This is a genomic window from Acinetobacter sp. AYS6 (assembly GCF_025630795.1).
Taxonomy (GTDB): Bacteria; Pseudomonadota; Gammaproteobacteria; order Pseudomonadales; family Moraxellaceae; genus Acinetobacter.
The window spans coordinates 505,053-620,395 of sequence record NZ_JAOTNV010000005.1 but is presented as its reverse complement, the minus strand read 5'-3'; the positions used below and the strand labels follow the sequence as shown (position 1 = coordinate 620,395).

The following is a 115,343-nucleotide window of genomic DNA, read 5'->3' as shown; positions in this document are numbered from 1 at the left end:
ACGTGTTGGTCCAGATGCATCAATTGAAGAACGTATTACTTACATTCTTCAAGCAGAAATTAACCCAGGTCTTGCAGGGCATGGCGGAAATTGTAGTTTGGTAGAAGTACAAGATGACCCAGAACATGGTTTAACTGCTGTATTGAAATTTGGTGGTGGTTGCCAAGGCTGTTCTGCAATTGACGTTACCTTGAAACAGGGCGTTGAAACTACTTTAAAAGAGCAGATTCCTGAGCTTCAACGTGTGGTTGACCAAACTGACCATACGCAAGCTGAAGGTGCTTATTTCAAATAATTAAATTATTTGAAAAGTGAAATAAAAAAGCCTCGTAATGAGGTTTTTTTATGGCTATCAATTGAAAATAATTATCAATATTGTTTATTTTATCATTTAAATTTGTTACATTTGTTTAAGTAAAACTTAATATTTATTCATAATTTAATGTGTTGGAGTCGGATATGACGAAAAGTATTTTCCAATCTGTATTATCAATTTCGGTACTTACAGTAATGTTTCCTACGGCTTATGCCGCTGAAAGTGAAAATATTTTAGTTGATTCTTCTATAAAAAATAAAAAAGAAGGTGAAGTTGCACAATTAGAAAAAATAGTCGTGACAGCAAGTGGTTTTGAACAAAATATAAAAAAAGCAGCAGCTTCTATTTCGGTTTTAACTCAAGATGAGATTAATAAAAAAGCATATCGTGATGTAACTGATGCACTTAAAGATGTGCCTGGAGTGGTTGTTACAGGTGGGGGAAGCTCATCTGATATCAGTATTCGTGGAATGGGAAGTACATATACAGTCATTATGGTTGATGGTAAGAAGGTAAATACACGTTCTGTGCGCCCTAACAGTGATAACTCAGGTATTGAGCAAGGTTGGTTACCGGGAATTGAAAGTATCGAACGTATTGAAGTTATTCGTGGACCAATGTCTGGTCTATACGGTTCAGATGCGATGGGTGGTGTTATCAATATCATTACTAAAAAAGTTGCAGATGTTTGGAACAGTTCAGTTAAGTTAGACACAACAATTCAAGAAAATAATAAATCTGGAAATCTTTACCAAGCCAATACTTATGTTTCTGGCCCATTAATTAAGAATTTACTTGGATTAAAAGCCAATGGCACATTTTCACAAAGAGATGAAGATGAAATTATTGGTGGTTATAACAAACAAAAAATTCGGGCAGGTGGGACTACTTTAAGCCTTACACCAAATGATCAACATACGATTGAACTTGAATACCAGCGTTCTATTCAAAATCGTAATGCGACCATTGGAAAAACGGTTTCACCTGTTCAAACTGGCCGTAATCCACCAGCGGATTCATTAACAGACTACTACCGTACAGAATATAGTTTAACGCACCGTGGTGATATTGGTCCTGTGAAGACTCATTCTTATATTCAACGCGAAGAAAATAAGAACCCGTCTAGAAATATGGAAGCTGTAAATACTACATTTAACACCCTTAACCAGATCACACTCGCAAATCATGCGCTTAGCGTGGGCGGCAGTTATCTCAAAGAGGAATTAGATGATTTAGGTAATCAATTAAAAGTGGGTGGATCACAGCCTGTTTCTAATTTAGATCGTTATAGTTGGGCGTTATTTGCAGAAGATGCATGGAATATTATTGATCCTTTCACTTTAACAATGTCATTACGAATGGATCAGGACGAAAAATTTGGAGATCATTTCAGTCCTAAATTATATGGGGTATGGACTTTAAATGATAACTGGATTATTAAAGGCGGTGTATCAACAGGCTATAAAACACCTGCATTAAGAGCGACTGTAGCAGAATGGGGACAAGCGACAGGAGGGAGCAGTTCTGCAGGAGTAATTGTTGGTAATCCTAATCTAAAACCTGAAAAAAGTACGAACTATGAGCTTTCATTCTCTTGGGATAATCTTGATAACTTGAATGCGGGTTTAACGATTTTTAATAGTGAATTTAAAGATAAAATTACAGAAGTTAGAACCTGTTCAGGTGAGGCAGGCGCTCGCGAGTGTAAGTGGTTAGGTCTGGATTTTGATTTTGTCAGTCAACGTACAAATGTAGATAAAGCCAATATGAGGGGTGTTGAAGCGACATTTGGTTGGTTGATTTCACCAGATTTAAAAATGAACGCCAATTATACTTATACCGATACTGAACAAAAAAGTGGTCAATTTAAAGGTCAACCTTTAAACGAAATGCCAGAACATATGTTTAATACTACCTTAGATTGGCAAGTTAATGACTTAGTAAATATGTGGAGTCGTTTGAATTTCCGTAGTAAAACTTCTGAATATTTAAGTCGAACCTCAATGGCTGAAGGAAAGCCTGCTTATGGATTGGTTGATGTTGGTATGAACTATAAACCGACTGACAAGATCCAATTTGCGGCAGGTATTTACAACTTATTTGATAAAGACATAGATGTGGCAACTTATAATTATGTTTTAGATGGGCGTCGCTATAATTTAGGAATAATTTATAAATTCTAAGCGATTAAATAACAAAGGCGCTTTAAGCGCCTTTGTTATTTAAAATATTTAATGCTTTTTCAGAATAATAAAATTTTTCTAAGTGAACACGGGCACGTCGTCTTAAATGTCCTGTTGTAACTAACTGCTGTAATACAGGGACAAGCAACTGAGACAGTTCGTGTTGAATTAAGTTTTCATCGATATTGAGGTCACGAAGTAACAAGTCAAAATTACGTTCCTGATTTCGAACATACCAAGTATAGATACCATCATGTACTTGTTGTTTCAGGTAAGAAGTTTGGCGCATGTGGTCCCAGATTTCATGCCCTAAACCCACAGTTTTTGATAAATCCTGAACCTCTATATAATTTTTTAAAACAGAAAGCGGCATGGCTTTAACTTTATGCCAAACATTTGCCTGAAAATGATAGAGCTTATCATTGTCAAAATGTTGGTTTAAAACACGCTCACTCATTTGGCTCAGTTTTAAAATATTCTTTTGCAAATAATGATTAATCGTATCGTCTAGATTCGAATCGGTCACAGTTTCTAGAACCGATTTTCCCATTTTCATAAAACGGCCTACACCTGGCACACGTTTTGACATAGATTCATCTAAGTAATCATGCATTGTTTGTTGAATCAGTTGAGTCAAAAGTGCTGAAAATGCAGGATTATTAACTATCGTTTTAATGATTTTTTTACGATGCTCTTCTTTACTTGCAACGTATTGTGCAATTCCATCAATGGTTAAAACAGGAATAACATCTTCAATTGTTGTACTGTCATTGATTGGATGTATAAGTGCAAAACGAATATGTTCTGCAATTTGTTCAATCAGAAAATCAGAAGCAGGAGTATCTAAAATCTGTTTTTGAATGAGTTGCTGAATATGCTCAAAAGTCCAGAGGTGCTGTAGTTGCCGACTACCCAACCAATGATAAAATTGCTCAAACTCTTGCTGGATGGTATTGGCCTGAGCAAACTCTTCATCTAAAAAATCTAGATGAGCTTCAATGAGTTTTTCTATGAATGGCTGAGTAGACATAAGGTCTCGCAAGTCTGAAAATTGGAATTAGGGAGTACTGGTTTTAGTGGTCTGATTGGCCTCGACTTTTAATAAAAAAGGCAAATATTGCTGAACCACTAATTGCTCAGCTTCCAAGATTGGCATATGGCCAACATTCTCTAAAATAACCGGAGGTTGGGCATTTTTTAAAAGTCGTTTTAGTTCACTAGCGACTTCTACATTAATAATCTTATCCTGTTTACCCCATAAAATCAGTGTTGGTGCATCAATCGTCTTTGTTAAAACTGCAAATGAGTCGGGGGTGTAAACTTTATTGAGTGCAATAAGCTGATCAACCAGTTTTTGAGTTTGAGGTGCTTGATTAATCATGAGCTTTTCTTGAGCTTCCAGAAACTCTTTAGGGATAAATGGCGGGCTAAACATGGTTTGCTTTAACAAATAGTTAAAGTCTCCCTTTTTAGACACTAACAGCTGCTTTAAGTAGACAGGATCTTTTAAGTAAATTGTATTTGCAGAACGGAAAATTCCGCCACTATCAACCAAGAATAGGCTTTTTGTTTCAAATGGATATTGTCCGGCATAGAGCAGGGCAATTGAGCCACCCAGTGAATGCCCAGCAATATGGATTGGACCTTTTAAATTTGCGGCTTCGATAAAACGTCGTAATTTTTCAGCAAGATTAGGAACAGAATAATCAAAGTCCTGCGTAACTACAGTTTCACCACTGCCCGGTAGATCTGGAATAATGACATGATAATTTGCTGTCAGATAACGAGCGACACGGTTCCAGTTATCACGACTACCTCCCAATCCATGGATGAGTAACAAAGTAGGTTTGCTGGTAGAGCCACCTTCACTATAAGACCATTTTACATCGCCAACTTTTAAACTTTTGCTTTGTAGACCTGCCCAGTTTCGCTCTTGCTGTAAGATATTTTGAAAGCTCACATCAATTGTATCTGCTGCTTTTGTCTGCGAAATACCCATTACTGTGGTAAGACTACATGCTACGGTAAATGCTATAGCAGCTTTTTTAAAAGCAGTTTGAGTTGATACAAACAGTGTTGTCATAAGATTTCATCCTTGAAGCGTGAGCGATTGGAAAATTATTGAAAAACTTTGCCAATGAGTCATTTGCCAAACGATTAAAAGGGAGAAAATTATAGTCAATCCATTTGCTAAAGTATGTCTATTTTTTCACTAAACAGTAGGGAATTTGAGGTTAAATCCACCTTAAAATGAATTAAGGATATTTAAATTTTTTCATGACAAAGGATTTATTTTTTGTCAGTGACATTCAAATTTTGACACATTAAAATGATTTCTAACCTTGAAAAAACAATGGAAATATAAAATGCCTACTGCGCAAGAAGTTTTAGATCGTCTGAAAGCTGGTAATCAACGATTTGTAAATGGAAATACTTCCCTTGCAAAAACCTTATCGCATCATGAACGCGCTGAAATGGCAAAGGATCAAAATCCGTTTGCGATTGTATTAGGCTGTTCAGATTCTCGTGTTCCAGCAGAAATGGTATTTGATCAAGGTCTTGGTGACTTATTCGTAATCCGTGTTGCTGGTAATGTGGTTGCTCCTTCACAAGTTGGTAGTGTTGAGTTCGCGGCAGAACGCTATGACTGTCCAGTTGTTGTTGTATTAGGGCATAGTCATTGTGGCGCTATTCAGGCGACAATTGATACGTTGATGAACCCTGATCAACCGCCATCATCTAACTTAATGTCGATTGTGAACCGTGTTCGTCCATCAGTTGAAATTTTAATGCAAACTGACTTAAAAAATGATTTGAAAAAATTATCGTGTCATGCGGTACGTTCAAACGTTTTTGCGTCGGTCAATCAGTTACGTCATGGTTCAAGTGTGCTTGAAAGCTTGATTGCGAAAGGTGAGTTGATTGTTGTGGGTGCAGAATACTCACTAGAAACTGGTGAAGTTACTTTCTTTGATTTTTAATTAGATTAACAATAATTATTAAAACTAAAAGGTGCCTACAGGGCACCTTTTATATATGGATAAGCTAAATTAAGTAATTTTGATTGTGCTTGAGCATTTGGATGAATCAAGTCATTTTGCATAAGCTGTTTTTGACCTGCAACACCATCGAGGAAAAACGGAAGTAATTTCACCTGATATTTTTGGCTGACAACTTTATAGTTATTTTCAAAAGCTTTGCTATATGCAGCCCCATAATTTGGCGGAATTTTCATGCCAAAAAGAATAACCTGGGCTTTTTGTTTTTGGCTTAATTGAATGAGCTGATCCAGATTTTTTTGAATCATCTGTGGTGGCTGACCACGTAAACCATCATTTCCACCTAATTCAATCACGACCACATTAGGTTTATAGGACTGTAATAATTTAGGTAAACGGGCTAAAGCGCCGCTGGTTGTTTCTCCACTAACACTTGCATTGACCACTTTGTGTTGTTTGGGATACTGTTGGTCTAAGCGTTTTTGCAGTAATTGTACCCAACCTTGTTTAGGATCAATTCCGTAACCGGCACTAATACTATCTCCTAAAATTAAAATAGTTTTCGCCGATACAAGCATGGGCAACATACTTAATGAGATGAGCATGATGCTTTTAGAACCAATCAAAAAAGATTTATACATTTGTACTTCGACCCTGATTCTGAATACATAGGACTTTTCACATCATGCCACAACCCATCATTGCTGCCCATCAAGTTACACAAACTATTCAGATTAACCAAAATCAGTTTACGATTTTAAAAAATATCGATTTAGAGATTTTTGAAGGGGAGCAGGTGGCAATTACTGGGCGTTCCGGCTCAGGTAAATCAACATTATTGGGAATTTTGGCAACTTTAGATCAACCAACTGAAGGAGAAGTCTGGTTATGTGGTCAAGCTGTTCATCAATTAACAGAGGAACAACGCGCCCAAATCAGAATGCAGCATATTGGTTTTGTATTTCAGTCTTTCCAACTTTTGCCTCAGTTGAGCGCGCTTGAAAATGTGATGTTGCCCTTACGATTACGTAAAGATTTTGATTATAAATCCGCAGAGAAAAAAGCTTTAGATTGGTTGCATCGAGTAGGGCTGAGTCGTCAGGTTGAGCAAACACCTAAAGTCTTATCTGGAGGGGAACAGCAACGTGTTGCGATTGCGAGAGCTCTTATTGCAGAACCACAAATTATTTTTGCGGATGAACCGACAGGAAACTTAGATGGTCAGACAGCACAGGAAATTGAGAGTCTACTTTTTGATTTAAACCGAGAGTTAGGTACGACACTGATCTTGGTGACCCATGATCGTAATTTAGCAACCCTTTGTCAGCGCCATGTTGAGTTAGATGACGGCCGATTAAAGACAGTACAGGGTGGTTAAATGATGCGTAATCTTCTCAAACCACTTTTGCTACAAAGTTTTCGTACGGGTGGATTATATCTACTTATTATTGCTTTATCGCTTGCGATTAGTGCAACCACAGCCCTGAAATTTAGTAATGACCAAGTGAAAAATGCAGTCAGTCTGCAAGCTTCGCAAATGCTAGGTGCTGATTTAGTTCTGTCGAATAATGAGCCTATTGAACAGCCGTGGAAAAAAAGGGCAGAGCAGCTTGGTTTAAAGCAAACCAATGTCACTCTATTTAGCTCTATGGCTCATACACAAGATCAGTTTGTCATGGTCAATGTAAAAGCGATAGAACCTGCGTTTCCACTTAGAGGGCAGCTTGAAATTGCGCCAAAAACTCAAGCGATTCAATCTGGTGAAGTCTGGCTAAGTCAAAGAGCTGCGGACTTATTAAAAGTAAAAAGGGGAGATATTGTTTCTATTGCTGATGGCTCCTTCCGTTTTAGCGGCATGATAGTGCGTGATTCAAATCAAGAACTCGGTTTTTCGGGTTTTTCACCTACCGTCATTATTCATCAAGCAGATATTGCTAAAACGCATGCAATTCAAACAGGCAGTAGAATCGATTATCGACTGTTAATGTCTGGTCAACCTGAACAAGTTCAGGCATTTTCAAAGCAATTTAAGCAACAGCATCAACCTTCTAAAGAACCAGATGAAGCGGCGGGTCTACGTTTACGTGATGCGAGTGAATCAAATAGTCGGTTATTACGCCCACTTGAAAACCTAGATACCTTTTTGCAATTAGCCAATATTTTAACGATTTTGTTGTGTGGAATTGCCATCGCTTTAACGAGTCAAAGATATGTTCAGCAAAACCAAGATCATATTGCACTTCTTAGATGCTTAGGCGCTAGTAAGTTCCAAATTTTATGGGCCTATATTGGATTACTTTGTATTGTCAGTGCGATTTCAATTGTGATGGGAAGCCTTTTAGGTTTAATCATGGGATATGGCCTGCTGCAACTTATGCTGCAATTAATTCCTCAATTAGAGTTAAGTTTTTCGCTAATACCACTTTTACTTGGGCCTTTACCAATCGCTATTTTTACGAGTGTGATTGTGCTGCTCGGTTTTATTTTGCCAAGCATTTGGGAGCTTTTAAATACACCTCCAATTCGGGTGATTCGGGAAGAAGCCAAATCTCGAAAATCATTATTCTTTATGTTTTTTGCAGGTATTAGCAGTCTGATTGTTTTTAGTTTGGTGTTAAGTGAAAACTTGATGCTCAGCATTATGGTTCTGGCTGCGATTATTGTTCTTTGTATTTTGCTGTATACCGTTGTTTGGCTCATGCTTCGTAGTTTAAAAAAGATGAAAAATCGTTTGTCTTTTTATATTCGTTCACCTTCGCAAAGTGCCTTACAAATTACTGCACTGGCTTTAGGCTTAAGCCTCATTACAGTACTCAGTGTATTAAGAACAGATTTATTACAGCGTTGGCAGCAACAGCTTCCTGAAGGGACCCCGAATCAATTTGTATATGGTTTACCTCCATTCGATTTAAAACCTTTTGAGCAACAGTTAAAGCTACATGGTTGGCAAAGCACGCCGTTATATCCAAATATCCGAGGCCGACTGGTAGCAAAGAATGATGTACCTTTTTCAGAAGAAGCCATAAAACAAAATAACTCTTTGCGTCGTGAATTGAATTTAACGCAATCAAATCAATTGCCGAATGACAATGCCATTACAAAAGGGCAAGCCCAGTTTAATGGTGTAGGGCAAGTTTCAGTTGAAAGTAAAACTGCCGAAAGTTTAGGAATCCAAATTGGAGATAAGCTGACTTTTAGCTTGCCTGAAGGCACGCTGCAAGCCAAAGTTGTTAACTTTCGAAATGTAGAATGGGAAAGTTTTAGTCCTAACTTTTTCTTTATTTTTTCACCTAAAACTTTAGATGAAAATGCAGGAAGTTATTTAGGCAGTTTTTATGTACCGAAGCAAGATCAGCCAAAAATGATCAATATTATTCAGCAATTTTCAAATACAGTATTTATTGATGTTGATCGAATTTTAGATGAAGTAAAACGCTTAATGAATGTCTTGGTCAAAATAGTGACTGTACTAGCAGCATTGGTCGGTTTTTCAGGTGTATTAGTACTGATTGCATGTTTAAACCTATTAATGGACGAAAGGCGCCGTGAAGTTGCTTTACTACGCTCATTTGGTTTATCTAAAAATAAAATGAAGCAAATGCTCAGTTTTGAGATTGGGTTCTTAGGTCTGTTAGCAGGCATAGTTGCCTGCTGTTTTGCTGAAGTGATTAGTGCGATTGCCAGTTATAAAATGAATATGGCAATACAGTGGCATATGGAAATATGGCTGATTTTACCCCTAGGTATGATGCTAATTTGTGCCCTGATAGGTCGTTATCGACTCGGTTATCTTTGCAACTTACCACCTTTGCAAAGCTTAAGAGAATTAAACCAGCTGTAGCTTAAGGAATAATATCAGGGTTCTGAATGATGATTTCATGCCATAGTGGAAGTAAAGGTGAGTTGAGTTGTACACAGTATATATATAAACCACCTGTAATAATTACTGCTGCTAATAAGCCTAAAATTTTGAGTGTATTTTTAAATTTACTGACATAGCTTAAGTACCACATGAGTGCAAGGAATGCTCCAATTACCATGCCGCCAATATGTGCGGCATTATTAATACCAGTTGCGACAAAACCAAAAATAAGGTTGATTGCCATAATCATTAATAATGCTTTTTTATCGAGTATGTAGGCTTGACGTGGGAGTGGTGGGAACAAAGAAAGAACTGTTAATGCAGCACCTAATCCCATCACGGCGCCCGAAGCTCCGGCACTGACATGAGGTAGTAAGCTCTGATCAAAGTGTTGTAGCAATTCATGTCCATTTTGAATGGTCATATAACTACTTAAAAGACTACCGAATAAGCCAGCAAGTAAATACATCCCTATAAAATAGAAGCGACCAAATAGTGACTCAGCAACATTACCGAAAATATAGAGGGCCCACATGTTGAGCATGAGATGAACAAGACCAAAATGAAAAAACATGCTGGTAAATAAGCGTTCGGGCTGCCCGGTAAAAGTCAATGGTGTAAAATCTGCACCCCAATGAATAGCATCTTTCATGGCAGGGTCGCTAATATCGACACCCGTCGCAATTTGCCAGACAAACAAACCTACATTAATCAAGATCAATAGGGCAGTCAGCCACCAAGTTTGTACATTGAGTTTACGATTAATGTGCGGAGGCTGATATTGAGTCATGCTATGCTTTTGTTATATATGAACATGCTTAACAGCTTAACATGAAAAAAGTTGAATACAGGAGATCAGGACGAACATGAAAGCTTTTATTGTTCGCGTGTTGTTAATTTTTATCGGGGCAATTCTCCTCATTCAACTTTGGATTTTCTCAAGTTTAGTTTGGTGGCGGACACATGAAGTGGATACGACCATGTTTATGCGATTAGATTATTGGTCAGATACATCTGAGCCGATCATTCATGAATGGCGCGACTATGATGATATTAGCGACAATTTCAAACATGCGATTTTAGCGGGAGAAGACGCAAAATTTATTCACCATCATGGTTTTGACTGGGATGGTATTCGTTTTGCTTTAGAGCGCAATAATGAAAAGGGTGAAGTGGTTGCTGGTGGTTCCACCGTGTCTCAGCAACTTGCAAAGAACTTGTTTTTATACAATAAGCGTTCGTTTATTCGTAAAGGCCAAGAAACTGTCGCGACTTGGATGATGGAGCGGATGTGGTCAAAACGCCGAATTCTTGAGGTATATATGAACTCGGTTGAGTTCGGCAAAAATCGTTATGGTATTGAAGCAGCCGCTCAATATTATTATGGAAAAAGTGCTAAAAGCTTAACGCGCGAACAAGCTGCATTCTTAGCCGCATTATTGCCTGATCCGAAATATTATCAAGATCACCGCAATGATCGTAAACTACAATATCGAAAACGCGTTATTTTACGTTATATGAATAGCACCCAGATTCCTGAATAATGCTGTTTTAAAGATGTGTTAATTTTTTAGTTTTTACCAAATTGTCATATTTTTGCAGCATACTGGTTTATAGAGATTTTGGCTGGATAGAGAATAGAGTTAGACATGAATACAGCGATTACACCAACGAACCCAATAGAATACAGTTATAATGACCGTTATATAAATCGTGAATTGTCTATTCTTGACTTCCATTTACGTGTATTGGAACAAGCGGTAGACCCTTTACATCCATTGCTTGAACGAATGAATTTCTTGCTCATTTTTTCACGTAACCTTGATGAATTCTTTGAAATTCGTGTTGCGGGAGTAATGGAACAGTTTTCTTTAGGCAATGAAAGTCGTAGCCCTGACGGTCTTACACCAAGACAGGTTTTACAAAAAATCTCTGAAACTGCTCATGCTGCGATTGAGCGTCAATACCGTATTTTAAATGAAGAAATCTTACCTAAGCTACGTGAAGAAGATATTTGCTTCTTACGTCGTGGTGAGTTAACTCCAGCCCAGTCTGCTTGGGTAAAAAAATATTTTCATGAACAAGTAGCGCCTGTATTAACGCCAATTAGCTTAGATCCAGCACATCCATTCCCAAGACTCGTTAATAAAAGCTTGAACTTCATTATTACTCTTGAAGGTAAAGATGCTTTTGGTCGTCAAATTGATTTAGCTGTTGTGCCTGCGCCACGTTCATTACCTCGCGTGGTACGACTACCAGATGAATTAACAGGTGGTAAAGAACATCACGTGATGTTATCGGCAATTATCCATGAACATGTGTCTGATTTATTCCCGGGAATGACAGCAACTGGATGTTACCAATTCCGTGTTACACGTAATGCAGATCTAGCATTAAATGAAGATGTTGAAGACTTAGCTAAAGCATTAAAAGGTGAATTAAGTTCTCGTCGTTTTGGCCGTGCAGTTCGCTTAGAAGTAACTCATAACTGTCCACAGCATATTTATGAGTACTTACTTGAAGAGTTCGATTTAACCGATGAGCAATTATATAAAGTTGATGGTCCGGTAAACTTAGCTCGTCTAGTTTCAAATTTTAAACGCCCTCATTTGCGTTATGACTCGCATACACCTGTTGTGCCTAAAGTGTTTAAAAAGACCGAAAGTATTTTTTCTGCAATGCAGAAGCAAGATATTTTGCTTCATCATCCGTTTGAATCTTTTGCTCCTGTGATTCAGCTACTTCGTGAAGCCGCTCGTGATCCACAAGTCTTAGCCATTAAACAAACGTTATATCGTAGTGGTGCTGATTCTGAAATTGTACAAATTTTGGCAGAAGCGGCGCGTAATGGAAAAGAAGTTATTGCCGTTATTGAATTACGTGCTCGTTTTGATGAAGAATCAAATATTGAAGTCGCGAACGTTTTACAAGAAGCGGGGGCAGTCGTTGTTTACGGTATCGTAGGTTATAAAACCCACGCCAAAATGATTATGGTAGTGCGCCGTGAAAATAATAAGTTGGTACGTTATGTTCATTTAGGAACAGGTAACTACCATGCAATGAATGCTCGAATTTATACTGATTATGGTCTCATGACCACAGATAAAGATCTGTGTGAAGACGTACACCGTATATTCCAAGAATTGACTGGTATGGGCAAAATGGCGAAATTGAAAAAGCTATTACATGCACCATTTACCTTACATGCTCAGCTCATTAACTTTATTGATGAAGAAATTGCCAATGCCAAAGCAGGCCGTAAAGCTCAAATCATTGTGAAAGTAAATGCATTAACCGAAGTCCAGTTAATCAATAAATTGTATGAAGCTTCTCAGGCGGGTGTTCAAATTGACCTGATTATCCGTTCGATTTGCTGCTTACGTCCAGGTTTGCCGAACCTGTCGGAGAATATCCGAGTGCGTTCAATTGTAGGACGTTTCCTTGAGCATACTCGCGTCTATTACTTCAGTAATAATGGTGATGCACGTATTTACTGTTCAAGTGCAGACTGGATGGACCGTAATTTATTTAATCGTGTAGAAGCGTGTTTCCCTGTTGAAGACCCTGCATTGAAAAAACGTATTTACCAACAAGGTTTGGTAAATTACTTACAAGATAATCAGCAAGCATGGTTGCTACAAGGCGACGGTACTTGGATTCGTGCTGAGCCAGCAGAGGGTGAAAAATTGCATAATGCTCAAAGGGCATTATTGGAAATCATTAAATAATCAACTTTCACGATTAAATAAAAGCCGACATTTTGTCGGCTTTTTTAATTGACTGAAATTAAAAGTAATTTAGTTAGTTTTTCTAAATGGTTGCTGGATAAACGATAATAATTTGAAGCACTGCAATATGTTTTGAAAATATGTGATTTTTTACATAAAACATTGAATTTTAAAAATATACAAATCACGAGAAATCTACTTTAATACGCCGCATTAAATATACTTAACTTTGGTAAATAAATAAGATGCAATGCTTTATTAGAAGTTTACTTATTAAAATACTTTTGGGGATAATACCAGTGACCGCTTATGCAGAACAGAAGTGTTATGGGGATATCATCGTATTTCAAAGATTTGATGATCAAGCGATATATCCTTATTTTATAAATTCTTCTAATGATAAAACCAAAAAAAGTGTAGAGAAAAATCAAACATTACTCATCCAAAAAAGAAAACAAAAACAAGATGAGTTGTTAGCCCAAAAGAAAGTTGAAGATGTCCACACCAAGAAAGTAGAAGAAAAGAAAAATTTTGACAGTAAAAAGCAACTTGATGCAGCTGTCGCTAAAGAAATCTTGGAAAATGGTGAAAAGAAATGGATGGTACAAGTTGCATTAGCATCTAATCAAAATAAGGCAAATACGGTTCAGTCGCAGTTAGAAGCAAAAGGGTACAAGGTTGTAACCAGTGCAACGACTAAAGGCATACGAGTCATGGTAGACCCTGCAAATGACTATGCCATAGCACAAATTATTAGAGAAAAAATTATTGCTGATAATAGTTTGAATATGCCATCTGCTTGGGTGTTTAAGTGGGCATCCTTAACACCTCAATAAAATAAAAAGGAGTCCGAAGACTCCTTTTTTTAATCATGTAATCTTGTCGTAATTTTCTGCATAATTTGCAGTAATACATCGAACTCACTTTGTAACGGTGTACTTTTACGAGTCACTAGCGCTAAGGTACGGCTCGGTGCATCTTCAATTGGTTTTGCAGTAATCTGATCATTAAACTTGATCATACTATTTTCAATTGCAATTTCTGGTAAAAGCGTAAAGCCTAAATCAGAAGAAACCATTTCAACTAACGTTGGTAAAGAACTTGCTTTTAAACGGTTGTCGTTTTTACGCTCGCCGATAGGGCACGCACTCAAAACGTGGTCACGTAAACAGTGACCTTCTTCAAGCAAAATTAATCTTGATAAATCAAGATCATCTAGAGAGTTTGCTTGAAGAGCATTCGCATCTTGTTTACTACATACAAGGTACAAGTTTTCTTTCGAAATTTCAGCGACTTTTAGGCCTCTCGTGTCAAATGGTAGGGCAAGAACGATCATGTCTAAATTACCATGTTCTAAACGCTCTACAATTTTTTCACTTTGTGCTTCATGCAAATGCAGCTGAATTTTAGGTAACTGCTGATGCACTTCATCAAGTAATCGTGTCAGGATAAAAGGTGCAATGGTTGGAATAACACCCAAATGCAAATCACCCGTTAACGGCTCACTCATTTCACGGCTCAAACGCATTAAATCTTGAGCATCTGCTAGTAGTACACGGGCACGAGCAACGACTTGTTCACCTAAAGGTGTTAAACGCACATTCTGACGATCACGTTCTACCAGAACGCCACCTAATAACCGTTCAAGCTCCATAATGCCGCCTGATAGCGTCGATTGAGTGACAAAAGAGCGGCGTGCTGCTTCAGTAAAATGCAAAGTTTCCGACAACGTAACTAAATATGATAGCTGTCTTAATGAGGGTAATGCAGCCATAGTGTCCTAGTCTGATGATTTAAAATGATGCGCAAATAAACCGCTAAGCTGTGGAATAAAATGTGCAGGGATATCATGCCCCATTCCATCAATTAATTCAAACTTAGCACCGGGAATTGCTTTTGCTACAGCCTTACCGTGGCTAGGCGGAAGTAAGCGATCGCGAGAGCCATGTAAGACTAAAGCGGGTTGCTTAATTTCACGGTCGAGTTGTAGTAAGGAGCCTGTACATAATATTGCTAAAAACTGTTGAAGTACACCAGCAGGATAATAGCTACGTTGATAAAGCTTACGCGCGGTTTGCATTGCTTCAATCTGGTTGATATAACCAGGTGAACCAATCAGTTGAAATAGTTTTAAACTATGATTAACAATACCTTCTTCGTCACGTGTCTCGGGTTTACCAATTAAACTCAAAAGTTGTTTCGGAAAAGGAGGCGGTAAAAAAGGCTGGTTATTGCTTGTAAACATAAGCCCTAATTTTTCAACCTTTTCTGGATATTTTGCTGCAAGAATTTGAGCAATCATACCACCCATTGACGCACCAATCACATGCGCTTTGGTCACGCCTAAACGATCAATGAGCATGGATACATCATCTGCCATATCATGCAGCGTATAAGGTGCACCCTGATTAGTTAGACCCAGTGCAAAGCGGCCCATCAATTTGACGGTATTTAAGCGTTTACCTTCGTGACGTACTTTTGAAGAAAGGCCAATATCACGGTTATCAAAACGAATAACACGAAATCCTTGATCAATCAGCGATTTACAGAAGAAATCTGGCCAAAAAAGCATTTGAGCACCAAGACCCATAATCAGCAAAATGGTTGGATGTTCTGGTCTTCCACCTACTTCTACATGTAATTCAATGCCATTGCCTAAGTTGACTTTGGTTTCTTGCATGAAAGATGTGTACGGTGAAATGTTAAACTGTAAGGCGCTATTCATGTTATTCATTCCTTAAAGGAATACTCTCTAACCGAGTATTCCTGATACAAACCTTATGCTTGGGCTGGAATAAGATCTGGAACAAGCTTTGTTAAAGTTAAACGTTGTTTACCTGCGGTCGCACCTAACAATACAAAACCACGTAATGTTCCGTCATTGTCAATTGCTTTGGCAAGCATACCATCGTCGAACTCTTCTGTTTCCCAGTTCACTTCTACATCAACTGGCGCTGGCAAAACTGTAAGTGGAGCAGCCGGCGTTTTTACTGCAACTGGCATAGCAGGGTAGTGCACAGCAGTTTGTTGTCCACTGAGGGTTTTTGCGAGGGCACGAGCCTGTTGCATAATCGGCATAACATATGGAAGTAAAGTACCGTTTACCTCTGCGCAATCCCCAATTGCATAAATGTCTGCTTGATTTGTTTCCAGTAAACCATTGGTAATAATTCCACGGCTCGTTTGAATATCTGCACTTTGAGCTAGTGAGATATTTGGCTGTAAGCCAATTGCAGAAAGAACAATGTCAGCAACCAATGTTTGTCCGTTTGCGAGTGTTATCGCATAATCTTCACCGTTATTAATTTTACTCACTTTTTCAACGGTTGTGCCTAACGCAAATTTCACCCCAGCTTCCTCAAGATTTTGCTGAAAAGCAGAAGCAATATGTCCTGGAAGTAAACGACCTAATGGTTGAGGAGCTAAATCAATCACAGTAATATCATATTCACTATGAAGTAAGTCGTTAGCAAACTCACAACCAATTAAACCTGCACCCAAAATAACAACACGTTTGTCTTTGCGCTGAGCTAGATTTTCACGAAAAGCGCGGTAATCACTCAATGAGTTCACGACATGAATGTCATCGCTACCATCACCTGCAATTGCAAGACGAATTGGGTTGGCGCCCACGGCTAAAATCAGTTTAGAGTAGGGTTGCTGCGAAGTTACACCATCCTTCTCAAGAACAAGCTCATGGCGTTCAGCTAAAATCTCTTTTACATAAGTAAAAGGCTCAATACGCATATTGAGTTGAGTACCCATTTTAGCAGCATCACCTAAAGCAATTTGTTCAGGTGCTTTTTTACCTGCAAACGCATTTGATAATGTTGGTTTTGCATAGTTCACTGCATCATCCGCACAAATCATCACAAGTTCTTGCTCTGGGCTAAGCTTACGGAACTCACGTGCTAAGGTATAACCCGCCATGCCTGATCCGATAATGACGATAGGATGCATTTTTTTCTCCAGAGTTAGAATTATTTATTTAATACGGGGATTGGTAATATTCGTAAAAAAGACCATGTCAATCATGGCCTTTTACTTTACGTTCTTAGATTTCGATCATTTCGAAGTCAGCTTTTGAAACGCCGCAATCAGGGCAAGTCCAGTCATCTGGAATATCTTCCCATTTTGTTCCAGCTGCAATGCCGTCTTGTGGCCAACCTTCTGCTTCATCATAAATCCATCCACAAACGATACATTGATATTTTTTCATGAGACTCTCCGCACTGATAAGTTTGCTCAAAGCTGCCTTTCAGTAAAACTATTCCATCTATTAATAATGTAACTACGATCCGGTCAATAATAACCAATGTGCCTTTGATCGGATATCAAATTTTTACGCAGTTCTACATTCAAAGTAAAGTAAATAACGGAGTTTAATCATTCGTAAGCAAAGATGAATGGCAGGTTAGGACAAATAACTGGTTATTTAGGCAAAACTTCACCATAAACTAATAATAACTAATGCATTCTTACAATTAATTTTATTTGTGAAAATATCATGAAATAAAGAGTACCTGATTATTTAAAAGATTCATCTCATACGAAAGCCAAATAACAACAAACTACATTGCTATAGAATGTCATTATTAAAACCGAAAATTAAAATTTGCTGTCATTTAGACGGTATAAATCAGGGAAGTAAAATATGGAAAATTTAGAATATGAAGTGGAAATTGAGGCTCCTATAGAAAAAGTCTGGGACTTACTTTGGAATAGTGAGACATATAACGCTTGGACGAAATTCTTTGCACCCGATTCTTCTATGCGTACTGACTGGCAAATAGGAGGTAAAACTTATTTTCTTGACGGCGAAGGAAATGGGATGGTTTCTACAATTGAACAAATGCAAAAACCGGAAGTATTGATTTTTAAACATTTGGGAATGATTAAGGAGGGGAAAGAAGATTTGGAAAGTGAAGAGGTTAAAGGTTGGAGTGGCTCCTTAGAAAAATATTTTTTAACTCAGAAAAATAATATAACCACTTTAAAAGTTGAATTGGCCACCTTGCCTGAATATATGGGCATGTTGAAAAGTGGCTTTGTCCAAGGTTTTGATGTGGTTAAAAAAATGGCAGAAGCAAAATAGAGCTTCATTTATATATCTATAAACCAGTTTTTTATAATCAAACGATAGAAATCTAGGCCAAATATTTTTTATAAATTTTCATAATCAGATCATTAATCCGCGAAGGATAGGCCAAGCGATGATGTCCACCTTCAAAAGTTTCGATATTCATATAAGGAGCAAGCTTTTCTTGAACGTGGTACATATCAAGTTGCTCATCTCCTAATTCTAAATAAGCCATTTTAGGATTAGAGAGAATGAGTTCTTCTTCAGAAAGTTGAGGGTAGTCCGCCCGAAAATTAGGGTTAAGACTTGGATTTGCCACAATAACAGCTAACTTATGTTGAGCCGCAGTTTTTAGTGCCCAATAGCCACCAATGCTATGGCCCACCAATAAATCTGGTTTAATCGTCTGAATAGCCTGATGGTAAAAGTACTCAACAGATGCATAACTTAAGTTACGATAATCGACGTCAATACAAAATTTTTCAGGATGTAAAATGGCATGGAACTTTGTCGACTCACGCGAAGAATCCAAGCCATGTAAAAATAGAATTTTCATTATTTACGACACAATCTCATTGATAAAATAAAAGGCAAATAGGGCCTTTTGAATATCGAGGTTATTTGGATTTTTTTATATTTTACTAAATGTTTTAAAAAATGATCTTAGCGATTGGTCTAAGTCATTTTGCTCTTAAAAAGCAGTGTTCGTTTCTATAAAATTGTCTTTTTTCATTTTTGTTTGATTGAAATCATTCGAAAAACTCCCGCAATCTGTTAAGATATGGCACTTAATTTTTACTTAATCGAGGCAGAGATGACGCAACAAAACGCTCAATCGACTTCTGAACCAACTATTTCCGAAAACGATTTAATTGCACAGCGTCATGCCAAATTAAAGCAAATCCAAGATGTTGCGAAGGAAACTGGAAAGAGTCCTTGGCCAAATACGTTTAAGCGTGAACACTACGCTGCTGACCTACAAGAACAATTTAAAGATCAGTCGAAAGAACAAATTGAAAGCGCTGAGCATGTTTATGTAAAAGTTGCTGGTCGTGTCATGTTAAACCGTGGTTCTTTCATGGTCATTCAAGATATGACAGGCCGTATTCAGTTATATGTTGACCGTAAGGGTTTACCAAAAGATATTCTTGAGACTATTAAAGGTTTAGATCTTGGTGACATTATTGCTGCTGAAGGCTATATCGGACGTTCAGGAAAAGGTGACTTATATGTTCACCTTGAAGGTTTTGAACTTCTTACAAAATCTCTTCGTCCGTTACCAGATAAATTCCATGGCTTAAATGACACAGAAGTTAAGTATCGTAAACGTTATCTTGACTTAATTGTGAATGAAGAAACACGTAAAACTTTTGAAATCCGTGCCAAAGTAGTTGCTGGAATTCGAGCATTCTTAAACAATGAACGTTTCATGGAAGTTGAAACGCCAATGATGCATGTGATTCCGGGTGGTGCATCTGCGCGTCCGTTTGAAACACATCACAATGCTTTGGATATGCCTTTATTCTTGCGTATCGCACCTGAGCTTTATTTAAAACGCTTGGTTGTTGGTGGTTTTGAACGTGTGTTTGAAATTAACCGTAACTTCCGTAATGAAGGTGTTTCAACGCGTCACAACCCTGAATTTACGATGATCGAGTTTTATCAAGCTTACGCTGATTATAAAGACTTGATGGAATTAACTGAAAACATGCTTGAAAAGCTGGCTTTGGATATTCTAGGTACAACAGATGTGCCTTACCAAGGTGAAGTGTTTAGCTTCAAGGGGCCATTCAAGAAAATCTCTATGTTTGATGCGATTTTAGAGAATAACCCACAATTTACGCCAGAAAATGTTGGTGACCGTGAGTTCCTTGCTCAATTTATTCGTGAAGAATTAAAAGAACAAGTTAAGCCTGGTTTTGGTTTGGGTAAGCTTCAAACGATTGTATTTGAAGAAACTGTTGAAACTAAACTTCGTCAACCTACATTTATTACTGAATATCCTGCTGAAACTTCTCCACTCGCTCGCCGTAATGATGACAATGCACATATTACTGATCGTTTTGAGTTTTTCATTGGTGGCCGTGAGTTGGCAAATGGTTTCAGCGAGTTAAATGATCCAATTGATCAGGCTGAACGTTTCCAAGCCCAAGTTGCAGAAAAAGATGCTGGTGATGATGAAGCAATGCATTACGATGCAGAATTCGTTGAAGCGCTTGAGTATGGCTTACCTCCTACAGCTGGTGAGGGTATCGGTATTGACCGTTTGGTTATGTTATTTGCCGATGCGCCAAGTATTCGTGATGTAATTTTATTCCCTCATATGCGCCGTAAAGAAGGTTAATCTTCTTTAAAGAAAAAAGGCAGTATTTATACTGCCTTTTTTTATAACTTTTATATCTCAAAAACTTACCTATCTATACTAATCTTAAGATAGCGTTAAAAAATGTAATTGCACAGTTTAACAATTGCAAATTTGTGATAAAAAATTTAAGGTGTTGCTCATAAATAACTTTGAGAATTGGCTGGCATGTTTCTAAGAAAAACACTTTCGATTGCAATATTGGCAACTGCTTCATCCGCTATTTTTGCACAAGGTTTAGTGCTAAATAATGAGGACTTACGTACAGATTTAAATTGGTTGAATCAACAAGGTGTTATCAACATTAGCACTTCGACTTGGCCGTTAAGTGGTGATGAAATCCAGAGAGCTCTTTCTCAAGCACAAGTGACACATCCAGCTCAACAAAAAGTTATTAATTCAGTTCTTAATGCATTAAAAGCAGATAATAATACGGTTAAAGTCGGGGCTTTTGCTGAAACCGATAGTAAAAATATTCCACAAGCATTCGGTGATAGCCAAAAAGCTCAATATCAAGGTTCTTTAGAGTTTAATGCAGGTGGTGAAAACTGGGATGCAAAAATCCGAGTAAATGCAGAAAAAGACCCACAAATTGATAATGGCCAAGATGTGAATGTTGAAGGTTCATATGTGGCTGGTAAACTTTGGAATCAGTGGGTCGTTGCGGGACAAATTCCAACATGGTGGGGTCCCGGCCATGATGGTAGCTTAATTCGTGGTGATGCTAGCCGCCCAGTTTATGGTGTAACGGCACAACGTGCTGTACAAAATGCTTTTGATACAAAATGGTTATCTTGGATTGGGCCTTGGCAATATCAAGCTTTTGCTGGTCAATTAGATGACTATAAATCTGTCCCAGATGCCAAGTTAATTGGATTACGTGTAACTGCACAACCATTACCATATATTGAGTTGGGTGCATCGCGTGCTATTCAATGGGGTGGTGATGGACGTCCTGAAAGTTTTAGTTCTTTATGGGATGCATTTGTCGGCAATAAAGATAATGGCGGAACGGGTGAACCAGATCCATCAAACCAAATTGCTGGCTTTGATGGTCGCTTATTATTGCAACCGCTATTTCAAGTTCCAGTTAGTATATATGGACAATATGTAGGTGAAGATGAAGCGGGTGGTTTACCTTCTAAGAAAATGTACTTAGCCGGCGTAGACTATTCATCTAGCTATAATAACTTGCCTTATCAACTTTATGCAGAATGGGCAGATACACGTACTAATGGTGATGTAAGAGGTATCTCTTATGCTCATTCAACTTATAAAGATGGTTATTACCAACATGGTTACCCATTAGGCCACGCGATGGGTGGTGATGGACAAATGTACTCAGTGGGTGGAGATATCCGCTTTGATGTCATGAACCGTTTAAGTGGTCGTGCTATGGTAGTTAAAGTTAACCAATCTAATTTGGCAATCAATAAAGCATTCCCTAAAGATGATGAAATTAAAGCGCTTGATTTAACTTGGACGCATTTCATCAAACCTGATCTTCCATTAAAAATTAATGGATGGGTAAGTGATTCGGATCTTGAAGGTAATGATGCAGGTGCATCTATTGGTATTGAAATTCCATTAGACCGTAAAATGTTCGGTTTCTAATGCTTAAATAGATCATGTGTCAGAAAAGAGAAGCTATCAAGGCTTCTCTTTTTTTATGGTTTTTAAAGAAATCTAAAGAGTAGATCATGATTTGCTTAAGTTAGCTACACAAGTTACGATTGCTAAGTTATGGATGTGAATCAGCATATTACATGCATATGATGAAATCGAATATCAATATGAAAAAACAAGCAAAAGGAATCGGTTTTAAATCACTATAATGCATAACTAATGCTATAAGCCATATAAAGGCTTGTGGTTAGATTATCTATCACGAAAAATTGGAGTTGTTATGGCACTCGTTCCTCCACATGGTCTTCTAGGTGGTGGTTTAATACCACTTCTAGATTTTATGGGCAAAATGGATAGAGAAGGACGTGTTCATGACTGAATCAAGACTCACACATCTCAAGCAACTTGAAGCTGAAAGTATTCATATTATCCGTGAAGTGGCTGCTGAATTTGAAAATCCGGTCATGCTTTACTCAATTGGTAAAGACTCTGCGGTAATGCTTCATCTTGCGTTAAAAGCATTTTATCCAGCGAAACTTCCATTTCCTTTATTGCATGTAGATACAGGCTGGAAGTTTAAAGACATGATCGCGTTTCGCGATAACATGGCAAAAACGCATGGCTTTGATTTAATTGTTCATCAGAACAAAGAAGGTCGTGAAGCTGGAATTAATCCATTCGATCATGGTAGTTCAAAATATACAGATATTATGAAAACCCAAGCTTTGAAACAGGCTTTGGATAAATATCAATTTGATGCTGCTTTTGGTGGTGCACGCCGTGATGAAGAAAAATCACGTGCGAAAGAGCGTGTTTATTCATTCCGTGATAGTAAACACCGTTGGGATCCAAAAAATCAACGTCCGGAACTTTGGAATCTTTACAATGGTAAAGTGAACAAAGGTGAAAGTATTCGTGTATTCCCTTTATCTAACTGGACTGAGTTGGATATCTGGCAATATATCTATTTAGAAAATATTCAAATCGTTCCTCTTTATTTCTCTGCTGTTCGTCCAGTCGTAGAGCGTAGCGGTACGTTAATCATGGTTGATGATGAGCGTATGCGTTTAAAAGAGGGTGAAGTTCCACAGATGAAGTCTGTACGTTTCCGTACGCTTGGCTGTTATCCATTAACTGGTGCAGTTGAGTCTGAAGCAGATACGTTACCTGAAATTATCCAAGAGATGCTTTTAGCCACGAGTTCTGAGCGTCAAGGTCGTATGATTGACCATGATGAAGCTGGCTCAATGGAAAAGAAAAAGCAAGAAGGCTATTTCTAAGACAATTTCTAAATTTGTGGAGTTTGAGCAATGTCTCATCAATCAGAATTAATCAGTCAAGATATCTTGGCCTATTTAAAGCAACATGAACAAAAAGACCTGCTGCGCTTTTTGACTTGCGGTAACGTAGATGACGGTAAAAGTACTTTAATTGGACGTTTACTCTACGACTCAAAATTGATTTATGAAGATCAATTACAAGCCGTAACGCGTGATAGTAAAAAAGTAGGAACCACGGGTGATGCACCAGACTTGGCATTACTTGTAGATGGTTTGCAAGCTGAGCGTGAGCAAGGTATTACCATTGATGTGGCTTACCGCTATTTTTCAACGGAAAAGCGTAAGTTTATTATTGCTGACACACCTGGGCATGAGCAATATACACGTAACATGGCAACAGGTGCATCAACTGCAGACTTGGCAATTATCTTGATTGATGCGCGTTATGGTGTGCAAACACAAACGCGTCGCCATACTTTTATCGCAAGTTTACTTGGGATCAAAAACATCGTTGTTGCAATTAACAAAATGGATTTGGTTAAGTTCTCTGAAGAACGTTTTAACGAAATTCAGATTGAATATGATGCTTTCGTAAGTCAGATAGGTGATCGTCGTCCAGCCAATATTCAATTTGTACCAATTTCTGCTTTAAATGGCGATAACGTGGTAAATGCTTCTGAGCATACACCTTGGTACAAGGGTCAAACCTTGATGAGTATTCTTGAATCAGTGGAAATTAGTCGTGAATCAAATAAACACGAATTCCGTTTCCCTGTTCAATATGTGAACCGTCCTAACCTGGATTTCCGTGGTTTTGCAGGTACTGTTGCTTTAGGTGAAATCAATGTTGGTGATGAAATTGTTGCATTACCATCAGGTAAGCGCTCAACAGTTAAAGAAATTGTCACTTTTGATGGAAACCTTGAGCAGGCTGTTGCGGGTCAAGCTGTTACATTAACTCTAAATGATGAAATTGATATTAGCCGTGGAAACGTTTTAGTACGTGCTGGTGAGCAACCATTAATTTCCCGTAGTGTTCGTGCTTCAGTGGTATGGATGAATGAACATCCGCTTGTGAAAGGTAAGTTGTACAACGTTAAAATTGGTACACAGACCGTTCCTGCTAAAGTGACTGCAATTAACTTCCGTGTAAATGTGAATACATTGGAGCACACGCAAGTTGAAGAACTTGAGTTAAATGCAATTGCAGACGTGGTAGTTGAGTTTGATGCGCCAGTGGTATTTGATCAATATCAAGATTCAAGATACACAGGTTCATTTATTTTCATTGATCGCTTAAGCAACATAACTGTTGGTGCTGGTATGGTTGAAGCTGCTGTTGAATGGACTGCACATAGCAATCCTGTAACAGCTGAACACCGTGCTGCGCGTTTAGGACAAAAACCTGCGGTGATTGGGATTTCTGCACAGTTAATCGAGAAAGCTCAAGTTTTAGAAAGCTTATTGATCCAACAAGGTGTAGTTGCGATTGCAAAAGCCAACTTAACTGCTGAGCAAATTACTTTACTCCGTGAGACAGGTGTTGTTGTTATCACTACGGCTGTGGATGGTACAGATACAGAAGTTACTGCTGAAACCGTTGAAGAGGCAGCTGAAAAAGTTGTGGAATTAGTCCGTCTTTAATAGGCTGAATTGATTTTGAAAAAACCCGCGTAAGCGGGTTTTTTTATTGGGTTTAGAAAATACTTTGAGTTTTTAAAGTTAAATATTCTCTTAAATCTTTAGGATAGCTCTGAATCATCTTTAAAAATACATCTCGATCGCCTTGATATAAGGCGCGTGTTGCTTCCTCGTAATTTGGCATGTTGCCTAACATGGCAGACATAAAACGGTCGATGGCTTGTTTGGCGAGCATAATATTGCCTTCAGAATTTGGGTTATTTAACTCTTTATCAATTAACTTACGAATTACTGCTGATGCACTCGCACTTTGTTGATCTAACCAATCCCAATGTTTCTTCTGTAAAGTGATTTCACGCGAAATTACTCCCAGTTTAGGTCGTCCAACTTTCTTAGTTTCTTCGGGTTCAGCATAACGCTGTTGAAATTCTTGTTCGGAACCAGAAAGATCAAGATCAATTTGTTGACCTGTTTGATCATTAAAAATCAGAATATTTTCTGTTGTTTTCGAAAGATCTTTGATTTTTTTTGCAAGTTCAACTAGGGAGTCGCTCGCAATAAGCGTGCTTCCAGTGAAAGCAGTATAGGTGATTTTAGTATTCATTTTAGCCGTATATTTTTATCTGGGTAAAATAATATTATCAGGGTAAAACTATTTTGGCAAATAATTAAAATCATTACCAAAGAATTATTTGATTTTATGAGTGAAGTCTCTGAAGTTGGGACTATAAAAATAGTCAAGATAATAGGCTATTTAAAATTTTATTCTGCTTTGATATCGCTTTTATGAGACAATGTTTTTTTATTTTTGTGTATTAGGACTCCCATGATTGAGCAATCTCCTGAATCTTTAAGCGATATCGAAATTTTAGACATTTTACAGTCTATGAAAAAAGATAAGCTGGATACGGAAGCAAATGAGATTATCCGTAATGGGGGGAAAGCTGGGCGTCAAGAAGCACATAAACAGGCTTTAGTTGCATTAAATGCAAACTTTGAAGAAAAGTTTGTAGAAGCGGCTACGCTGGCATTAGGCTTGAATTCAGGTCAGGCGAAAAAGATTCGTTATAAAAAAGACCGTATCCGTATTTTTAAAGCACGTGGTATTGATTATTTGGCTATTGATGGTGCAGAAACCGCTCAGGTTTTAGCTCAAGTTGCTCAAGCGATTAGTCGTGAAGATGCGATCGTGACAGAAGGTCTACACAATATTTTTCCATTTTGGAAAGAAGGTTGGCCAATGGTTCAGTTTGATAATGCTTATAAAATTTTAGAAGAAGACATTACATTGCATTTTCAGATTGTGTTAGATCACTTAATTGAATATGTACAGAAATAAAAAAAGCCCCGATTGGGGCTTTTTTATTGCATATGAATAATTAAAGCGTGCTAAAGAGTGGAAAAACACCAATCACTAAAGCAGTACCCATTAATACCATACAAGTTATAAATGCCCACTTTAAAGTGAACTTTTGATGGTCAGCAAAATCGACTTTAGCAAGACCACATAACAAATAGGTTGATGGGACAAGAGGGGATAGTAAGTGTACAGGTTGACCTACAATCGAAGCGCGAGCAATCGCTTCTGCACTAATACCATAATGTGAAGCAGCTTCAGCAAGAATAGGTAAAACGCCATAGAAGAAAGCATCATTCGACATGAAGAAGGTCAAAGGCATACTCACTAAAGCTGTGATTGGTGCAAGATATGGACCCATGCTTGGAGGAATCATTGCGACGAATTCTTTAGACATCGCTTCAACCATACCAGTGCCAGATAAAATACCTGTGAAAATACCTGCTGCGAAAATTAGGCCCACAACAGCTAAGACACTATCTGCGTGCATTGCAATACGCTTTTTCTGCATATCAACATCTGGGTAGTTAATGAGCATTGCGATACAGAATGCTATCATGAACAACACAGACATAGGCAAAATGCCTTTAATCAAAGCAATCATAAGAAGGATTGTGAGCACCATATTTACTTTGCGTAAATGTGGGCGAGTCGCTTCAGGATCTTTCGATACGGTAATATTGTCACCATGGTGAGTTTCAAGCTCGATAACGCCTAAACGTTTTTGCTCGTAACGACCATATAAATATGCCAAGAAGAATAACCAGCCAATACTAATGACCATAGGAATAATCATGGGTACGAAAATGTGGCTTGGGTCAATTTGCAGGGCACTAGCAGCACGAGCTGTAGGGCCACCCCATGGCGTTAGGTTCATTACACCACTACATAACAGCATAAGTGCAGTCATGATGAGTGTATTCATTCCTAAGCGTTGATAAAGTGGCAACATAGCAGCCACACAAATCATATAAGTAGTTGATCCATCACCATCTAAAGAAACCATTGTCGTTAAGAACACGGTTCCCATTGTGATTTTTAAAGGATCGCCTTTAACCTTTTTCAAAATCCATTTAACCGGTGGATCGAAAAGACCTGCATCGATCATTAAGGCAAAATATAAAATTGCGAATAAAAGCATTACGCCAGTTGGCGCTAATTTTTTGATGCCATCCAGCATCATCTCGCTGAGACCTTTGAGTTCAATGTGACTTAAACTTTCAAAGTAGTGACCTAGGCCCCAAGCAATAAGAGAAAAAATAAATGGGATGAGAATTAAAGCAATAATAGGGCTTAAACGTTTGGACATGATTAAGTACATGAAGCACAAAATCATGCCAACACCAAGTAATGTCAGCATACAATCAATCCTTTGCCTATAGTTTTACTGAACAAGTTTATTCAAAACTCTGACCTTGGTTATTCTTATTAATTTTTATTAAAAAGACAAATAATATATTTAGTTTATTTGGTTAATATATATTCAGTTAGAGAGGTATATTTAGAGGAAATACTGAACATATATATTAAGATTATAGTAAGCATATAATAAATATAGTCCATTATAATGAAGTATAAAGGTTTTATAAAAATAGAAATTATATGATATTTTTTTTAATTATATGGGTTTTGATGGGTGAAATGAGAAGAAGAACCATTTAAAGACTTGCTTTGACCTAAGTTACATAAGTTTGCTGGGAATGTAAATGGGGGATCTATTGCTTTGTGTTAATTGAGGTATATAGATTATTCTATTATTTTTCAGTATTTAATATTTAATGTACGTGATAATTTAAATAATATACTTTTAGATTAAAAGCGCAAATTGGATTTATGAATCTAAAATAATTATTACATATATTTGAAAAATTTATTTAGATTAAAAAATACCCCACATAAAATTGTGAGGTATTTAAATTAATATAAATCAGTTTTCATCAATTGATGAATGTACTTCGCTTTGTTCTAAAATTCGAGTTACTAGGAGTTGGTCAATTTTAAAATGATCGACATCGACTACTTCAAACTTGTATCCACCAAATTCCACAAAATCTGCTGGACGCGGAATTTTGCGTAAGCGATACATCATGAAGCCTGCTAGTGTTTCATAATTTTCTTCATCAGGCATTTCATCAATTTCAAGTGCGTGTCTTAAGTCATCAATTGGTGTGCTGCCATCAATTAACCAAGAATTATTATCACGTTTAATAATTTGCTGGTCTTCCTCAATCGGGGTTACCCAGTCGCCCATAACCGTAATCATAATATCGCTTAAGGTAATAACCCCTACGACAAGCGCATATTCGTTTATAACAACCGCAAACTTTTCTTTTGTAGAGCGGAAACGATCAAGTAATTCCGAGAGGGTTAAGGTGTCCGGAATCATCAGGACAGTACGAATAGTTGACTCATTCAATTGAGTTGGGGATTGGTTGTTTAGAATACGAACAAGAAAATCTTTGGCATCAACGTAACCAATGACTTGGTCAATATTTTCATTACATACCAAAAATTTTGAATAAGGATATTCAGCCAATTTTTGACGAATGCTATCTTCATGTTCATTTAAAGTGAAATAAACAACATTTTCACGTGTTGTCATACTGGAAGGTACGTTGCGTTCTTCTAATTCAAAAACATTCTCGATAAAGTGATGTTCTTGTTTTTGCAGTACACCTGCTTGAGCGCCCGCATCCATTACTGCTGAAATATCATCAAACGTAATGTTGTCTTCTCGTGTTGTATTTACTTTAAATAAACGGAATAGCAGGTTGGCAATTGCGTTAATACCCCAAGCTAAAGGTTTGCAAACCTTAATAAATACCTGAATTGGATTAATAACACTAATTGCAATTTTTTCAGGCGCAATCATTGCCAAACGTTTTGGCATAAGATCGGCAAATAAAATAAAGAGTGAGGTCACTAAGGTAAAGGATAGGGCGAACCCGATCGTTTGTGTCCAAGGACCTGCATAGAAACGGTCCACTAAAGTGACAAAATAAGGACGAAAAGCAGCTTCACCCAAGATACCGCCTAAAATCGCAACTGCATTCAGGCCAATTTGAGAGGCTGCAAAAAAGTCAGCAGATTGTTCCTGTAAATCTAGTACTTGTTGGGCGCGTTCTTCACCCGCTTCGGCTAGAATTTTTAGCTTAACTTTTCTGGCACCAGCTAGTGCGATTTCAGTTAAAGATAAAAAGCCTGCTCCGATGATAAGCAGTACGATGATAATGATATTTTGAAAGAGACTCACAAATCACCTGAGGTTCATCATTATTATGACTATGTTTTAACATAAAAAAGCGCTGAGGTAATCAGATTGATTGCCCAGCGCCTGAAATCGACAATTAAATTAAAATTTATTTAATAGTGAGAAAATTGTGAATTGTTGGTTAGAAATTCACGGTTTTCCTCTTCAATCATTTGACGAGCAACAAATAAGATAAGTTGGCGCAGCCAGCGATGAGCAGGGTGGTGATGTAACAAAGGACACCAAGCCATTTTAAGTTCGAACTCTGGAATATAAAAAGGAGGATCCTTTATAACCAGTTTAGGATTTTGTGTTTGTAGGCGTGCCATCCGTGTTGGTAGGGTGGCAATAAGGTCTACGTTTTGAGCAAGTAATGCTGGCATCTGGTAGTGGCGAGTAAATACAGAAATTTTACGACGCTGACCAATACGTTCTAATGCTTGATCAATCCAGCCTAAACCACCTTGTTTGTCGGGGTTTACGCCAAAACCTACACCCATACCTGTTTTAGAAACCCAGATATGTTGTGCATCTAAATAGCTTTTTAAATTTAAATGAGTTACAGCAGGGTGTTTGTCGTTAAGAATACAGCTAAAGCTATCACGCCACACTAAAACCTGATGGAAGCTTTGCGGTATTTCATTAAATCTATTAATTGCGAGATCAACTTTACCCTGTTCCATATCTCTATAAGAGACATCACTTGGTGTAAGAAAATCAAGAACAACGTTTGGAGCTTCGGAGCGTAGGGCTTTGACAAGTCGAGGGACTAAAGTTGCCTCGGCATAGTCAGATGTCATAATGCGGAAAACGCGATTACTTGTATAAGGGCGGAATTCGGTACGGGGTTCCAAAATCATGGAAAGATCAGCAAGTGCATCGCGAATACGAGGTTGTAATTCAAGTGCACGTTCTGTTGGGGTCATCCCTTCAGAAGAACGGATAAGAAGCGGGTCATTAAATAAATTACGTAAGCGACGTAAAATATTACTCATAGCAGGCTGAGTTACCCCAAGTTGTTCGGCTGCGCGTGTAACATTTTTTTCACGAAGAAGTACATCAAGATATATTAATAGATTAAGATCTACTCGCTCCAGATTCATAAAAAAAATACCGAAAATAAAACCCTAAAATTGTTTCAAATTATGCCATATTTAATGATCATTGTGTGAAAAAATGATGAGAAAAACAACATTTTTTGTTTGAATTAAGTAGGGGTAAAAAGTACTTGAAAGGCGCGATATTATTGTCTTTGCTTAGTTTTTAAGTATGGAGATGAGAAATTGTATATAGTCATATACAACTAATCATTTTCTAGCATGAAAATTGACTCTTTGCATTGGCAAAAATAGCCTAATTTACAATTGACTTTTAAAGTTAGAAATGGCTAGAAAAACTTCAAAAATTGTATAAAAATAAGACTTACTAAGTTTTTAGAATAAAACTCTATACTCCTTTAGGATAATTTTATTTTTATAAACAAAGTGTTAAGGTTTTTGATTTTATCTATAATATCGATTTATTGGTATATTTTTTAAATAAATACTGAAGATTAATAAAGGATATTGGATTAATTGATTGGCTAAGTCTAAGCTGTGTTCATGAGGAAGCAGCTGGTGTCATAAGAAATTTAAGTACATGACTCTAGGCTTCAATCGATGAAATCCTAAAATGAATACAGGACAATATCATGACTACATATCAAACAGCGATTGATGCAGTACGTCAATTAAAAGCAAAATTCGGCAACACTTGGGCAGACATTAGCCCAGAAGATGCTGCTCGTATGCAACTTCAAAACCGTTTCAAAACTGGTTTGGATATTGCTAAGTATACAGCTGCGATTATGCGTCGTGATATGGCTGAATACGATGCTGACTCAAGCAAATATACTCAATCATTAGGTTGCTGGCATGGTTTCATCGCACAACAAAAAATGATTGCGAACAAAAAATATTTCGGTACTACAAGCAAACGTTATATCTACCTTTCTGGTTGGATGGTTGCTGCTCTTCGTTCAGAATTTGGTCCACTTCCTGACCAATCAATGCACGAAAAAACTTCTGTTCCTGCATTGATCGAAGAAATTTATACTTTCTTACGTCAAGCTGACGCAAAAGAATTAAACGATTTATTCCGTGCACTTAAAAAAGCACAAGAAGCTGGTGATACAGCTAAAGCGGCTGAAATCACTGCTCAAATCGATAACTTTGAAACTCACGTTGTGCCAATTATTGCTGACATCGATGCTGGTTTCGGTAACGAAGAAGCAACTTACTTACTTGCTAAGAAAATGATCGAAGCTGGTGCATGTGCGCTTCAAATCGAAAACCAAGTATCTGATGCGAAACAATGTGGTCACCAAGCTGGTAAAGTAACAGTTCCACACGAAGACTTCATCGCTAAGATCCATGCATTACGTTATGCATTCTTAGAAATGGGTGTTGATGAAGGTGTTATCGTTGCGCGTACTGACTCTGAAGGCGCTGACTTGACTCAAAAAATCCCAGTGGTTAAAGAGCCTGGCGACATCGCTTCTCAATACATCAGCTACTTAGATACTCAAGAAATTGACATTGCTGATGCTCAAGAAGATGAAATCTTAATCAAGCGTGATGGTAAATTACACCGTCCTAAGCGTTTACCTTCTGGCTTATATCAGTTCCGTCCTGACACTCAAATTGACCGTGTTGTACTTGACTGTGTATCTAGCCTTCAAAATGGTGCTGACCTTCTTTGGATCGAAACTGCGACTCCAAACGTAGAAGAAATCGCACACATGGTTAACCGTGTTAAAGAAGTTGTTCCAAATGCGAAGCTTGTTTATAACAACAGCCCATCATTCAACTGGACTTTAAACTTCCGCCAACAAGCTTACGACCGTTGGGTTGCTGAAGGTAAAGACGTATCGAATTATGACCGCGCTAAATTAATGAGCGCTGAATATGATAATACTGAATTAGCTGCTGATGCTGATGACAAGATCCGTACATTCCAAGCAGATGCTTCTCGTGAAGCGGGTGTGTTCCATCACTTGATCACACTTCCGACTTACCACACTGCAGCTCTTTCTACTCATGAGCTTGCACAAGGTTACTTCGGTTCTGAAGGTATGTTGGCTTATGTTGCTGGCGTACAACGTAAAGAAATCCGTGGTGGTATCGCTTGTGTGAAACACCAAGCAATGGCGGGTTCTGACATCGGTGATGATCACAAAGAAATCTTCTCTGGTGATAACGCTCTTAAAGCACATGATGATGCTAAAAATACAATGAACCAATTCGCAGCTCACTAAGAATTGATTTCAAAAGAAAACCCGCTCACATGAGCGGGTTTTTTTATTATGAAAAAATAATTATTTTTTCAATACATAATGCTCAGCTAAAGAGCCTTCAATTTTCTTACCTTCTGTATCTAAAGCAGTTGCTGTATTTTCACCAATAAAGAATTTACGGTTTTGAGATTTATCATCTAAGGTAATGACTGAAGTATTATCTTTGTCAAAAGTAAACGTACCATGAGTTTCAAATGGTTTTTTATCACCTTTGCCAAGGTAAGTTTCAGTCAATTCATAAGTTTTATCATCTTTTAACTCTAATTCAGTTTTGATACCTTCACAGTCTGCACATGGAAGAGTGCCTTTATATGTCCCGTCCCAATCTAATGAGTTTTCAGCCGTATGAGCAGTATCTACCGTGTTGTTATTTGCTTCAGTAGTTTGTGCTGGAGCAGAGGCTTGTGTTGTCGTGTCGGCTTTATTTTCATTTTTGCTACAAGCAACAAGAAGGGCACTTACAAGTGCAACTGATAATAATGTTTTTTTCATGATGATCTAAACCTCGGAAAATAAATAAAAAAGCAATAAACAGGCTATGAAATATGAGAGCTTAATAAAAGTTTAAGTATGTAATTTAATTTTAACAAAAGGTAAAGTGAGTAAGTTTTGAAGAATTATTAAAAAGAAAATGAAAAGGAGGTATTCACTAAAAATAAAAAATATTTAATGAATACCTTATAAATTACGGTTGAGCAGAAACCCCACCTAAGGAGTCGCATGCTGATTTATAGAGTTGGTACTGTTGCTTTAAAACTTCATCCAATGGCATATCGAATAATTCTTCACCATTTTTATAGCTCTCTACGTATGATGTTGCTTTTTCTTTGCTTACCGCTAGAGATTGCTGGTAGTAAGAATTAATCGAGCTGGTTGCAAGCTGGCTTGTCTCGACATTTTTACATTCGAAATTGTGCAGAATCTTTTCTGCACGTTTGACCTCGCTAGATTGGCCAAAAATACACCCGGTTAAAAAGACAAGTGGGGTTAACACGAAAAAAAGTTTCATGGAGAGCGAGTATGGAAGCAACGGTGGGCGCTATTGTATAAATAATTCCATAAGTTACTGTGGTTTTATGTTAGACATTGATGATTTTTTAGCTCATTAAAATCGAAAAATTGTATCTAATTTTGTCATTGGCCTTATTTTCATATTTGGTGCGTATTTTGCTTATAAGTTTAAGCACTTATTTTGAACATATGAACCAGAATGAATCAGGTACAAACGTTTTCAAAAAAATCTTTAGCACCATTTTGGTATGCACAATTAGAGCTCGGATTTTGTTTTGAAAATTCACGCACCATAATGAGTCACAGAAAGCATCATGGCCCTGTTAGGGTGCAAAAAATGCTCTGGCCTGAAAAAACAGGTGTATGCCATGCCATTATTGTTCATCCACCTGCAGGAATTGCAGGAGGAGATCATCTTACTTTTGAAATTGAAACCAAAGATCAAGCTCATGCGGTTGTAACTACGCCTGGTGCAGGGAAATGGTACAAAACCAATGGCAAGCAAGCTTTTCAGCATATTCATTTGCATGTGAAAGATCAGTCTATTTTAGAGTGGGTTCCACAAGAAACGATGCTGTTTGATGGAGCTTTAGCGCATTCAGAAACTCATATTCATCTTGACCAAGCTGCAAGTTTTATTGGGTGGGATATGTTAGTACTAGGGCGGCAGGCACGTGCTGAGCGCTTTGTTCAGGGAAGTTATCATAACCAATTTAAATTGTGGCGAGAACATAAATTGTTAGTCGCAGATACATTGTATTTTGAAGGAGAAGATCGTTGGCTTAGTTCATGTTTAGGCATGAATAATCAAGCAGTAATGGGAAGTTTTTGGGCAGTCGCTCCTGAGAAATATCGTTCATCATTTTACTTAGAACAACAGCTAGAACTCATTCGGGAATTAATGATGCGTATGCAGGCGCCCGTCACTTTAACGCTATTAGATGATGTGGTTTCTGCCCGTTTCTTAGGAAATGATGTTCGACATTGCCATGATGCTTTTGCGGCTATAAGAGCAAGATTAAGGAATTATTGGTTTGATTTAGATGAAGAATTTCCAAGAATTTGGAAAACCTAAGTTACGTTAAATTGCGTATTTAAAAAACAGTTAAAACAAGTATGCTACTTTTGAGCACGTATTTTGCTTAAAGAATATAAATGCAATTTAGGAAAGAGAAATGGAACTCAATCCAACAGAAAAAGATAAGTTACTCATTTTTACTGCAGGTTTAGTGGCTGAGCGTCGTAAAGCTCGTGGCTTGAAACTGAATTATCCAGAAGCTATAGCTTTTATTTCTGCTGCTCTGCTGGAAGGTGCACGGGACGGTATGACAGTGAGTGACTTAATGCATTACGGGACAACTTTATTAAAGCGCGAAGACGTGATGGATGGTGTGCCAGAAATGATTGCTGAGGTTCAAGTCGAGGCAACTTTTCCAGATGGCTCGAAATTAGTCACTGTTCATCAGCCAATCGTATAAAAGGAACACTTATGATCCCCGGCGAAATCATCACCCCAGATGCCGATATTGAACTGAATGTTGGGCGGCAAACTTTAAAAGTTGTAGTTGCCAATATTGGCGATCGACCTATTCAGGTGGGTTCTCATTTTCATTTTTATGAAGCAAATGATGCATTACAGTTTGATCGCGAAATGGCGAAGGGTTTTCGACTGAATATTGCAGCTGGTACAGCAATTCGTTTTGAACCGGGACAAACTCGAGAAGTGGAGCTTGTTGCTTTGGTTGGTAAACGAGAAGTTTATGGTTTCGCAGGCCGCGTCATGGGCAAGCTGGATTAAACATAACAACGATAATGAAAGAGATGAGTAATAAGTTATGAAAATGTCACGTCGTGCATATGCTGAGATGTTTGGTCCAACAGTTGGTGATCGTATTCGTTTGGCTGATACAGAGCTCTTTATTGAAGTTGAGCAAGACTTAACGACTTATGGTGAAGAAGTTAAATTTGGCGGTGGAAAAGTTATTCGTGATGGAATGGGGCAGTCACAACTTTTAGCCGATGAAGTTGCTGACACGGTCATTACTAATGCTTTAATTATTGATTGGTGGGGAATTGTAAAAGCTGATGTGGGTTTAAAGAATGGTCGAATTTGGAAAATCGGAAAAGCTGGCAACCCTGATATTCAACCGGACATTACGATTCCTTTAGGCGCTGCAACCGAAGTGATTGCAGGTGAAGGACAAATTTTAACAGCAGGCGGTATTGATACCCACATTCACTGGATTTGTCCTCAACAAGTTGAAACGGCGTTAATGTCGGGGACAACAACCATGGTTGGTGGTGGCACAGGACCAGCAGCTGGGACCTCAGCAACGACAGTGACTCCAGGGCCTTGGCACATTGCGACCATGTTACAGGCGATTGACGATTTGCCTATGAATATTGGTCTATTAGGTAAAGGCAATTTAAGTTTACCAGACCCCATTCGAGAGCAAATTAAAGCTGGGGTAATTGGCTTAAAACTGCATGAAGACTGGGGCTCAACACCAGCAGCTATTGATAATTGCTTGAGCGTGGCAGATGAGTTTGATGTACAGGTCGCGATTCATACAGATACTTTAAATGAAGGGGGCTTTTTAGAAGAAACACTGGCAGCATTTAAAGATCGTACAATTCATACGTACCATACTGAAGGTGCGGGTGGTGGGCATGCACCTGACATTTTAAAAGCGATCGGGCAAAGTAATGTGTTGCCGTCTTCTACCAATCCAACGCGACCTTATACGATTAATACCATTGATGAGCATTTAGATATGCTCATGGTTTGCCATCATTTAGACCCAGCAATTGCTGAAGATATTGCTTTTGCAGAAAGTCGTATTCGCCGTGAAACCATTGCTGCCGAAGATATTTTGCAAGACTTAGGCGCGATTGCCATGATGTCATCGGACTCTCAGGCGATGGGCCGTGTGGGCGAAGTGATTTTACGTACTTGGCAAACTGCCCATAAAATGAAAATTCAACGTGGTCCTTTAGAGGGCGACAATGAATTTCATGATAACAATCGCGTTAAACGCTACATTGCCAAATATACAATTAACCCAGCAATTACTCATGGTTTAAGTCATGAAATTGGTTCGGTGGAGGTCGGAAAACTTGCTGATTTAGTGTTATGGAAGCCAGCCTTTTTTGGTGTGAAACCTTCTATGATTATTAAAGGTGGCATGATTGCAGCAGCTCCAATGGGCGATATTAATGCTTCAATTCCAACACCTCAACCCGTGCATTATCGTCCAATGTTTGGTGCCTATCCACGTGGTGTACATAACACCTGCATTACCTTTTTATCTCAAGCAGCAATTGATGAAAAAGTTGCTGAAAAATTAAATCTTAAAAAGTTAATTAGCCCCTGTAAAAACACCCGCTCAATTAGTAAAGCGGATATGAAGCACAACACATATTGTCCTGTCATGCAGGTTCATCCTGAGACTTACGAGGTGCGGGCTGATGGTGAGCTATTAACATGTGAACCTGCTGTTGTGTTACCCATGGCTCAGCGTTATTTCTTGTTTTGATAAGTTTTATTGAGATGATTTTGCTTCATGAATTTATACATATGAACTGAATAAAGGAGAGAAAAATTAAATGAAAATCTATACCCAACGTCTTGAAGATATTTCTCCTGATCAGGCATTTGAAACGGTTGAATTGACTTTTGATACCCGCCAAAAATCAAGATTTCGAGCGACTTTAGCAAGTGGTATGGATATTGGTGCCGATTTACCACGTACTGGCATTTTGCGTAGTGGTTCATATATTGCAACTCAACAAGGTGATGTACTACGTGTAGATGCTAAGCCTGAACGTTTGATGCAAGTCAGCGCAGCAAGCGATTTTGATTTGCTTAAAGCGGCTTATCACCTTGGTAACCGACATGTGCCATTAATGCTGACACCTACAGCTTTATATTTTGAACCTGATCATGTGCTTGCCGAAATGGTAGAAGGGTTGGGGCTTATAGTCTCAGAAACTGATCATCCGTTTGAACCTGAAAGCGGCGCCTATGCACAGCATAGTCATGACCACCGCTTAAGCCCAATCAAAGCTTTGCATCATGTCCATTCATAACGCAGCGCAATTACTTCAATTACTGACACTGTCTTCTACGGCATTGCCAGTTGGAGCATATTGTTATTCACAAGGTGTAGAAACAGCCATCGATATTGGCTTAATACACGATGAAACCTCAGCAATTGCTTATTTCGAAGAAGTACTGGAAATGTTGTTAGTACGGTTTGAGTTACCCGTATTAAAACGTCTCATGCAACATCACGATGATCAAGATCAGTTTCTGGTTTGGGCAAATTTATATAAGGCAAGTCGTGAAACTAAAGAGCTTTTGGCAGAGTCTCAACAGCTGGCATTTTCTTTGAATGCGTGGATTAGAGATGTTTTAAAAAAACCTGTTGAAGTTAAAAAGCAGTTTGGTTTTGTGCCTGTCTATGCACAGCTCTGTGGTCGACTTGGGCTTAAAGATGTTGATGTGCTCACAGCTTATACCTTTACCGTTTTAGAAAATCAGGTTTTGGCTGCGGTAAAAACTGTACCTTTAGGGCAAATGGCGGGACAAAGGATTTTATGGCACTTACATGGTCTAGTACCTCAAGCTGTGGAAAAAGCCTTGCAACTGGTTGATGAGCAATTGAGTAGTGCTTTACCTCGTTATGCCATGCTGAGTATGAAACACGAAACCCAATATTCACGGTTATTCAGATCTTAAGTTTAGGAAAGAAGGATAAAAAACATGACAGAACGTAGTCCATTACGAGTTGGAATTGGCGGACCGGTAGGTTCGGGTAAAACTGCGCTTACACTTAATTTATGTTTAGCCTTGCGTAATAAATACAACATGGCTGTGGTGACAAATGATATTTACACCAAAGAAGATTCAAACTTTTTAACCCGTAATGAAGCGATGTCGCCAGATCGTATTGTGGGTGTAGAAACAGGTGGTTGTCCGCATACAGCAATTCGTGAAGATGCTTCAATTAACTTGGCTGCAATTGATGATTTATGTGAAAAGTTTGATGGGTTGGAACTCATTATTATTGAAAGCGGTGGTGATAATTTAGCTGCAACATTTAGTCCGGAACTCTCGGATTTAACGTTATATGTAATTGATGTTGCCGGCGGAGAAAAAATCCCTCGTAAAGGTGGCCCGGGCATTACCAAATCAGATTTACTGATTATTAATAAAACTGACCTTGCGCCTATGGTCGGTGCAAATCTTGATGTGATGGATCAAGATGCGAAACGCATGCGCGGAGAAAAGCCATTTTTGTTTTCAAATATGAAAACCCAAGATGGTCTTGAAGAAATTATTCAATTTATTGAGAAACAAGGGCTGTTTAAAGCTTAAGGAGTGAGATTATGGACTTCATGAAAAAGTGGGGCATAGGGCTCCTTGCATTATTACCTACACTCGTAATGGCACACCCAGGACACGACCATGAACATTCAGGGTTTATGGCAGGATTTATTCATCCGTTTACCGGATTAGATCATTTAGTGATGGCTTTGGCTTTCGGTGTTTTACTCTGGTCGGCAGCGAAGCAATGGAAGATTGCGGGTGTAGTGACTTTAAGCATTACTTTAATTGTCGGCTTTTTAATCGGTGCTCAAGGTTTAGTACCTGCAAATGTCGCTGAATATGGGATTGTTGCTTCTTTAGTGGTTACAGCAATTGCACTATGGACAAAATCTAATCGGATTTTACCTATCGCTGCGGTATTACTTGCAAGCTTTCATGGTATAGCGCATGGTGTTGAATTAGCACACGCAGGTCATGTCGTAGCATTAGTAGCAGGTATGGTTACAGCTATGGCTTTAATTTATGTCGGTGGATTAGCATTAGGCGCTGCACTTACACGATATGTGCCATATGGCAAAAAAATTGTAGGTGCTTGCGCGGCTATTGTTGCAGTGATTGGTTTAAGTTAGTCATCACTCCGAAAGTAAAAGGTAGCTTTAGGCTACCTTTTTTAATCAGTGACTTTCTGATAAAGCCCCGCATGAACTGTACCAGCTTTCGTTGTTTTAACTTGTTGCCATGTTGATGGAAGGTGAAGCTGAGATAAATCTCGATCAGCTTCAACATAAATATATCCATTCTTTTTAATATGTGGTTCTGCCAAGGTCGAGAGTTCTTGCCATAAATCTAGACTATAAGGTGGGTCTAAAAATACAACATCGAACTGTTCTTTTAAACGGGGTAAAGCTTGTTGAGCAGTCGCATTGATTAAATGACAATTTGGGGCTTTTAATAGCTCAACATTATCTTTTAAAAATCGTGCCTGAGTTTTGTCTGGTTCAATCATATAAACTGATGCAGCACCACGTGACAAGGCTTCAAAACCTAATGCGCCAGAACCTGTGCAGACATCAAGGACATAAGCATTTTGAATATCCCACATGAGCCAGTTAAACAAAGTTTCACGTACTCTATCTGGCGTTGGGCGTAAACCATCAATGCTAGCGAAGGGAAGTACTCGTCTTTTCCATTCGCCGCCAATAATACGTAATTGGTTTTTCATTATTCATCGACCTCATTGGTTGCAGGACGAGCGGGTAGAGCCTGTGGTGTTGAGGCTGCAGTTGAAGTGGTTGATGCTGGAGTAGAGCTAGCAGCTTCACCGCCGCTTGATAGTTCACCCGGCTTAATTCCAGCGGTCATCAGTCCCCCATTGACTTGATGGTTTGCTGGTCGGACTGGGTTCTTCTTACGAGTTAATAACCAATAATCAAAAATAGGTCTTGCAAGTTGAGCAGCAGAACCACCATGACGACCATTTTCCCAAATCACGGCAATCGCAATTTCTGGTTTGTCTGCTGGCGCAAAACCAACAAATAAACCATGGTCAAGTTGGCGTTCGCTCAGCGCTGATTCATTATAACGTTTACCCTGTGCAATACTCTTAACCTGTGCAGTTCCTGTTTTTCCTGCAATTTGATATAGCGGTGTACGAATGCCTCGGCCAGTACCTGATTGAATTACATCAATCATGGCATCGCGCATTTGAACCCAGTCTTCATCTGTTCCATTGAAGTTAATTTTGCCATCAGGTGCATTACGCACGGTAAATGGTTTTGCACCATGAGTTGAACGTAAAACATGAGGGGTGACATGAGAACCATGATTGGCTGTAATTGCAGTTGCCATAGCAAGTTGTAAAGGTGTAGCTGTAAACGCACCTTGACCAATACTCACAGAAATAGTTTCGCCCTTCATCCATTTGGCTTTGCGAGTACGCATTTTCCATTCAGGATTTGGATAAAGACCTTCGCTTTCACTCGGTAAGTCGACACCTGTTTTTTGACCGAACCCAAATTGACGCATCCATTGGTTCATCTGATCAATACCCATTTGATGGGCAAGAATATAAAAATAGGTGTCACATGACATAATGATGGCTTTATGCATGTTTACGATGCCATGACCAGTTTTTTTCCAGTCGCGGAACTTATGAGAATCGCCAGGTAAGTGGAAATAGCCTGGGTCAGAAATTGCTGTTGACCAGTTTACAATCCCGTAGTGTAAACCACCCATCGCTTCCATTGGTTTAATGGTAGAACCTGGTGGATATGCACCTTGTACCGCACGGTTATAAAGCGGTTGATCTAAACTATCACGTAAAGAACTATAATCTTTATGGTTAATACCAGTCACAAACAAATTAGGGTTGAAACTTGGACTAGATACTAACGCCAGAATTTCGCCAGTACGAGGGTCGATAGCAACAATGGCACCACGACGTCCTGCGAGCTGTTGAGAGGCAACAACTTGTAAGCCATAATCTAAAGATAAATAGAGGTCATTGCCGCGAGTAGGGTCTTTGCGGCCTAAATGGCGCAATATATTACTGTGGGCATCTGCTTCAACAGACTCATAACCTGGTGTTCCATGAAGTAGATCTTCATAACTTTTTTCTACGCCAATTTTACCGATCAGGTTGGTGCCAGCATATAAATCTTTATCAATGCTTTTTAATTCTTTATCGTTAATACGCCCAACATAGCCAATCACATGAGCAAATAACTCACCATGTGGATAGTAACGGGTCATTTGTGTTTCGATTCTTACGCCAGGAAATTTATATTTGGCTTCACTAAACTTGGCAATATTGGCTTCAGTTAGATTAAGTTTAATCGCGACACGTTCAGTTTTTCGAGCAGTTTTTATACGACTTTTGAAACGGTCAATATCTTCTTGTGTTAGATCTAAAATAGGTTGCAGCTGCTCAACCACATGGTCGGCATCTTCTACATCTGTTTTACTTAAAGTTGCTGTAAAAACAGGATAATTATCTGCAAGCAATACACCATTTCGGTCATAGATATAACCACGAGCAGGAGGAAGTGGCTGCAAGCGAATCCGGTTTTTGTCAGATGCAGTAGAAAATTCGTCGTAGTGAAAAATTTGCAGATAAGCGTATCGGCTAATCAGCACTAATAAGCAAACGATCACAAGACCTACGGCAAAAAAGATTCGTCCCCGATAAATGCGCTTTTCTTGCTGGATATCTTTTAAAGGAAAGTGCTGCTTCATAGGGATCGACTTAATGACATTGGGTAGAAAAATAGCTGCTTATTCTAACGCAAGAGCGCTTAAAATATTGCATAATTTTCAAAGTTTCAGTGGATTTCAATAAGATACTTTTTGACTTTGTAGACAACAAAATTGTAGATACTTGTATATAAGAAGCAAAATAATTCTGTTAAAGTCTCTCATTCAATAGAATAGGGTTGTTCTCACCATACGATTAGGGAAAATGGAGAAAATAATGAGAAAAATTTATCCCTTACTTGCAGTTTTGACGGTAAGTAGTTGGGCTCATGCTCAAGACTATTCGTTTCTTCCAGAAGCAAAATTATCAGGACATACGGCATCTACGTGGAACGTGGGTGCTGGTTTTACACAAAAACTATTACATCTAAACGGCGAGTGGGTAAACCCTTATGGTATTGCCTATGCAAAAGCCGGTGCATTTTTGAATGGTGACAAAACAGCAGGTGGGCAAGTCGGATTCCGATATCCTTATTATCTTACTGGCACAGATAAAAATGGTTACTATATTGGTTTCTATGCTGGGCATCTCGATAGTAAAGAAGTAGATGGTGATTATAAATCCCGTTTAGGCGCAGGTGTCGATTTGGCCTATGTATTGTTGAATTCAGAAAGAATTAGTACTTTTAGTGTGGGTATTGGTGCTGCCGAAAAGTTAACTGACCAAAATGGAAATGTTGCGGCGGATACTAAACCACAAATTCAATTTTCTTATTCTCTAAGTTTTGGTTTATAAAACAAAGCAGTTTATCGTTAACTCGCCATAAGCAGAGCACAAATAAATACGAGAGTCTTACATGTTAGAGTACGTCAGCGGATTGTGGCAGACCTTTTTACACAGACCTGATTTTTGGGCCGTTTTAAGTATCATTCCAGTTACTGCCTTTGTTACATGGGCACACGTGTGGATGGCTTTAAAAATGGTGTTTTACCCAATCAAATTTTGGGGATTCCACTTAGGTCCACTACCAGTCGGTTGGCAAGGTATTGTGCCACGTAAAGCTGGACGTATCTCGGGCATTATTACCGACAATACTTTATCTAAATTAGGTTCATTGCGTGAATTTTTAGAAGCAATGGATCCTGAAGATATGGCACGCATTATTGGTGAGCAGGTTGGGTTTGAACTTGAACATCTGATTGATGAAGTCATGATCGATCGTAATGCTGTACTTTGGGAAAACTTACCTTATTCAATTAAACGCCGTATTTATGCCCAGGCGCATAAACAATTACCAGGTGTATTAAGAGAATTAGTGACTGAGCTGACCATGAACGTCGAGTCACTGGTTAATATGCGTGAAATGGTGGTGAGCCAGATGGAAGGGGACCGCCGTTTAATGGTACGCATGTTCTTAAAAGTTGGGCAAAAAGAAATCAACTTTATTTGGCACATTAGTGCTTTAATTGGAATGTTCTTTGGTATTTTCCAAATGGTGGTTTGGTTTGTCGTGCCTTGGCACTGGACAGTCCCATTTTGGGCTTCAATTTGGGGCTTTTTAACCAACTGGATTGCAATCTGGATGGTATTCAACCCAATTGAACCACACTATATTCGTTACCCACAGATTTTTAGATTAACAAAAGATCGAAAGTTTCCTTGGATTGTGCCAGTTCTTCGAATTGGGACCTATAATTTCCAAGGTGCTTTCATGAAGCGTCAAGAAGAAGTCTCTGATGTATTTTCAAGCGTAGTAACAGAAGATTTAATTACGTTAAAATCGATTATGACCGAAATGATGTACGGGCCGCGTAAAGATAAAACTCGCCGCATTGTGAAGCGTCATATTAACGAAATTATGGAAACACCGTTAGTTCGTACATCTTTACAGCTTTCTTTAGGGCCAAGAGAGTATGCAAGATTAAAGACGGACTTGATTGATCGTTCAATTGAAATTACGATGGGACCCGTATGTGACCCAGCGCTGAACGCAAGCCGGGCACAGAAGATTTTTCAAATGTTTAAAGAGCGTATTCGCGAACTGACACCAAAAGAGTTTCAGAATTTATTGCGTCCTGCATTTCAGGAGGATGAGTGGATTCTTATTGTACTAGGTGGGGTAACCGGATTTATTGCTGGTACAATACATTTGTTTGTGGCTTTCTTATAATTCGACGTCGGGCAGGATCTATTGAAGATTAACGAGACTTTTTCTGCCGGACTTCATATTCATTGTTTTAAATGAGGATGTTTTTTATGCGCATTATTTTACTCGGACCACCTGGAGCAGGCAAAGGGACTCAGGCTCAGTTGATCTGTAAGCGCTACAATGTCCCACAAATTTCAACCGGTGATATGCTCCGTGCTGCAATTCGTGAAGGTACTGAATTAGGTTTAAAAGCTAAAAGCGTAATGGAATCTGGTGGTTTGGTTTCAGATGAACTTATTATCGGTTTAGTAAAAGAACGTATTGCTCAGCCTGACTGTGTAAATGGCTGCATTTTCGATGGTTTCCCACGTACTATTCCACAAGCTGAAGCTTTGGAAAAAGAAGGGATTAACATTGATCACGTGATTGAAATTGATGTTCCTGACGAAGAAATCGTACAACGTCTTTCTGGTCGTCGTCAGCATCCAGCTTCTGGCCGCGTTTATCATACAGTTTACAATCCACCTAAAGTGGAAGGTAAAGATGATGAAACTGGTGAAGATCTTGTTCAACGTCCAGATGACCAAGAAGAAACAATCCGTAAACGTTTAGCGTCTTATCATACAGAAACTGAGCAATTGGTTGGATTCTATCAAAGCCGTGCTGCATCTGGTGAGAATGCACCAACTTATGACAAGCTTGATGGCTTGCGTACAATTGAAGATGTACAAAAAGATTTGTTCAACATCTTAGACAAATAATTTAATATTGTTTGTGATAATGAGCCCTCTTTGTGAGGGCTCTTTTCTTTCATTCAGTGCAGGAGAACAATATGAAAATCATATTGATTTTGGTGGTATTGCTAAGTCTGGCACTCGTCTTATTTTTGGGTTATCAGAGCTATAAAATGCTGAGACAGGTACAAAAACAAGCAAAAGAAGAGCGTAATGAGAAAAAACGTCTAAAGTAAGTTCGATTGGGTATGTTATCTATACCCAACCATATTTTTAAGCTTCAATATTTTTAATAGCAATTTGTTTTTGTGCACCAAATTCAAAGCGATCAGGCCAGTTGCAAACATCTGCAACTACACATTCAGCACATTTCGGTTTACGAGCGATACAACAATAACGGCCGTGTAAGATGAGCCAGTGGTGTGCATCTATAATAAATTCTTTAGGAATAACCTTTACTAAACGGTGCTCAACTTCAAGTACATTTTTCCCCACAGCTAAGCCAGTTCGATTTCCCACTCGGAAAATATGGGTATCGACAGCCATAGTCGGTTGTCCGAATGCCGTATTTAAAACAACATTTGCAGTTTTACGCCCCACACCAGGTAAAGCTTCCAAGTCTTTTCTGTTGCTTGGAACTTCGCCGTTAAATTGTTCCATTAAAATCTTACAGGTTTTAATGACATTTTCGGCTTTGGCGTTGTAAAGCCCAATAGTTTTAATATATTCCTTTAACCCATCTACGCCTAAGTTATAGATTTTCTCAGCAGTGTTGGCCACAGGGTAAAGTTTATCAGTTGCCTTATTTACACTTACGTCGGTCGCTTGAGCTGATAACATAACTGCAATAAGTAACTCAAAAGAAGATGAGTATTTTAATTCGGTTTGAGGCGAAGGCCGTTGTTCGCGAAGGCGTTCAAAGAAAATTTGAATCTGCTTTTTCGTCATATTTTTGACAGCCATTCAGACCTCCTGTAATTGCATGAGTTGCTGTTGTAGTTCTTCGAGTTGAAGACGTTTTTTAGCATCTTCACGTACACTTAACTGTTTTTCCAGTTTCTTAATTTGTGTACGAATTTTAGCTAACTCAATTGTAGTTTTAGCATCAGTTGGCACAGTCTCTTTAGGTTTCTCAATGAGCTGGATAGAAGGTAATTCATCAAGTGCCTGAGAAAACTGCGCAAACAGTTGAGTATCAATTTCAGCACGTACCACCGGACCTTTTCGGTGACTGCGACGCTTTTCTTCACGTTGGATATGTGCGTAATAGCGTTGTCTTAAATCATTTTGTTCGGCGATACGCTGTTGTTCATTTGGTAAAGCTTGTGTGTCTTCAACCAAATCAATGCAATCTACTGGACAAGGTGGAATGCATAACTCACAACCCGTACATAAGTCGGTCAAGATGGTATGCATGAGCTTACCACTACCAATAATAGCATCTACAGGACAAGCACTAATACATTTGGTGCAACCAATACACTCATCCTCACGAATAATCGCTTTCATTCGCTGTGGGCGACCATCTGTTTGAATAGGCCATACGCTACTTTCAGCAGTTAATGGAGAGCGATTGAGTAGATTTGCGAGTGCATCAGCAACAGGTTGTCCACCTGGAACACATTTATTTGCTTCTTCACCTTCAGCAATCGACTTTGCGTAGGGTAGACATCCATCACGATGTCCACATAGACCACATTGAGTTTGTGGTAATAACGCATCAATCTCGCGTATGAGAGAAATAGATGAATTCATAGGGGGGCAAATAGCTTGGTTAAAACGATGCGATAATGAAGAAAAAGCTAAGTAAGGTCAATGGATTTTAACGAATTTATCGGGTTTTTAATTGACCTAAAATGTAGCTAATATTGCACAATAATAGATCAATAAAAATGAAAAGTTAAATTACTATTTCTTATTTTTAAGTAGTTTTTCTAAAAATAAGTTTTTGATAATTAAGGTTAATAAAATAATTTAAAATAACTATTGTTAAAATTGATGGAAAGAGATTTAATATTTTGCTGCTAAATGATGCATTTAATAATGTATTGCACCAATTTAATTCATTACTATGCTGAGGACCGTGCATTGAAATATAACAATCTGAATGAATTCCTGAATTACGTGCAAGCACGTGATCCGCATCAACCTGAATTTTTGCAAGCTGTCGAAGAAGTAATGACGAGTTTGTGGCCATTTATTGAAAAAAATCCAGAATATGCAGAGCAGGGTTTGTTAGAACGCTTAGTTGAACCTGAGCGTGTGATTCAATTTCGTGTTTCATGGATGGATGATCAAGGTCAGACTCAAGTTAACCGAGCTTTCCGTGTTCAATACAATTCAGCAATTGGTCCCTTCAAAGGTGGAATGCGTTTCCATCCATCGGTCAATCTATCAATTTTAAAATTTTTAGGTTTTGAGCAGACTTTTAAAAACTCCCTTACCACATTACCTATGGGTGGTGGGAAAGGTGGTTCAGATTTCGATCCTAAAGGTAAATCTGATGCTGAAATTATGCGATTCTGTCAGGCACTCATGATTGAGCTGTACCGTCATTTGGGACCAAATACGGATATTCCTGCGGGTGATATCGGCGTGGGTGCACGTGAAGTTGGTTATATGGCAGGCATGATGAAAAAGCTGAGTAATGACACCGCTTGTGTCTTTACCGGTAAAGGAATTTCATTCGGTGGTAGTTTAATGCGTCCTGAAGCTACTGGTTATGGTACGGTTTACTTTGCAGAAGAAATGCTAAAAGCGCGTGGGCAATCTTTTGCTGGTAAAACAGTCTCTGTGTCAGGTTCAGGTAATGTTGCGCAATATGCGGCAGAGAAGGCGATGTTCTTAGGGGCAAAAGTTGTTACTTTGTCTGACTCTAATGGAACAGTTTATGTGAAAAATGGTTTTACAGATGAATTGCTTACTGAGGTCATGAATCTTAAAAATATTAAACGTGGTCGTATTTCCGAGTTTGCTTCTAAACATGGTTTTGAATATTTTGAAGGAAAAACACCTTGGCATATACCTGTTGATATCGCTTTACCATGTGCTACGCAAAATGAATTAACAGGTCAAGATGCTAAAACGCTTATTGCGAATGGTGTAATTTGTGTGGCTGAAGGCGCTAATATGCCATCTACACTTGAAGCAGTTGAACACTTTATCGAAGCTAAAATTTTGTATGCGCCAGGAAAAGCCTCTAATGCGGGTGGTGTAGCAACGTCTGGTTTAGAAATGTCTCAAAATGCAATTCGTTTAAGCTGGACACATGCTGAGGTTGATGAGCGTTTACATGCAATTATGAAAGACATTCATGCCAATTGTGTAAGATACGGTACAAAAGAAGACGGTACTGTTAACTATGTTGATGGTGCCAATATTGCAGGTTTTGTAAAAGTTGCCGATGCAATGCTTGCTCAAGGTATTTTTTAAAAATAGAAATAAAAAAATCCGATGCATAAGCATCGGATTTTTTTAGTCTAAAAACTTATTTTTTAGGTTTTTTAACTAATTCTTGCTCTACAACCATATCTAATACATCTGCTTGACTAGATTGGTCAGCAGCTGGGTTTTTCACTTCAAAACGTTTTACACGTAAAATTACGCGTTGGTCTGGATTGTGTTCAAAACCTTCGATTTGACCATAATATAATGACCAGTTTTTGTCTACATAGGTTTTAACACCTTTGTCATCGTATTTAATCTCACGAACTTGCATACAAGTTTGTGGTGCAACACCAGTACATGACTTAGTTTGTGGTGCTACTTCTAGGAAAACAGTTTTTCCTTCAGATTGATATTTTGCTTCAGGTGTCATTTTACCAGTAAAGGTATATTTTTGACCTTGAGCATCAGATACCGTCAATGTTGGTTGATCAGCGTTTGTTGTATTAAGTTCAAACGGAATAGCACGCTTTTGGAAGAGGCTGCTAGAAAATTGTTCCTGTTTCATTAAAGCAGGTTCACACGCCATCATAGTTGACATGACGTCAGCCGTTACGATGGTATTGTTTTCAACTTTCCAAGTTGTTCCTTGGCGGTTACAACCCGTTGCGATAGATAAACGGTCATTAGTAAAGTTAAGAACGATAGGTTTTTTTGTGTTTTCAGGCTGATATGACCAAGAGTAGTCTGTTAAAGCTTGAGTATTCACTGCTTTTTGACCTTGGAAAATATGTTTTTGACCAGTTTTATCTGTCACGCTTAAAATCACCTGACCATTATTGTTGCTAATTTCGATTGGTAATTTTGCTTCATTAAAGATGCTAGTAGAAAGTTGTTCTTGTTTCATTAGATCATCTTGGCAAGCCATCATCGTCGAAACGAGATTAGAGGTAACAAGTTGGTTACCCTCAACTTTCCAAGTACCGCCTTGGCCATTACACCCCGTATTGATTGCTAATTTGCCATCTGCATTAAAGTTAAGGACAAGTGGTTTAGAAGCTTTTACATTTTGGTAAGTCCAAGCATATTCACCTAAAGTGGCTGCAAGGTTTTGTTGTTGCTCAGATACAATTGGAGCAGGAGTATTCGTAACAGTTTGACACGCCATCAAAGAAAAAGGTAACAACGCAAGAATTAAATATTTAATTTTCATTTAAAAAAACTTCAAGTAAAAAAACAACAGCAGTAAGCTTAAAACATTCTTAAAAAAATAAAATGTAAACATTTGATTGTTTCGGTTTTTAAAATGTATAAGTTTGTAAGTTATTCTAATTTTCAATAAAAATAATGGTATACCCCGAAAAACGGGGTATTAGCTAATAATTAATCAAAACGATAGATATCCATACCTAATGAGCCCATTGTGAAGCTGCTGTGAACAATCGTAAAGCGATTGCCTGTGCCCATAGCAAAGAATAAAGGCGCAAAATGATCAAGAGTAGGGTGATTACGTTTTACATAAGGCAATGACTGCCAGTCTAGTACGCCATCATAATCTTGATGGTTAAGTTTATTAACAACAGTATTTCTAAAAGTTGAAGCCCACTCAGGAACTTTAGAGTTGTCTCCTTGCCAAGATAACTCTGCAAGATTATGAGTAATACTGCCTGAACCAATCAGTAAAATTTGTTTATCACGTAAAGGCGCGAGAGTTTGTCCTATACGGTAAATTTCCTGTGCGCTTAAATTGGTTGGCAAAGAAATTTCGACTACAGGAATATCTGCATCAGGATACATATGCAATAGAGGCATCCATACGCCATGGTCACGAGGGCGTGTACTATTGGCATGTGCAACAAAGTGAGCATCTGCCAATAATTTTAAGATTTCTTCAGCGAGTTCGGGCTGCCCAGGTGCGCTGTAGCGAATTTCATAGAGCTCTTTAGGAAAGCCGCGGAAATCATGCCATGTTTCGGGACGAGTCGAAATACTCACTTCAAGTGCTTTACTCTCCCAATGTGCAGACATCACAATGATTGCCTTTGGAGTAGGAAGATTTTCACCTAAACGATGTAGAGCAGGTCCTACTTGTTCGGGGTCAAGTGCAAGCATGGGTGAACCATGTGAAATAAACAGTCCGGGAAGGGTTTGTAGTTCCATTGCATTACACCTGAGTTGAAAAGCAGAATAATAGTTATTATGCCAAAATCAGGACATGATAAAAGTATCCTGATTTCAACGGATTGTTCCTAAAATGAAACGGTTGTTGTTTTTATGCACGGTGATAGGGATGATTATGATTAATACTCATTGCCCGATATAGTTGCTCGATTAATAAAACACGTACCAAAGGATGGGGCATGGTTAGTTTTGAAAGTGACCAATGCCATGCAGCAGCTTTACGTACTTGATCAGACAAGCCATCTGGTCCACCAATAGCAAGTGCTACATCATTGCCTTCAAGCATCCACTGTTTCATGGTGTCAGCCAGTTTCTCTGTGCTGAGTTCTCGACCACCGACTTCTAGTGCAATTAAAGTTTCATTCGGTTTTAAAGCATTTAAAATACTTTCGCCTTCAATTTGACAATATTTTAAAATATCTGCTTCTGAATCATTCTTACCACGTTTGGCCATAGGAAGTTCAATGACTTGGGTTTGAACAAAAGGTTGGATACGTTTGAAATAATCTTCAAAACCAGTGAGCACCCAAGCAGGCATTTTTTGACCAATGGTCAGAATACGAATTTTCATATTATCTATTCATTCAAAACAGCTTGCGCATTATACCTGAGGAAAAGATAAGTTCGTGGTAACAAATAGGCATAAAAAACGCAGTCCAAAAAACGGTGTTGGACTGCGATCAAATGATCATCTGTCTGGAGTTCAGATGATCATAGAGAATAAAAAAACAAGGCTATCTATAAAATGATAGATAACGAAGAGCACTTAATTTAATTAAATACTCTTAATACCTATTATGAGGATGGTTGGATATTTTTCAATCAAATTGTGTAACAAAAAAAAGAGAGCCGAAGCTCTCTTTTTTCATATTTTAATTAGTGACGTGCTGCTTTTGAACCTTCCACCGGTTTTACAATCGGTGTTTTAGGTAAAGGTTTTGGCATCGCAGTTAATGCTAAAGGCAAGATGTCATCAATACTTTTCACAGCTTTGATTTCTAAACCTTCTTTAACATTGGCTGGAATTTCTGCCAAATCACGTACGTTATCTTGTGGAATAAATACAAGTTTGATTCCACCGCGGTGTGCTGCAAGAAGTTTTTCTTTTAAGCCACCAATACGCATTGCACGACCACCTAAACTTGTTTCACCAGTCATTGCAATATCTGGACGAATCGCAATACCTGTAAATGCTGATACAAGGGCAGTTGTTAACGCTAAACCAGCAGATGGGCCATCTTTTGGTGTTGCACCTTCTGGTAAGTGAACGTGTACATCAGTTTCTTCAAAACGAGAAGCTTCAATACCTAGCTCATCGGCACGTGTACGTACTAAAGTCATTGCTGTAGTAATAGACTCTTTCATTACATCACCAAGTGAACCGGTGGTAATGAATTTACCTTTACCTTTTACAGCTGCAACTTCAATGGTAAGTAACTCACCACCTACAGATGTCCAAGCTAGACCATTTACGCGTCCTACTTGCGCTTCATCTTCTGCAATACCAAAGTCAAACTTATGTGGACCTAAGTATTCTGGAAGATTGGCAGAAGTTACATCAAGTTGTAAGTTTTTAGACTTTTTACTTACTGCTTCTTTTACCACTTTACGCGCAATTTTAGACACTTCACGTTCTAAATTACGTACACCAGCTTCACGTGTATAGCGTTGAACAATGTCACGAATCGCTTCTTCATGAATTGTTAACTCTTTTGCACGTAGACCGTTGTTCTTAATTGCTTTTGGAACAAGGTAACGTTCAGCAATGTTAACTTTTTCATCTTCGGTATAACCCGGTAGACGAATAACTTCCATACGGTCAAGCAATGCCTCAGGAATATTCATACTGTTTGCAGTACAGATGAACATCACTTCAGATAGGTCAAGATCAAGATCTAAATAGTGATCGTTGAACTTACTGTTTTGTGATGGATCTAATACTTCAAGCAATGCAGAAGCAGGATCACCACGGTAGTCTTGTGCCATCTTGTCAATTTCGTCGAGTAAGAACAATGGGTTCTTCACGCCAACTTTTGTTAAAGACTGCACGATTTTACCTGGCATCGCACCAATATAAGTACGACGGTGACCACGAATCTCAGCTTCGTCACGTACGCCACCAAGTGCCATACGAACAAACTCACGACCTGTTGCTTTCGCAACTGATTCACCAAGCGAAGTTTTACCTACACCAGGAGGGCCTACTAAACATAGAATCGGACCTTTAAGTTTCTTAACACGTGACTGAACAGCTAAGTATTCAACAATACGATCTTTAACGTCATCTAAGCCGTAATGATCTGTATCAAGAATCTCTTGAGCTTTCGCAAGGTTAATGCTGACTTTGCTCGCTTTATTCCACGGCGTATCTAAAATTACTTCTAGATAGTTGCGTACAACAGCCGCTTCACTAGATGCTGGTTGCATTGCTTTAAGCTTACGGAATTCAGCTTCGGCTTTTTTGCGTACATGTTCAGGTAAATCAGCTTCAGCAAGACGTTTTTCTATTTCAGCAACGTCATCTTCAGCTCCACCATTCATGTCAGAAAGTTCACGTTGAATGACTTTCATTTTTTCATTTAGAAAGTATTCACGTTGGTTTTTTTCCATTTGGCGTTTTACGCTGTCATGCAAAGTCTGTTCAATTTGCTGTTCAGCAGATTGATTTACCAAGTAGCTCATAAGCTCTTGCAAATGTGCTTCAAATTCATCGTGCTCTAAAAACTTTTGTTTAATTTCAATATTTAGAGGCACACGTGTTGCGACGAAGAACATAAGCTGTAGCAAGTCTTCAATTTTATTAGCAGCTGCAACTAGTTCACGTGCATTACGTAATTTTGCTTCAGCATATTGAGCAAATAAAGTACGTAACTCTTGTAAACGAGTTTCTTGAGTAGCTTTATCTACGTTAATTGTCATTGGACTTAAGCTATGTTCAGCTGTCAAATGGCTATCTTCATCGATAATTTTCTCAAGCTTAGAGCGCTGTAACCCTTCAATCAGTACTTTGATACAGTTTTCATCATTCTCATGATTTACGACTTGAACAATCTTAGCGACAGTTCCGTACTGATAAAGGTTATCGTGATCAATATCTTCTGTAAGCGAATCTTTTTGCGCAACTACAAATACTAAATTGTCACTGTTACGAGCCACATCAACTGCATTGATCGATTTTTCACGACCCACGAATAACGCAATTTGCATGTGTGGATAGACCACTACATCACGTAACGCTAAAAGTGGTAATACACTTGGAACCTGAGGCTCTAAGTCAGTTTTTTCATTCATAATAAGTTCAGACATGGGCACTCCTAATGAGTGACAACGAGGTTGCCATGTTTTTTATAGTGATGTGTATTTCAAAAATTACAAGGGCCTCTCTATAGAAAATGTGGAAAAAATGACTAATTTAGTCAACTTTTTTATTAAAATATTATGAATCAAAGGATTAATTCTTAAGAAGAATAAAATTTTGTAGAAAGGATAGGTAATTTAGCTTAATAATTATGAAATATTTATATAGTAGAAAAGACGTTTGGATGGAAAATAACCATTTTCTTATGTCATTTATCGGCATTGTATAATTAACAATAATGCAAAACTCATTCAGTGTTTAGCACCAAATAGACGTGTTAATATTAGTTGGTAAACGGTCTGTCACGTAGAAGTAACCATCCTTAGGGTGGTTACTTTTTCGTTTTAGGAGACTGAAAAAATAAAAAAGAATATATTTTAAACTATTAAGTTTTATAAATTTTCATATAAATATTATCTGTTAAAACAATAAATATGTTGAGGAGTGAGTAAAGCATCTAATGGCTGATCCCAACTTTGACGTTTTAAAGTATGCTCAATAAATTGAAATTGATGAGCGATTCCCAAACGATAAGGCTTATGTTTTGCACTTGCCAATGTGCGGTCATAATAGCCGCCTCCCATACCAATACGTGTACCGTATTGATCACAAGCTAAAAGTGGCATCAGAAGTAAATCAAGCTTTGATACATGTTTTCCTCTGGTTGCCATGGGTTCTTTCATACCTAACGGATGATGAGAAAAACGTCGATTTAAATATTGGTTTCTAGATATTCTTACCCAAACTAAACGCTGATTCATAGAACAAATCATTGGTAAATAAACTTGTTTATTTTTTTGAAAACATAACTTTATGAGAAGATCTGTATGAACTTCTCCAAAGGCATGTAAATATAAACCAATTTTTTTTGATGAATGAAAAATAGCGAGGGTGTTTAGATGATGGAGCACATTAAGCTGAGCTTGTTTTTGCTCTAATGGGGTTAAAGAGCGTCTTTTAGATCTTAAATTTTTTCTAATAAAACTAAGTTCAGTCATGTTTAAATCTAACAAAGATTTGAGATCAGTCGAGCAAAATTATACCTATTTTTTTATAGTTTTATGGAAATAGCAGAATAATTAGTAAATCACTTTAAATTTATTTAGTTAATTGTCATAAATAGATCTGATGCATCTGCTTTGACGATAAAAATTTCTATTTCTTTACGTATTACCAGTATTTATTTACATTTAATGAGATAAGAATAATTAAAAAGATGAATGTGAAATTGTTAAGCCTATGAAGTTAAAAATTTTAACCATTACAATAAGCACCTTATTACTACTTGGTGGGTGCACAAAACAAACAGAACCTGAAGCTGCTGAAGTTGACTATAAAGCTCAATTTGAAGAGTCGGACCGTAAAATTGGAGAATTTTTAGATCAATTGGATAATCCGAATACACCACAAGAGGTTAAAGTCAAAATCTTGTGCCATGACTATCCTGAGGTTTACAAGACCCAATATATGCCTGCATTAATAAAAATTTCACCCAAACCTTATACCGAAGAAAAATTGTTGTCAGATTTGAAAAGTGCAACTGACTACTACAAAGATGCCTTTGCGATCAGGTGTAACCAATAAATTGATTTAATGTTTTAAATCTCAAAAAATTCGATAAGTGTGAATTGATTGGCATTATTGAGATGTGGTAAATTTCATTTTGTCTTTCTTTATAGTTACTAATTTAGGGGGTTCTAGATATGGAAATCTTGAAATTCTTACAGAGTTTTAATACCGTTGGTACATACTTAACCATTGCTTCAACTGTTTTGCTAGGTCTGATTATCTATTTTTACGTGATTAATCCAGCGTGATCTTTTAAAAGAAATAGTAAGAAATTTTCTTATTAATTTTAAACTATAAAAATAAGGTAGGGTCATGAAGTATAGATTATTGCTTGTTAGTTTTTTTGCTTTAAGTTGTCATGCTGACGAAAATGTAAGTGATCCCGAGATTTGTAATGTAGTGAAAAAAGTTGCTTATACTGTCATGGAAGCACGTCAACAAAAAGTTCCATCGCAAGATTTGCAACAGATAGCGAATAGTCTTGAAGATCCAAAAGCAAAACAACTTTACCAAGATTTAATTAATTCAGCTTACTCTGCGAAAGTATTCAGAACCAGTTTCTTTAAAAGAAAAGCCATAGAGGATTTTCAAACAGGCTGGTATGAAGAATGTCTTAATAGAAATGAAAAATAATATAAGAGAGGGATGAGGAGATTAATTAGCTAAACTGCAATTTAATATTTAAAAAAGAAAATTTTAGACTGAAAGGTCTGTATGGAAAGCTAAATTAAATTTAAGTATTTTGAATTTTTCTTATGTATTAAAACTAAATGCTCCGAAGATGCCGCTGCATGTGTCGTTACCCTGAACCCGATGAGTTCAAGGTGGAGGCGACGTATACTTGCTGGGTTTCCTACACGAAGGTAGGCATACACTCTAAATATACAGAACACATCCATAAGTTTAAGTATCGGCAGGGGAATAGACCCGCTGGCGAACATCCCAGAGACAGTTTAAGTATAACTGATCTGACCATGTTCGCAATCACCTAAACCTCTGGAACTGTAAACTTAGTTTGCGTTTGATGAAGCTTTGTACATTCGTAAGCATAAAATCATAGTCAATTGCGCTAGATAGCCTCAATAAAAAAGCCTTGCATCTATTATTCATAGAGCAAGGCTTTTTTGTATGGATAATTTATTAAACAATTTGTTCAACATCATCCAATATCGTTTGCAGTAAACGTTCGCAGTGAGTGTATTCTTGCAAAGACTTATTCAGGCTCAATACTTCTTGAGTTAACTGTAGAGCAACCATAATGACCAGTTTATTGTGTTCAACACGTGGAGCACTACGACGCATCTCGTTAAATTTCTCATTGAGAAGTTCTGCTGCACGTTCAAGTTCATCTTTTTTATCAAAAGTAGTCGCGAGTCTAAAGGTCTGCTCAATCAGCCTAAGCTCTACCATGACTTGTTCACTCATGATTGGGTCTCCTCACCAGTTTCAGCATTAGGATGGGCAAGCTGCTGAATTTCTTGGGCATGCTGATCTTGGGCAGTACCTAAAATTCCTAAGCGTTGAATAATGGCTTCAACTTTCGATTTAGCAAGCTCATTTTTTTGTAACAAACGATCACGATCTTGTTGTAAATCATGTAACTCTTGCTGGGTTTGACGCTGATGAGCTTGTAACTTTTCTTTTGCAACACGTAATTCATTACGTTCGGCAAGAATTTCTTGAAAACGATTTTTTAAATCAGTCGTACTTTTTTCTAATCGGCTATAACGTTCGGCAAGTGTGTTAGCATCCTGATTCAACTGTTGAAATTGACCTTTTAACTGAGATAGCTGCTCAGTTACCGACTCAATTTCCTCTTGTTTTTTAGTGATAATACTATTTTTTTGCACAACTTGTGCGTGATGCTCTGTTTCAGCCAGTTCTTTAGCTTCTGAGAGTGCCGCATGTTCACTCTCTAAATGATGTAAGCGTGTTTTTAATACGCTAATATGCGCTTGTAGCCGCTGTAATTGTTCTAACATAACGAGGTCGCACAGAATTGCAATCAAAGGTAATATATACAAAGTATAGAGATTGGATAAACGAATGCAAGACGATATTTCAGGCTGGACAGATTGGAACGCTCATTTTGAAGGAATTGATGAAATTTCAAGCCCTAGTGAGTTACATGGTCTATTAACAGGTATTGTTTGTGTGACAGAAGCGCCAACGCGTGAAGAATGGTCACAAATCTTAACAACCCTTAATGTGCCAGAGTTAAGTGAAGACGCTTTAGTACTTTTAACAGATGAAGCAGAAGATGTTGTTCATGCGTTAACTGACGATGAATTAGATTATATACCTATGCTTCCTGATGATGAGCACCCACTTCAAGAGCGTGTACAAGCATTATCAGATTGGTGTGCAGGTGTAGTATTAGGTTTTGGGTTGGCATCAGGTAATATTCGTGCTGATGAACTTGAGTTGATTGAAAACCTTCAAGATATTGCAGCAGTCGAATTTGAGGACTCTGATAATGATGAAGAAGGTGAAAGCAGTTACGAAGAGTTGTATGAATTTGTACGCTTAATCCCTGTAAGTTTGTCTATTGGCAGAAAGAAAATTACTGTAACTGAAAGCTCTTTGTTGAAAAACTTTCATGCAAAAAGTAAATCCGCTGCTGTAGATACAGAACAAAATATTGTAGAAATGTTTACTCCACATCGCCCAAGCTAATTGAGGCGATGTGTTATTGGTTGTATTTTATTTTTTGTCTTTAAAATTCTAAATCAAGTAGATCATTATGAAATTGCCTCAAGCTGATTTTCGACATCGTAGAGACCGTCTGGCAGAAAAAATGGGTCCAAACAGCATTGCAATTATTGCAACGCGTGAGGAAATGTACCGTAATCGTGATGCGGATTATAAATTCCGTGCCGATAGTAGTTTTTTCTATTTGACGGGATTTGCTGAGCCTGAGGCAGTTGCTGTCATTGAAACCTTCGAGGACGATGACTATAGCTATAGTCTTTTTTGCCGTGAACGCAATCGTGAGATGGAAATCTGGAATGGTTTTCGTGCCGGAATTGATGGTGCAATTGAAGACTATGATGCTGATGAAGCATACGTAATTGATTTACTTGATGAAGAAATTGTTGAAAAACTATTAAATAAAGAGCGTCTTTATTATCGGATTGGGCACAATGCTGCGTTTGATGCACGGGTTAGCCAGTGGATTAAAAAAGCAGATGCCGAGCACCGACATGAAAGTGCTCCAGCTCAATTGCTCCAGCTCGACCGTATCGTTGATGAAATGCGTTTAGTTAAGTCACCACAAGAACTTGAGCTGATGCAAATTGCTGCAAACATTAGTGCCGAAGCGCATACGCGTGCCATGCAAACTGTACACCCAGAGATGATGGAATATGCTCTTGAAGCTGAACTCAATTATATTTTTGGGAAAAATGGTTGTGTCCCGTCTTATAACAGTATTGTAGGCGGTGGTGCGAATGCTTGTGTTTTGCACTATGTTGAAAACAACCAACCACTCAAAGATGGTGATTTAGTCTTAATTGACGCTGCATGTGAATATGAATTCTATGCTTCGGATATTACCCGTACTTTTCCAGTCAATGGTAAATTTAGTGCTGAGCAAAAAGCATTATATGAAGTTGTATTGGCTGCTCAATATGCAGCGATTGATGCAGTTCGTATTGGTAATTCTTACCGTGAACCTCATGAAGTTGCAGTCAAAATTTTGACTGAAGGTTTAGTCAATTTAGGTTTGCTCAAAGGTGATGTGAATGAACTCATCAAAACCGAAGCATACCGTCAGTTTTATATGCATGGCACAGGTCATTGGTTAGGTATGGATGTACATGATGTCGGATCTTACAAAAAAGGTGAAGACTGGCGTCAATACGAAGAGGGTATGGTGATTACAGTGGAACCTGGTTTATACATTGCGCCAGATGATGAAACTGTAGATGAAAAATGGCGTGGTATTGGTATTCGTATTGAAGATGATGTGGTCGCAACATCGAAAGGTCCACGAGTCTTAACTGCTAATGTGGTTAAAGATATTGCAGATATTGAACATTTAATGGCGCAAGCTAAAGCATAATTAAACGTATTCGCCAAAGGAGCAAAACTCGATGCAACAACAAGTGATTATTGTAGGTGGGGGAATGGTGGGTTTGAGCCTTTCACTCATGCTCGCGAAGGCTAATATTGCGGTAAAGCTATTAGAAGCTGTGAAATACCCAAACTATGATGATCAAAATGTTGCCCCTTACCATTCGAGTTTTGATGCGCGTAATACGGCTTTATCGCGTCGTAGCGTACAGATTTATCAGAAGCTAGGGTTGTGGGATGCACTACAACAACATGCGACGCCAATTTTGCAAGTTCACATTACTGAGCAAGGAAGTTTTGGTAAAGCACGTTTAATTGCAGAACAAGAAAAAGTCGAAAGCTTTGGGCAGGTGATTGAAAATGCTTGGCTTGGACGCGTGCTGTTAACTCAAGTGCGTCAGCAACCTTTGATTGAACTCATTGATGGCGTACAAGTTACAGCTTTAACTCAAGATGCCGAACACGTACATATTGAAGCTTTGCGTGGTGAAGAAACTTTAAAGCTTGAGTCAAAATTATTAATTGCGGCTGATGGTCGTGATTCTTTTTGTCGTCAGGCAATTGGCGTGGGTGTGGATGTTCATGACTATGATCAGGTTGCAATTGTCACTACGGTCCAGACCTCAAAGCCGCATGAACAGGTAGGTTTTGAGCGTTTTAGTGCATTAGGTCCTTTAGCCTTATTGCCTTTACCTGGTGAATATCGCCGCTCAGTGGTATGGCCTGTGAAAAAAGGCACTGAAAGCGAATGGCTGGGTGATGAAAATGACCAGCATTTCTTAAGTGCCTTACAACAAACTTACGGTGACCGAGCGGGTAAATTTGAAAAAACGGGTAAACGTTTTAGTTATCCGCTTTCGCAGGTGCTTGCGCATAAACAAGCTGTTGGACGCGTTATTCTAATGGGTAATGCAGCACATACCATTCATCCGGTTGCAGGACAAGGTTTTAATTTATGCCTACGTGATGCAGATGTTTTAGTGCGTTATTTAGTGAACCAATTAACTACTTCTGATGATTTAGGTAACCCAGATAACTTACTTGCCTATGAGCAAGCTCGTTTATCAGATCAGCAGCGCGTGATTAAGTTCTGTGACACTGTAGTTCGTGGTTTTAGCAACCAAAATCCATTATTAAAATTAATTCGTAATACAGGGTTAATTGCGTTTGATGTCATTCCGGGTGTAAAACCATTGGTGGCTAACTATGCAATGGGGTTAAAAGCATGAGTGAAGTGTTGGATGTCGTCATTGTTGGTGGTGGATTGGTTGGTGGTTTAACTGCTTTATTACTTGCGCAAGGTGGCGTACAACCCACTGTACTTGATGCGGCTCCTGTGCTTGATGTTGAGAAAACATTAAGCGTGATGAATCCACGTGTTTTAGCGCTTAGCCAAGCGACCATTCATTTGCTTAAAACGGTAAATGTTTGGGATGATCTTGCACGTCAAATGCCTTATACAGGCATGCAGGTCTGGAATCTTAATGGCTACGGTGAAATTAATTTTGGCCAAGAGTGTGAACGTAGTCCTTTAGCTGAGCAAGCCTTGGGTTCCATGGTTGAACCAAGTGTATTGAATGTCGCTATTCAGCAAAAAATGCTAGAGCAATTAACTGATTACCGTACTCAAGTGCGTGTTACGCGTATTGAGCAGGGTGTTGGATGTTGGCATATTCAATTGGCAGATGGTACGACACTTAAAACTAAACTGCTTATTGGTGCAGATGGTGCAAATTCGTTTGTACGTGAACAGGCTTTTATTGACCTTGATGTACTCGATTACAAACAAGCAGCCATCAGCTGTGCAATTAGAACAGCAAAACCCCATCATTATGTTGCCCGTCAAATTTTCTTACCTACAGGACCTTTGGCATATTTACCTATGGCAAGTCTTGACGAAACTGAAAACGGATACTGGCAATCCATTGTCTGGACACTCCCAGATGATTATGCCGATGAATATTCAGCTTTAAACGATACCGCCTTTATGCAGCTTTTAACTCAAGAAAGCCAACACATGTTGGGTGAGGTGTTAGAGGTTCGTTCAAGAGCACAATTTCCCCTCAAAGCTCGCGCTGCAAAACAATATGTGAAAGCAGGCTTAGCTTTGATTGGTGATGCAGCACATGTGATTCACCCACTTGCTGGTCAAGGGGTTAATATTGGCTGTCTTGATGCAGCAGTGCTCTGTGATGTGTTACTTCACGATTTAAACCGTGGTGTATGGGCGCATGAGCAAACTTTAATGCGTTATGAGCATCGCCGTAAAGGTCAGAATGATGCAATGATGCATAGCATGTCGGCAATTGGTTGGCTTGAAAGTAGTGAATTATTTCCCGTAGTTTGGGCTCGTAATATGGGGCTTAAACAAGTTGAGCAGACTCCGGCTTTAAAAGAACGTTTTATGCAACAGGCAAATGGTTTAGGGGCTTTACAAAGTACCCGCTATTGGCATTAAAATATTTACGGGATCTATACTCTACTGAGCGAATTAAATACCAGTAGATATTTTTTGAACAATCATTTATATATCATTACCAATTTGGTCATAAAAGATACGGAATTGACCAATTTGGCTCTTTGCTAAACGTAAAGAGATTGCTAAATTTCTGAGGTCTTGGGACCATAGCGATGATGCAATAAAAATCATTGTGGGGAGTGTGAAATGTCAGATATCAATGATTATGAAGATGCAGAAGATTCTGCTGTAGATGAAGATGAAGCGAAAGCAGCCGAAAGCGGTGCAGCTGATGAAGAAGTAGGCAGTATGAGTGATACTGACCTTGCTGAGGCAGAAACGCTAACTGTAACGGCTAAACAGAAACAGCGCCAAGCGCTGGAAGATGAAATCGCCGCATTTTTAGCTCGAGGTGGGAGAATTACCGAAGTTCCCCCTGATGAACATAGCGACCATTAATCTTAAAAAAAGCATCACATGAGTGGTGCTTTTTTATTTGTATAAATTTATCAAAATAGGTTTAAGGAGAGCTTTGCAGTTCTTTTAAAATCCCACATTCATCCACTGTTCGATTAGTAGAGCAGTGTTGTTTTAAATCAATTAAAGATTCTTTTAAAAGCAATAATCGTTCAATTTTTTCTGATACTTCATTTAAGTATTTGTCTACTAAATTATCAATTTTTGTACATGCCTGTTTGGGCTGAGCTTTCATTTCTTTTAACGTTTTAATATCACTGAGTGAAATATCTAATTCTCGGCAATGCTTAATAAATAATAGGTCGTTGAGTGTCTTGTCGGTGTAAACACGATAATTATTTTCTGAACGTTGAATACGATCAAGTACACCTACTTTTTCGTAATAACGGATCGTATCAATTGGAACATCCGCTTTTTTTGATAATTGACCAATAGAAAGACTCATAAGGCTTGACTCTGGAGCTACTCAAGGGTTTTTAATCACTATAAAAGAATTTGAGAGGAAATAAAATGGCTGGATGTGGTTGCGCTTCAACATGTTCTCCTTCAAAGAAAGTGAGTCCACGGTTTAGAAAAGCGTTATGGATTGCACTGATCATTAATGCCTTGATGTTTGTGGTAGAAATCTTGGGTGGTTACAAAGCCCAATCAGTTTCACTGTGGGCAGATGCATTAGATTTTGCCGGAGATGCAGCAAATTATGCATTATCTTTAGTCGTGCTTTCGATGAGTTTGTATTGGCGTGCAACGGCTGCACTACTTAAAGGAATAACGATGGCGGCTTTCGGTGTTTTTGTTATTGCAAAAGTGGTCTGGTCATATTTTTATGGCGTTTCACCTGAGCCTATGGTGATGGGAGCAATTGGCGTGATGGCTTTAATTGCTAACGTTTCAGTCGCGCTTATGCTTTATGCATTCCGTGATGGAGATGCCAATATGCGATCTGTTTGGTTGTGTAGCAGAAATGACTCTATTGCCAATATCGCTGTGATTTTAGCAGCGGTTGGGGTATTTGGAACAGGCAGTGTATTCCCAGATTTATTTGTTGCCTTTGTAATTGCGTACTTAGGTGTGTCTTCTGGCTATGCTGTTATAAAACAGTCGCAGCAAGAAAGAAAACAGTCGAAGCTGGTGTTGAGTTCTCAAGCATAATTTTGAGCGCATAAAAAGTACCATTCAAACATGGTACTTTTTATGCTTTAAATGAACTAGAGGAGTAGCGATATTGCGATACTCCACATAACACAACCAATAATGAAATCTAAGACTTTCCAAGCTTTAGGGTTGGTAAATAATGGTTTTAATAATCTTGCACCATAGCCCAAACTAAAAAAGAAAATCCAAGAGGCAACAATACTGCCCAAAGCAAAACTAATTTTGTCTTCTAGCTGAGTTGCGACTGAACCAATCAGAACAATGGTATCTAAATAGACATGTGGATTAAGCCAAGTAAAGGCAAGGCAGGTGACTAGTGCTTGGGTTAAAGTCTGTTTCTGATTACTATCAAGCTCCATACTCTGGGTAGCTTTAAAAGCAGCGTAGAATGCTTTCGCCCCGTAGACTAATAAGAACGTTGCCCCTAAATATTTAGCCACAGTAATTAAGATCGGGGAAGCTGTCATGATTTCGGCAAAACCTAATACACCAAAAGCGATTAGAATCGAGTCAGACAATGCGCAGATTAAACATAACCAAAATACATATTGCTGTTTAAGTCCTTGTTTGAGAACAAACGCATTTTGAGCACCAATTGCTACAATAAGGCCGCTACCAATACCGAAACCTTTAAAAAATATACTAAGAGAGAACATAACAATAAGGTGGAAAAATCAGATGTGGGAATTATCTGTCTTTTTATTGAGAAATAAGTAAAATTAAGAATATTTAGGTTTAGCTAAAAAATATTTAGGTTTTATATGTTAGATAGCAAACAGTGTGAAGCCTTTCTTGCGGTGGCAGAAGTGGGAAGTTTTGATGCGGCAGGTGAGCATTTATATATTACGCCCTCGGCCGTATCTCTACGCGTGCAGGCTTTAGAAAAGTATTTAGGCCAAATTTTAATTATCCGTGGGCGCCCATGTGTACTCACACAAGCTGGGCAAACCCTATTGCAACATTTACGTCATACGAGATTAATGGAGCAAAACTTATTACAAGGTTTGATGGGCAAATCATCTGAATCGGAGTTTTATAAAATTGCTCTAGCTTCCAATGCAGATTCGCTAGCGACTTGGCTTTTACCGAGCATTCAGCAAACACTTTTTAAAGAAAAAATAGTCTTAGAACTAAAAATTGATGATCAATCTCACACGCATACTTTATTAGAAACAGGGCAAGTCAACGCATGTATCTCGGCAGAAGAACAGGTCATGTCAGGCTGTTTAGCTCAACCACTTGGGAAAATGCGTTATAAAATGTTGGCCTCTGCTGAATTTGCAGCTGGCTGGTTTAAACATGGCGTAAACCGAGAAACTTTAAGAAATGCACCCGCTGTAATTTTTAACCATAAGGATCTTATGCATTCAGAGGTATTACTGAAATATTATGGTTTGCCTTTGCAGAGCTATCCTTATAGTTTTATTCCTGCTACAGACGCGTTTGTAAAAGCAATCCAATTAGGTTTGGGATATGGCATGGTACCCGAGCTTCAGGTTCAATCTTTGTTAACTAACGGAACTTTAGTGGAGGTTATACCTGAAGCTGAACTCGATATTCCGTTATATTGGCACCATTGGAAAAGGCAGTCTAAACAGTTAGATGCACTGACAGAGACTATTGTGGAGTCAGCAAAACACTTATTGAGATAGTTTTTATATGTTTATTTTTAAATGACGATTGGAAATATGCTGAATATAAAACTCTATATCTTGTGCTGAGTAACCTAACAGTTGTCCAACTCTTCGTTCCAGCTCTATGCATTTTTCAAAATTAGTTTCTTTGAATAAAGTTTCAATACACATTATGAGTTCATTTAAATCTGCTAAAGACGCATCTTTATAGATCAGCATAATTGAAAAGGGTAAAGGTAGAGAAGTCTGAATATTTTTACTCAGCATAGATAAAGTACCTTGTTCGAGATGTTTTAAAAATTCGATAGGTAATAGGTCATAAAATAGAGCGATAGATTTCTCACCTGAAAGTAATAGTTCTAGTTCTTGCCCTTCATGAGGTCCAAGTCTGCCAATTTGTTCAGCCATATTAATGCTCTTATTTTTATATTTTATTATGCAAAATTCAGGCATGGTGATTTAGATTATTCGTCATCACCATACCTAATTAAAAAATTAAGATTGGGTTAACTCAAGCGCACGTTGATATGCAACTTTTTTCTTAATTCCTGTTAAATCGGCAGCAAGTTGAGATGCTGCTTTAACAGATAAGTCTTGAAGTAAACGCTTCAAAAGTTCATCTAGTTTTTCTTGTTCCAGATCTGTTTTTGCAGCTGCACCACCCACAACCACTACAATTTCACCTTTCTCTTGATTATGGTCATTTTCAATAAAACTGACCAAATCTTTTAACGTCATTTTTTTGATGGTTTCAAAGGTTTTGGTAATTTCACGTGCAAACCCTACAGGGCGGTCTTCACCAAATACCTGAGCCATATCTTTAATAGACTCTAAAATACGATGGGGTGCTTCATAGAAAATTAAGGTTTGGGTTTCGTTTTTAAGTTTTTCTAATTGAGAAATACGTTGTGAAGCTCTAGATGGTAAAAATCCTTCAAAGCTAAAACGGTCACTCGGCAAACCTACCGCACTTAAGGCAGCAATAGCAGCACATGCACCAGGCACAGGAACAACTTTAATACCGTGCTCTTGAGCAGCACGGACTAATTTAAACCCTGGATCACTGATCAGCGGTGTACCAGCGTCACTAATTAATGCAACGCTATCACCAGCAAGTAGTTTTTGAACTAACTGCTCAATTTTATTGCTTTCATTGTGGTCATGACATGCAGTAAGTTGAGTCGATATATTATAGTGTTTAAATAGCTGGGCAGATTGGCGAGTATCTTCGGCAGCGACAATAGAAACTGATTTTAAAATATCAATTGCACGGAAAGTCATATCATCTAAGTGCCCGATTGGGGTGGCTACAACAAATAACTGAGCACTCATTTGGTCTTACTCCGTACAGATAAACAATTTTAATGGGGTAGTTTACCCGAAATTATGATTCGGGCGTGAACAATGTCTGCCAGCTTAAGCTTTTCGAAAATGATCTGATTTTCATTTGTTCGATTTAGATCTGATATGTCAGATGAATTTAAGAAAATAACTTATGCATAAAACATATAGAGATGCTTTTAATTGGGGAAAATAAAAATGTTATTAGCACAGCAGTTGGGGAAATGGGCAGAACAAACTGCTTTAAGCCTTTTACAAACACAAAACTATGTGTGGATCACAAGTAATTACCATTCACGCCGTGGTGAAGTGGATTTAATCGTCAAAAGAGGACAAGAGTTAGTTTTTATTGAAGTAAAAGCACGCACTATAGGAAATTATGGGCAGGCTTGTGAAATGGTAACACGGTCAAAACAGAAGAAAATTATCAAAACCGCGATGCGTTTTTTACAGCGCTATCCATCTTATCAGGATTTTTATTGTCGTTTTGATGTGATTTGTTTTGATTTTCCACAGAAAATTGCAAAAACAGTACAGCAAGACTTTTCAAAATTCCATTATGATCTGCAATGGATCGAAAATGCATTTACTTTGGATTAAGAGTTCATTACTCTTTTGAGCAAATTTAAGTCTGATGCTTTATGATCAAGCCAAGAAATTGATAGGAGTCTGGTGGAGTGTTAAAACGTATTGCTGTAACAATGCTTTGTGTCGCAAGTTTATCAGGTTGCGCAAGTTTTATATCTGGTGGAACAGGCACAGCTCCAGTGGGTACAGATAGTGGTGTCCGCAGTCTGGGCCAAGTATTCATTGACTCTTCAATTAAACGTACAGCAAATATCAACATTTATAAACTTGATCAACGTTTCAAGCAGTCACGTATTAATATCGAAAGCTTCCACAGTACAGTTTTATTAACTGGCCAAGTGCCAGACCCGTACTTAAAACAATTGGCAGAAGATAATCTTAAAGCCATGAGTGATGTGAAAGCCGTACATAACTATATTACGGTAGGTAACAAGGTTAGCTATAACACCATCATGCAAGATGCGGGTGTAACAGCAAATACGCGTGCTCTTTTAATGAAGGCACCTGTGGTTTCTGATAGTAAGGTTCTCGTCCATACCGAAGACGGTGTACTTTATGTCATGGGGCGTTTAAATACAGCTGAAATTAACGATTTAAATAGCGTCTTACAAAACGTTGGTAACGTTACCAAAATTGTCACTTTAATTGATAATGTTGATTTGGCGCCTGCACCAGCCGCGAGTACTGGTAGCGCAACGACTACACCAATTATTAATAACGTCATTGCTCAGCCAACAGTTCAAACACCTGTTGCAATTGATCCTGACCAAACAGATCCTGCTTCGACTGCACAGTAATATATGAATCTGATTGAACAACTACAAAGCAGAATTGAACAGGCGCGAACTCTCTATAAAGAGTTCCGCCTGTATGATTTGGGGAGTTTTGCTTTAAACCGTTTTACGCCAAAAGATGGTTTTGAACAGGTTCCAAATGTTCGTTATGGCCTAAAGCCTCGCCACCGTTTGGATATTTACCGATCTGTTAAAAAGCTATCTCATCAGCCTCTCATTGTTTTTGTGCATGGTGGGGCTTGGCAGCATGGTAATAAACGAGATTATCTTTTTATTGGTGAGTCATTTGCCAAAGAAGGTTATGACGTTGCTGTGATTAACTACCAGCTAGCGCCTAAAAATATTTTTCCAAGTTTTGTTGATGACCTGACTCAGGCATTGAATTATTTGCATCAAAACCAAGATAAACTAGAAATCTCTACAGAAAATATTGTACTTATGGGGCATTCGGCAGGGGCATTTAATGTCATGTCTGCTGTTTATCACCCTAAACCAAACTCTATTCAATGTTTGGGCAATATTAAGGCGATTTTTGGTTTAGCAGGCCCATATCATTTTGATTATAAGGGCGATCCACTCGCCGAAGATGCTTTTGACCAAAGTATTTCTTATCAAGAGGTGATGCCATACTATTTCGTTAAACAAAATAGTATTAAACATTATTTACTTATGGCTGAAAATGATCAGCTTGTAGGTAAAGAAAATACTTTAGATTTGGACCGGGCTTTAAGACAAAGTGGAAATCACAGTCATATCGCCGTGATTCCAAAAACTGGACATATTACAATTTTGGCCAGCCTTTCTAGTTTTATTAGTCATTATTTCAGAACAAAAAGAACGATCTTACATTTTCTTGAAGAAGTGTTTTAAACGATATTCTCGTTTAAAACACGGCAGATTACCCAGCTTGGGTAATCTGCATAATCATTGAGTGAGCAATACTACCTTTAAATGGAATTTCAGGTAATTGATCAATTTTGAAGAATTGTGCATCTGCAATTTCTTCTTCTTGCAGCTTAATTTCACCAGACTCATATTCTGCTCTAAACGCAACCATAAGGTTACTTGGGAAAGGCCAAGGTTGACTTGACATATATTGAACATTTTTGAGTCTTAGGCCCACTTCTTCAAAAGCTTCACGTTGTACAGCTTCTTCAAGCGTTTCACCGACCTCAACAAAACCTGCAATCAAGCCATACATGTTGGTTTTGTTGTGGACTGACTTCGCCAGCAAGATTTCATCATCACCTCGAGTAATGACCGTAATAATGCACGGGTTTACACGAGGATATTGGTGATAGCGACAAGAAGGACACACCATTGCATATTCAGTTGGATGAACTTCTGTCTGGTGTCCGCAGTGGCTACAAAACTTATGATTACGTCGCCATTCAAGTAACTGTACAGCACGGCTCGCTTGCAAAAACTGTTCTTTCGACCAACTTGTAATAAGCTGTCGAATTGGAACTAGTTGTAAGCCTTCGGGGATGGGTTCCTCAGCAAGCAAATCACGTGCAATGACCTGCTCATCATGAGTGAAAAGTAAATCACTTGCTAACTTTTCGACTTTGGGTAGTTGAAGGTTTTGGTCAACCAGTAATTGTTGATGATGGAAAATATAAGCAAGTGATAATTCAGACATTAAGCTGCCTTTTCTTGAAGTTGATGACTACTCGACAATGCTACATTAAACATGGATTGTAGAACAGGCTGTTTATTTTTTAAATTGTCAACCAACATGTCAAGGCCTGCTAATACGTTAAAAATACAGTGAATTTGGTCTGTATTAAAAGGCTGGTTTTGTTCAAGTTGCTCTTGAACAAATTGAGCAGTTTGAAGTAAGGCATCTTGTTGCATCGTGCTTCCTAAAAATTCTGCTGCACCCGCTAGCTCTTTTAATGAACCTGCAACTGCTTCAATATTTTGTGTCTGATCATTTGCATATAACGTCAGACTCTGACAAATAAAATCGATTAAATTTTTTGTCTCGGTGAGTAAGGCTTGGTGTGCTTCATCAAGTCGATCTAAGGAAATATTCGTGTTATTCACGTGAAGTTGTAAACGACTAGACGTATATTGGCGTACCAAAATACCAATTGAGTTCATGGCAGACAAAATGCTATTCATGAGCTGTTGTGCATAGTTTTCATTACTTAATATATTGAGCTGATTTAAACTGCTAGCTTGTTGAGAAAGTTCAGCTGAGGCTTCATCAAGATTAAGTAGCTTAAATGTATAGGCGAGCTGTAAAAGACTTGTTTGTAATTGCTGTGCTTTTTCAGTCGACATATTTTGATAGTTATATTCAATATCATTACGCACTTTGTTCATTTCGCCCAAAATTAATTGGCTGACTGCGTGCATGGTGTCGAAGTCAGGACCAAAAAGATGGCGGCTTAAAACCAGTAGTTGTGTGTCTGTTGGTATTTCATCACCTATATGAAGTTGGTTGCGAATATGATGCGCAACCTCATCTTCTTGAGCGATCACTATACTTAAAATATCTGCAAGTGCCGCCAAATCGGGCTTAAAAGTTTCCGGAGTTGCTAAGAACTGACCTATATAGCTTTCAATATTAATGAGTACACGTTGGCGTGAATCATTTAAAAGCAGATTATCTATATGGTTGAAAGCATAATTTACGAGTTGCCAGTATTGTTGGCTTGGCTGATGGTTTGCCATGCTGACCAAATAGGTAGCAATCAGTTTAAAAGCTTGATAATGATGAGTAGATTCAGTCTTGTTTAAAAATTGATGCAGAGATAGTTTATAGAGTTGATGAATAAACTGAGTTTTTTCATTAATGAATACTTCTGGGAATGGAAGTTCAAGCGAAGCATTTGCAAGTAAAGGAGCAATCGCTTGTCCAGAAGAGGTCAGTGGTTTATTTAAAGCTAATTCTAAATTATTTAAGGTATTCAGAAGAAACTGGGGTACTTGTAATTCACGCAAACAAATAAAATCAATATATCGTTTTACCATGGTCGTGCCTTCACTCAGAGCAATGACATCGTCGGTATTAATTTGCGTTGGTTTAGCAATAATTTTTTGCATCAGCTCAGTTGAATATTGAGTGATTTTTGCAAGATAGGGGATATCAATTAAACGTAGGACTTGAGTGCATTGCTTAAATTGTTCTAATGCATCATCAATACCAAAAGGGAGTGCTTGTTCTTCAATTAAAGTGCTTACTGCGCCTTCAACCAGTTTTATTGAACGATCAATTTCATGTTTAATGATGAGTAAAGCTGTTGGATCGAAATGAATCGAAGTCTGCTCAGACATAAACGTTCCCCTTTGCAAAAAAATCAATTGTTATATTCGTCATGCTCGGTAATTTGAGCTAAAAATCTATGTGACTAATATAACTTAACTTACAAAGGGGAAAAGCTAAAAACGCTAAAGAATCAAAAATTTATTTTGCAAAAAGGCAAGGTTCTCCATGTTTTTCCTCAAATTCTTTGACCCAAGTCTCATGTATATTTAACTCGTCTTCGGAAGGGAAAATAACGGGTAGATCAATTTGAACCCTAGTTTTATTTGTTGTGTTCTGGCTATTTTCACTTTGGGATAAAGCATCTATATCAAAAGAAACCTGTCCACCTGTCATTGCCAGATAAACGTCTGAAAGAATTTCAGCATCGAGTAATGCACCGTGGAAAGTACGGTCTCGTGCTGGAATTTCATAACGTCTTACAAGAGCATCAAGCGAGTTTTTTTGTCCTGGATGTTTGCTTTTCGCTAAAGCTAAAGTATCTGTTACCTCACATACTTCGGAAAGCGCGGGCAGGCCAGCGCGTCTAAACTCCATATCAAGGAAGTTCATATCGAAGGTCGCGTTATGGGCAATAATCTCTGCGCCTTTTAGATAATCAAAGAGCGTGTCAGCAATTTCTGCATAGAGCGGTTTATCTTTTAAGAAATTATCACTGATACCATGGATATTTTCTGAGTCACCCACTGGTTTTTGCGGGTTAATATAAATATGAATTGAGCTACCGGTGAGTTTCCGGTTAATCATTTCAATAGCACCCACCTCGATAATTCGGTCACCATCTTGGAAATAAAAACCAGTGGTTTCCGTATCGAGAATCAGTTGACGAGGCCCTTGTAATTGTAATTTGGCTTCGGTCACAACAATTTGAGGATGAATATTATTAACGGGTTGCTTACTTTCTGGCTCAGCAGCTTCAACTTCAATAACTTCTTCGTCCACAATAATCATCTCAACTTCTTCGGGCTGTTCAAGATCAATATTATCTTCTTCGATTACTTCTGCCATATCAAACCCAAAAGGGTCATCAAGCAACCAATCCTGTTCAGGCTTTTTTATATCTTGCAGGGCAGTCGCTTGAACTGTTTTTTTTTGCAATGCAGTTTGATCGGCTCCGATATTTGCAAGCTCATCGGCCATTTCGTTGCCTGCATGTCCAGCATGGCCTTTAATCCAGTTCCACTCAATATTTCGGCCTGCACAGACCGCATCTAATTTTTGCCAAAGGTCAGGGTTCTTTACATCTTTCCAGTTTTTCTTTTTCCAGCCATGAATCCATTCAGTAATGCCTTGCTTCACATAATTTGAATCTGTCCAGATAATTAAATGAGCATCGGGTGGACAAAATGAAACGCCTTCAATCGCAGCAGTGAGCTCCATGCGGTTATTGGTTGTCTCAGGTTCACCGCCAAATAATTTATGCTCACCCTGCTCGGTAATGACATATGCGCCCCAACCACCTAAACCTGGATTGCCACGACATGCACCATCAACATACAGTGTGATTGTTTGAGACATAAATCGAAACCTAAACTAAAAGAAAAAGAACTGAATATGGTGTATTGTATACGCAAAAAGTTCGGTTCCATCGTTACGAAGCAAGGTTTTTTTAATTTCTTGTAACATTTCCATGCAAATGACATTAAATTATTGCCTTGTCTATCCTGCATGCTTTACTACAATGGCATCGAAGACCTAGGGTTTGTGGGCAGACCCCAAAAAATATTACGCGAGTTGTTTGGAAGTTTTTATGTATAAACCAACCACATTTGTGTGGCAGCCATCTGCGGCATCATTGTTTAAAATTACCGTACTTAGCTCTGCTTTAGCTGCGTTGGGTATTACAACAGGCTGTTCATCGACTCCACAATCTGCAAAAACCTCAAAATCAAAACAGGTCAGCGGCGCAGGTTATTTAGATGCAAGTAGTCTTGATTCCTTAGAAGACTTACTTTCAGCAACCGATATGCGTGCTGTAGAAGGCGATCGTCTGCTTATTTTAAAGCATGGTGATGTCTGGAAGCGTATGTCCGTTGGTTTCAAAATGGATTTGAACCATTGGGATTCTCGTATTGAAGCTCAGCGTAGTTGGTTTATTTCTCGTCAGCCTTATCTTGATCGCTTAAGTGCCCGAGCAAGTCGTTATTTGTATCATACGGTTAAAGAAGCTGAACGCCGTGGACTGCCGACAGAACTTGCGTTATTACCAGTAATTGAAAGTTCTTATGATCCAGCTGCAACAAGTAGTGCAGCAGCGGCAGGACTATGGCAGTTTATTCCGAGTACTGGTCGTATTTATGGCTTAAAGCAAACTGGTATGTATGATGGGCGTCGAGATGTGGTTGAGTCGACTCGCGCAGCTTATGAGTTTTTAGGAAGCCTCTATAATCAATTTGGTTCTTGGGAACTTGCTTTAGCGGCTTATAATGCTGGTCCAGGACGTATTCAACAGGCGATTAACCGCAACCAAGCTGCTGGTTTACCAACCGACTATTGGTCTTTAAAACTCCCTCAAGAAACAATGAACTATGTTCCACGTTTCTTGGCTGTTGCTCAAATTATTAAAAATCCGAAGGCTTATGGTGTAGAACTACCACCGATTGCAAATAGACCCCATTTCCGTGAAGTGACTTTATCTGCGCCTTTAACTTTAAATGAAATTGCTTCTACAGCAGGATTAAGCCGTGCAGAACTTTATGCATTGAACCCAGGATATCGTGGTGAAGCAGTAGACCCTGCGAGTCCAATGCGTATTTTGATTCCAGCAGATTTAAGTCCTTCAATTGATAATAAATTAAAAGGGAAAAAAACGGGTGGTAGCTCAGGTTGGTGGGCAAATACAACTTCACCGTCTACACCTACAACTGTTAGTCCTTCTACTACAGTAACCACAAGAACAACGCCTACAACGCAAGTTCAGCCAGTTAAACCTTCTTCGACAGTGAAGACCAGTTCAACTCTTTCAAAATCTACACCACGTGGTTCCGATGCATTAGCTGCTTTTGCTGCGTCGGCGGATGTACCAAGTGCACCGCGTATTCCTGTAGCTGTAACCAATGCAGCTAACATTACGAAGCCTGTTAAGATGGAGCCACCAATTTCGGCTTCTGAACGTGAAAAGATTTTAGCGGCAGTTCGTGCTGAAGGTGAAAAAGAGACTGTAGATCAAGCTTTACAACCGCAAGCAACTCAAGCCGAAAAAGATCAAGTCGTTGCTGAGTTAAAAGCAATCGCGCCTAAAGGAACTGAAATTGTCGATCCTTATGATGGCAAAATTAGGTTAACCGCAATTCAGACGAGCCAGTCAGTTGCAGAGCAACAAGGTAAAGAGGTTAGTAGAGGTTTTGCTTATCCAAAAACTTTAGCTGAAGACGTGAGTGTAGCTAACTCTGAAGATGGACAGCGCAATAAAGATAAACCTTACATCAAGACTGATACTGATGTCGTGGTTGTGCAACCTAAAGGCAAGCGTAGTACCTATACTGTTTTACCGGGTGATACTTTAGCCGTTATTGCAATGAAAAACGGCGTAAACTGGCGCGATGTTGCTAAGTGGAACCAGATTGATCCTGAAAAGACGTTATATGTAGGGTCAACGCTTTATCTTTATGATGCAAAACCACAAGAAACTCAAACTACTTCTAAAAGTACGGCTAAACCGGATGTGTATGTCGTTGAGGCTAACGACAGTTTAAGTGGTGTAGCGAATCAGTTTAATTTGTCAGTAAAACAATTGGCTGAATATAACGATTTATCAGTGACAGATGGTCTATTTGTTGGGCAAAAACTACAGTTAAAAGAGCCGAAGAATAGCCGTTCAAGTGCTAAAGCCGAGCCGAAAGCAGTTCAGGCAAATGCAAAACGTATAGCGACTAAAAGCTATACTGTGAAGCGTGGTGAATATCTTAAATTGATTGCAGATCGTTACGCGCTCTCTAATCAGGAACTTGCTGAATTAACTCCAGGTTTAACGGCTGGTAGTAACTTGATGGTAGGCCAAAAAATTAATGTGCCTACACAAGATATTTCGGTAGATGAAGTTGCTGAAACTAAGACTTCTAGTAAATCTGAGAAAGCGTCGCTAAGTGTTTCTTATAAAACAGAAGGCTATAAAGTACAGCGTGGTGATACTTTATCGAGTATTGCAACTAAATCAAAAATTAGCTTAGCTGAATTAGCCGAGTTAAATAACTTAAAAGCAAATAGTCATGTACAGCTTGGTCAAACTTTAAAAGTACCAGCTGGCTTAAGTGTTCCAGAACAATACGTTGTACAGTCTGGAGATAGCCTAAATGCGATTGCGAGTAAATATAACTTGCAAACAGGTTATTTGGCTGACTTAAATGGTTTGTCTCGTACGGCTGGTTTACGTGCTGGTCAACGTTTAAAACTTACAGGTACGGTTGAAGAAGCACCAACTAAATCTTCTAAAAATACTAAAGAAGAAACACCAGAAACTTATACAGTCAAATCTGGTGATAGCTTAGGTAATATTGCTAATCGCTACCACTTGCAATTGGACTACCTTGCTTCATTAAACGGTCTTTCACGCACCAGTAGCGTTCGTGTAGGACAACGTTTAAAGCTAACAGGTGATGTACCTACAGTAGAAACAGCTAAAGTAGATACCAAGTCTTCAACTAAAACAGTTGCAGCTGGTAAAAACACTGAAAAATATACTGTGAAATCTGGTGAGTCTTTAAATAGTATTGCGAGTCGTGCAGGCATTTCAGTGCGTGAACTTGCTGAAATGAATGCATTAAAAGCGAGTGCTAATTTACAGCGCGGCCAAAATATTGTGATTCCAAAAACTGTTGTGGAATACAAAGTAAAGCGTGGTGATACATTAATTGGCCTTGCTAGCAAATATGGTTTAGAAACCAATTTCTTAGCTGAGCTGAATAATTTGACACCTTCTACTCAGCTTCGCATTGGTGATGTTATTAAAGTGCCTAATTTATAAAATAATTAGCAACTTATGCGTAAATCCTCTTTTCAACTGAGCCTGCTAGTCGGGCTCAGTGTCGTTTCGCATGCAGTTTTTTCTGCACAGCAAACCACTTCATATATAGCGATTCATTCTAAGCCTAAATATTTAGGAATGATGGCTATGCCATATGCAAATCCTAATGCCCCTAAAGGTGGTCTGTTAAGTCAGGCAGCTCAAGGAACTTTTGATAACCTCAATAGTATGAATGGTAAGGGGAATGCGACAGAAGGCGTTAATTATCTTTTTGATACTTTAATGACGCAGTCGTTAGATGAGGTTGGAGTTTTATATCCTCTTTTGGCAGAAAAAGTGAGTTATGACCCAGAAAAAACGCAGTCTGTTACTTTCTATTTAAACCCTAAGGCTCGTTTTAGTAATGGGCAGCCAGTCACTGCGGCAGATGTTAAATTTAGTTTTGATGCGTATCAGACTAAGTCTAATTTAGGCTTACAGATGTACCTTGCTGATTTGGCAAAAACAGCAGTAATAAATGTCCATCAAGTAAAGTTTAGTTTTAAGTCTACCCATAATCCTAAAATGCCTTTCATTTTGGCAACCTTACCGATTTATTCAAAAGCAGATTGGCAAAAAAGAGATTTTAGCCGAATTACCCTACAACCGATTATTGGTTCGGGGCCATATGTAGTTGAACGAGTTGATGCAGGTAGAAGCATTAGTTATAAAAGAAACCCAAATTATTGGGCAAAAGATTTGCCTATTAACAAGGGGCGTTATAATTTTGACCGATTAAAATATGTTTATTATCGAAATTGGGATATTGCTTTTGAAGGATTTAAATCTGGACAATACACTTTGCATGAAGAAACTAACCCCAAAAAATGGGTAACAGATTATCGTTTTCCAGCCGTAAAAGCAGGATTGGTTACTCAATATAAATTTCGTCACCATAACCCGATTGCCACTGAAAGCTATGTGTTTAACACTAGGCGAAAACCTTTAAATGATATTCGTTTTAGACAAGCTTTAACCTATGCCTATGATTTTGAATGGCAGAATAAAGCTTTGTTTTATGGACAATATCAACGCCTACAAAGTTATTTTGAAAATAGTGAATTAGCGGCAACAGGGCGACCTTCAAAAACTGAATTAGAGTTATTAAAACCGTTATTGCCTAAGTTATCTCCACTCATGCAGCAAGGTGTTTTAGCAGACTGGAAATACTCAGTGTCGGATGCAAGTGGCTTTAATCGACAGAATTTATTAACTGCACGGCAATTACTCATACAGGCTGGCTATAAAGTTAAAGAAGGGCAATTATTTACGCCAGAAGGAAAAAAAGTTCAGCTTGAGTTTTTAATTCAGCAAGATGGTAAACAACGAACACTTTTACCTTTTATTCGTAACCTAAAAAAGTTAGGCATTGCAGTTAATTTGCGTCAGGTCGATGCTCCGCAATATTTAGAAAGGACTCGTCGTTACGATTTTGATATGACCACAATGAATCTGCCGCAATCTCTCAACCCGGGCAATGAACAAACACAGTTTTGGGGAAGTATCGCTGCAGCGCAAGATGGAAATTATAATTATGCAGGGATTCGCAACCCCGTAATTGATCAAGTGATTTCAAAACTCGTTGCAAGTAAAAGCCGTGAACAACAGATTATTTATACTCGCATTCTCGATCGATTGCTTAGAGCTGGTTATTATCAAATTCCGACCTATGGTAAAGGTGAAAACTGGTATGCTTATTGGAATATGTATCAACAACCTAAAGTTAAACCAGTACTTTCTTCTGGGATAGAATATTGGTGGAGTGATGCAAACAAAGCTAAAACAGTTGCCAAATATTTACATCAACAATAAAAAGCACCTGCCATAAAGGAAATCCTGTTATATGGGTTCATATATTCTCAAGCGACTTCTTTTAATGATTCCCACATTGTTTTTCATTTTATTGATTAACTTTGTGGTTGTGCAAATTGCGCCGGGTGGGCCAGTTGAGCAAGCAATACATCAGGCACAAAGCGATTTAGGAATTGGTCGTGCATTGAGTGCAGAAACTTATTATCAAGGTGCTCAAGGTTTAAGCCCTGAAATGGTTGAACAAATTAAAGCACAGTACGGTTTTGATCATTCTGCTCCTGAACGATTTTTTCTAATGTTAAAAGGCTATTTAACTTTAGATTTTGGACAGAGTTTTTTTAAAGATAAACCAGTCGTGCAATTGTTGTGGGAAAAAGTGCCTGTTTCTATTTCACTTGGGCTGGTGAGCACTTTTCTAATTTATTTAATTTCTATTCCGCTTGGAATTAAGAAGGCAAGACAGCAGGGTTCTTGGTTTGATCGATCTACTTCTTTAGTTCTTGTAGTTGGGTATGCTGTACCAAGTTTTGTATTTGCCATTTTGTTAGTTGTTTTTTTTGCAGGGGGCTCTTATTTTCAATGGTTTCCCTTGCAAAATTTAGTATCAGATAATTTTCATCAATTTAGCCTTTGGGGCAAAGTTACCGATTATTTATGGCATATGACTTTGCCACTGATTACCATGGTATTAGGCGGTTTTGCCAGTTTAACTTATTTAACTAAATACTCATTTTTAGAAGAACTCAATAAACCCTACGTTTTGGCAGCTTATGCAAAAGGTTTGAATAGCCAGCAAGTTTTATATAAGCATGTTTTTCGTAATGCCATTTTAGTTGTGCTCGCAGGATTACCAGAAGTGTTAGCGGGTATTTTCTTTGTAGGTAACCTGTTTGTAGAAATTATCTTTCATTTAGATGGGGTGGGTTTGTTGGGCTTTGAAGCTCTTGTCCAGCGTGACTATCCTGTTATTTTTGGGGTTTTATTTTTCTTTATTTTATTTAGCCTAATTTTACGTCTCATTTGTGATGTGTTGTACCAATGGGTTGACCCTCGAATTCACTTTGACGCACAAGGAGGCAAATAATGTCTTTAATTGTGCGCACACGATTACAGCGTTTTAGACAACATAAATTGGGCTGGGCGAGCTTTATTTTATTTAGTCTAATTTTGGTTTTGTCATTAGCCGCGGAGTTGATTGCTAACGATAAACCATTGTTAGTGAAGTATGAAGATTCTTACTACTTACCTGTGTTTAAAACATATCCAGAAACCACATTTGGTGGGGTATTTGAAACAGAAGCTGATTATAAAGACCCTGCCGTACAATCGCTTATTGAGGCTAAAGGTTGGGCAGTTTGGCCGCTTATTCAATTTTCATATCAAACTCCCAATTTAGACTTGGCCGTTCCTGTGCCATCACCACCCTCCAAACAAAACTGGTTAGGAACAGATGATCAGGGAAGAGATGTTTTTGCCCGCATTCTTTATGGCTTAAGAGTATCGTTACTTTTCGGTTTAGCTTTAACCTTCTGTTCTGCTTTGTTTGGAATTACCGTAGGCGCCATTCAAGGTTACTATGGAGGCTGGGTAGATTTATTGGGACAACGTTTGGTTGAAGTCTGGAATGGTTTACCCATGCTTTTTATGGTCATGATTTTAGTCAGTATGTTTGTTCCAAATGTATATTGGCTATTTTTCATTATGTTGTTTTTTGGCTGGACTGTTTTAGTGGGTATTGTCAGAGCCGAATTTTTAAAAGCTCGCCAACTGGATTATGTTCGTGCAGCCCAAGTGTTGGGAGTGACCGATCGCGCTATTATTTTTAAGCATATTTTGCCCAATGCGATCAGTTCGAGTCTGTCTCAATTGCCATTTATTTTAACGACTAACATTAGCGCTTTAACCGCCCTTGATTTTTTAGGGTATGGCCTGCCACCCGATGCCGCCTCATTAGGTGAGTTATTGCTACAAGGTAAGAATAATTTAGATGCGCCATGGCTAGCAATTTCAGGCTTTTTTAGTCTGGCTATTGTTCTTTCACTTTTAATTTATATTGGGGAGGCGGCCCGTGATGCGTTTGACCCAAGAAAATAGTTTAAATACTGCCTCAACGTTATTAAAGGTTGAACATCTTTCGGTTCAAACCAAAGACCAAAAAGTTTTATTGGAAGATTTAAATTTTTACTTAAGTGAAGGTGAAACACTCGCTATTGTGGGCGAAAGTGGTTCAGGTAAATCGATAAGCTGCTTAGCAATAATGGGATTGCTGCAAGAAAAATTAGAAGTAACAGGTCAGGTCTGGATTGGCTCACAAAACATGCTTGAGTTAGATGAGAGAACTCAATCATATTTACGTGGCCGACAAATCGCTATGATTTTTCAGGAGCCTGCTACTGCGTTAAATCCGCTACATCGGGTTGAAAAAATTGTAGGAGAAAACCTTCTTTTATCAGGGTTCTCAAAACGCGAGGTTCGACAACAAATAGTTGAGCTACTAAAAGATGTGGGAATTGTTGAACCAGAACAAATTTTAAAACGCTATCCACATGAGCTTTCTGGGGGACAAAAACAACGTGTCATGATTGCGATGACATTGGCACTGCAACCTAAAGTTTTGATTGCTGATGAACCTACTACTGCGTTGGATGTGGTCTTACAGATACAAATTTTAGAGCTACTAAAATCTCTACAAGCAAAATATGGAATGGCACTTATTTTAATTAGTCATGACCTAAATTTAGTACATCGCTATGCTGAGAAACTTATTGTATTGCAAAGTGGGCGTGTAGTAGAGCAAGGTGAGCTTAGCCAGATTTTTGCAAAGCCTAAAACAGCTTATACAGCACAGTTGCTAGATCATGATTTTGGAAGTTTAGAGTCTAGACCTGCTCAACAGAATGTTTTATCAGTTCGACAGCTCAGCGTGCAATTTCCTATAAGAAAAGGAATTTTAAATCGCATTCAAGGATATTTCACCGCAATAGAAGATTTAAGTTTTGACCTAGCGCAAGGTGAATCGCTTGGGGTGGTGGGAGAAAGCGGTGCTGGTAAGTCATCTCTGGCGATGGCCTTGGTCCGACTTATTAAAAGTGAAGGGCAAATTGTTTTTTTAGGGCAAGATTTGAATCAGTTACAGCCAAAAGCTTTATGTTTGATAAGATCAGATTTTCAACTTGTATTCCAAGACCCATTTGGCAGTTTAAACCCGCGCATGACAGTAGGGCAGATTATTGCTGAAGGATTGAAAGTGAAAGCACTAGCTGATAACGAGATCAAACAGCAAGTTGAATCTGTATTGGTAAAAGTTGAATTGGCTGAAGATTTTCAACACCGTTATCCTCATGAGCTTTCAGGTGGCCAACGTCAACGTGTCGCTTTAGCAAGAGCTTTAGTGGTTCAGCCTAAACTTTTAATTTTGGATGAACCTACATCGGCCTTAGATCGGACCACGCAAAAAGCCATAATTAAGTTGTTGCGACAATTACAGCAAACTGAGCATTTAAGTTATATTTTTATTAGTCATGATCTAAATATAGTGAAATCACTGTGCCATAAAGTAATGGTATTACGTCATGCCAAAGTTGTTGAATATCAGGAAACTGAACTTCTATTTTCTAAGCCTCAGACTGAATATACCAGACAGTTAATTAAAGCATCTCTTTAAGATTTTATTTTAATTATTTGTTTTTTAATAGAATAAATCTAATTTTGAACTTATGCAAAAAGTTGCATGTTTTTATATTCTTTAAAATTGACATGTGCTATTGTCAGTTATCGATTATGCCTTGACATGCACAATAACTCATTTAAATTAGAGTAATTGCTCTAAAAATCAAAAAAAGAGGTTAACCATGAACCAGATTGCTCAACCCATCACAATTCGCAATACCACCTTTAAAAACCGAATTATTAAAGGTGCAATGAGTGAGGCACTTGCAAATTATGAAGGCCAACCAAATGATTTACATTTGGGCTTATATGGTGCTTGGGCAAAAGGTGAACTTGGCTGTGCCATTACGGGCAATGTCATGGTAAATGCCGGAGCAAAAAATGAACCGGGCGTTGTGGTTATTGAAACTGAACGTGACCTAGATCGCTTAAAAGAGTGGGCGGCCTTAGGTAAAAAATATGGCATGGTGCAATTGATTCAATTGTCACACCCAGGTCGTCAGTGTCCAAAAGGTTTAAATAAAGAAACCGTTGCGCCATCGGCAGTACCTTTTAGCCCAGCTTTAGCAACCATGTTTGGAACGCCACGTGAACTTACTCATGATGAAATTCTAGATATTATTAATCGATTTGCAACCTCAGCTCAAATCTGTGAAAAAGCAGGTTTTGAAGGGGTGCAATTACACGGTGCTCATGGTTATTTGATTAGTCAGTTCTTATCGCCATTAACTAATAAGCGTACAGATCAATGGGGCGGTTCAGTTGAAAATCGTAGCCGTTTTTTATTAGAGGTTTATAAAGCGGTACGTGAAGCGACTTCAGATAATTTTATCATTTCAGTGAAGCTTAACTCGGCCGACTTTCAGCGTGGTGGTATTAGCGAAGAAGATGTGATTTCAGTTTTTAAAGCAGTAGATGAAGCTGGTATCGATTTAATTGAAATTTCAGGTGGCACTTACGAGGCGCCAGCAATGGCTGGAGCTAAGGCGGATAAACGTAAAGCAAGTACGATTGCTCGTGAAGCATACTTTTTAGATTTTGCTGAGAAAATCCGCCAGCATGTTAAATGTAAGCTCATGGTGACAGGTGGGTTCCGTACTGTAGAGGGCATGAATGCTGCACTTGAAAGTGGTGCATGTGACTTTATTGGTATTGCTCGCCCATTTGCCGTGGAAACCGATTTAACAGAACGTCTAATTGCAGGGCAAGACGTGCGTTACGCCGTGAAACCGATTAAAACAGGTTTACCTTTTGTCGATAAAATGGCTATTATGGAAATTATTTGGTATGCGGCTCAATTTAAAACCATTGGCAAAGGCAAAAAGCCAAATCCAAAACTTTCACCACTGGTGGTGTTTTTGAATTATGCCAAAGGCAATATTAAAGCGGTGATTCAAGGACAAGTGAATTCACGTAAGTCTGCGTAAACCAAATGCGCCATTTCAATAAATGAAATGGCGTATTTATTTTAGAACGTATAGCTCATACCCAATTGAACCGTACGTGATTCACCAGGATATGCATATAAATTGAAAGCACTTTCATCATAAACTTTGTCAAAAATGTTTTTCAGATCTAAGTTAAGACGAAGTTTTGGTGTTGCCTGATAATAAGAAACCAAATCTGTAACTGCATAACTTTTCATGGCGTAAGTACTATTTGCTGTTTGTCCCGCACGCTTATCAATATATTTCTGATTAATTCCTAAAACTAAGCCTTGTAAAGGGCCATCCTGAAATTCATAGATATTTAAAAGATTAAAACTATTCTTTGGAATATTGGCTAAAGCGGTTCCTTTTTTCAAAGTATTGTCTTTGCTGACTTCTGCATCTGTATAGGCATATCCACCTATAATTTTCCAAGCTGGAGTGATTTGCCCTGCAATATTTAGTTCAATACCTTGGCTACGAACTTCACCAGCAGCAACTTTATAGGCTGAATCTACAGGATCGAGGGTTAAGACATTTTCTTTTTTCGCATAGAAAATAGCAGAATCAATCGACAACATATTGTCGAGTGCTTGCCATTTAAAGCCTAACTCGTAAGCCATGCCTTCCTCTGGGTCAAATCCTTCTCCATTACGGCTAGCCCCCGTGTTTGGTTTAAAGGATTTTGCAGCATTGCTATAAATTGAAAGGTCATCACGGGCTTTAAAAACCAAACCTAAACGTGGAATAAACGCATCATCACTGGTATTCCAGTTTAAAGTATTCGGTAGTAAGTTCTTATAGTCATGCTCATAGTGTTCAAAACGTAAACCCAATAGTGCGCTTAAACGCTCATTTAAATCGATTTGGTCTTGTACAAAAAGAGCTGTTGTTTTTAAGTTTTCACGATCATGGGTCGTAATATTTTTAAGCTCGAGTAGAGGTTGGCCTAAAACAGGATCATTAATATTGATTGGGTAGTTATTTGACTTTGGATCTGAACGAATAATGTATGATTTATAATCATAATTTTCATATTCAAGCCCAGTCACTAAGGTATGTGCCAATCCTAAAAGCTGGAAATTACCTGTTAGGTTAATTTGTGCATCAGTATCTTGCCATTTTAATTCGCGATAGTTGTAATTTCGGTCTAAAGTTTCTCCATCAGCCTGAATTCCATTTGCTTCTACCGCATAGCCATACAATTTGCCATTTAAATATTGCACACCAGCATTCAGCTTCCAGTCATTCCCAAGGTCGTGCTCGACTCGTAATTGAGTCATATTGTTATCATTGTAGAGTCGGTTGTTGTATTTACCTGTTTCCCACAAATAGGTTTCGGGTGAACTATTAAAAGACTTCTGGCCTGCATAACGTGTTTGGCCACGATCAAGTGGATGTTGATTTCGTAAAATATCCGCTTCAAAAGTAACTTTTGTTGCGTCAGAAGCTTGCCATTGAATAACTGGAGCAATGCCATAACGTTTAGATTCGACATGATCACGATAACTATCACCGCCTTCTGCAATCACATTAAGGCGATAACCAATGTTTTCTGCATTTGGAATAGTGCCGGTAGTGTCGACAGTGGTGCGATATAAACCTTCACTGTTAAGCTGCGCGCCCAAAGTGGTTTGTTGCTCAGACTTTGGAGTTTTAGAAATTAAGTTAAACGTACCACCCGGGTCACCACGGCCATACAAGCTAGAAGAGGGGCCACGTAAAACGTCTACACGTTCAATAGTATTGCTATCAGGAGCATTTGGATAACCACGGTTAATTGGGAATCCATTACGGTAAAACTCACCGCTAGTGAAACCACGAAGGTTAAACCCTGTTAAGCCTTGACCCCCAAAGTTATTAGCACGAGTAACGCCACCAGCCAAATCAAGCGCTTCGATTAAACGTGTCGCGCCAATATCTTCAATTACTTTTTGAGTCACTACACTGACAGATTGTGGCGTATCTTTTAATGCGACTTCGCTACGTGTTGCGCTACTTGAACTATCGACTTTATAGGCTTGGTCGACAGCTTGTTGGGCTTTAATCTTAATGGTAGCAAGTGTCGTTGAAGATTGATCTGTTTCTGCGAAAGCTGTTGAAATACAACAGAGTTGAGCGATGCTCAGGGAGAGGAGGCGAAGTTTAAGATCCATTTAAAACCTTGTTGATAATAAATATCAGTATAAAAATAAGAATTATTATATTGTAAATCTATGTGTAAAAAGAATACTGGATCAATGAAATATTTGCACAAGTGTATTTTATTTAGAAATATAAATGATAAAAATTAAAAAACAAGCAACGATAGGTTTAAATAATTATAAATTACAGTTTAAAATAGAGCATCAAATACATAAAACAATAGCTTTTAAAATCAAATAAATAATTTATAGCTAACCGTTTTTAATTGTATTTTTGAAAATCAAAATAGTTTTTATATTTATTTAGGGGAAGTTCGATGTTTACGATTGTTGGCATATTTTTATTAGCCATGATGATATTGGCAATTTTAAGTGTTTTAAAGAAAGGGGAAAGTAGAAAGGGAAATGCAAAACGTAACCCAATTAAGGGAAAACGTATCATTACTATGAATGAGCAACCTACTTTTATGAAGCTAAGAGAAGCTTTACCTGAACATATTATTTTGGCACAAGTTGCTTTTAGTGCATTTATGACAGCACAAGGATATGCGACACGTAATTTGTTTAATCGTAAAGTTGCTGATTTTATTGTGTTAGATAAGGCATTTAACATTGTTGCTATTGTTGAACTAGATGATTCGAGTCATAAGGGGAAAGAAAAAACTGATGAAGAACGAGATGCTTTAATTCAGGAAGCTGGTTTTAGAGTTGTACGTTATAAAAGAACACCAGAGCTTGCACAAATACATGCAGATTTTAATATTGCAACAATCTCATTAGCTCAAGTTTCAATAGAACCAAACTCAAGTGAAACAAGAACAAAGTTTGTCGCTGATGCAATAACTGTTGAAAGAGACGATCCGACAATACAACCTTTACCATATATTGATGAAGTAAAGTTGAAATCTTAAATTTTGAAAAATACTAAGCTATCTCATGGATAAAATTTGAAGTGAGATAAAGTAATTTAAAAGATGTGATTTTGAAATGAATTTCTTATAAAAGAAATTGGCGTCCCTACGGGGATTCGAACCCCGGTTACCGCCGTGAAAGGGCGATGTCCTAGGCCTCTAGACGATAGGGACGTTGAGGATGGCGGTATCTTAAGAAGCCGCCACCAAACTGTCAAGTAGGTAAGGAGACAGTTTGTTCAAAATATAGCAAAACAGTTCAGCAGTTTTCTGAGTATCGTATAAAGCAGAGTGTGCTTCTTTACCATCGAACTCAATTCCAGCTTGAATACATGCTTTAGCAAGGACAGTCTGTCCAAACATAACAGCACTTAAAGTGACCGTATCCATGACTGAAAAACTATGAAATGGATTCTGGTTTTTTGTGCTTGTACGAGCAATTGCCGCTTGTAAAAAACCAAGATCAAAATGGGCATTGTGACCAACCAACACTGCGTGGGTACAATGTTGCTGTTTACGAACTTCATTGACTGATTTAAAAATACGGCGCAATGCTGTTCGCTCATCTTCAGCCATTGCTATACGCATTGGGTTGAATGGATCAATACCAATAAAGTCTAGCGAACGGCGGTCGAGGTTAGCCCCTTCAAACGGGTTAATGTGCGCATGAAATGCTGGACCAGGGACAAATTGTCCCTGAGCATCATACACAATTGGAATGCACGCAATTTCTAGCAATGCATCTGTCTGGGCATTAAAACCTGCAGTTTCAACGTCAACAACAACAGGTAAGAAGCCACGAAAACGTTGGCCAATGACCGGGACAGAGGTTTCTTGTGTCACACTTTTCTCCATTGCAGCGTTTTCCCGGCATGCAGCGGGATAATTTTTTGATCATCTAAATAATCAAAAGATTCTGGTATAAGGTTATCTTCTTTTACCAAGGTAATAGTAGAAGTATTACGTGGTAGACCGTAGAAGTCTGCGCCAAAGTGGCTTGCAAAACCTTCTAAACGCTCTAATTTACCCACTTGGTCAAATGCTTGGGCATAAAGCTCAATTGCATTAGGTGCACTATAACAGCCCGCACAGCCACACGCATTTTCTTTTGCATTTTGTGAGTGAGGAGCGCTATCTGTACCCAAGAAAAATTTAGGATTACCACTTGTTGCAACTTCAAGCAAAGTTGTTTGGTGTGTTTGGCGCTTTAAAATTGGTAAACAATAAAAATGCGGTTTAATACCACCGACCAACATGTCATTACGGTTAAATAATAAATGCTGAGGAGTGATCGTTGCGGCAACATTACGGTCATGTTCTAAAACAAAATGAGCTGCATCGCTTGTTGTAATGTGCTCAAGTACCACTTTAAGTTTTGGAAACTGTTTTAAGAGTGGGTTGAGTACTTCGTCAAGGAAACGTTTTTCGCGGTCAAAAATATCGACATGGTTATGAGTGACTTCACCATGAAGTAATAATGGAACTTGATGTTCTTCTAATTGCTCAATCACTGCATAAACTTTACGAATGTCACTTACACCGTTATCAGAGTTGGTGGTCGCGCCTGCTGGATAAAGTTTAATTGCATTTACATGCCCAGATTCTTTAATTTTACGAACTTCGTCTGGGGAAGTGAAGTCAGTAAAATAAAGCACCATACGTGGGTCAAAATTAAGACCCTCTGGAACATGAGCAAGAATACGTTCACGGTAAGCCAATGCTTCTTCCACAGTTTTTACTGGCGGAACAAGGTTTGGCATACAGATCGCTCGAGCAAACTGTTTAGCCAAATCAGGTACGGTACGTTTTAATGCTAAACCATCACGTAAATGTGCATGCCAGTCATCTGGCTGGAGCAGGGTAATAGAGTCCAAGGCAGTTCAAACTTCGAAATAAAACAAATGATAATCGATAAAGTGTGAAAATGGTAACGAGAATTACGGACAAATGGCAAAATAAAGCGCAAGAGGCCTTAAAAAATAATGTTATATTTTGTTAATGTGTGAGAGGCAGGAATCGGGTAGTGGCAAATAGGGGAAATGTACATGAATTACTCAAAGCAAAAGAAGAAATAGAATATCTTGTAACTTTACATACTCATCGTTATGCCAATACACCTTTACCTCATCAATTAGAAAAAAAGTTCTGGTGCTTAAACCTTGAACGAACTAAACAAAATATCTCAAAATTTTTAGCAAGTGGTGTTCTTACCTATCTCATTTTTATTTTATTGGCACTGCCTACTGATTATTTGGTAATCGGTGTGCCTTACATTACTTGGGACTTTATTTATTGCTTACTGAGCGCAATTAATATTGCTTGTGCACTGTTACTATTTTGGGCTTTTGCTAAGTTAAAGAAACTCACTGAATATTTTTATATTGCTGCGTGCGGTATTGTATTTTTTACGATTATTATCAATGCAATGTTGCTTCTTAGCGTAGGAAATGTCGCTCTTAAAAATCAGTCGATGTTACTACTTTCTTTTTTATATATGCTTGGTTTTATTTTGAGCGGTATAAAGCCTGTGCACATGCTTTATGTGGGTTTGATCGCCGCAATTTCTGTTTTTTCTCTATTGATTTTATTGCAAGTGAATTGTGATTATATTGCTTTGGGGCGGGCACTGTTTGGTAGCTGTATTTTAGGTTTTTCAATTAGTACGATGCTCACCTCTAGAGAAAGAAGCCTTTTTTTAAATAATCAGCTTGCTGAGCTTAACGAGCAGATTTTACGTATTGAGGCCTCTGAGTTACTTCATTTAAGTCAGCAAGATGCGCTCACTAATATCTCGAATCGACGTACTTTCGATGAGATGTTTGACTTTTTTTACTATCGGGCAAAGCAAGAGCAACGACCATTAGCCGTTTTATTTATTGATATCGATTTTTTTAAAAACTATAACGATTTTTATGGGCACCAGATGGGGGATAAGGTCATCGCATCTATTGCCTCTGCAATTAAAAATTCGATTCGGCATGTTGATTTTGTGGCCCGTTATGGCGGCGAAGAGTTTGTGGTTCTTTTACCGAAAACACCCGCTCAAGGTGCATATGCTGTGGCTGCCAATATTTATAAAGCGATTGAGCGCCAAGCGATTCCTCATGCGGCATCTTTGGTCTCTACACATGTAACGATTAGTTTGGGTTTTACTGTTTACACAGAGGGCTTAAAAGTTACTCAGGAAAATTTAATTCATGCTGCCGATCAAGCTTTATATCGGGCTAAGCAGCTTGGACGTAACCAGATCTATTATCAGCCTTTACAAGTCGCCGAAATTGCCTGAATGAGTTTTAAAAATAAAAAGGCCACCTTAATAGGTGGTCTTTTTTGACGCTATAAGAAAATTATTTTTTCTTACTGTCTAATTGAGGAATAGCAGAACCTTGACCGATCGAAAGTAAACCAGCATCTGTATAGATACTAAGTTTTGCACGTGTATCGGTAATGTCGAGGTTACGCATAGTCAACTGACCAATACGGTCCATAGGCGAGAACATTGAATCGCCTTTTTCCATTGTTAAACGTTCAGCTTCGTACGTTAAGTTTGGAGATTCAGTGTTCATGATGGTGTAATCATTACCACGACGAAGTTCAAGAGTCACTTCACCTGTAACAGCTTTAGCAACCCAACGCTGAGCCGTTTCACGCAACATAAGCGCTTGAGAGTCGAACCAACGACCTTGGTAAAGTAAACGACCTAAACGTAAACCGTTAATGCGGTATTGTTCGATGGTATCTTCGTTATGAATACCAGTAACTAAACGCTCGTAAGCAATATGAAGAAGGGCCATACCCGGAGCTTCATAAATACCGCGAGATTTCGCTTCGATAATACGGTTTTCGATTTGGTCAGACATACCTAAACCATGACGACCACCAATACGGTTTGCTTCAAGAATAAGCTCAACTGGATTGTTAAAAGTTTGACCGTTTAACGCAACAGGTACACCTTCTTCAAAACGTACAGTTACTTCTTCTGGATTGATTTCAACGTCTTCTTTCCAGAAAGCAACGCCCATAATTGGGTCAACGATTTTAATACCAGCATTTAGGTATTCAAGATCTTTTGCTTCGTGAGTTGCACCCAACATGTTTGAGTCAGTTGAATACGCTTTTTCTTTTGACATTTTGTAGTCAAAACCGTTGTCGATCAGGAACTGTGACATTTCTGCACGGCCACCGAGTTCATCGATGAAGTTTTGATCTAACCAAGGCTTATAAATTTTAAGATTCGGGTTGGTCAACAAACCATAACGATAGAAACGTTCAATATCGTTACCTTTGTAAGTTGAACCGTCACCCCAGATGTTTACGTCATCTTCTTTCATTGCAGTAACTAACATTGTACCTGTTACTGCACGACCTAATGGAGTCGTATTGAAATAAGGAACACCACCTGTACTGATATGGAATGCACCACACTGAATTGCAGCAATACCTTCAAGTGCAAGTTGTAAGCGGCAGTCAATTAAGCGAGCTTTTACAGCGCCGTATTGTTCTGCTTTCTTTGGAATTGCATCGTAGTCATCTTCATCAGGCTGGCCTAAGTTTGCAGTATATGCATAAGGCTCTGCGCCCTTTTGTTTCATCCATAATAAAGCAGCTGAAGTGTCTAGGCCTCCGGAGAAGGCAATCCCAACTTTTTTGCCTACTGGTACATGCTGCAAGATAGTTGCATTATCAGTCATTGCTAATCCTAACATTTATAAAAAAGACCCCGTTGAGGTGGTCTCGAGAATTCTGAATGGCGGCTATTGTAGCACTATTCATGGTGCTTTTTTTGGCAAAAAAATCATTAATTCACTTGTTCTGATTGGTATTTATTATTTGAAGAAAATATAGGATTGTCTTCTTTATATATAGATTGACCATAATCTCGAATAAAAAATAATTCTGGGTCATCCAAAATTATCAAAAAAGTATTAAAGTACTATGCAACAAGTTGCAAAAAATTATTGGGACGCAGCATGACAAGTTACGCCAATTTATTAAAACCATTACATTTAGGCTTTACCACCATTAAAAACCGTGTGGTGATGGGATCCATGCATACGGGACTTGAAGACCGTTTCTATAATTATCCAAAACTGGCAGCTTATTTTGAAGAGCGTGCAAAAGGCGGGGTTGGCCTGATTGTGACTGGAGGGATTTCTCCAAACCGTCAAGGTTGGCTACTACCCATGGGTGGAACCATGAATGGTTTAACCGATATTCCGCAGCACCGTTTGGTTACACATGCTGTGCATAAGCATGGTTCAAAAATTTTAATGCAAATTTTGCATGCTGGCCGTTATGGTTATCAACCTTTTGCAGTGTCTTCTAGTTCGATCAAATCGCCAATTTCACCATTTAAACCGCGTCAGCTTTCTGAAAAAAATATTCTCAGCACAATAGATGATTACGCACAGTGCGCTGATATTGCTAAAAAAGCGGGCTATGACGGCGTTGAAATTATGGGCTCGGAAGGTTATCTCATTAACCAGTTTTTAAGCAGCCATGTAAACCAGCGTACTGACCGTTGGGGCGGTGATATTGAAAACCGTATGCGCTTTCCGGTCGAAGTCGTAAAGGCGATTCGTGCCAAAGTCGGCGAGAAATTTATTATTTGTTTCCGCTTGTCTTTACTCGATTTAGTTCATGACGGTAACACCATGCAAGAAGTGGTGACTGTTGCAAAAGCTTTAGAAAAAGCGGGTGTGACTTTATTAAATACTGGCATTGGTTGGCATGAAGCACGTGTTCCGACCATTGTAACGTCAGTGCCTCGAGCCGCTTTTGTCGATTACACGGCTCATGTAAAACAACATATTTCTATTCCGATTATTGCTTCAAACCGTATTAACATGCCTGAAACTGCCGAAGAAATTTTGGCAACTGGCAAAGCAGATATGGTTCAAATGGCACGTCCATTATTGGCCGATGCTTTTTGGGTAAACAAAACAGCGACTAACCGCGTTGATGAAATTAATACCTGTATTGCTTGTAACCAAGCGTGTTTAGACCATGCTTTTAAAAATAAGCGCGTGTCTTGTTTGGTTAACCCACGTGCAGGCCACGAAACAGAACTGGTCTATTTAAAAACTAAGCAGCCTAAACGTATTGCTGTTGTAGGTGGTGGTGTAGCAGGTATGTCCGCGGCAACTGTTGCGGCAAGCCGTGGCCATGCAGTGACGCTATTTGAAGCAACTTCAGATGTAGGTGGTCAATTTAACTTTGCCAAAGTTGTACCGGGTAAAGAAGAATTTCACGAAACAATTCGCTACTTTAAAGTCCAACTCGAAAAAACAGGGGTGGATGTACGTTTAAATACTCGCGTGAACCGTGAGCAGCTTGAACGTGAAGGTTTTGATGAAGTGATTGTTGCAACGGGTGTAATTCCTCGTGCATTAAAAATTGAAGGAAGTAATGCACCGCAAGTCCTTTCCTATGCTCAAGTTTTAAAAGGGGCAGAAGTTGGACAAAAAGTTGCAGTGATTGGTGCTGGTGGTATTGGTTTTGATGTGTCTGAGTTTTTACTTAAACCTCCACATCAGCCCCAGCCGCAACCTTTAGCCGAATGGCAACGTGAATGGGGTGTAGACCCAGATCCAAACTATATTTCTGAAGGTGGTATGCAGCTGCCAGAAGTTGAACCTCCAGTTCGCCAGATTTATTTATTGCAACGTAAAACAACACCTCTCGGTATTGGCCTAGGCAAAACTTCGGGTTGGGTACATCGTGCACAGCTTAAAAAGCATGGCGTACGGATGTTACGTGGTGTGCAATATAAAGCAGTCACTGATGAAGGACTTTGGATTGAGCACAATGGCCAAGACCAGCTTTTACGTGTAGACACGGTAGTAGTGTGTGCAGGCCAAGAGTCGGTAAAAGACTTGATGCCAAAAGAAGGTGAGTCGACTTTAGCCAACTACCATATTATTGGTGGAGCAAAGCTCGCAGCAGAGCTAGATGCGAAGCGTGCGATCAAAGAAGGAGCAGAATTAGCTGCTCGTTTGTAATAGTTGATGAAACAATATGCACTTGAACACAAAGCGATGATTTTTTTCTTGAATAAAATGAATAAGCTTTGTATTCTTACGCACATGGAAGCGTGGCAGAGCGGTTTAATGCACCGGTCTTGAAAACCGACGAGGGTGTGAGTCCTCCGTGAGTTCGAATCTCACCGCTTCCGCCAAAATTCTGAATAAGCCCTTGTTTTTACAAGGGCTTATTTTTTATCTGTGATTTTACCCCTCAACCTACCCCACATTAAAACTTGGATTGGAATAGTTAAAATAAGAATAATTTAGATAGATTCAGACAGAGCTTTGCTCGAGTTTAGAATGTTTAACAATATCTTCAACTAAAACAGTAGACAATATGTATTACATGATCTGACTATTTTTTTATTGATGTCTTCTTTTTCTTTTAAACATTCCTTGGGTTACGTGGGTAGGTTTAGCACGCCCGATGGTTACAACTTTAGCAGGGGGTACTGGTTTAGTTAGAACAAGTTTTTCAATATCTTCTGGAATAAGTGGATTTTCTTCTGTTTGTAAATCATCAGGTTCCATCGCTAAAAGTTTATTTATGTCCAGTTCTTCATGTGATGAGACAGGGGTGATTTCTGAGGCTGATATGGTTTCATTTTGCTCTGTGAATTGAAAATGGGTAAGATCAAGCTTCACGTTGTCGATAGATTCTGTAGGTAGAGAGTGGGACGTCATCGTATTTTTTGATTTTGTTTCTTTATTGGTGTTTTGGCATGTTTCTAAAGTAGCCTGATTTCCACTTTCAAATTCCATTGGCTTTCGAGAGTTTTCGCCTCTATCAATTACATCATTCTCTAGCTCTGCTTGCGTATAGTCTTCCACTATTGGTGGCTGTAGGGTGGTTTTTGTGAGCAAAAACTGCCGATAGCTTGCAAGCTCTGCAAGGTACGTTTTTTCGCGTTCATGAGCTAATTCTAGCTGTTTTTGAAGAGCAATAATTTGCAAATGTAGCATGTTTAAAATCTGTCTAAAATTTTCTTCATTAGTTATTTTTGTTTTCTTGATTTTTAATTCAGTGACAACCTGTAGTGCACTCTCAAGATTTATTTTTCCATTTGAAATTATTAATTTACCTTTATTAATAAGGTAGTAAATTTTTGATCTGGTGAGACCAGTCAACTCGCATAGCTCTATAACAGTCACTTCATTCATAATAATATTATGTCTAAAATATGTATAATTATACATTATTTTATAAAAAAATTGACCGTTCTGCCATACGGAAATTAAGTTGTGGAAGATGGGGGAAGAGGAGGAAAGTGAAAATTTCATTAATCACAGTGAATAATATTCTTATTTACTGTGATTAATAGTAAATTATGCTGTGATTAAAAGGGTAAATTGTATTGAAGAATATAACCTGATTGCCTTACTATATCAGGGAATTTACTTGTTTTGAGTATTTTAATGGATAATTATAAGCTAATAATTAAAGAGAAAGATCTATTTGATTTATTTTTTAATAAAGTTCCTTATATATGGCAAGCATTAGATTATTCTTTGAGGAAAGATCCGGCACGCGAACCTATTTGTTTATATAAAGAGTCTGTTCAGGTGGTTCGGGCAGTTGATAAGTTTGTGGATGATTTAAGGGCGGGTAGTTTACCTTGGGCTGCTCAACTGGGAATTAGGCTGACTGGGCATGCTGAGCTTGATAGAACTTATCTTCCTTATTTTAATGAGCTTAAGTTTGAACGTGAAATGTTTGATTTAACCTATCTTCAACTGGGTTTAAATTGGACTTATTATCAAAAGTTTTTGCAAGAAGATGGCGCTAATCAGTCAGGTCGTATGCCGCATATCGAACAAATTTGGGTGAATACTTCCGGTTCGTCAGAATTAAAGCGGCAGTGGTCACCTTCGGAATTTCAATATGAAAAAGCAAGGCGTTTGACGAACTTCTTTACTGACTTGCAAAAAGATCCGTTATATATCGAGGAAAAGGATAAACAGACTAGTCAGGTCGAAAAAACTATCAACGATATTTTTGCACAATTTGACAGGCTATTATCGATACATGAGGAAGTTTATATCTTTGTTGTTGATATCCGGTTCATACGTATATTCAATCAAGCAGATCATCAGCCGTTAGAGCATTTGATTGAAAAAGTACTTAAAGATCGGACTGCGATCCAGAATGCTATGTTTCATGTAGTTCCAGGTTTACTGCGAGCATATACCAAGCTTGAACATGACTATCAAAATGGTTTAAAGCTGTCATGTATTTTAATATTAAGAAATCATACTATTGAGCGAGAAGAAGATACTATTGTTCGTCTACTGGCGTTATTGAAAAAAGATTTTAGTCACTATGATCATGTTGATGTTATTAATGGAAATGAGCTTGTAAGGACTCACGGCAATAAATATGCTGTTGGTCGTGTAGCAATAGGAATGCCTACACGAGTTGAAAAATTTAAGTATTGGGTACTCAGCTATTTTATTAAAATAGATTTTTTTGCCAAGCTCATAAACCCTAAAGGACCCTTCGAAGTCAATGAGAGCATTGACTATCCAAATTGGCAGCAGCCCGAAGTAAAGAAGCAAGTCTTGTCTTCCAAGAAAAGCCTCCCGCCTAAAAATTTAGTGCAGGTATTGCAGGAGTGGAAAACACCCAAAGTGATATGGGATGTTAAACATTTACCTAAGCGTGTGGGTGATCGTTTGCTAGTCGGGCAGATTTACTATAAAGAATTTTGTGCTGAACATGGATCATCAAACCAGTGTGGAGATTTGTTATTCCAAATAGAAGTATTTATTGAGACCCTATTACACAATCGATATCCAGCCTTTAATGAGGTGAGATCAGCACATCATGCCCATTTCTTACATGCCCGTGATATACAGGCATCAGCTACACAGGTTGGTCAGCAGTATTTATCGCTTGTGCAGCAAGTTACAAGTGATCCTGGCTTATTAGGTCAGATTGATTATCTAATTCAGAACCGTGGTTTGCGTACATGGTGGTTTGGACAGGAATACGCTTTGATGCTGTGGGGGAACTTGTTACAAACCCTTAATAGCATTATGTTGAATCAGCCCGTAGATGCTACTGCATTAGCTCAATGGAATAGAAACCTCCAGAATGTACAGCACTATCTATTTTCAATACTGGCTCAAGACAGGGATAAGCGTGAACTTTTAGAAAAACATTATTCTCAGTGTACACGGCGACATACGGATACAAAAGAATATCTTAAAGGCGTATTGGAGCAGAATTGTTGGGCTTATCGTATTGTCGTGGATGCTCGCTCATCAGAAGGAAGTTTTACTCAGTCACAATTATCAAAATTATTTACAGAGTTTATGCGTTTGGCAAAACGGGCTAAACCTTGTTACTGGTTGCGTGGCTATATGGGAATCTGGCAAGAGAATAGCTGTCAGGGAGTACAGGAATTCAAATTAGATGCAGTATTGTTCTTTAATGATCGTTGTCACGAACAGTTAGAAACAGTCGTTCATGATCTGGATTACCGCTGGAATAGTTTTCTTAATGCGAAAGCTGCTCAGACTTTAAAGTGGCAAGATCCAGAAAATATAAAGTACTATGGCGCGATTAAACCAAAAATATTAATGCATTCGATTGAAGCACTGAAGACAGAGATAGAGGCTCTAAATACATATCATGTCTGTCTTGAAGCATATGATCGTCAAATGAAAAAAATAGTCATTGAGCATGTCATACCGTATTTCGCTTATCGGGATGTCTTTCAGGCTCCATTGAGCCAGCTAGTACGTAAAGCTTTTATTAAGGGTTCGATGCTCAAAAATAAGAGTCCTTAACGTTGTGCTAGCTTTGACTCAATCCACTCATTAATTTCAAAGGCGGACCAGCCAACACGATTTGTAGTTAGGCGAACCTGTTTGGGGAAAGTAGGGTCATAGTATTCTGATTTAGGATCCAACAAATTGTAAATCGTGGCACGACTTAGACCAGTAAATTCTATCACTTGTTTAATATTGATGATTTTGTTCATCACGAAAGTTGTTTGAGTTAAAGACGCATTCATGGTTTATTCCTTTTAAGAAATGCGTGCGTTTGTGCACACACCATGGACAACTCAATAAAAAATAAATCTTCATAATCTGGAAACAAGGCAGATGCTTGCTGCCATATTTCCAATAGTTGTGTGCGTAACTTTAGCTTACCCAATTTTTAAGATATTTTCGGTAAAAGGAACATCCTTTTATCCAAGCTGTTCGGCTGTACGAGTAGTTCAACAGGAAGGCCTTAGTGGGTTATTTATATTATTCCTACTACTATCTACGATTATTTATCTACTTTCTGTACATATCAGATATCAACTCATAGTAATCCTAACACCATACTTACACATGGCTTATGTCTGTATAGGGTAATGACTACTCTGGTAGTGACAAGACTACCAGAGAGTAGGTGTACAAGAGAGTTAGGTTATAGAGAACGGTGGATAGTGGCTCAGTGCAATTAAAAAATATGCATGACGACATAGCTATGATGTTTAACTCATAGGACTAACACATGCAAACTGAAGCAAAGACATTGCTGCGAATTGAAAAATTTATTATAGCAACTGGAGAATTACCTTTTGACCAGAGGATGAATCCTGAAAGGCTGAAACAAGTCATTCGGGAATGTTGTCAGATCATTCCCGCCTTTAAGCAGATATACCGAAGCGATTTACACTATGCTCACTTCATTAATGAGTTCAAACGGCATGTCGTGGACTATATAGACCGGTTACGTCAGTTCAAGGGATATTCATTGGATGATCTTGAGAATTGTGAAGAAGGTTATGGGATTATTCTTGCGCTTTATCATGTTTATAACAGTTTTAGCTTCAGTGAGAAAAATGCATATATACAGCAGGAGAAACGCAATGCGTATAGTTTGGGGCACTATGTGAAGAGTCTGATTGAGCACTATAGCCGTTTACTGTTTGTACGTGTTGATTTGAAGTATGAGAAGAATCATCCGAAGGAGATGACTATCTCAGATGTTTATGCTCATCTAGCAATATTATGTAATCGTCTTTCTAATGCTGATAGTTGTTTTAAGCATTTGCAGGGACATGCCTGGGCTTTAGAACAGGGTGGGCAGGAGGGCGGTTATCATATTCATTTACTTCTCATCTATGATTATTCGAAGCTTGACAATGATAAGCGTCAAGGGATGCTTGTTGGTGAAGAGTGGATTAATATTACAGGTGGTTGCGGTGCGTATTTCAATCTGAATGATCCAAAATATCGAGAGAAATATATTAAAAGTGGAACGGATGGTTTGGGGTTAGTCAGTCGAGATGATCCTCAAAAAGTGAAGAATGCTATCAATGCTGCTCTATATCTCACCCGACCAAGTAAGTATCTGCAACGATTGCGGGTCAAGGCATCTTTATCTGCTAATACCTTCAGTAAGGGACTTTATGTCCGTAGTTATCGTCGTGGTCCGAATTTTGATGTTGAGTTTAATTTAGATGATTATAACTGGAAGGGGTGTTAGAGCCTGTCATATCTGAAACTGTCGGGTCAAAAGGTGGCCCGGCAGTTTTGAAAATTCAATTATTTTTTATTGAGTTGTATGTCCTATGCGATTAAGCATGATTGAGTAGGACAATGAACATGACAGGCTTTAGCTTAACTTATCTTGAACATCAGACAGCTCCACGTTTTGAGCATGATATCCATCAAATGTATCAACGGATTCGTTTTAAACAAGGCGGAGATTTTGACTCCAAATTCTGGTTTGACCGATTATTCGTTTACTTTCATGACTGGAGTTTATTATGCATGCGAATGGAGTTTTATTCAGGGATCTGGATTGAATCTTTTAGACAGTGTTATTTTGCCAGTCGTAGTGAGCTTCCTGAGCCTTACACCAATCAGATGGACTTTGAGCAATATAAAGCCAGGCTGATTGAATTGATTTTAACCAAGCTGGTCAAGATTTTTAGTTTGCCAGCCATACTGGAAGAAATTAAAAAGAAAAATGAGCAGCACAGAAAAACAGTAGTGAGGTATCAGGAGGATTATGATGAAGCAACAGAGCACTATTATAACCTTAACAAGATCAACCTGTTTTTAGGGTATCAGCCAGAATATGCGAACAATATTTCTATTATCGAGTTGAATGAGCATATCCGGAGCTTGATGAAATATTTGCATAATCCCAAGTATTATCCGATTGATTACCTGTTTCAATATCAGCGGGTAATTCGTTTGCCGAATACCAATGAATATGGCCTATTATTTTCAATGACGCTGAATGGAAATATATATTCTGATGTGTCGGTGATGAGTCAAATGATCATGCAAAGTTGGATTTGGGCTACACAACGGCAGGGGATGGGAATCAATCTGGAAACCGAGGATGCTCAGAAAAATCATCCATTGGCATTTATGTTTGGAGAGTTTGATGATCAAAATGATCTGGAGTCATTACTACAACGAGATATTGTGAGTACGACAGAGGATTCGATTAATGTCAGGGTCTGGCCAGTTGCCTTTAAACACTTTATTGCTCGAGCACCTAAACGTTGAGATAGTTGAAGCTTATAATGTAGCAATCGACGGTTTGAGTCAAAATCCACAAGCCATTCTCTACCTATGTATAGGGGATGGCGGAACTCCCTAAAGTTAAGAGGTTTTTTATTACTCTGTGATAAACTATTTTAAATAATTGATTTTATTTTTGGTGATTTTGATTGATGAGAATCAACTAAGAATTTGGAATTAATGGATTAAATATGCAGTTATCTACCTTTGAACATTATAAGCAACTGCTCAAAAATGCGAAGAAATATAAAATACCACCTCGGGAAAAAACATTCTTTGATACAGCAATTCGTAACCATTACGAAAATCCGACTACGGAACTATTAGAGTTCTTTCTGAACCCAACTGAATCACATAATCTTGGTGATTTATTTTGGAAGGGTTTCTGCGATATTTTACAGCAGGAGGAAAGCCTGAGCAAATTGGATCTAGGTCATATTGTGAAGCTGGAAAGGGAGTATGTTACTCATCAGGGCAATCGTATTGATCTATGGATAGAAACAGATACCTGTTTTATTTTGCTAGAAGCTAAAATTTACCATCATCAGAATAATCCTTTTCAGGATTATACCTATTTTGCTCAATCTAAAAATCAGTCTAAGAATAAACAAATTGTAGGGGTTATTCTTAGTATTGCAGGGAAAAGTAAAGCAGAAGGTTGGCGGGGGGTGTCATATCAACAAATTGTAAATGGTATCCGCCCATATTTGGCAGAGCAAATGCTGACTAATCCAATGAATAAATGGAATCTCTGTGCTCGGGAGTTCTTACTTCATTTAGAAAGTTATTATCGGATAAAGAATTTAGATATGAATCGTGTTCAATTTATATTAGATCATTATAAGGAAATAGAGGAACTTCAACGACTTCGGACTAGTACTATTAGTGAGGTTGTGGACAACTTAAGTCAGCAGCTTAATGAAATGATTGATGGTTATGAATCTGAAAATAAGTATGAGTCTTGGGGTGGTATTCGTTTTTATAATAAGGCTTGGGGAAACAAATCTAATACTACGTTACTGATAAAACAAGAAGATGGACAAACGGTTATTAAAGTTATTACTTACATCCTTAATCTATCGCCTGAGCGAGAAAAAGAAGCCCTTTCTATTTTAGGTACCCAATCTGATACGCGGTATCTAGATCAGAAAGTTGAGAATTATCGCAGAGGTACCGAACGTTGGCTATGTATTTACTGGCGTTCACCAGAAAGTAAACTGGATGCAATTTCAGATTTACTTCTCGAGAAAGTTAGGTTGTTAGATATAATTGAAAGAACTTTAAAATAATTTTAAATCAGAAGATAAGTGTGAAAGTCTAAGCCTCAGTAAATATCTGGAAATATTAACTAAGGCTTTTCTGCTAAGTACTTATTGTGATATAGCAGTTTAGGCTAAGGAAATACAGTGTTTAAAAGTATATTGTCGATCGTTATGTTTTTTTTCTCCAGAAAGGGAATGGAGACAGTATGGGGACCATGTATATACTGGACTTTCCCTATCATTTTGATAATTACGTTTGGCCGCTTTGAATATTCCGACAATATTACACGCCGTATTGCTAATGCAAAGTTATTAGAGATAGAAGGCGAATTGGTTGAGAAAAGAAGTTCTAAAGGCGGTGGTGGATTGTATATCTATGGCAAAACAGTTTCTTTACGTGACAATGGTAAACAGGTACATCTGAAAGTGGTTTCTGCACCCTCTAGTCTTTATGAGTTGGCAAGTAGAAAGAATAAAGAGACAATTGTTCTGTTTGGGAAGATTCTGGATCAGACTTTTTATCCGACTAAAATTACGAACTTAAATCGTGAAGAGTATGTATTTCCATCTTCTAAAGAATTCCATGATAAATTTATTGAACTTCAAGAAAATGCTCCAAAAGAAGCAAGATCATGGGGATATATATCTATTTTGTGGAGTTTTCTAATAATATTTTCTATAGTCTTTAAAAAGAAAGCTAATAAAGAATGATTCATAAGAGTGAAGAGAACTATTATATTAAATAGATCATTGGTTGTTTTATCTCAATCATCTTGATTGTTGTAAAATCAATGCAATTTTGTCCTGAACTCTTATTGTTCTTATTACGATTTATCACATACCAATTGATTGCACATAAGTTCGGCTTAGCATTTTAATGATTACAAATGTGTTCTTAAAATTCATGATTGGATTTTACTGATACCTTAGTACGGCAAAAATTAACGAATGCTCGAAATGCTGCTGAAGAAAGACGTGGTCGTGGATAATACAGAGCATGGCCTTCGAATGGTGGTGTCCATTCTTCTAATACCTGAGCTAAGGAACCATTGTTTAAAAAAGGTTCTGCTTCACGCGCTTCAACAAAGGCTAATCCAGCTCCACCAATCGCAGCCTTAACTGCAAGCTGGGTTGTACCGACAGTTAATTGACCTGTCGTTTTTATCCAGGTTTCTCCTGATCCTTTAGTAAGCTCCCATCGCATCAATGCTCCACTTGGGAGGCGGGCTTGTATGCATGAATGGGCAACTAAGTCACCAGGAGTTTTTGGAATGCCAAATTTCTTAAAATAGCCTTGAGAACCCACTACTATTAATGCTTCATCAATTCCGAGAGGTAAAGCAATCATATCTTGAGGAACAAGAGAAGCTAGTCTTAAGCCTGCGTCAAAACCTTCACCTACAATATCTACCAATCTTCCCTCAGTAACCAAATCAACTTTTACATCTGGATACTTGTCCATAAACTCTAATATAAAAGGAAGGATTCGATCAGCTGCCCAAGTTGAGGCATTGAGACGAATCAAACCAGAAGGATGATCCTTCAATTGGTTAACGCCATTCACTGCATCGGTAATGTCTTGCAAGGCAGGACGTATTTTTGTGAGAAAAGTTTCCCCTGCTTCGGTCAGTACAACACTTCGTGTGTTTCTTAAGAATAAGCGTATCCCCAGTTTAGCTTCGAGATTCGCCACCATATGACTTACTGATGATGGTGACATATCTAGTTCATGAGCTGCACCTCTAAAGCTACCATGAGTTGCCACCGCACTCATGACAGTAAGTGTCCGTATCCCAAAGTCATCCATTGTACAGATTCCTTCATCTTTATGTTCTTGATTAGCTAGTTTACATCACTAGTTGTCATTTCTATAGTGTTAAAACACTTTAAGGAGTTTTTTATGAAGACTATTTTAATTACAGGAGCTTCATCTGGATTCGGCGAGGCAACTGCTAAATTCTTTGCAACAAACGGTTGGAACGTCATAGCAACCATGCGTAATCCAAAGGCAAATAATCACGGGCTTTCGGATAGTACTAACATGCTTGTTACATATCTTGATGTCCAGAATCAGCAAAGTATTGAAGCTGCTATTGCCCAAGGTATTACAAGATTTGGTCGTATTGATACGGTTGTTAATAATGCGGGCTATGGCTTGTTCGGCATTTTTGAAGGTGTATCGCGTAATGCAATCCAGCAGCAGTTTGAGGTAAATGTCTTCGGTGCGATGGACATAGTTCGTGCGATCTTACCGCATTTTCGTGAAAATAGGGCGGGTACGATTATCAATGTGAGTTCAGGTGCTGGTGCTATCGGCTTTCCGATGGCGTCAGTTTATAGTGCGTCAAAGTTTGCATTAGAAGGTTGGTCAGAAGGGTTGTCTTACGAACTTGGTTCACTCGGTATTAAAGTAAAGATTATTGAGCCAGGCGGCGCACCTCAAACTGGTTTTATGGTTCGTATGGGTAAAGAAAATGCTGATGTACAGGTAATCGATAGTTACTTACCTTTCCTTCAGTATATGGGAAAACTTTATGGTGATATGGCTGGTACATCGCAACCAGATGCGGTAGAAAAGGTTGTAGAGGCAATCTACACAGCAGCGACTGATGGCTCTAGCCAACTCCGTTATACACCAACTCAAGATATTTATCCGTTGCTCAATGCTCGCCGTGGCACCTCAGAGGAGGAGTATCGTGCCTTAACTCTTGGCCTGTTCGTACCACAAGAATGATGTGTCTTCCTGAGTTTGAATTTTAAAATATTGGATAGATGACTGTTATTATTGGTGAATTCGGTCATCTTTTCATGGTCCAGTGAAAGAAAGTAGTGGGTGCGATTTAAAATTCCAAGTTTAATTGATAAAAGTAAAGAGCTTTAGTTCAGTACATGAATTTTTTCTTATTTGATCTGTTCAATGAAATAATTAATCATTTTTATTTTTTAATAAATTGTTTTTCCCTAAACATTTTTTGTGTTGATTGATCGAATTCTTGAAAAGTTAACAAAGAACAAATTTTCATTAGAAAAAATTGTAAGAGTTACATTAATAGAATGGTAATAGTTTAAAGCTTCCTGGGGGATATAACCATGGACAGCCAATAGAAAAATCAAGAAGTTAACATCTTATGCATTTGGTTGTGGCATGGCCTATATCAGTATCATTTTTTATTCTTTTAATTGCAATGCAAGATGATAAGCAAAGCTATGAGAAATAGACTCTGCTACAAAGAACTCCTGTGGTGGTGTGAAGTTTAAAGCCTGTTTACGATAAAGAGTCTGTTTTCCTGTCTGTTTGTCTTTAAAAATAAACTCATTGTAAGGGTGTGAATAAATTTGCCCGTATAATGGTCCGCCTATACATTTTAACCGTAACACTCAGTTTTCCTTAAACTCCCTATTTAAGAGTTATAGTCTATCACTGCAAAACTAATTTCTTAATAATTTAAGGTGAGCCAGTAAGTAGAAAATTAATTATGAGAGAATAAAAAAAGAGAACATTGAAGTTCTCTTTTATTTAAATAATTATAATGCATCAATATTAAAGTTAGATGCAGCTGCACACTCTCTAAACTTTTGAAGGTAAGTTGCAACGTTTGCCCCTTTTTCAAAAATTAGATTGCTGTATTTACTGTTTTCAATATGATCAATATTTTTTGTTGAGATAACACTGTTATCTGATAGGCTACTTTTATGAAGATGATCTCTTCCGTGATATAGAGCACTTACAAGCTGTTGCTGGACAGTAGTTGGGTATCGATTAAGGAAATATTTAACATCATTGATAGAGTTGATTGATGTTGAAAGAAAATCAGCAATTGCTACAGATAATGTTGTCATGAAAAAACTCTGAACTATTATAAGAATTTTATTTATATCATAAATTAATATATTGTAAATTTATTAATTAATAGGGGGTATTCTACTCATTTGTTAAGATCAAATTTTATCTACAAAATTTGGAAATTCTTAACTAAGCAGATCAAATTAAAAATTATCTCATTAAAATTAAAGAGTGATTTTTGTCAAACTGACTAAGTAATTTCATGAAAAACAATAACAATCACTTTACGACTTAGTTGATAGATGATTGACACCTTAAATATTGCACATTATCCTTTGCGTGCTGGCCTACATTGCCAGTTGGTCGTCGCGGACCATTCTTAGGAGTATTAAAGGTTTTACTTTTAGTACTCAGCCCCTCGTGCCCCCTCTCTGCGGTGGAACGGGAGGGGGACACCTTCGGGTGTGCTGGCCCTAAGACCAGTCCGCGAACCCTTTCTCGTTCTGCCACCATAATTCTCTAATGCTTTGGCAGAACTCCCAATATAAAGGAGTTGGCTATGCATATTCTTTTTATACACCCCGATTAATTTTTAATAGGGTTTGATGAACTTCTGGTTTCTCAAGCTTTAGTTTTTTTCGTCTAAAAATTTAACTTTAAAAAATGTCATGCGAGCTACACCGTGGCAGGGCTTTGTATTGCCTAAAAAAGCCTGATCTCCATGACCATGTCACTGGATATAACGATGAAAAATAAAATTTTGATGGGTGTGGTGGGTGTCAGTTTCCTGATGCTAAATGGTTGTTCTTCCCAGTTTGAAAAGGGCGTGAAGCAGGGCTGCTACAACATGGGTGGCAGTCGCAGCTATTGCTCCTGTGTCTATGACAAAGTGGAAGAACATTATGGCCGTAAAGTTATGCGCCAGATCGAACGAATGACCTATCTACCAAATGATCTAGACAGGGTGATGTATCAGTCCGGTCAACAATGTGTGGATAAGCTTTAACACTAATTATTTTTTAAAACCTTAAGCAAATCATTGAATCACCCATTTCCTGTTGCCTGTTCGGGCAACGGGAAGGGGGTATGCAACTCAATTTAGGAGTTTTGATCATGAAACATCCATTTTTTACCTTCTATTTTACGATTGTGATTGGTTACTGGCTGTATTGCATTTGGGAGTATCCGGGACAGTCTGGTGCTTATTTACTTGGTGGTGCTTTAGTCTGGCCTGCTGCACTTATACGCTGGTTTTTCTAGGGGCACATGGTGATGAGAATAGATGACCTGATCCAGCAGAGCCAGTGGGTGCCCTTATTGAGAAGTAGTGACAATATTTATTTTGCGCCAGTCATTCCTAATAAAAAGTTACAAGGTGCCATGACCTATCTTCCTCATGGCGTGAACCCTAAAGATGTATTGATGCTGATTGATGACACGGTATTTGGCAGTGCCAAGGCCGGGATGTGTCTAACGGCCAAAGGATTGTTTTATAAAGCCAGTTTTGAAGATGAGCAGGCTTATCTATTTGAACACCTTCAGCGGGTGGATGCAGATATTGGAATGATCACGAGTTCTATTCTGATTAATGGTCAGGATGAGCTGAACTTTACCCAATTGGATAAAGGTGTTGTAAGAACCCTTGTCGCATTCCTAAATGAATGTTGTCAGGGCAGACAAGGAACCAAGCAAACGACTGTAAACATTGATAAAGGTATGCAGATCATGATTGATCTGTTTGCCTATTTTATTACGTTCAGTACGAACCAATGGAATGCCCGATCGAAAGAAGTCGTATCCGATCATTTTACTAAATTGAATGATGAGGCAGTGCATCAATATGTAGAGAAACTACTGAATGAACAGATGCACTTTGATTATGAAGATTTGTTACATCGTTTGGCAGACCTGAAGGATAAGCTGGCTTATAACTTCCGTAGGGAGATGATTGAACAATTAGTCTATGCCATGGGCCTAGGTCAAGTTGAACAGGATCAAGCTGACCTTTTCATGACCCATCTGTGCCGTGTATCCAACGTCTCTAGAGCTGTCTTTCCAGACCTTGTTAAAATTATCTATCAATGTTTAGCGGAGGAAACGAAACAGACAATAGTTCCTGATCTGAATAACGAACAACTACAAGCATGCGAACTTCTTGATATCCCACCTCATTCACTTACTGAACAAACCCTGCAAGTCGCTTACCGCAAAAAGATGGCAGATTTCCACCCCGATAAATATCAGAGCTTACCCGAATCAGTACAGAAGCTCATTGAACAACAGGCACAGCAGATCAATCAGGCCAGAGCTGTATTAAAAGTCTATCTAGAGGTTTAACCGATGAAGATCAATACCCAACGGTTGAAACGGCGCTGGAAATGGTACGCAGCTTATGCGGTGATTTTTATACTTTCATTTGCATTGTTTTATGCCTATGACCGTGCTCAGGATGAACAAACCGAGCAGATGCTTGAAGCGGCTCGCAGCCATTCAATCAGTCCTGATAATACAGCAGTGACAAGCATTACTGACAAAGATGAAGTCCCTGCTTTTGATCAAGCTGACTTCAATCCAGAAAACCAAAAATAAAGAAATTTTAAATACATATTACCTAAATGAGAGAGCTACCGAATTGCTCTCATTAATGAAGCAAATTCATGAAACCGAAAGGGGGAAGCATGATGACATCACAACCTAAAAATATTCAGACTTTTATTATTGGCGTTTTATCTACACTGGTCGTGGTGCTTGCAGGATGGGTCGGCTATGACAAGTTTTTAAAACCGAAATCAGAAACAACAGTTACAGCCTCTGTTTCTGAACCCGCTGCTTCTGAATCTGTGATTCAGGCAAGCAGTGAACCTGTATTAGGAGTGCAGGAAAAAGAAACTGTTCCTACTCAAAAATCAGAGGGCGGTACTAAAGGTAAAGCCCTTGGTCATGGGTTATATACAACCAATATGGATAGTGGTAAATGCATAACTTCAGATAAAGTATCCTGTGGTTTGTTTGAAATTAATCAACTTCCTAAAGAATGGGAAGATGTATTTTACGAAACCCAAGACAAGAATACGGAATATTGGTTCTCTATTACGGATGGGAATAAAGTGACTTCAATTCCGAATAACTGGTCAGGTTGGCAAGTGATGAAATATGGCCCAGAACAGAAATATGTTTTAGCAATATTCCACAGTGCTTATACCAACACTGGTGAATGTCTACTCATGCAAACTATGTTTGATATCAAAGCTAAGCAGTACATTGATAGCGCTGAGTTGAACTGTACTTTGTAATCCATTAAGAAATAGAGAGGGATCAAATGAAAAAACTATTTCTAGGGTTTGGGTTAGCAGTAATCAGTATTTCAGCATATGCAGTGGATCTTAAGCCCCATGAAATACCTGCATATTTAGTAGAACAGGCAGGATATTCCGGGCCAGTGACTTGTACTTATAAGACTGTTTTAGTTAATGGAACCCGAAGAACATTTAAAGCATCAATGTTTAATGAATGTGAACAGGTTTTAGCGCTGAGTAGTGTTGGCCCAAGTGCTTATACCACCGTGGCACGGATTCCTTATACGACCAATAGCACGTTTATCAATTTCATTGGCGTAAAGCCTCGAAAATATGGAGGTATTTATGTCCCAGGGCGAAGTGATCCTTGTCACCCAAGTTTAAGTTACATACCCCGAGCTGTTGCTGACTGTAAAAACAAACAGCGTGGTCAGTAAACAATAAAATTTAACTAAGACAAAAAGAGCCTGCGAATCCGCAGGCTCTTTTTTATGCTTTTTAGGAGAAAGACCATGCACCAATGTCCTTACTGTCATTCATTACACATCACATTACTGCGTCAGACTGAGCCAACTTCGGGGGTATTTGCAAAGCTTTCATCTTTCTCGCCGATGTCTCTGGCGGCTGCCTGTATGCAGTTATCAAAACGCAGCCCTGTTCACCCTTTGGTAGGTGGTTTTGTGGGCTTGGTGATTGGGGGCATGTTTCTGCTCTACGTTCAGCATCAAGACAACATGGTGACCTTGTATTACCAGTGTCAGCAATGTCTGGAGCATTTTGAAATCCAGCAATCAGGCTTTGCTTAATTCTCATTATTTATAACTTTCAAATTATTTAAATCACTTAAAGGAAAACAATCATGGCACATCAAATAGAAACAATGGCATTCGTTGGTCAAACCCCTTGGCATGGCTTAGGTAATCAACTCCCTCAAAATCAACCAATAGAAATCTGGGCACAGCAGGCGGGGATGGACTGGCGAATTGAATCGTCCAATGTCAGTTATATGGCAAAGAATGACCGGGGACAAAATATCCTGATGCCTTATGAGGAGCAACGAGTACTTTATCGTTCAGATACACATGCGCCGTTATCGGTAGTGAGTCAGCGTTATCAGGAAGTCCAGCCCAAAGAAATCTTGGAGTTTTACCGAGACCTAACCGAGCAATCAGGCTTTGAACTGGAAACGGCTGGGGTACTTAAGGGTGGTCGTAAGTTCTGGGCATTGGCAAGAACAGGACAATCGGCAGCGTTGAAAAGTAAGGATGTCAGTAACGGCTACATTTTATTAGCAACCGCATGTGATGGCACATTAGCCACCACGGCGCAATTTATTTCGATTCGTGTAGTGTGTAACAACACACTGGCGATTGCTCTACGTGGGCAGAATAGTAGTGCAGGTGTGGTGAAGGTGCCACACAGTACCAAGTTCGATGCTGAAAAGATCAAGCAGCAATTGGGTATTTCTATTAAAAACTGGGATGAACATATGTATGAAATGAAGCAACTCAGCCAGCGTAAAGTCACACAGCAGGAAGCAGCAGCCTACTTCGATGCCGTGTTTAATAACACGAACCTGAGTAGTGCTGAACAGGATGAAAGTATCATTCAGTTCTACCGTAATGTAGCTATACCTAAACAGATCAACTCATCCAGAGTCGAAAATAAAACCGAACCAAATGGGCGTGCCATGTCTAAGGTCATGACCATGTTTAACGGGCATGGACGTGGGGTCGAGTTGGCTTCAGCCAAAGATACAGCTTATGGGCTGCTTTGTAGTATTACCGAGTTTGTGGATCACGAACGACGGGCGATTTCAACGGATCACCGGATGGATTCAGCATGGTTTGGGGCTGGAGCTAACCTTAAACAACGTGGGTTGGAGCAAGCCTTGCGAATGATAGTCTAATAAATTTAGCCTAAGTAGAGCTATATCAAATTGATTTAATTTAATCGCCTCTTCAGATGCAGTTTATTAGATTTTAAGAATAAGTCTCCTATTTAAATTTGATATTTTTTATGGAATTTAAAGTGGAGACTTAAACTGTAAAAATATATACAAATTATTTTTTTAATAAGTTAAATAATTTATCAGTTTAAACAAAGTTAGACTGTCGATCATTAATGAGCTCGGCCATCCAGTCTGAAAATACCCTTACTGCTGGTGAAACAAAACGCTGATGTGGATAAAGTAAAGTCACAGCAACAGGTGGAGGGCACCAGTCTTGTAACACTGCGATGAGAGTTTTCTCTTTTAAGTGTTCTACCACAAGTCTTTCAGCAAGTTGAGCAAGCCCATATCCTCCAAGACACATTTTTATATAAAGCTCAGTTTCGTTAACGGCGACAGTACTATTTATTTGTACAGTTTTTTTCTCTCCATTTCGCTCAAAATGCATTTCACCCACATGTCTGTTGTTCCCTGAAAAATAATGAATAACTCGGTGATTTTTTAAATCATCGAGAATTTGTGGAACTCCATTTTCTTTTAAATATGCTGCCGAAGCACATGTTATCCAGCGAAACTTACCAAGAGGGCGGGCAACCAGCGTGGAGTTTTCTAAATTGCCCATGCGGATCACACAGTCAACACCTTCCTTAATTAGGTCTACTTGTCTATCGCTGACGCTTATCATAAGGTAAATATCGGGATAACGTTGTTGAAATTTTTGTAGGTTAGGCATGATCACCGAATGAGCAATGCCGGCAGGCATATCAACTCTTAATCGACCCTGTGGCTGTTTGATGGCATTAGTCAAGTTAGACTCGGTATGCTCAATGAGGTCAAGTATTTCTCTGCACTGGATGAGATATTCTGCTCCTTCTGTAGTTAAGCTAACCCGTCTCGTTGTCCTGTTTAACAGACGTACTTGTAAATATTTTTCAAGATTTTTAACTGTGTTAGTGACTGTAGAAGCGGGTAGAGAAAGTGTTTCTGCCGCGTGGATAAAGCTTTCAGCTTCTGCCACTCGAACAAAAATCTGCATAGCCTGAATACGATCCAATCTCATACTTCTATCCCAATACTTTACTCAGACTCTTAGATTATTCGCTTTCATTGAATAATGAAAAGGCTTTACTCAACTTTTTAGTCAAGCAAATTGTTGATAGCCTTTAATATTCACTCAATATATTTTATGTGTATTTTTAAAACACAAAGGGTATGCTCCCAGAAAATTTCGGCTGTTTACTGAAACTGAAAATATGTTATTTCTCCGAAGATAGAAGCAAACACTGTGTTTATAGAAATGATTACGGACGTCTGTACTGGACAAACGTCCGTAACGATTAGGGGTTTAATGTTTTTATTCTATTAGTGAAAGAGACGTTCAGTCAGTCGATCTCCGAATAGCATGGTGACCAGACCAATCAGCATGACCAGCATTCCACCCAACTTGATTAATGAAACTGGTCGCTTCACGGCGCTCAGCAGGCCAAAATGGTCGATCATCTGTGATGAAAGTAATTGTCCAACGATTGCCAACCCGAGGAGGGCTGAAAAACCGATTTTCGGTGCGAGTACCACATAGCTAAATAGAGCACATGCACCAATTAGTCCGCCTGCTAGACTCCACAGAGGTTGAGACGGAATGGCTGCAAGTGAGGTGAATAATCCACCACGCAGCAGAGAGTAAATCCCAAGGCTGAAAGCTCCAGTCGAAAATGAAAACAACGCAGCAGTAACTGAGTCACCTCCTAGACTCCTAGCTAGTTGGCTATTTAGGGTTGTTTGCAGGGTAATACCGAGACCTGCGGCAAATGCGATTATGTAATAAATCATATTCATACTTTCTACCTGTCAGTGTGTATGCTCTAAAGGTAGAAACTTCTCTGCAAAAATGTCAGGTTTATATCCAGCGGCAGAAAACAGATGTTGACGTGATTCATCAATCGCTGCATGAAGACGGACTTCATCCACACCAAGAACTTTACCGTTTTGCTTGACGATACGTCCGCCAATCATGACAGTATCAATATTGCTACGTTCTGTAGCATGTACCACCGTGCCAAAGGCATCCCCAGATGGGTAAAGGTTGATATCACCAGCATTGATCAGGATCAGGTCAGCCTGTTTGCCCGGCGTTAAGCTGCCAACTTTATCCTGTAATCCTGCACAGGCAGCTCCATCGATGGTTGCTGCTTTAAGAAGTTGCGTTGCCGAAAGGGTTGTTAGCGAATGTGCGGAATCACAACAATTTTGTTGCTTATGCATTCCCATTATTCGTTGTAGATAAAAAGCAACGCGCATTTCCATGAACATGTCTGTACTATAGGAGGTTTCATTATCTACACTTAGGCCTGGGTTGATGCCATGACGTTGAGCAGCTTCAATGGCAAACATACCATCTTCGATACCATAGTGTGCGTCCGAGCGTGGGCATACGTTCACCCGGACCCCAGCTTCACGTAGGATCCTCCATCCCTTATCAGGAAGTGCTGTACAGTGATTGAAAATATTATCTGGACCAAGTAGACCTTGCTGATGTAATGATTCAAGCTCAGAAGCCATTTGGGAACCAAAGAACTCAGTAACGATTGGTAACCCTAGTCTACGGGCCTCAGCCCATAATTCTGGCTCAAGCTGAGCCATCACACCAAGAGAAACAAGGCTGTCGGGATTGTTTTTGAAATACTTTTCTTGAAGACGCTGCCAATTACCCGGCCAGTGTGCTCTATCCCAGTCACCTGATACAGGTGCACCAGAGGCATGAATGGCACGAATGCCAGAGTCAAGTAAAGCCTCTACAGCAGCGTCTGAATGTGCCGCGGTTCGGCTGTTATGAGAGTTATCAATAATTGTAGTTATACCTGCATCAATAGCTCCTAGGGCTGTCAACATGTTACCAATATAAATATCGACAGGGCGATAGTATTTAGCAAATGAGAAGTGAGTAGCGTTGCTGTAGTCATCCAGACATGTAGCATTAGGATTGATGCGGCGTAGTTGACCTTCCCATGAATGGCGATGAGAATCTACCATCCCTGGTATGATAATCATGTTCGTAGCATCTATGACGTAAGCATTTGGTGCGTCCAAGTCCTGGCCCACAGCGGTAATGGTGGATCCAGCGATAAGAATATCACCGCGTTCAATATTACCTACATTCTCATCCATGCTCAGGATAGTTGCACTACGAATTAGTGTTAGCGGAGAGTTTAGAGTCTGGTTATTAACAATATTTCTGATGTAATCGGTCATTCAAATAGCCTTTTTCCTAATTAATAAGAAAAAGATAAGTCACTCTATTAATATGAAAAAGATACTTAATGCGTTTTTATAATTCAATATTTGATAATAATAGTGAGAACATTTAATTAGCTAGGTGGTGTAGTGAATAATGATTTTGGATTCTCATTTATTCAAGGTTCAAATTACTTGAACCTGCAATAGAAAATGGACAACTTTTAATTGAGTTTTCTGGTGTTGATAACGAGAGTTTATCACATCACTTAGAAGCAGTCACTTTTCTTTAAAGTATTATTGTTTATCCATATTAGAACCACATCTTCGGATGTGGTTTTTTTATGCCTTAAAAATATAGGAGCAAACTATGGGACAAGTCATAACGAGCCAGCAGCAGCCTTTAATAGGTCCACCTGTTCGAGCAAAAACATATTCACGTCATAATAGACGGAGTAACAAAGCCAAACGATTAGTAGAAACCAAACAGATGAGCCGTGAACAATGGCTGCAAATACGAAAACAGGGGATCGGTAGTAGTGATGCAGCAACAGCATGTGGACTAAATCCACACATGTCGATGTTGGAATTGTGGATGATTAAAACGGGTCGAATGCAGCAAGGCATTGAAGATGAAAGTGCAGGTTATGCACCTTTGTACTGGGGCAAACGGCTGGAACCGTTAGTTGCTGAATACTACAGCATGCATACCAACCAGAAAGTCCGTAGAGTGAATGCCGTGTTACAGCACCCTGATGAAGATAAAGCCTTTATGTTGGCTAATCTGGATTATTCGGTTGTTGGAAGTGATGAAGTCCAGATACTCGAATGCAAAACTGTCGGTGAATATGGGGCTAAACTTTGGCGAGATGGTGTTCCGCTTTATGTACTTTGTCAGGTACAGCATCAACTCGCGGTCACTGGTAAACAGGCAGCTCATGTTTGTGTGCTGATTTGTGGACATGAAACCCGAATCTATAAAGTGACCCGTAGCGAGAGTGTGATTGAACATATTGTACGAGCGGAACGCCATTTCTGGAAATGTGTGGAAATGGATATTCCCCCTGCCGTGGATGCATCTGAATCAGCAGGTAAAGCATTACAAGCACTATATCCTGAGCAGATACCATTACTAACGGAAGACCTCACAGACAACGAAACAGCCAATCAATTGTTCAATGAGCTACTGGAAGAAAAGCGCAAGATCGAAACCCATCAACAACTGTTTGATGAGCTGAAACATCGGTTACAGATACTGATGAAGGATGCCGAGCGGGTAGTCTTTATGGGTGGATCGATTACTTGGAAGAAGGCACAGGATTCTATTGGCCTAGACAGTAAAGCATTGTTGAAAAAGTACCCTGAATATTTACAGCAATTCTCACAAACCAAAGCAGGGACACGGCGTTTTCAGATTTATCCAAATGGATATTGAGTGATGCTTTTACAACCTTCTACATGCAAATGTTGTTTCACTTGCATGTAGAGTCAATATTTATTTTATTGTTGCTGTTGCTGTTGCTGTTGCTGTTGCTGTTGCTGTTGCTGTTGCTGTTGCTGTTGCT

Annotated in this window: 112 protein-coding genes, 2 tRNA genes, 1 other RNA gene and 1 pseudogene (1 of these 116 only partly in view); 68 read left to right on the top strand and 48 right to left on the bottom strand. The window is 38.6% G+C overall.

Annotation, left to right across the window (positions count from 1 at the left end):
- Both nfuA and OD757_RS07670 read left to right on the top strand, forming a co-directional pair.
- Positions 1-295, top strand: the 3' end of a protein-coding gene (nfuA, locus tag OD757_RS07675) for a Fe-S biogenesis protein NfuA (RefSeq protein WP_009386614.1). The gene continues 344 nt to the left of window position 1, outside the view; the window shows 295 of its 639 coding nt (coding positions 345-639); its start codon lies beyond the left edge, outside the window; the stop codon is at positions 293-295.
- Positions 296-459: 164 nt separating this feature from the next.
- Positions 460-2,499, top strand: a complete 2,040-nt coding sequence (locus tag OD757_RS07670) for a ligand-gated channel protein (protein ID WP_263031447.1) — start codon at positions 460-462, stop codon at positions 2,497-2,499.
- A gap of 22 nt (positions 2,500-2,521) precedes the next feature.
- Here the strand turns inward: OD757_RS07670 and OD757_RS07665 are convergent, their stop codons facing one another.
- Both OD757_RS07665 and OD757_RS07660 read right to left on the bottom strand, forming a co-directional pair.
- Positions 2,522-3,529, bottom strand: a complete 1,008-nt coding sequence (locus tag OD757_RS07665) for a hypothetical protein (protein ID WP_263031446.1) — start codon at positions 3,527-3,529, stop codon at positions 2,522-2,524.
- Positions 3,530-3,556: 27 nt separating this feature from the next.
- Positions 3,557-4,582, bottom strand: a complete 1,026-nt coding sequence (locus OD757_RS07660; RefSeq protein ID WP_263031445.1) for an alpha/beta fold hydrolase — start codon at positions 4,580-4,582, stop codon at positions 3,557-3,559.
- 283 nt (positions 4,583-4,865) lie between these two features.
- Between OD757_RS07660 and OD757_RS07655 the strand changes: the two genes are divergently transcribed.
- The gene (locus tag OD757_RS07655) at positions 4,866-5,480 is read left to right on the top strand and encodes a carbonic anhydrase (protein WP_003653067.1); all 615 of its coding nucleotides are present in this window, start codon (positions 4,866-4,868) and stop codon (positions 5,478-5,480) included.
- A 35-nt stretch (positions 5,481-5,515) separates the two neighbouring features.
- Here the strand turns inward: OD757_RS07655 and OD757_RS07650 are convergent, their stop codons facing one another.
- Positions 5,516-6,139, bottom strand: coding sequence for an arylesterase (locus tag OD757_RS07650; protein WP_263031444.1), 624 nt, complete (start codon positions 6,137-6,139; stop codon positions 5,516-5,518).
- A gap of 44 nt (positions 6,140-6,183) precedes the next feature.
- Between OD757_RS07650 and OD757_RS07645 the strand changes: the two genes are divergently transcribed.
- On the top strand, positions 6,184-6,876 hold the full coding sequence (locus OD757_RS07645; RefSeq protein WP_263031443.1) for an ABC transporter ATP-binding protein: 693 nt from the start codon (positions 6,184-6,186) through the stop codon (positions 6,874-6,876).
- A 3-nt stretch (positions 6,877-6,879) separates the two neighbouring features.
- Positions 6,880-9,339, top strand: a complete 2,460-nt coding sequence (locus OD757_RS07640) for an ABC transporter permease (RefSeq protein WP_263031535.1) — start codon at positions 6,880-6,882, stop codon at positions 9,337-9,339.
- Between the two features lies 1 nt (position 9,340).
- On the opposite strand, the gene OD757_RS07635 is transcribed toward OD757_RS07640, so the two are convergent.
- Complete coding sequence (locus OD757_RS07635; RefSeq protein WP_263031442.1) at positions 9,341-10,150, bottom strand: rhomboid family intramembrane serine protease; 810 nt, start codon at positions 10,148-10,150, stop codon at positions 9,341-9,343.
- A gap of 76 nt (positions 10,151-10,226) precedes the next feature.
- On the opposite strand from OD757_RS07635, the gene mtgA reads away from it, so the two are divergent.
- Together mtgA and ppk1 are read left to right on the top strand one after the other, a co-directional pair.
- Positions 10,227-10,904 (top strand): monofunctional biosynthetic peptidoglycan transglycosylase, encoded by a 678-nt coding sequence (gene mtgA / locus OD757_RS07630; RefSeq protein WP_263031441.1) that lies wholly within the window; start codon positions 10,227-10,229, stop codon positions 10,902-10,904.
- A gap of 105 nt (positions 10,905-11,009) precedes the next feature.
- On the top strand, positions 11,010-13,088 hold the full coding sequence (ppk1, locus tag OD757_RS07625; RefSeq protein ID WP_263031440.1) for a polyphosphate kinase 1: 2,079 nt from the start codon (positions 11,010-11,012) through the stop codon (positions 13,086-13,088).
- Positions 13,089-13,132: 44 nt separating this feature from the next.
- Here the strand turns inward: ppk1 and OD757_RS07620 are convergent, their stop codons facing one another.
- A complete protein-coding gene (locus OD757_RS07620; protein WP_263031439.1) occupies positions 13,133-13,276 on the bottom strand; it encodes a hypothetical protein in 144 nt (47 codons plus the stop codon).
- A gap of 57 nt (positions 13,277-13,333) precedes the next feature.
- On the opposite strand from OD757_RS07620, the gene OD757_RS07615 reads away from it, so the two are divergent.
- The gene (locus tag OD757_RS07615; RefSeq protein ID WP_263031438.1) at positions 13,334-13,924 is read left to right on the top strand and encodes an SPOR domain-containing protein; all 591 of its coding nucleotides are present in this window, start codon (positions 13,334-13,336) and stop codon (positions 13,922-13,924) included.
- 29 nt (positions 13,925-13,953) lie between these two features.
- On the opposite strand, the gene oxyR is transcribed toward OD757_RS07615, so the two are convergent.
- The 4 genes from oxyR to rubA all read right to left on the bottom strand — a co-directional run bounded on the left by oxyR (position 13,954) and on the right by rubA (position 17,307).
- Positions 13,954-14,862, bottom strand: coding sequence for a LysR family transcriptional regulator OxyR (gene oxyR, locus OD757_RS07610; RefSeq protein WP_009386334.1), 909 nt, complete (start codon positions 14,860-14,862; stop codon positions 13,954-13,956).
- Between the two features lie 6 nt (positions 14,863-14,868).
- On the bottom strand, positions 14,869-15,813 hold the full coding sequence (gene estB, locus OD757_RS07605; protein WP_263031437.1) for an esterase EstB: 945 nt from the start codon (positions 15,811-15,813) through the stop codon (positions 14,869-14,871).
- A 53-nt stretch (positions 15,814-15,866) separates the two neighbouring features.
- On the bottom strand, positions 15,867-17,048 hold the full coding sequence (gene rubB, locus OD757_RS07600; protein ID WP_263031436.1) for a rubredoxin reductase RubB: 1,182 nt from the start codon (positions 17,046-17,048) through the stop codon (positions 15,867-15,869).
- Between the two features lie 94 nt (positions 17,049-17,142).
- The gene (rubA, locus tag OD757_RS07595) at positions 17,143-17,307 is read right to left on the bottom strand and encodes a rubredoxin RubA (RefSeq protein ID WP_000760495.1); all 165 of its coding nucleotides are present in this window, start codon (positions 17,305-17,307) and stop codon (positions 17,143-17,145) included.
- Positions 17,308-17,742: 435 nt separating this feature from the next.
- On the opposite strand from rubA, the gene OD757_RS07590 reads away from it, so the two are divergent.
- Complete coding sequence (locus tag OD757_RS07590; protein ID WP_263031435.1) at positions 17,743-18,183, top strand: SRPBCC family protein; 441 nt, start codon at positions 17,743-17,745, stop codon at positions 18,181-18,183.
- 52 nt (positions 18,184-18,235) lie between these two features.
- On the opposite strand, the gene OD757_RS07585 is transcribed toward OD757_RS07590, so the two are convergent.
- Positions 18,236-18,724: a YqiA/YcfP family alpha/beta fold hydrolase gene (locus OD757_RS07585; protein ID WP_009386608.1), complete on the bottom strand. Its 489-nt coding sequence runs from the start codon at positions 18,722-18,724 to the stop codon at positions 18,236-18,238.
- Between the two features lie 258 nt (positions 18,725-18,982).
- On the opposite strand from OD757_RS07585, the gene lysS reads away from it, so the two are divergent.
- The 5 genes from lysS (at position 18,983) to cysN (ending at position 25,080) form a co-directional block, all read left to right on the top strand.
- The gene (gene lysS, locus OD757_RS07580; protein WP_263031434.1) at positions 18,983-20,512 is read left to right on the top strand and encodes a lysine--tRNA ligase; all 1,530 of its coding nucleotides are present in this window, start codon (positions 18,983-18,985) and stop codon (positions 20,510-20,512) included.
- Positions 20,513-20,698: 186 nt separating this feature from the next.
- The gene (locus tag OD757_RS07575; protein WP_263031433.1) at positions 20,699-22,144 is read left to right on the top strand and encodes a capsule assembly Wzi family protein; all 1,446 of its coding nucleotides are present in this window, start codon (positions 20,699-20,701) and stop codon (positions 22,142-22,144) included.
- A gap of 292 nt (positions 22,145-22,436) precedes the next feature.
- The gene (locus OD757_RS07570; RefSeq protein ID WP_016141897.1) at positions 22,437-22,535 is read left to right on the top strand and encodes a hypothetical protein; all 99 of its coding nucleotides are present in this window, start codon (positions 22,437-22,439) and stop codon (positions 22,533-22,535) included.
- Complete coding sequence (gene cysD, locus OD757_RS07565; protein WP_000140408.1) at positions 22,528-23,436, top strand: sulfate adenylyltransferase subunit CysD; 909 nt, start codon at positions 22,528-22,530, stop codon at positions 23,434-23,436. The genes OD757_RS07570 and cysD overlap by 8 nt, the downstream gene beginning before the upstream one ends.
- A 30-nt stretch (positions 23,437-23,466) precedes the next feature.
- The gene (gene cysN / locus OD757_RS07560) at positions 23,467-25,080 is read left to right on the top strand and encodes a sulfate adenylyltransferase subunit CysN (protein WP_263031432.1); all 1,614 of its coding nucleotides are present in this window, start codon (positions 23,467-23,469) and stop codon (positions 25,078-25,080) included.
- 52 nt (positions 25,081-25,132) lie between these two features.
- On the opposite strand, the gene OD757_RS07555 is transcribed toward cysN, so the two are convergent.
- Complete coding sequence (locus tag OD757_RS07555) at positions 25,133-25,681, bottom strand: DUF2239 family protein (RefSeq protein ID WP_263031431.1); 549 nt, start codon at positions 25,679-25,681, stop codon at positions 25,133-25,135.
- A 222-nt stretch (positions 25,682-25,903) separates the two neighbouring features.
- Between OD757_RS07555 and OD757_RS07550 the strand changes: the two genes are divergently transcribed.
- Entirely contained in the window at positions 25,904-26,416 is a 513-nt protein-coding gene (locus OD757_RS07550) for a hypothetical protein (protein ID WP_004793963.1), read from the top strand.
- Between the two features lie 40 nt (positions 26,417-26,456).
- Here OD757_RS07550 and OD757_RS07545 read toward each other — a convergent pair whose 3' ends face one another.
- From OD757_RS07545 to OD757_RS07535, 3 genes are all read right to left on the bottom strand, one after another.
- The gene (locus OD757_RS07545; protein ID WP_009386577.1) at positions 26,457-27,794 is read right to left on the bottom strand and encodes a CitMHS family transporter; all 1,338 of its coding nucleotides are present in this window, start codon (positions 27,792-27,794) and stop codon (positions 26,457-26,459) included.
- A gap of 567 nt (positions 27,795-28,361) precedes the next feature.
- Entirely contained in the window at positions 28,362-29,687 is a 1,326-nt protein-coding gene (locus tag OD757_RS07540; protein WP_009386551.1) for a hemolysin family protein, read from the bottom strand.
- A gap of 110 nt (positions 29,688-29,797) precedes the next feature.
- Entirely contained in the window at positions 29,798-30,787 is a 990-nt protein-coding gene (locus tag OD757_RS07535; RefSeq protein ID WP_003653025.1) for a LysR family transcriptional regulator, read from the bottom strand.
- Positions 30,788-31,374: 587 nt separating this feature from the next.
- Here OD757_RS07535 and OD757_RS07530 point away from each other — a divergent pair.
- Positions 31,375-32,979 (top strand): isocitrate lyase, encoded by a 1,605-nt coding sequence (locus tag OD757_RS07530; RefSeq protein ID WP_009386610.1) that lies wholly within the window; start codon positions 31,375-31,377, stop codon positions 32,977-32,979.
- Positions 32,980-33,039: 60 nt separating this feature from the next.
- On the opposite strand, the gene OD757_RS07525 is transcribed toward OD757_RS07530, so the two are convergent.
- Positions 33,040-33,510, bottom strand: coding sequence for a copper resistance protein NlpE (locus OD757_RS07525; protein ID WP_009386611.1), 471 nt, complete (start codon positions 33,508-33,510; stop codon positions 33,040-33,042).
- Between the two features lie 193 nt (positions 33,511-33,703).
- On the bottom strand, positions 33,704-34,027 hold the full coding sequence (locus OD757_RS07520) for a hypothetical protein (RefSeq protein WP_005042208.1): 324 nt from the start codon (positions 34,025-34,027) through the stop codon (positions 33,704-33,706).
- Positions 34,028-34,228: 201 nt separating this feature from the next.
- Between OD757_RS07520 and OD757_RS07515 the strand changes: the two genes are divergently transcribed.
- From OD757_RS07515 to OD757_RS07480, 8 genes are all read left to right on the top strand, one after another.
- Complete coding sequence (locus OD757_RS07515; protein ID WP_263031430.1) at positions 34,229-35,104, top strand: urease accessory protein UreD; 876 nt, start codon at positions 34,229-34,231, stop codon at positions 35,102-35,104.
- A 100-nt stretch (positions 35,105-35,204) separates the two neighbouring features.
- On the top strand, positions 35,205-35,507 hold the full coding sequence (gene ureA / locus OD757_RS07510) for an urease subunit gamma (protein WP_002117495.1): 303 nt from the start codon (positions 35,205-35,207) through the stop codon (positions 35,505-35,507).
- 11 nt (positions 35,508-35,518) lie between these two features.
- Complete coding sequence (locus OD757_RS07505; RefSeq protein ID WP_013198608.1) at positions 35,519-35,827, top strand: urease subunit beta; 309 nt, start codon at positions 35,519-35,521, stop codon at positions 35,825-35,827.
- Between the two features lie 37 nt (positions 35,828-35,864).
- Positions 35,865-37,565, top strand: a complete 1,701-nt coding sequence (gene ureC, locus OD757_RS07500) for an urease subunit alpha (RefSeq protein ID WP_009386576.1) — start codon at positions 35,865-35,867, stop codon at positions 37,563-37,565.
- Positions 37,566-37,635: 70 nt separating this feature from the next.
- Positions 37,636-38,118, top strand: coding sequence for an urease accessory protein UreE (ureE, locus tag OD757_RS07495; RefSeq protein ID WP_263031429.1), 483 nt, complete (start codon positions 37,636-37,638; stop codon positions 38,116-38,118).
- On the top strand, positions 38,105-38,770 hold the full coding sequence (locus tag OD757_RS07490; protein WP_263031428.1) for an urease accessory protein UreF: 666 nt from the start codon (positions 38,105-38,107) through the stop codon (positions 38,768-38,770). The genes ureE and OD757_RS07490 overlap by 14 nt, the downstream gene beginning before the upstream one ends.
- A gap of 24 nt (positions 38,771-38,794) precedes the next feature.
- Complete coding sequence (gene ureG, locus OD757_RS07485; protein ID WP_009386333.1) at positions 38,795-39,409, top strand: urease accessory protein UreG; 615 nt, start codon at positions 38,795-38,797, stop codon at positions 39,407-39,409.
- Between the two features lie 11 nt (positions 39,410-39,420).
- Positions 39,421-39,990: a HupE/UreJ family protein gene (locus OD757_RS07480; protein WP_263031427.1), complete on the top strand. Its 570-nt coding sequence runs from the start codon at positions 39,421-39,423 to the stop codon at positions 39,988-39,990.
- Between the two features lie 41 nt (positions 39,991-40,031).
- Here the strand turns inward: OD757_RS07480 and rsmD are convergent, their stop codons facing one another.
- Both rsmD and mrdA read right to left on the bottom strand, forming a co-directional pair.
- The gene (gene rsmD / locus OD757_RS07475) at positions 40,032-40,583 is read right to left on the bottom strand and encodes a 16S rRNA (guanine(966)-N(2))-methyltransferase RsmD (RefSeq protein ID WP_009386589.1); all 552 of its coding nucleotides are present in this window, start codon (positions 40,581-40,583) and stop codon (positions 40,032-40,034) included.
- A complete protein-coding gene (gene mrdA, locus OD757_RS07470) occupies positions 40,583-42,595 on the bottom strand; it encodes a penicillin-binding protein 2 (RefSeq protein ID WP_263031426.1) in 2,013 nt (670 codons plus the stop codon). Before mrdA ends, rsmD begins: the two co-directional genes overlap by 1 nt.
- 235 nt (positions 42,596-42,830) lie before the next feature.
- Between mrdA and OD757_RS07465 the strand changes: the two genes are divergently transcribed.
- The 4 genes from OD757_RS07465 (at position 42,831) to OD757_RS18310 (ending at position 45,673) form a co-directional block, all read left to right on the top strand.
- Positions 42,831-43,349, top strand: coding sequence for a hypothetical protein (locus tag OD757_RS07465; RefSeq protein ID WP_263031425.1), 519 nt, complete (start codon positions 42,831-42,833; stop codon positions 43,347-43,349).
- A gap of 61 nt (positions 43,350-43,410) precedes the next feature.
- Entirely contained in the window at positions 43,411-44,724 is a 1,314-nt protein-coding gene (locus OD757_RS07460) for a hypothetical protein (protein WP_174744048.1), read from the top strand.
- An 86-nt stretch (positions 44,725-44,810) separates the two neighbouring features.
- Complete coding sequence (gene adk, locus OD757_RS07455; RefSeq protein ID WP_005303386.1) at positions 44,811-45,464, top strand: adenylate kinase; 654 nt, start codon at positions 44,811-44,813, stop codon at positions 45,462-45,464.
- Between the two features lie 71 nt (positions 45,465-45,535).
- The gene (locus tag OD757_RS18310) at positions 45,536-45,673 is read left to right on the top strand and encodes a hypothetical protein (protein ID WP_009386495.1); all 138 of its coding nucleotides are present in this window, start codon (positions 45,536-45,538) and stop codon (positions 45,671-45,673) included.
- 37 nt (positions 45,674-45,710) lie between these two features.
- Here OD757_RS18310 and nth read toward each other — a convergent pair whose 3' ends face one another.
- Both nth and OD757_RS07440 read right to left on the bottom strand, forming a co-directional pair.
- Positions 45,711-46,400, bottom strand: a complete 690-nt coding sequence (gene nth / locus OD757_RS07445) for an endonuclease III (RefSeq protein WP_009386547.1) — start codon at positions 46,398-46,400, stop codon at positions 45,711-45,713.
- Positions 46,401-47,192 (bottom strand): RnfABCDGE type electron transport complex subunit B, encoded by a 792-nt coding sequence (locus tag OD757_RS07440; protein ID WP_263031424.1) that lies wholly within the window; start codon positions 47,190-47,192, stop codon positions 46,401-46,403.
- A 273-nt stretch (positions 47,193-47,465) separates the two neighbouring features.
- On the opposite strand from OD757_RS07440, the gene gdhA reads away from it, so the two are divergent.
- Positions 47,466-48,869 (top strand): NADP-specific glutamate dehydrogenase, encoded by a 1,404-nt coding sequence (gdhA, locus tag OD757_RS07435; protein WP_263031423.1) that lies wholly within the window; start codon positions 47,466-47,468, stop codon positions 48,867-48,869.
- A 55-nt stretch (positions 48,870-48,924) separates the two neighbouring features.
- On the opposite strand, the gene OD757_RS07430 is transcribed toward gdhA, so the two are convergent.
- The 4 genes from OD757_RS07430 to lon all read right to left on the bottom strand — a co-directional run bounded on the left by OD757_RS07430 (position 48,925) and on the right by lon (position 54,308).
- Positions 48,925-50,034: an META and DUF4377 domain-containing protein gene (locus tag OD757_RS07430; protein WP_263031422.1), complete on the bottom strand. Its 1,110-nt coding sequence runs from the start codon at positions 50,032-50,034 to the stop codon at positions 48,925-48,927.
- A 170-nt stretch (positions 50,035-50,204) separates the two neighbouring features.
- Positions 50,205-50,981, bottom strand: a complete 777-nt coding sequence (locus OD757_RS07425) for a DODA-type extradiol aromatic ring-opening family dioxygenase (RefSeq protein WP_009386606.1) — start codon at positions 50,979-50,981, stop codon at positions 50,205-50,207.
- Positions 50,982-51,093: 112 nt separating this feature from the next.
- Entirely contained in the window at positions 51,094-51,573 is a 480-nt protein-coding gene (rlmH, locus tag OD757_RS07420) for a 23S rRNA (pseudouridine(1915)-N(3))-methyltransferase RlmH (protein ID WP_002054393.1), read from the bottom strand.
- Positions 51,574-51,878: 305 nt separating this feature from the next.
- On the bottom strand, positions 51,879-54,308 hold the full coding sequence (lon, locus tag OD757_RS07415; protein ID WP_263031421.1) for an endopeptidase La: 2,430 nt from the start codon (positions 54,306-54,308) through the stop codon (positions 51,879-51,881).
- 262 nt (positions 54,309-54,570) lie between these two features.
- Here lon and OD757_RS18275 point away from each other — a divergent pair.
- Positions 54,571-54,654: pseudogene (locus OD757_RS18275) on the top strand (outer membrane assembly protein BamE); the annotation flags it as partial.
- Positions 54,655-54,773: 119 nt separating this feature from the next.
- On the opposite strand, the gene OD757_RS07410 reads toward OD757_RS18275, so the two are convergent.
- Entirely contained in the window at positions 54,774-55,358 is a 585-nt protein-coding gene (locus OD757_RS07410; protein ID WP_263031420.1) for a 5-formyltetrahydrofolate cyclo-ligase, read from the bottom strand.
- A gap of 241 nt (positions 55,359-55,599) precedes the next feature.
- On the opposite strand from OD757_RS07410, the gene OD757_RS07405 reads away from it, so the two are divergent.
- From OD757_RS07405 to OD757_RS07395, 3 genes are all read left to right on the top strand, one after another.
- A complete protein-coding gene (locus tag OD757_RS07405; protein ID WP_263031419.1) occupies positions 55,600-55,944 on the top strand; it encodes a hypothetical protein in 345 nt (114 codons plus the stop codon).
- A 119-nt stretch (positions 55,945-56,063) separates the two neighbouring features.
- Positions 56,064-56,177, top strand: a complete 114-nt coding sequence (locus OD757_RS07400) for a hypothetical protein (protein ID WP_009392809.1) — start codon at positions 56,064-56,066, stop codon at positions 56,175-56,177.
- 64 nt (positions 56,178-56,241) lie between these two features.
- Positions 56,242-56,562 carry a hypothetical protein gene (locus tag OD757_RS07395; protein WP_009392798.1) on the top strand — a complete coding sequence of 107 codons (321 nt, stop codon included), beginning with the start codon at positions 56,242-56,244 and terminating at the stop codon, positions 56,560-56,562.
- 135 nt (positions 56,563-56,697) lie between these two features.
- Here OD757_RS07395 and ssrS read toward each other — a convergent pair.
- From ssrS to OD757_RS07380, 3 genes are all read right to left on the bottom strand, one after another.
- Positions 56,698-56,881: non-coding RNA, 6S RNA (gene ssrS, locus OD757_RS07390), on the bottom strand.
- A gap of 188 nt (positions 56,882-57,069) precedes the next feature.
- A complete protein-coding gene (locus OD757_RS07385; RefSeq protein WP_009390425.1) occupies positions 57,070-57,354 on the bottom strand; it encodes a cell division protein ZapA in 285 nt (94 codons plus the stop codon).
- Complete coding sequence (locus OD757_RS07380) at positions 57,351-57,911, bottom strand: hypothetical protein (protein WP_003652857.1); 561 nt, start codon at positions 57,909-57,911, stop codon at positions 57,351-57,353. The genes OD757_RS07385 and OD757_RS07380 overlap by 4 nt, the downstream gene beginning before the upstream one ends.
- A 64-nt stretch (positions 57,912-57,975) precedes the next feature.
- Here OD757_RS07380 and OD757_RS07375 point away from each other — a divergent pair, with 64 nt between their 5' ends.
- The 5 genes from OD757_RS07375 (at position 57,976) to OD757_RS07355 (ending at position 62,920) form a co-directional block, all read left to right on the top strand.
- Complete coding sequence (locus tag OD757_RS07375) at positions 57,976-58,605, top strand: UPF0149 family protein (protein WP_263031418.1); 630 nt, start codon at positions 57,976-57,978, stop codon at positions 58,603-58,605.
- A gap of 67 nt (positions 58,606-58,672) precedes the next feature.
- Entirely contained in the window at positions 58,673-59,992 is a 1,320-nt protein-coding gene (gene pepP / locus OD757_RS07370; protein WP_263031417.1) for a Xaa-Pro aminopeptidase, read from the top strand.
- Between the two features lie 31 nt (positions 59,993-60,023).
- Positions 60,024-61,232 (top strand): 2-octaprenyl-6-methoxyphenyl hydroxylase, encoded by a 1,209-nt coding sequence (gene ubiH / locus OD757_RS07365; protein ID WP_263031416.1) that lies wholly within the window; start codon positions 60,024-60,026, stop codon positions 61,230-61,232.
- A complete protein-coding gene (locus OD757_RS07360; RefSeq protein WP_263031415.1) occupies positions 61,229-62,461 on the top strand; it encodes an FAD-dependent monooxygenase in 1,233 nt (410 codons plus the stop codon). Before ubiH ends, OD757_RS07360 begins: the two co-directional genes overlap by 4 nt.
- 207 nt (positions 62,462-62,668) lie before the next feature.
- On the top strand, positions 62,669-62,920 hold the full coding sequence (locus OD757_RS07355; RefSeq protein ID WP_009390366.1) for a hypothetical protein: 252 nt from the start codon (positions 62,669-62,671) through the stop codon (positions 62,918-62,920).
- A gap of 61 nt (positions 62,921-62,981) precedes the next feature.
- On the opposite strand, the gene OD757_RS07350 is transcribed toward OD757_RS07355, so the two are convergent.
- On the bottom strand, positions 62,982-63,383 hold the full coding sequence (locus OD757_RS07350; RefSeq protein ID WP_263031414.1) for a MerR family transcriptional regulator: 402 nt from the start codon (positions 63,381-63,383) through the stop codon (positions 62,982-62,984).
- Between the two features lie 65 nt (positions 63,384-63,448).
- On the opposite strand from OD757_RS07350, the gene OD757_RS07345 reads away from it, so the two are divergent.
- Positions 63,449-64,090, top strand: a complete 642-nt coding sequence (locus OD757_RS07345) for a cation transporter (RefSeq protein ID WP_263031413.1) — start codon at positions 63,449-63,451, stop codon at positions 64,088-64,090.
- A gap of 56 nt (positions 64,091-64,146) precedes the next feature.
- On the opposite strand, the gene OD757_RS07340 is transcribed toward OD757_RS07345, so the two are convergent.
- The gene (locus OD757_RS07340) at positions 64,147-64,749 is read right to left on the bottom strand and encodes a LysE/ArgO family amino acid transporter (RefSeq protein ID WP_263031412.1); all 603 of its coding nucleotides are present in this window, start codon (positions 64,747-64,749) and stop codon (positions 64,147-64,149) included.
- Between the two features lie 105 nt (positions 64,750-64,854).
- On the opposite strand from OD757_RS07340, the gene OD757_RS07335 reads away from it, so the two are divergent.
- Positions 64,855-65,745 carry a LysR family transcriptional regulator ArgP gene (locus OD757_RS07335; protein WP_263031411.1) on the top strand — a complete coding sequence of 297 codons (891 nt, stop codon included), beginning with the start codon at positions 64,855-64,857 and terminating at the stop codon, positions 65,743-65,745.
- 3 nt (positions 65,746-65,748) lie between these two features.
- Here OD757_RS07335 and OD757_RS07330 read toward each other — a convergent pair whose 3' ends face one another.
- Complete coding sequence (locus tag OD757_RS07330; protein ID WP_263031410.1) at positions 65,749-66,135, bottom strand: hemin receptor; 387 nt, start codon at positions 66,133-66,135, stop codon at positions 65,749-65,751.
- Positions 66,136-66,222: 87 nt separating this feature from the next.
- Complete coding sequence (gene rsmI / locus OD757_RS07325; RefSeq protein WP_049837709.1) at positions 66,223-67,059, bottom strand: 16S rRNA (cytidine(1402)-2'-O)-methyltransferase; 837 nt, start codon at positions 67,057-67,059, stop codon at positions 66,223-66,225.
- 207 nt (positions 67,060-67,266) lie between these two features.
- Between rsmI and OD757_RS07320 the strand changes: the two genes are divergently transcribed.
- The 3 genes from OD757_RS07320 to OD757_RS07310 all read left to right on the top strand — a co-directional run bounded on the left by OD757_RS07320 (position 67,267) and on the right by OD757_RS07310 (position 69,320).
- Positions 67,267-67,668, top strand: coding sequence for a YraN family protein (locus tag OD757_RS07320; protein WP_009390410.1), 402 nt, complete (start codon positions 67,267-67,269; stop codon positions 67,666-67,668).
- A 77-nt stretch (positions 67,669-67,745) separates the two neighbouring features.
- On the top strand, positions 67,746-68,453 hold the full coding sequence (locus OD757_RS07315) for a BON domain-containing protein (RefSeq protein ID WP_003652832.1): 708 nt from the start codon (positions 67,746-67,748) through the stop codon (positions 68,451-68,453).
- A gap of 3 nt (positions 68,454-68,456) precedes the next feature.
- Complete coding sequence (locus OD757_RS07310) at positions 68,457-69,320, top strand: alpha/beta hydrolase (RefSeq protein ID WP_263031409.1); 864 nt, start codon at positions 68,457-68,459, stop codon at positions 69,318-69,320.
- 28 nt (positions 69,321-69,348) lie between these two features.
- Here the strand turns inward: OD757_RS07310 and nudC are convergent, their stop codons facing one another.
- From nudC to dnaQ, 3 genes are all read right to left on the bottom strand, one after another.
- Positions 69,349-70,092 (bottom strand): NAD(+) diphosphatase, encoded by a 744-nt coding sequence (nudC, locus tag OD757_RS07305; protein ID WP_009390367.1) that lies wholly within the window; start codon positions 70,090-70,092, stop codon positions 69,349-69,351.
- Positions 70,092-71,735 (bottom strand): chemotaxis protein, encoded by a 1,644-nt coding sequence (locus OD757_RS07300; RefSeq protein ID WP_263031408.1) that lies wholly within the window; start codon positions 71,733-71,735, stop codon positions 70,092-70,094. The genes nudC and OD757_RS07300 overlap by 1 nt, the downstream gene beginning before the upstream one ends.
- 130 nt (positions 71,736-71,865) lie before the next feature.
- Positions 71,866-73,242, bottom strand: coding sequence for a DNA polymerase III subunit epsilon (gene dnaQ / locus OD757_RS07295; protein ID WP_263031407.1), 1,377 nt, complete (start codon positions 73,240-73,242; stop codon positions 71,866-71,868).
- Positions 73,243-73,474: 232 nt separating this feature from the next.
- Here dnaQ and OD757_RS07290 point away from each other — a divergent pair, with 232 nt between their 5' ends.
- The 6 genes from OD757_RS07290 (at position 73,475) to OD757_RS07265 (ending at position 83,634) form a co-directional block, all read left to right on the top strand.
- Positions 73,475-76,687: a LysM peptidoglycan-binding domain-containing protein gene (locus tag OD757_RS07290; RefSeq protein WP_263031406.1), complete on the top strand. Its 3,213-nt coding sequence runs from the start codon at positions 73,475-73,477 to the stop codon at positions 76,685-76,687.
- Between the two features lie 15 nt (positions 76,688-76,702).
- Entirely contained in the window at positions 76,703-78,538 is a 1,836-nt protein-coding gene (locus tag OD757_RS07285) for an extracellular solute-binding protein (RefSeq protein WP_263031405.1), read from the top strand.
- A 31-nt stretch (positions 78,539-78,569) separates the two neighbouring features.
- The gene (locus tag OD757_RS07280) at positions 78,570-79,622 is read left to right on the top strand and encodes a microcin C ABC transporter permease YejB (protein ID WP_263031404.1); all 1,053 of its coding nucleotides are present in this window, start codon (positions 78,570-78,572) and stop codon (positions 79,620-79,622) included.
- Positions 79,622-80,632 carry an ABC transporter permease gene (locus OD757_RS07275; RefSeq protein ID WP_263031403.1) on the top strand — a complete coding sequence of 337 codons (1,011 nt, stop codon included), beginning with the start codon at positions 79,622-79,624 and terminating at the stop codon, positions 80,630-80,632. Before OD757_RS07280 ends, OD757_RS07275 begins: the two co-directional genes overlap by 1 nt.
- Positions 80,607-82,202 (top strand): ABC transporter ATP-binding protein, encoded by a 1,596-nt coding sequence (locus tag OD757_RS07270; RefSeq protein WP_263031402.1) that lies wholly within the window; start codon positions 80,607-80,609, stop codon positions 82,200-82,202. Before OD757_RS07275 ends, OD757_RS07270 begins: the two co-directional genes overlap by 26 nt.
- Positions 82,203-82,389: 187 nt before the next feature.
- Positions 82,390-83,634, top strand: coding sequence for an NADH:flavin oxidoreductase/NADH oxidase family protein (locus OD757_RS07265; protein ID WP_263031401.1), 1,245 nt, complete (start codon positions 82,390-82,392; stop codon positions 83,632-83,634).
- Between the two features lie 41 nt (positions 83,635-83,675).
- On the opposite strand, the gene OD757_RS07260 is transcribed toward OD757_RS07265, so the two are convergent.
- The gene (locus tag OD757_RS07260; protein WP_263031400.1) at positions 83,676-85,790 is read right to left on the bottom strand and encodes a TonB-dependent siderophore receptor; all 2,115 of its coding nucleotides are present in this window, start codon (positions 85,788-85,790) and stop codon (positions 83,676-83,678) included.
- Positions 85,791-86,095: 305 nt separating this feature from the next.
- Between OD757_RS07260 and OD757_RS07255 the strand changes: the two genes are divergently transcribed.
- Positions 86,096-86,689 carry a DUF2726 domain-containing protein gene (locus OD757_RS07255; protein WP_263031399.1) on the top strand — a complete coding sequence of 198 codons (594 nt, stop codon included), beginning with the start codon at positions 86,096-86,098 and terminating at the stop codon, positions 86,687-86,689.
- 98 nt (positions 86,690-86,787) lie between these two features.
- On the opposite strand, the gene OD757_RS07250 is transcribed toward OD757_RS07255, so the two are convergent.
- From OD757_RS07250 to pyrC, 3 genes are all read right to left on the bottom strand, one after another.
- A tRNA-Glu gene (locus OD757_RS07250) sits at positions 86,788-86,863 on the bottom strand.
- Positions 86,864-86,881: 18 nt separating this feature from the next.
- The gene (gene rnt, locus OD757_RS07245) at positions 86,882-87,544 is read right to left on the bottom strand and encodes a ribonuclease T (protein ID WP_204389336.1); all 663 of its coding nucleotides are present in this window, start codon (positions 87,542-87,544) and stop codon (positions 86,882-86,884) included.
- Entirely contained in the window at positions 87,529-88,563 is a 1,035-nt protein-coding gene (pyrC, locus tag OD757_RS07240; RefSeq protein ID WP_263031398.1) for a dihydroorotase, read from the bottom strand. The genes rnt and pyrC overlap by 16 nt, the downstream gene beginning before the upstream one ends.
- A 149-nt stretch (positions 88,564-88,712) precedes the next feature.
- Here pyrC and OD757_RS07235 point away from each other — a divergent pair, with 149 nt between their 5' ends.
- The gene (locus OD757_RS07235; protein WP_263031397.1) at positions 88,713-89,975 is read left to right on the top strand and encodes a GGDEF domain-containing protein; all 1,263 of its coding nucleotides are present in this window, start codon (positions 88,713-88,715) and stop codon (positions 89,973-89,975) included.
- A 61-nt stretch (positions 89,976-90,036) separates the two neighbouring features.
- On the opposite strand, the gene argG is transcribed toward OD757_RS07235, so the two are convergent.
- On the bottom strand, positions 90,037-91,395 hold the full coding sequence (gene argG, locus OD757_RS07230; RefSeq protein ID WP_263031396.1) for an argininosuccinate synthase: 1,359 nt from the start codon (positions 91,393-91,395) through the stop codon (positions 90,037-90,039).
- 264 nt (positions 91,396-91,659) lie between these two features.
- On the opposite strand from argG, the gene OD757_RS07225 reads away from it, so the two are divergent.
- Positions 91,660-93,690 carry an NADPH-dependent 2,4-dienoyl-CoA reductase gene (locus OD757_RS07225; protein WP_263031395.1) on the top strand — a complete coding sequence of 677 codons (2,031 nt, stop codon included), beginning with the start codon at positions 91,660-91,662 and terminating at the stop codon, positions 93,688-93,690.
- Between the two features lie 86 nt (positions 93,691-93,776).
- Positions 93,777-93,866, top strand: a tRNA-Ser gene (locus OD757_RS07220).
- A gap of 211 nt (positions 93,867-94,077) precedes the next feature.
- Here the strand turns inward: OD757_RS07220 and OD757_RS07215 are convergent.
- Positions 94,078-94,875 carry a helix-turn-helix transcriptional regulator gene (locus OD757_RS07215; RefSeq protein ID WP_263031394.1) on the bottom strand — a complete coding sequence of 266 codons (798 nt, stop codon included), beginning with the start codon at positions 94,873-94,875 and terminating at the stop codon, positions 94,078-94,080.
- Between the two features lie 255 nt (positions 94,876-95,130).
- Between OD757_RS07215 and OD757_RS07210 the strand changes: the two genes are divergently transcribed.
- On the top strand, positions 95,131-97,506 hold the full coding sequence (locus OD757_RS07210; protein ID WP_263031393.1) for a hypothetical protein: 2,376 nt from the start codon (positions 95,131-95,133) through the stop codon (positions 97,504-97,506).
- On the opposite strand, the gene OD757_RS07205 is transcribed toward OD757_RS07210, so the two are convergent.
- Positions 97,503-97,733, bottom strand: coding sequence for a helix-turn-helix transcriptional regulator (locus tag OD757_RS07205; protein WP_024439356.1), 231 nt, complete (start codon positions 97,731-97,733; stop codon positions 97,503-97,505). The two genes, OD757_RS07210 and OD757_RS07205, sit on opposite strands and share 4 nt — an antisense overlap.
- Before the next feature lie 491 nt (positions 97,734-98,224).
- On the opposite strand from OD757_RS07205, the gene OD757_RS07200 reads away from it, so the two are divergent.
- From OD757_RS07200 to OD757_RS07185, 4 genes are all read left to right on the top strand, one after another.
- Positions 98,225-99,202: an inovirus Gp2 family protein gene (locus OD757_RS07200; protein ID WP_263031392.1), complete on the top strand. Its 978-nt coding sequence runs from the start codon at positions 98,225-98,227 to the stop codon at positions 99,200-99,202.
- A gap of 119 nt (positions 99,203-99,321) precedes the next feature.
- The gene (locus OD757_RS07195; protein ID WP_263031391.1) at positions 99,322-100,239 is read left to right on the top strand and encodes a hypothetical protein; all 918 of its coding nucleotides are present in this window, start codon (positions 99,322-99,324) and stop codon (positions 100,237-100,239) included.
- 206 nt (positions 100,240-100,445) lie between these two features.
- A complete protein-coding gene (locus OD757_RS07190) occupies positions 100,446-101,543 on the top strand; it encodes a PD-(D/E)XK nuclease family protein (RefSeq protein WP_263031390.1) in 1,098 nt (365 codons plus the stop codon).
- A 168-nt stretch (positions 101,544-101,711) separates the two neighbouring features.
- Complete coding sequence (locus tag OD757_RS07185; RefSeq protein WP_263031389.1) at positions 101,712-102,227, top strand: hypothetical protein; 516 nt, start codon at positions 101,712-101,714, stop codon at positions 102,225-102,227.
- 184 nt (positions 102,228-102,411) lie between these two features.
- Here OD757_RS07185 and OD757_RS07180 read toward each other — a convergent pair whose 3' ends face one another.
- Positions 102,412-103,323 carry a LysR family transcriptional regulator gene (locus OD757_RS07180; protein ID WP_263031388.1) on the bottom strand — a complete coding sequence of 304 codons (912 nt, stop codon included), beginning with the start codon at positions 103,321-103,323 and terminating at the stop codon, positions 102,412-102,414.
- Between the two features lie 93 nt (positions 103,324-103,416).
- On the opposite strand from OD757_RS07180, the gene OD757_RS07175 reads away from it, so the two are divergent.
- Complete coding sequence (locus OD757_RS07175) at positions 103,417-104,250, top strand: SDR family oxidoreductase (RefSeq protein ID WP_263031387.1); 834 nt, start codon at positions 103,417-103,419, stop codon at positions 104,248-104,250.
- Positions 104,251-104,684: 434 nt separating this feature from the next.
- On the opposite strand, the gene OD757_RS07170 is transcribed toward OD757_RS07175, so the two are convergent.
- Both OD757_RS07170 and OD757_RS07165 read right to left on the bottom strand, forming a co-directional pair.
- On the bottom strand, positions 104,685-104,894 hold the full coding sequence (locus OD757_RS07170) for a hypothetical protein (protein ID WP_263031386.1): 210 nt from the start codon (positions 104,892-104,894) through the stop codon (positions 104,685-104,687).
- Positions 104,895-105,041: 147 nt separating this feature from the next.
- Positions 105,042-105,356, bottom strand: coding sequence for a hypothetical protein (locus tag OD757_RS07165; protein WP_263031385.1), 315 nt, complete (start codon positions 105,354-105,356; stop codon positions 105,042-105,044).
- Positions 105,357-106,045: 689 nt separating this feature from the next.
- Between OD757_RS07165 and OD757_RS07160 the strand changes: the two genes are divergently transcribed.
- The 8 genes from OD757_RS07160 (at position 106,046) to OD757_RS07125 (ending at position 110,505) form a co-directional block, all read left to right on the top strand.
- Complete coding sequence (locus tag OD757_RS07160) at positions 106,046-106,306, top strand: hypothetical protein (protein ID WP_263031384.1); 261 nt, start codon at positions 106,046-106,048, stop codon at positions 106,304-106,306.
- A 107-nt stretch (positions 106,307-106,413) separates the two neighbouring features.
- Positions 106,414-106,560: a hypothetical protein gene (locus OD757_RS07155; protein ID WP_000682270.1), complete on the top strand. Its 147-nt coding sequence runs from the start codon at positions 106,414-106,416 to the stop codon at positions 106,558-106,560.
- Positions 106,561-106,572: 12 nt separating this feature from the next.
- Positions 106,573-107,637 (top strand): J domain-containing protein, encoded by a 1,065-nt coding sequence (locus OD757_RS07150; protein WP_263031383.1) that lies wholly within the window; start codon positions 106,573-106,575, stop codon positions 107,635-107,637.
- A 3-nt stretch (positions 107,638-107,640) separates the two neighbouring features.
- Entirely contained in the window at positions 107,641-107,889 is a 249-nt protein-coding gene (locus OD757_RS07145; RefSeq protein WP_262144463.1) for a hypothetical protein, read from the top strand.
- 92 nt (positions 107,890-107,981) lie between these two features.
- Positions 107,982-108,593 (top strand): hypothetical protein, encoded by a 612-nt coding sequence (locus OD757_RS07140; protein ID WP_411267184.1) that lies wholly within the window; start codon positions 107,982-107,984, stop codon positions 108,591-108,593.
- A 26-nt stretch (positions 108,594-108,619) separates the two neighbouring features.
- Positions 108,620-109,033 (top strand): hypothetical protein, encoded by a 414-nt coding sequence (locus OD757_RS07135; RefSeq protein WP_317619789.1) that lies wholly within the window; start codon positions 108,620-108,622, stop codon positions 109,031-109,033.
- 75 nt (positions 109,034-109,108) lie between these two features.
- The gene (locus OD757_RS07130) at positions 109,109-109,402 is read left to right on the top strand and encodes a hypothetical protein (protein ID WP_263031380.1); all 294 of its coding nucleotides are present in this window, start codon (positions 109,109-109,111) and stop codon (positions 109,400-109,402) included.
- 53 nt (positions 109,403-109,455) lie between these two features.
- Positions 109,456-110,505, top strand: a complete 1,050-nt coding sequence (locus OD757_RS07125; RefSeq protein WP_263031379.1) for a DUF932 domain-containing protein — start codon at positions 109,456-109,458, stop codon at positions 110,503-110,505.
- Positions 110,506-110,692: 187 nt separating this feature from the next.
- Here the strand turns inward: OD757_RS07125 and OD757_RS07120 are convergent, their stop codons facing one another.
- From OD757_RS07120 to OD757_RS07110, 3 genes are all read right to left on the bottom strand, one after another.
- On the bottom strand, positions 110,693-111,607 hold the full coding sequence (locus OD757_RS07120) for a LysR family transcriptional regulator (RefSeq protein ID WP_263031378.1): 915 nt from the start codon (positions 111,605-111,607) through the stop codon (positions 110,693-110,695).
- 302 nt (positions 111,608-111,909) lie between these two features.
- On the bottom strand, positions 111,910-112,383 hold the full coding sequence (locus OD757_RS07115; RefSeq protein ID WP_262145435.1) for a DMT family transporter: 474 nt from the start codon (positions 112,381-112,383) through the stop codon (positions 111,910-111,912).
- 12 nt (positions 112,384-112,395) lie between these two features.
- Complete coding sequence (locus tag OD757_RS07110) at positions 112,396-113,796, bottom strand: amidohydrolase family protein (protein ID WP_263031377.1); 1,401 nt, start codon at positions 113,794-113,796, stop codon at positions 112,396-112,398.
- A gap of 352 nt (positions 113,797-114,148) precedes the next feature.
- On the opposite strand from OD757_RS07110, the gene OD757_RS07105 reads away from it, so the two are divergent.
- On the top strand, positions 114,149-115,213 hold the full coding sequence (locus OD757_RS07105; protein ID WP_263031376.1) for a YqaJ viral recombinase family protein: 1,065 nt from the start codon (positions 114,149-114,151) through the stop codon (positions 115,211-115,213).
- Positions 115,214-115,343: the final 130 nt, after the last annotated feature.

Coding starts and splice junctions, on each gene's coding strand:
- OD757_RS07180 (WP_263031388.1), bottom strand. CDS start 103,323: ATGGATGACTTTGGGATACGGACACTTACTGTCATGAGTGCGGTGGCA.
- OD757_RS07255 (WP_263031399.1), top strand. CDS start 86,096: ATGTTTACGATTGTTGGCATATTTTTATTAGCCATGATGATATTGGCA.
- OD757_RS07430 (WP_263031422.1), bottom strand. CDS start 50,034: ATGAAAATTAAATATTTAATTCTTGCGTTGTTACCTTTTTCTTTGATG.
- OD757_RS07375 (WP_263031418.1), top strand. CDS start 57,976: ATGCAAGACGATATTTCAGGCTGGACAGATTGGAACGCTCATTTTGAA.
- OD757_RS07105 (WP_263031376.1), top strand. CDS start 114,149: ATGGGACAAGTCATAACGAGCCAGCAGCAGCCTTTAATAGGTCCACCT.
- OD757_RS07425 (WP_009386606.1), bottom strand. CDS start 50,981: ATGGAACTACAAACCCTTCCCGGACTGTTTATTTCACATGGTTCACCC.
- OD757_RS07310 (WP_263031409.1), top strand. CDS start 68,457: ATGAATCTGATTGAACAACTACAAAGCAGAATTGAACAGGCGCGAACT.
- rubB (WP_263031436.1), bottom strand. CDS start 17,048: ATGCATCCTATCGTCATTATCGGATCAGGCATGGCGGGTTATACCTTA.
- rnt (WP_204389336.1), bottom strand. CDS start 87,544: ATGGAGAAAAGTGTGACACAAGAAACCTCTGTCCCGGTCATTGGCCAA.
- OD757_RS07290 (WP_263031406.1), top strand. CDS start 73,475: ATGTATAAACCAACCACATTTGTGTGGCAGCCATCTGCGGCATCATTG.
- OD757_RS07215 (WP_263031394.1), bottom strand. CDS start 94,875: ATGAATGAAGTGACTGTTATAGAGCTATGCGAGTTGACTGGTCTCACC.
- OD757_RS07405 (WP_263031419.1), top strand. CDS start 55,600: ATGAAGTTAAAAATTTTAACCATTACAATAAGCACCTTATTACTACTT.
- rsmD (WP_009386589.1), bottom strand. CDS start 40,583: ATGAAAAACCAATTACGTATTATTGGCGGCGAATGGAAAAGACGAGTA.
- OD757_RS07265 (WP_263031401.1), top strand. CDS start 82,390: ATGAACCAGATTGCTCAACCCATCACAATTCGCAATACCACCTTTAAA.
- nth (WP_009386547.1), bottom strand. CDS start 46,400: ATGGCTGTCAAAAATATGACGAAAAAGCAGATTCAAATTTTCTTTGAA.
- ureG (WP_009386333.1), top strand. CDS start 38,795: ATGACAGAACGTAGTCCATTACGAGTTGGAATTGGCGGACCGGTAGGT.
- OD757_RS07280 (WP_263031404.1), top strand. CDS start 78,570: ATGGGTTCATATATTCTCAAGCGACTTCTTTTAATGATTCCCACATTG.
- OD757_RS07335 (WP_263031411.1), top strand. CDS start 64,855: ATGTTAGATAGCAAACAGTGTGAAGCCTTTCTTGCGGTGGCAGAAGTG.
- OD757_RS07410 (WP_263031420.1), bottom strand. CDS start 55,358: ATGACTGAACTTAGTTTTATTAGAAAAAATTTAAGATCTAAAAGACGC.
- OD757_RS07210 (WP_263031393.1), top strand. CDS start 95,131: ATGGATAATTATAAGCTAATAATTAAAGAGAAAGATCTATTTGATTTA.
- OD757_RS07525 (WP_009386611.1), bottom strand. CDS start 33,510: ATGAAAAAAACATTATTATCAGTTGCACTTGTAAGTGCCCTTCTTGTT.
- OD757_RS07670 (WP_263031447.1), top strand. CDS start 460: ATGACGAAAAGTATTTTCCAATCTGTATTATCAATTTCGGTACTTACA.
- mrdA (WP_263031426.1), bottom strand. CDS start 42,595: ATGAAGCAGCACTTTCCTTTAAAAGATATCCAGCAAGAAAAGCGCATT.
- OD757_RS07650 (WP_263031444.1), bottom strand. CDS start 6,139: ATGTATAAATCTTTTTTGATTGGTTCTAAAAGCATCATGCTCATCTCA.
- OD757_RS07655 (WP_003653067.1), top strand. CDS start 4,866: ATGCCTACTGCGCAAGAAGTTTTAGATCGTCTGAAAGCTGGTAATCAA.
- OD757_RS07440 (WP_263031424.1), bottom strand. CDS start 47,192: ATGAATTCATCTATTTCTCTCATACGCGAGATTGATGCGTTATTACCA.
- OD757_RS07175 (WP_263031387.1), top strand. CDS start 103,417: ATGAAGACTATTTTAATTACAGGAGCTTCATCTGGATTCGGCGAGGCA.
- ppk1 (WP_263031440.1), top strand. CDS start 11,010: ATGAATACAGCGATTACACCAACGAACCCAATAGAATACAGTTATAAT.
- rsmI (WP_049837709.1), bottom strand. CDS start 67,059: ATGAGTGCTCAGTTATTTGTTGTAGCCACCCCAATCGGGCACTTAGAT.
- OD757_RS07585 (WP_009386608.1), bottom strand. CDS start 18,724: ATGAAAATTCTATTTTTACATGGCTTGGATTCTTCGCGTGAGTCGACA.
- OD757_RS07640 (WP_263031535.1), top strand. CDS start 6,880: ATGCGTAATCTTCTCAAACCACTTTTGCTACAAAGTTTTCGTACGGGT.
- OD757_RS07385 (WP_009390425.1), bottom strand. CDS start 57,354: ATGAGTGAACAAGTCATGGTAGAGCTTAGGCTGATTGAGCAGACCTTT.
- OD757_RS07665 (WP_263031446.1), bottom strand. CDS start 3,529: ATGTCTACTCAGCCATTCATAGAAAAACTCATTGAAGCTCATCTAGAT.
- ureE (WP_263031429.1), top strand. CDS start 37,636: ATGAAAATCTATACCCAACGTCTTGAAGATATTTCTCCTGATCAGGCA.
- OD757_RS07225 (WP_263031395.1), top strand. CDS start 91,660: ATGACAAGTTACGCCAATTTATTAAAACCATTACATTTAGGCTTTACC.
- OD757_RS07145 (WP_262144463.1), top strand. CDS start 107,641: ATGAAGATCAATACCCAACGGTTGAAACGGCGCTGGAAATGGTACGCA.
- OD757_RS07570 (WP_016141897.1), top strand. CDS start 22,437: ATGGCACTCGTTCCTCCACATGGTCTTCTAGGTGGTGGTTTAATACCA.
- OD757_RS07550 (WP_004793963.1), top strand. CDS start 25,904: ATGATTGAGCAATCTCCTGAATCTTTAAGCGATATCGAAATTTTAGAC.
- OD757_RS07185 (WP_263031389.1), top strand. CDS start 101,712: ATGGAGACAGTATGGGGACCATGTATATACTGGACTTTCCCTATCATT.
- OD757_RS07155 (WP_000682270.1), top strand. CDS start 106,414: ATGAAACATCCATTTTTTACCTTCTATTTTACGATTGTGATTGGTTAC.
- ubiH (WP_263031416.1), top strand. CDS start 60,024: ATGCAACAACAAGTGATTATTGTAGGTGGGGGAATGGTGGGTTTGAGC.
- OD757_RS07205 (WP_024439356.1), bottom strand. CDS start 97,733: ATGAATGCGTCTTTAACTCAAACAACTTTCGTGATGAACAAAATCATC.
- OD757_RS07460 (WP_174744048.1), top strand. CDS start 43,411: ATGTTAGAGTACGTCAGCGGATTGTGGCAGACCTTTTTACACAGACCT.
- OD757_RS07130 (WP_263031380.1), top strand. CDS start 109,109: ATGCACCAATGTCCTTACTGTCATTCATTACACATCACATTACTGCGT.
- OD757_RS07345 (WP_263031413.1), top strand. CDS start 63,449: ATGGCTGGATGTGGTTGCGCTTCAACATGTTCTCCTTCAAAGAAAGTG.
- OD757_RS07195 (WP_263031391.1), top strand. CDS start 99,322: ATGACAGGCTTTAGCTTAACTTATCTTGAACATCAGACAGCTCCACGT.
- OD757_RS07300 (WP_263031408.1), bottom strand. CDS start 71,735: ATGTCTGAGCAGACTTCGATTCATTTCGATCCAACAGCTTTACTCATC.
- OD757_RS07490 (WP_263031428.1), top strand. CDS start 38,105: ATGTCCATTCATAACGCAGCGCAATTACTTCAATTACTGACACTGTCT.
- oxyR (WP_009386334.1), bottom strand. CDS start 14,862: ATGGCTGCATTACCCTCATTAAGACAGCTATCATATTTAGTTACGTTG.
- OD757_RS07350 (WP_263031414.1), bottom strand. CDS start 63,383: ATGAGTCTTTCTATTGGTCAATTATCAAAAAAAGCGGATGTTCCAATT.
- gdhA (WP_263031423.1), top strand. CDS start 47,466: ATGATGCATTTAATAATGTATTGCACCAATTTAATTCATTACTATGCT.
- OD757_RS07285 (WP_263031405.1), top strand. CDS start 76,703: ATGCGTAAATCCTCTTTTCAACTGAGCCTGCTAGTCGGGCTCAGTGTC.
- OD757_RS07140 (WP_411267184.1), top strand. CDS start 107,982: ATGACATCACAACCTAAAAATATTCAGACTTTTATTATTGGCGTTTTA.
- OD757_RS07200 (WP_263031392.1), top strand. CDS start 98,225: ATGCAAACTGAAGCAAAGACATTGCTGCGAATTGAAAAATTTATTATA.
- OD757_RS07165 (WP_263031385.1), bottom strand. CDS start 105,356: ATGACAACATTATCTGTAGCAATTGCTGATTTTCTTTCAACATCAATC.
- OD757_RS18310 (WP_009386495.1), top strand. CDS start 45,536: ATGAAAATCATATTGATTTTGGTGGTATTGCTAAGTCTGGCACTCGTC.
- OD757_RS07615 (WP_263031438.1), top strand. CDS start 13,334: ATGCAATGCTTTATTAGAAGTTTACTTATTAAAATACTTTTGGGGATA.
- OD757_RS07360 (WP_263031415.1), top strand. CDS start 61,229: ATGAGTGAAGTGTTGGATGTCGTCATTGTTGGTGGTGGATTGGTTGGT.
- OD757_RS07340 (WP_263031412.1), bottom strand. CDS start 64,749: ATGTTCTCTCTTAGTATATTTTTTAAAGGTTTCGGTATTGGTAGCGGC.
- OD757_RS07395 (WP_009392798.1), top strand. CDS start 56,242: ATGAAGTATAGATTATTGCTTGTTAGTTTTTTTGCTTTAAGTTGTCAT.
- OD757_RS07465 (WP_263031425.1), top strand. CDS start 42,831: ATGAGAAAAATTTATCCCTTACTTGCAGTTTTGACGGTAAGTAGTTGG.
- nudC (WP_009390367.1), bottom strand. CDS start 70,092: ATGTCTGAATTATCACTTGCTTATATTTTCCATCATCAACAATTACTG.
- estB (WP_263031437.1), bottom strand. CDS start 15,813: ATGAATAGCGCCTTACAGTTTAACATTTCACCGTACACATCTTTCATG.
- OD757_RS07275 (WP_263031403.1), top strand. CDS start 79,622: ATGTCTTTAATTGTGCGCACACGATTACAGCGTTTTAGACAACATAAA.
- OD757_RS07190 (WP_263031390.1), top strand. CDS start 100,446: ATGCAGTTATCTACCTTTGAACATTATAAGCAACTGCTCAAAAATGCG.
- adk (WP_005303386.1), top strand. CDS start 44,811: ATGCGCATTATTTTACTCGGACCACCTGGAGCAGGCAAAGGGACTCAG.
- OD757_RS07660 (WP_263031445.1), bottom strand. CDS start 4,582: ATGACAACACTGTTTGTATCAACTCAAACTGCTTTTAAAAAAGCTGCT.
- rlmH (WP_002054393.1), bottom strand. CDS start 51,573: ATGAAAATTCGTATTCTGACCATTGGTCAAAAAATGCCTGCTTGGGTG.
- OD757_RS07645 (WP_263031443.1), top strand. CDS start 6,184: ATGCCACAACCCATCATTGCTGCCCATCAAGTTACACAAACTATTCAG.
- rubA (WP_000760495.1), bottom strand. CDS start 17,307: ATGAAAAAATATCAATGTATCGTTTGTGGATGGATTTATGATGAAGCA.
- OD757_RS07150 (WP_263031383.1), top strand. CDS start 106,573: ATGAGAATAGATGACCTGATCCAGCAGAGCCAGTGGGTGCCCTTATTG.
- cysD (WP_000140408.1), top strand. CDS start 22,528: ATGACTGAATCAAGACTCACACATCTCAAGCAACTTGAAGCTGAAAGT.
- OD757_RS07380 (WP_003652857.1), bottom strand. CDS start 57,911: ATGTTAGAACAATTACAGCGGCTACAAGCGCATATTAGCGTATTAAAA.
- OD757_RS07575 (WP_263031433.1), top strand. CDS start 20,699: ATGTTTCTAAGAAAAACACTTTCGATTGCAATATTGGCAACTGCTTCA.
- OD757_RS07535 (WP_003653025.1), bottom strand. CDS start 30,787: ATGAATCTGGAGCGAGTAGATCTTAATCTATTAATATATCTTGATGTA.
- OD757_RS07330 (WP_263031410.1), bottom strand. CDS start 66,135: ATGGCTGAACAAATTGGCAGACTTGGACCTCATGAAGGGCAAGAACTA.
- pepP (WP_263031417.1), top strand. CDS start 58,673: ATGAAATTGCCTCAAGCTGATTTTCGACATCGTAGAGACCGTCTGGCA.
- OD757_RS07480 (WP_263031427.1), top strand. CDS start 39,421: ATGGACTTCATGAAAAAGTGGGGCATAGGGCTCCTTGCATTATTACCT.
- OD757_RS07110 (WP_263031377.1), bottom strand. CDS start 113,796: ATGACCGATTACATCAGAAATATTGTTAATAACCAGACTCTAAACTCT.
- OD757_RS07120 (WP_263031378.1), bottom strand. CDS start 111,607: ATGAGATTGGATCGTATTCAGGCTATGCAGATTTTTGTTCGAGTGGCA.
- ureA (WP_002117495.1), top strand. CDS start 35,205: ATGGAACTCAATCCAACAGAAAAAGATAAGTTACTCATTTTTACTGCA.
- OD757_RS07160 (WP_263031384.1), top strand. CDS start 106,046: ATGAAAAATAAAATTTTGATGGGTGTGGTGGGTGTCAGTTTCCTGATG.
- cysN (WP_263031432.1), top strand. CDS start 23,467: ATGTCTCATCAATCAGAATTAATCAGTCAAGATATCTTGGCCTATTTA.
- OD757_RS07555 (WP_263031431.1), bottom strand. CDS start 25,681: ATGAATACTAAAATCACCTATACTGCTTTCACTGGAAGCACGCTTATT.
- OD757_RS07135 (WP_317619789.1), top strand. CDS start 108,620: ATGAAAAAACTATTTCTAGGGTTTGGGTTAGCAGTAATCAGTATTTCA.
- OD757_RS07635 (WP_263031442.1), bottom strand. CDS start 10,150: ATGACTCAATATCAGCCTCCGCACATTAATCGTAAACTCAATGTACAA.
- OD757_RS07530 (WP_009386610.1), top strand. CDS start 31,375: ATGACTACATATCAAACAGCGATTGATGCAGTACGTCAATTAAAAGCA.
- OD757_RS07355 (WP_009390366.1), top strand. CDS start 62,669: ATGTCAGATATCAATGATTATGAAGATGCAGAAGATTCTGCTGTAGAT.
- dnaQ (WP_263031407.1), bottom strand. CDS start 73,242: ATGTCTCAAACAATCACACTGTATGTTGATGGTGCATGTCGTGGCAAT.
- OD757_RS07545 (WP_009386577.1), bottom strand. CDS start 27,794: ATGCTGACATTACTTGGTGTTGGCATGATTTTGTGCTTCATGTACTTA.
- OD757_RS07515 (WP_263031430.1), top strand. CDS start 34,229: ATGAATCAGGTACAAACGTTTTCAAAAAAATCTTTAGCACCATTTTGG.
- OD757_RS07125 (WP_263031379.1), top strand. CDS start 109,456: ATGGCACATCAAATAGAAACAATGGCATTCGTTGGTCAAACCCCTTGG.
- ureC (WP_009386576.1), top strand. CDS start 35,865: ATGAAAATGTCACGTCGTGCATATGCTGAGATGTTTGGTCCAACAGTT.
- OD757_RS07260 (WP_263031400.1), bottom strand. CDS start 85,790: ATGGATCTTAAACTTCGCCTCCTCTCCCTGAGCATCGCTCAACTCTGT.
- OD757_RS07400 (WP_009392809.1), top strand. CDS start 56,064: ATGGAAATCTTGAAATTCTTACAGAGTTTTAATACCGTTGGTACATAC.
- mtgA (WP_263031441.1), top strand. CDS start 10,227: ATGAAAGCTTTTATTGTTCGCGTGTTGTTAATTTTTATCGGGGCAATT.
- OD757_RS07115 (WP_262145435.1), bottom strand. CDS start 112,383: ATGAATATGATTTATTACATAATCGCATTTGCCGCAGGTCTCGGTATT.
- OD757_RS07590 (WP_263031435.1), top strand. CDS start 17,743: ATGGAAAATTTAGAATATGAAGTGGAAATTGAGGCTCCTATAGAAAAA.
- argG (WP_263031396.1), bottom strand. CDS start 91,395: ATGTTAGGATTAGCAATGACTGATAATGCAACTATCTTGCAGCATGTA.
- lon (WP_263031421.1), bottom strand. CDS start 54,308: ATGTCTGAACTTATTATGAATGAAAAAACTGACTTAGAGCCTCAGGTT.
- lysS (WP_263031434.1), top strand. CDS start 18,983: ATGACGCAACAAAACGCTCAATCGACTTCTGAACCAACTATTTCCGAA.
- OD757_RS07520 (WP_005042208.1), bottom strand. CDS start 34,027: ATGAAACTTTTTTTCGTGTTAACCCCACTTGTCTTTTTAACCGGGTGT.
- OD757_RS07505 (WP_013198608.1), top strand. CDS start 35,519: ATGATCCCCGGCGAAATCATCACCCCAGATGCCGATATTGAACTGAAT.
- OD757_RS07320 (WP_009390410.1), top strand. CDS start 67,267: ATGTTATTAGCACAGCAGTTGGGGAAATGGGCAGAACAAACTGCTTTA.